This window comes from Brevibacterium sp. Lmc1, assembly GCF_057654315.1.
On record NZ_CM172803.1, the window covers coordinates 3,856,405 to 3,970,906 of the forward strand.

The 114,502-nt window shown below is 65.5% G+C and carries 105 protein-coding genes (2 of these 105 running past the window's edge); 47 read left to right on the forward strand and 58 right to left on the reverse strand.

Translation table 11 applies throughout. The annotated features are described in order from the left end of the window. Positions 1–305 carry the 5' portion of an orotate phosphoribosyltransferase gene (gene pyrE / locus AC239G_RS17280; protein WP_062862586.1) on the reverse strand. It extends 262 nt beyond the left edge of the window, so 305 of the gene's 567 nt are visible here — the first part of the coding sequence; its start codon is at positions 303–305; its stop codon lies beyond the left edge, outside the window. 358 nt (positions 306–663) lie between these two features. Here pyrE and AC239G_RS17285 point away from each other — a divergent pair, with 358 nt between their 5' ends. Further along, positions 664–936, forward strand: a complete 273-nt coding sequence (locus AC239G_RS17285) for a GlsB/YeaQ/YmgE family stress response membrane protein (RefSeq protein ID WP_101547170.1) — start codon at positions 664–666, stop codon at positions 934–936. 175 nt (positions 937–1,111) lie between these two features. Here the strand turns inward: AC239G_RS17285 and AC239G_RS17290 are convergent, their stop codons facing one another. The 3 genes from AC239G_RS17290 to AC239G_RS17300 are packed head-to-tail and all read right to left on the reverse strand — an operon-like array spanning position 1,112 to position 2,623. Further along, positions 1,112–1,513 carry a hypothetical protein gene (locus tag AC239G_RS17290; protein ID WP_139909273.1) on the reverse strand — a complete coding sequence of 134 codons (402 nt, stop codon included), beginning with the start codon at positions 1,511–1,513 and terminating at the stop codon, positions 1,112–1,114. Then, positions 1,506–1,979, reverse strand: a complete 474-nt coding sequence (locus AC239G_RS17295; RefSeq protein WP_258041790.1) for an Asp23/Gls24 family envelope stress response protein — start codon at positions 1,977–1,979, stop codon at positions 1,506–1,508. Before AC239G_RS17295 ends, AC239G_RS17290 begins: the two co-directional genes overlap by 8 nt. Continuing rightward, entirely contained in the window at positions 1,976–2,623 is a 648-nt protein-coding gene (locus tag AC239G_RS17300; protein WP_434592077.1) for an RNA polymerase sigma factor, read from the reverse strand. The genes AC239G_RS17295 and AC239G_RS17300 overlap by 4 nt, the downstream gene beginning before the upstream one ends. A 99-nt stretch (positions 2,624–2,722) precedes the next feature. Here AC239G_RS17300 and AC239G_RS17305 point away from each other — a divergent pair, with 99 nt between their 5' ends. From AC239G_RS17305 to AC239G_RS17325, 5 genes are read left to right on the forward strand one after another with little or no spacing between them, the layout of a single operon-like run. After that, entirely contained in the window at positions 2,723–3,193 is a 471-nt protein-coding gene (locus tag AC239G_RS17305; RefSeq protein ID WP_139469056.1) for an Asp23/Gls24 family envelope stress response protein, read from the forward strand. Between the two features lie 37 nt (positions 3,194–3,230). Next, on the forward strand, positions 3,231–3,413 hold the full coding sequence (locus tag AC239G_RS17310; protein WP_062862592.1) for a hypothetical protein: 183 nt from the start codon (positions 3,231–3,233) through the stop codon (positions 3,411–3,413). Between the two features lie 4 nt (positions 3,414–3,417). Then, positions 3,418–3,807 (forward strand): Asp23/Gls24 family envelope stress response protein, encoded by a 390-nt coding sequence (locus tag AC239G_RS17315; protein ID WP_229664069.1) that lies wholly within the window; start codon positions 3,418–3,420, stop codon positions 3,805–3,807. Further along, positions 3,804–4,379, forward strand: a complete 576-nt coding sequence (locus AC239G_RS17320) for a DUF6286 domain-containing protein (protein WP_139469055.1) — start codon at positions 3,804–3,806, stop codon at positions 4,377–4,379. The genes AC239G_RS17315 and AC239G_RS17320 overlap by 4 nt, the downstream gene beginning before the upstream one ends. Continuing rightward, positions 4,376–4,972, forward strand: a complete 597-nt coding sequence (locus tag AC239G_RS17325; RefSeq protein ID WP_139469054.1) for an alkaline shock response membrane anchor protein AmaP — start codon at positions 4,376–4,378, stop codon at positions 4,970–4,972. The genes AC239G_RS17320 and AC239G_RS17325 overlap by 4 nt, the downstream gene beginning before the upstream one ends. Before the next feature lie 579 nt (positions 4,973–5,551). On the opposite strand, the gene AC239G_RS17330 is transcribed toward AC239G_RS17325, so the two are convergent. Then, positions 5,552–6,328: an SDR family NAD(P)-dependent oxidoreductase gene (locus AC239G_RS17330; protein ID WP_487489389.1), complete on the reverse strand. Its 777-nt coding sequence runs from the start codon at positions 6,326–6,328 to the stop codon at positions 5,552–5,554. After that, entirely contained in the window at positions 6,325–7,149 is an 825-nt protein-coding gene (locus tag AC239G_RS17335) for a thioesterase family protein (protein WP_487489390.1), read from the reverse strand. The genes AC239G_RS17330 and AC239G_RS17335 overlap by 4 nt, the downstream gene beginning before the upstream one ends. 68 nt (positions 7,150–7,217) lie before the next feature. Between AC239G_RS17335 and AC239G_RS17340 the strand changes: the two genes are divergently transcribed. Together AC239G_RS17340 and AC239G_RS17345 are read left to right on the forward strand one after the other, a co-directional pair. Next, positions 7,218–8,012: an exodeoxyribonuclease III gene (locus AC239G_RS17340; RefSeq protein WP_139909275.1), complete on the forward strand. Its 795-nt coding sequence runs from the start codon at positions 7,218–7,220 to the stop codon at positions 8,010–8,012. A gap of 110 nt (positions 8,013–8,122) precedes the next feature. Then, positions 8,123–9,037: a GTP pyrophosphokinase gene (locus AC239G_RS17345; RefSeq protein ID WP_410709023.1), complete on the forward strand. Its 915-nt coding sequence runs from the start codon at positions 8,123–8,125 to the stop codon at positions 9,035–9,037. A 68-nt stretch (positions 9,038–9,105) separates the two neighbouring features. Here the strand turns inward: AC239G_RS17345 and AC239G_RS17350 are convergent, their stop codons facing one another. After that, positions 9,106–9,960, reverse strand: a complete 855-nt coding sequence (locus AC239G_RS17350; RefSeq protein WP_487489391.1) for a DUF1707 SHOCT-like domain-containing protein — start codon at positions 9,958–9,960, stop codon at positions 9,106–9,108. Between the two features lie 10 nt (positions 9,961–9,970). Next, a complete protein-coding gene (locus AC239G_RS17355) occupies positions 9,971–10,879 on the reverse strand; it encodes a DUF1707 SHOCT-like domain-containing protein (RefSeq protein ID WP_487489392.1) in 909 nt (302 codons plus the stop codon). Between the two features lie 110 nt (positions 10,880–10,989). Here AC239G_RS17355 and AC239G_RS17360 point away from each other — a divergent pair, with 110 nt between their 5' ends. The 5 genes from AC239G_RS17360 to AC239G_RS17380 all read left to right on the forward strand — a co-directional run bounded on the left by AC239G_RS17360 (position 10,990) and on the right by AC239G_RS17380 (position 16,594). Next, on the forward strand, positions 10,990–11,868 hold the full coding sequence (locus AC239G_RS17360) for a DUF5926 family protein (protein ID WP_139469047.1): 879 nt from the start codon (positions 10,990–10,992) through the stop codon (positions 11,866–11,868). Positions 11,869–11,949: 81 nt separating this feature from the next. Then, on the forward strand, positions 11,950–12,798 hold the full coding sequence (locus tag AC239G_RS17365; RefSeq protein ID WP_487489393.1) for a glycosyltransferase family 2 protein: 849 nt from the start codon (positions 11,950–11,952) through the stop codon (positions 12,796–12,798). After that, positions 12,795–13,733, forward strand: coding sequence for a prephenate dehydratase (gene pheA, locus AC239G_RS17370; protein ID WP_062862599.1), 939 nt, complete (start codon positions 12,795–12,797; stop codon positions 13,731–13,733). The genes AC239G_RS17365 and pheA overlap by 4 nt, the downstream gene beginning before the upstream one ends. 186 nt (positions 13,734–13,919) lie before the next feature. Beyond that, positions 13,920–15,758, forward strand: a complete 1,839-nt coding sequence (locus AC239G_RS17375) for an FAD-binding dehydrogenase (RefSeq protein WP_487489394.1) — start codon at positions 13,920–13,922, stop codon at positions 15,756–15,758. After that, a complete protein-coding gene (locus AC239G_RS17380; RefSeq protein WP_487489395.1) occupies positions 15,755–16,594 on the forward strand; it encodes an SDR family NAD(P)-dependent oxidoreductase in 840 nt (279 codons plus the stop codon). The genes AC239G_RS17375 and AC239G_RS17380 overlap by 4 nt, the downstream gene beginning before the upstream one ends. Positions 16,595–16,678: 84 nt before the next feature. Here AC239G_RS17380 and AC239G_RS17385 read toward each other — a convergent pair whose 3' ends face one another. Both AC239G_RS17385 and AC239G_RS17390 read right to left on the reverse strand, forming a co-directional pair. Beyond that, complete coding sequence (locus AC239G_RS17385) at positions 16,679–17,611, reverse strand: NAD-dependent epimerase/dehydratase family protein (protein WP_487489396.1); 933 nt, start codon at positions 17,609–17,611, stop codon at positions 16,679–16,681. A 33-nt stretch (positions 17,612–17,644) separates the two neighbouring features. Continuing rightward, positions 17,645–18,424: an enoyl-CoA hydratase gene (locus AC239G_RS17390; RefSeq protein ID WP_487489397.1), complete on the reverse strand. Its 780-nt coding sequence runs from the start codon at positions 18,422–18,424 to the stop codon at positions 17,645–17,647. A gap of 108 nt (positions 18,425–18,532) precedes the next feature. Between AC239G_RS17390 and AC239G_RS17395 the strand changes: the two genes are divergently transcribed. Both AC239G_RS17395 and clpB read left to right on the forward strand, forming a co-directional pair. After that, entirely contained in the window at positions 18,533–20,110 is a 1,578-nt protein-coding gene (locus tag AC239G_RS17395; RefSeq protein WP_139469042.1) for a Na+/H+ antiporter, read from the forward strand. 187 nt (positions 20,111–20,297) lie between these two features. After that, the gene (clpB, locus tag AC239G_RS17400; RefSeq protein ID WP_487489398.1) at positions 20,298–22,904 is read left to right on the forward strand and encodes an ATP-dependent chaperone ClpB; all 2,607 of its coding nucleotides are present in this window, start codon (positions 20,298–20,300) and stop codon (positions 22,902–22,904) included. 226 nt (positions 22,905–23,130) lie between these two features. On the opposite strand, the gene AC239G_RS17405 is transcribed toward clpB, so the two are convergent. The 3 genes from AC239G_RS17405 to AC239G_RS17415 form a co-directional block, all read right to left on the reverse strand. After that, positions 23,131–24,483: an HTTM domain-containing protein gene (locus tag AC239G_RS17405; RefSeq protein WP_367647504.1), complete on the reverse strand. Its 1,353-nt coding sequence runs from the start codon at positions 24,481–24,483 to the stop codon at positions 23,131–23,133. After that, positions 24,473–25,216 carry a DUF5819 family protein gene (locus AC239G_RS17410; protein WP_229664072.1) on the reverse strand — a complete coding sequence of 248 codons (744 nt, stop codon included), beginning with the start codon at positions 25,214–25,216 and terminating at the stop codon, positions 24,473–24,475. Before AC239G_RS17410 ends, AC239G_RS17405 begins: the two co-directional genes overlap by 11 nt. Before the next feature lie 260 nt (positions 25,217–25,476). Then, positions 25,477–26,646, reverse strand: coding sequence for a CaiB/BaiF CoA transferase family protein (locus tag AC239G_RS17415; RefSeq protein WP_172171953.1), 1,170 nt, complete (start codon positions 26,644–26,646; stop codon positions 25,477–25,479). A 200-nt stretch (positions 26,647–26,846) separates the two neighbouring features. Here AC239G_RS17415 and AC239G_RS17420 point away from each other — a divergent pair, with 200 nt between their 5' ends. Both AC239G_RS17420 and AC239G_RS17425 read left to right on the forward strand, forming a co-directional pair. Beyond that, positions 26,847–27,881, forward strand: a complete 1,035-nt coding sequence (locus AC239G_RS17420; protein ID WP_487489399.1) for an agmatine deiminase family protein — start codon at positions 26,847–26,849, stop codon at positions 27,879–27,881. 258 nt (positions 27,882–28,139) lie between these two features. Then, positions 28,140–28,580, forward strand: coding sequence for a hypothetical protein (locus AC239G_RS17425; RefSeq protein ID WP_172171956.1), 441 nt, complete (start codon positions 28,140–28,142; stop codon positions 28,578–28,580). 124 nt (positions 28,581–28,704) lie between these two features. Here AC239G_RS17425 and cls read toward each other — a convergent pair whose 3' ends face one another. Next, positions 28,705–30,201 carry a cardiolipin synthase gene (cls, locus tag AC239G_RS17430; protein WP_487489400.1) on the reverse strand — a complete coding sequence of 499 codons (1,497 nt, stop codon included), beginning with the start codon at positions 30,199–30,201 and terminating at the stop codon, positions 28,705–28,707. A 189-nt stretch (positions 30,202–30,390) separates the two neighbouring features. On the opposite strand from cls, the gene AC239G_RS17435 reads away from it, so the two are divergent. After that, positions 30,391–31,092 carry an NUDIX hydrolase gene (locus AC239G_RS17435; protein WP_487489401.1) on the forward strand — a complete coding sequence of 234 codons (702 nt, stop codon included), beginning with the start codon at positions 30,391–30,393 and terminating at the stop codon, positions 31,090–31,092. A 1-nt stretch (position 31,093) separates the two neighbouring features. On the opposite strand, the gene AC239G_RS17440 is transcribed toward AC239G_RS17435, so the two are convergent. Further along, entirely contained in the window at positions 31,094–31,978 is an 885-nt protein-coding gene (locus AC239G_RS17440; protein WP_487489402.1) for an enoyl-CoA hydratase-related protein, read from the reverse strand. Positions 31,979–32,085: 107 nt separating this feature from the next. Further along, entirely contained in the window at positions 32,086–33,435 is a 1,350-nt protein-coding gene (locus tag AC239G_RS17445) for an MFS transporter (RefSeq protein ID WP_487489403.1), read from the reverse strand. A 169-nt stretch (positions 33,436–33,604) separates the two neighbouring features. Here AC239G_RS17445 and AC239G_RS17450 point away from each other — a divergent pair, with 169 nt between their 5' ends. The 3 genes from AC239G_RS17450 (at position 33,605) to AC239G_RS17460 (ending at position 36,398) form a co-directional block, all read left to right on the forward strand. Further along, complete coding sequence (locus AC239G_RS17450) at positions 33,605–34,084, forward strand: TM2 domain-containing protein (protein WP_487489404.1); 480 nt, start codon at positions 33,605–33,607, stop codon at positions 34,082–34,084. A 146-nt stretch (positions 34,085–34,230) separates the two neighbouring features. Continuing rightward, the gene (locus tag AC239G_RS17455) at positions 34,231–35,814 is read left to right on the forward strand and encodes an FMN-binding glutamate synthase family protein (protein ID WP_487489405.1); all 1,584 of its coding nucleotides are present in this window, start codon (positions 34,231–34,233) and stop codon (positions 35,812–35,814) included. A 14-nt stretch (positions 35,815–35,828) separates the two neighbouring features. Further along, positions 35,829–36,398 carry a dienelactone hydrolase family protein gene (locus AC239G_RS17460; protein ID WP_482400910.1) on the forward strand — a complete coding sequence of 190 codons (570 nt, stop codon included), beginning with the start codon at positions 35,829–35,831 and terminating at the stop codon, positions 36,396–36,398. 102 nt (positions 36,399–36,500) lie between these two features. On the opposite strand, the gene AC239G_RS17465 is transcribed toward AC239G_RS17460, so the two are convergent. Continuing rightward, positions 36,501–37,304 carry a 3-oxoacyl-ACP reductase gene (locus AC239G_RS17465; RefSeq protein WP_180987753.1) on the reverse strand — a complete coding sequence of 268 codons (804 nt, stop codon included), beginning with the start codon at positions 37,302–37,304 and terminating at the stop codon, positions 36,501–36,503. Positions 37,305–37,683: 379 nt separating this feature from the next. Between AC239G_RS17465 and AC239G_RS17470 the strand changes: the two genes are divergently transcribed. From AC239G_RS17470 to AC239G_RS17485, 4 genes are all read left to right on the forward strand, one after another. Beyond that, entirely contained in the window at positions 37,684–38,706 is a 1,023-nt protein-coding gene (locus AC239G_RS17470) for a hypothetical protein (protein WP_482400911.1), read from the forward strand. A 122-nt stretch (positions 38,707–38,828) separates the two neighbouring features. Then, positions 38,829–39,857, forward strand: a complete 1,029-nt coding sequence (locus AC239G_RS17475) for a 3-oxoacyl-ACP synthase III (protein WP_487489406.1) — start codon at positions 38,829–38,831, stop codon at positions 39,855–39,857. A gap of 7 nt (positions 39,858–39,864) precedes the next feature. Further along, positions 39,865–42,639, forward strand: coding sequence for an alpha/beta fold hydrolase (locus tag AC239G_RS17480; protein WP_487489407.1), 2,775 nt, complete (start codon positions 39,865–39,867; stop codon positions 42,637–42,639). Positions 42,640–42,701: 62 nt separating this feature from the next. Then, on the forward strand, positions 42,702–43,670 hold the full coding sequence (locus tag AC239G_RS17485; RefSeq protein ID WP_434592138.1) for an NAD-dependent epimerase/dehydratase family protein: 969 nt from the start codon (positions 42,702–42,704) through the stop codon (positions 43,668–43,670). Here AC239G_RS17485 and AC239G_RS17490 read toward each other — a convergent pair whose 3' ends face one another. The 3 genes from AC239G_RS17490 to AC239G_RS17500 all read right to left on the reverse strand — a co-directional run bounded on the left by AC239G_RS17490 (position 43,671) and on the right by AC239G_RS17500 (position 46,699). After that, positions 43,671–43,886: a ferredoxin gene (locus tag AC239G_RS17490; RefSeq protein ID WP_167854476.1), complete on the reverse strand. Its 216-nt coding sequence runs from the start codon at positions 43,884–43,886 to the stop codon at positions 43,671–43,673. Between the two features lie 56 nt (positions 43,887–43,942). Further along, positions 43,943–44,986 carry a fatty acid desaturase family protein gene (locus tag AC239G_RS17495; protein ID WP_139469024.1) on the reverse strand — a complete coding sequence of 348 codons (1,044 nt, stop codon included), beginning with the start codon at positions 44,984–44,986 and terminating at the stop codon, positions 43,943–43,945. Positions 44,987–45,337: 351 nt separating this feature from the next. Then, positions 45,338–46,699, reverse strand: coding sequence for a hypothetical protein (locus tag AC239G_RS17500; protein WP_434592143.1), 1,362 nt, complete (start codon positions 46,697–46,699; stop codon positions 45,338–45,340). A gap of 122 nt (positions 46,700–46,821) precedes the next feature. Here AC239G_RS17500 and AC239G_RS17505 point away from each other — a divergent pair, with 122 nt between their 5' ends. Continuing rightward, positions 46,822–48,753: an acetate--CoA ligase gene (locus AC239G_RS17505; RefSeq protein WP_434592146.1), complete on the forward strand. Its 1,932-nt coding sequence runs from the start codon at positions 46,822–46,824 to the stop codon at positions 48,751–48,753. A 279-nt stretch (positions 48,754–49,032) separates the two neighbouring features. Here AC239G_RS17505 and AC239G_RS17510 read toward each other — a convergent pair whose 3' ends face one another. Further along, complete coding sequence (locus tag AC239G_RS17510; protein WP_487489408.1) at positions 49,033–49,980, reverse strand: hypothetical protein; 948 nt, start codon at positions 49,978–49,980, stop codon at positions 49,033–49,035. A gap of 85 nt (positions 49,981–50,065) precedes the next feature. On the opposite strand from AC239G_RS17510, the gene AC239G_RS17515 reads away from it, so the two are divergent. Beyond that, complete coding sequence (locus AC239G_RS17515) at positions 50,066–50,653, forward strand: MarR family winged helix-turn-helix transcriptional regulator (RefSeq protein ID WP_248284011.1); 588 nt, start codon at positions 50,066–50,068, stop codon at positions 50,651–50,653. Between the two features lie 21 nt (positions 50,654–50,674). Here the strand turns inward: AC239G_RS17515 and AC239G_RS17520 are convergent, their stop codons facing one another. From AC239G_RS17520 to AC239G_RS17535, 4 genes are all read right to left on the reverse strand, one after another. Continuing rightward, the gene (locus AC239G_RS17520; protein WP_139469020.1) at positions 50,675–51,160 is read right to left on the reverse strand and encodes an SRPBCC family protein; all 486 of its coding nucleotides are present in this window, start codon (positions 51,158–51,160) and stop codon (positions 50,675–50,677) included. A gap of 148 nt (positions 51,161–51,308) precedes the next feature. Continuing rightward, the gene (locus tag AC239G_RS17525) at positions 51,309–52,778 is read right to left on the reverse strand and encodes an LssY C-terminal domain-containing protein (RefSeq protein ID WP_434592155.1); all 1,470 of its coding nucleotides are present in this window, start codon (positions 52,776–52,778) and stop codon (positions 51,309–51,311) included. Positions 52,779–52,901: 123 nt separating this feature from the next. Then, complete coding sequence (locus AC239G_RS17530; protein WP_434592158.1) at positions 52,902–53,999, reverse strand: MerR family transcriptional regulator; 1,098 nt, start codon at positions 53,997–53,999, stop codon at positions 52,902–52,904. 208 nt (positions 54,000–54,207) lie between these two features. Continuing rightward, complete coding sequence (locus AC239G_RS17535) at positions 54,208–54,897, reverse strand: HEAT repeat domain-containing protein (RefSeq protein WP_181271504.1); 690 nt, start codon at positions 54,895–54,897, stop codon at positions 54,208–54,210. Between the two features lie 98 nt (positions 54,898–54,995). Here AC239G_RS17535 and AC239G_RS17540 point away from each other — a divergent pair, with 98 nt between their 5' ends. Next, on the forward strand, positions 54,996–55,625 hold the full coding sequence (locus AC239G_RS17540; RefSeq protein ID WP_487489409.1) for a GyrI-like domain-containing protein: 630 nt from the start codon (positions 54,996–54,998) through the stop codon (positions 55,623–55,625). A gap of 96 nt (positions 55,626–55,721) precedes the next feature. Here AC239G_RS17540 and AC239G_RS17545 read toward each other — a convergent pair whose 3' ends face one another. Further along, positions 55,722–55,988 (reverse strand): hypothetical protein, encoded by a 267-nt coding sequence (locus tag AC239G_RS17545; RefSeq protein WP_139469017.1) that lies wholly within the window; start codon positions 55,986–55,988, stop codon positions 55,722–55,724. 151 nt (positions 55,989–56,139) lie between these two features. On the opposite strand from AC239G_RS17545, the gene AC239G_RS17550 reads away from it, so the two are divergent. Together AC239G_RS17550 and AC239G_RS17555 are read left to right on the forward strand one after the other, a co-directional pair. Next, on the forward strand, positions 56,140–56,727 hold the full coding sequence (locus AC239G_RS17550) for a peptidoglycan-binding protein (protein ID WP_487489410.1): 588 nt from the start codon (positions 56,140–56,142) through the stop codon (positions 56,725–56,727). Positions 56,728–56,827: 100 nt separating this feature from the next. Then, positions 56,828–57,187 (forward strand): ArsR/SmtB family transcription factor, encoded by a 360-nt coding sequence (locus AC239G_RS17555; protein ID WP_101546621.1) that lies wholly within the window; start codon positions 56,828–56,830, stop codon positions 57,185–57,187. 97 nt (positions 57,188–57,284) lie between these two features. On the opposite strand, the gene AC239G_RS17560 is transcribed toward AC239G_RS17555, so the two are convergent. Genes AC239G_RS17560 through AC239G_RS17570 form a run of 3 tightly spaced genes read right to left on the reverse strand, consistent with a single transcriptional unit; the run spans position 57,285 to position 60,055 of the window. Beyond that, on the reverse strand, positions 57,285–58,220 hold the full coding sequence (locus tag AC239G_RS17560; protein WP_487489411.1) for a DMT family transporter: 936 nt from the start codon (positions 58,218–58,220) through the stop codon (positions 57,285–57,287). Positions 58,221–58,239: 19 nt separating this feature from the next. After that, on the reverse strand, positions 58,240–59,478 hold the full coding sequence (locus AC239G_RS17565) for a pyridoxal phosphate-dependent aminotransferase (RefSeq protein ID WP_487489412.1): 1,239 nt from the start codon (positions 59,476–59,478) through the stop codon (positions 58,240–58,242). Positions 59,479–59,482: 4 nt separating this feature from the next. Then, positions 59,483–60,055: a peroxidase-related enzyme gene (locus AC239G_RS17570; RefSeq protein WP_434592177.1), complete on the reverse strand. Its 573-nt coding sequence runs from the start codon at positions 60,053–60,055 to the stop codon at positions 59,483–59,485. A 119-nt stretch (positions 60,056–60,174) separates the two neighbouring features. Between AC239G_RS17570 and AC239G_RS17575 the strand changes: the two genes are divergently transcribed. Next, positions 60,175–60,480, forward strand: coding sequence for a cupin domain-containing protein (locus AC239G_RS17575; protein ID WP_434592180.1), 306 nt, complete (start codon positions 60,175–60,177; stop codon positions 60,478–60,480). Between the two features lie 141 nt (positions 60,481–60,621). On the opposite strand, the gene AC239G_RS17580 is transcribed toward AC239G_RS17575, so the two are convergent. Continuing rightward, a complete protein-coding gene (locus tag AC239G_RS17580; protein WP_487489413.1) occupies positions 60,622–62,103 on the reverse strand; it encodes a glutamate-cysteine ligase family protein in 1,482 nt (493 codons plus the stop codon). Between the two features lie 104 nt (positions 62,104–62,207). Between AC239G_RS17580 and AC239G_RS17585 the strand changes: the two genes are divergently transcribed. Then, positions 62,208–63,380, forward strand: a complete 1,173-nt coding sequence (locus AC239G_RS17585) for a M20 family metallopeptidase (RefSeq protein ID WP_487489414.1) — start codon at positions 62,208–62,210, stop codon at positions 63,378–63,380. Between the two features lie 155 nt (positions 63,381–63,535). Here the strand turns inward: AC239G_RS17585 and AC239G_RS17590 are convergent, their stop codons facing one another. Both AC239G_RS17590 and AC239G_RS17595 read right to left on the reverse strand, forming a co-directional pair. Beyond that, positions 63,536–64,546, reverse strand: a complete 1,011-nt coding sequence (locus AC239G_RS17590; protein WP_487489415.1) for a class I SAM-dependent methyltransferase — start codon at positions 64,544–64,546, stop codon at positions 63,536–63,538. A gap of 123 nt (positions 64,547–64,669) precedes the next feature. Beyond that, entirely contained in the window at positions 64,670–65,188 is a 519-nt protein-coding gene (locus AC239G_RS17595) for a GNAT family N-acetyltransferase (protein ID WP_487489416.1), read from the reverse strand. A 168-nt stretch (positions 65,189–65,356) separates the two neighbouring features. Here AC239G_RS17595 and menC point away from each other — a divergent pair, with 168 nt between their 5' ends. After that, the gene (menC, locus tag AC239G_RS17600) at positions 65,357–66,481 is read left to right on the forward strand and encodes an o-succinylbenzoate synthase (protein WP_487489417.1); all 1,125 of its coding nucleotides are present in this window, start codon (positions 65,357–65,359) and stop codon (positions 66,479–66,481) included. A gap of 1,245 nt (positions 66,482–67,726) precedes the next feature. Here menC and AC239G_RS17605 read toward each other — a convergent pair. The 4 genes from AC239G_RS17605 to AC239G_RS17620 all read right to left on the reverse strand — a co-directional run bounded on the left by AC239G_RS17605 (position 67,727) and on the right by AC239G_RS17620 (position 73,610). After that, positions 67,727–68,635, reverse strand: a complete 909-nt coding sequence (locus AC239G_RS17605) for a cation diffusion facilitator family transporter (RefSeq protein WP_482400930.1) — start codon at positions 68,633–68,635, stop codon at positions 67,727–67,729. Between the two features lie 141 nt (positions 68,636–68,776). Then, positions 68,777–70,564 carry a flotillin family protein gene (locus AC239G_RS17610; RefSeq protein ID WP_487489418.1) on the reverse strand — a complete coding sequence of 596 codons (1,788 nt, stop codon included), beginning with the start codon at positions 70,562–70,564 and terminating at the stop codon, positions 68,777–68,779. 196 nt (positions 70,565–70,760) lie between these two features. Beyond that, positions 70,761–71,222 (reverse strand): DUF3817 domain-containing protein, encoded by a 462-nt coding sequence (locus AC239G_RS17615; RefSeq protein WP_487489419.1) that lies wholly within the window; start codon positions 71,220–71,222, stop codon positions 70,761–70,763. A gap of 237 nt (positions 71,223–71,459) precedes the next feature. Next, positions 71,460–73,610: a M28 family peptidase gene (locus AC239G_RS17620; protein ID WP_487489420.1), complete on the reverse strand. Its 2,151-nt coding sequence runs from the start codon at positions 73,608–73,610 to the stop codon at positions 71,460–71,462. 476 nt (positions 73,611–74,086) lie between these two features. On the opposite strand from AC239G_RS17620, the gene AC239G_RS17625 reads away from it, so the two are divergent. Next, positions 74,087–75,190: a VIT1/CCC1 transporter family protein gene (locus tag AC239G_RS17625; protein ID WP_139469001.1), complete on the forward strand. Its 1,104-nt coding sequence runs from the start codon at positions 74,087–74,089 to the stop codon at positions 75,188–75,190. Then, a complete protein-coding gene (locus AC239G_RS17630) occupies positions 75,187–76,074 on the forward strand; it encodes an aminotransferase class IV (protein WP_487489421.1) in 888 nt (295 codons plus the stop codon). The genes AC239G_RS17625 and AC239G_RS17630 overlap by 4 nt, the downstream gene beginning before the upstream one ends. Positions 76,075–76,180: 106 nt before the next feature. Here AC239G_RS17630 and AC239G_RS17635 read toward each other — a convergent pair whose 3' ends face one another. After that, complete coding sequence (locus AC239G_RS17635) at positions 76,181–76,381, reverse strand: hypothetical protein (protein ID WP_139468999.1); 201 nt, start codon at positions 76,379–76,381, stop codon at positions 76,181–76,183. A 247-nt stretch (positions 76,382–76,628) separates the two neighbouring features. Between AC239G_RS17635 and AC239G_RS17640 the strand changes: the two genes are divergently transcribed. Then, on the forward strand, positions 76,629–76,928 hold the full coding sequence (locus AC239G_RS17640) for a DUF4235 domain-containing protein (RefSeq protein WP_092010107.1): 300 nt from the start codon (positions 76,629–76,631) through the stop codon (positions 76,926–76,928). A gap of 175 nt (positions 76,929–77,103) precedes the next feature. Here AC239G_RS17640 and AC239G_RS17645 read toward each other — a convergent pair whose 3' ends face one another. Continuing rightward, positions 77,104–78,006, reverse strand: coding sequence for a type I 3-dehydroquinate dehydratase (locus AC239G_RS17645; protein WP_487489422.1), 903 nt, complete (start codon positions 78,004–78,006; stop codon positions 77,104–77,106). A 57-nt stretch (positions 78,007–78,063) separates the two neighbouring features. Here AC239G_RS17645 and AC239G_RS17650 point away from each other — a divergent pair, with 57 nt between their 5' ends. The 6 genes from AC239G_RS17650 to AC239G_RS17675 all read left to right on the forward strand — a co-directional run bounded on the left by AC239G_RS17650 (position 78,064) and on the right by AC239G_RS17675 (position 84,393). Then, a complete protein-coding gene (locus AC239G_RS17650; RefSeq protein WP_482401763.1) occupies positions 78,064–78,864 on the forward strand; it encodes an alpha/beta fold hydrolase in 801 nt (266 codons plus the stop codon). Between the two features lie 351 nt (positions 78,865–79,215). Then, positions 79,216–80,526: a quaternary amine ABC transporter ATP-binding protein gene (locus AC239G_RS17655; protein ID WP_181271518.1), complete on the forward strand. Its 1,311-nt coding sequence runs from the start codon at positions 79,216–79,218 to the stop codon at positions 80,524–80,526. Beyond that, positions 80,526–81,425, forward strand: a complete 900-nt coding sequence (locus tag AC239G_RS17660; protein ID WP_181271519.1) for an ABC transporter permease — start codon at positions 80,526–80,528, stop codon at positions 81,423–81,425. Before AC239G_RS17655 ends, AC239G_RS17660 begins: the two co-directional genes overlap by 1 nt. A gap of 53 nt (positions 81,426–81,478) precedes the next feature. Next, complete coding sequence (locus tag AC239G_RS17665; RefSeq protein WP_487489423.1) at positions 81,479–82,384, forward strand: glycine betaine ABC transporter substrate-binding protein; 906 nt, start codon at positions 81,479–81,481, stop codon at positions 82,382–82,384. A 201-nt stretch (positions 82,385–82,585) separates the two neighbouring features. Further along, complete coding sequence (locus tag AC239G_RS17670; protein WP_487489424.1) at positions 82,586–83,152, forward strand: methylated-DNA--[protein]-cysteine S-methyltransferase; 567 nt, start codon at positions 82,586–82,588, stop codon at positions 83,150–83,152. Positions 83,153–83,490: 338 nt separating this feature from the next. Continuing rightward, on the forward strand, positions 83,491–84,393 hold the full coding sequence (locus AC239G_RS17675; RefSeq protein WP_482400936.1) for a glycine betaine ABC transporter substrate-binding protein: 903 nt from the start codon (positions 83,491–83,493) through the stop codon (positions 84,391–84,393). A 68-nt stretch (positions 84,394–84,461) separates the two neighbouring features. On the opposite strand, the gene AC239G_RS17680 is transcribed toward AC239G_RS17675, so the two are convergent. From AC239G_RS17680 to AC239G_RS17695, 4 genes are all read right to left on the reverse strand, one after another. Beyond that, positions 84,462–85,772 (reverse strand): Dyp-type peroxidase, encoded by a 1,311-nt coding sequence (locus AC239G_RS17680; RefSeq protein WP_434592228.1) that lies wholly within the window; start codon positions 85,770–85,772, stop codon positions 84,462–84,464. Next, entirely contained in the window at positions 85,762–86,430 is a 669-nt protein-coding gene (locus tag AC239G_RS17685) for a copper chaperone PCu(A)C (RefSeq protein ID WP_487489425.1), read from the reverse strand. The genes AC239G_RS17680 and AC239G_RS17685 overlap by 11 nt, the downstream gene beginning before the upstream one ends. A gap of 441 nt (positions 86,431–86,871) precedes the next feature. Continuing rightward, positions 86,872–87,567 carry a hypothetical protein gene (locus AC239G_RS17690; RefSeq protein ID WP_434592234.1) on the reverse strand — a complete coding sequence of 232 codons (696 nt, stop codon included), beginning with the start codon at positions 87,565–87,567 and terminating at the stop codon, positions 86,872–86,874. Between the two features lie 67 nt (positions 87,568–87,634). Then, entirely contained in the window at positions 87,635–88,117 is a 483-nt protein-coding gene (locus AC239G_RS17695) for a ferredoxin reductase domain-containing protein (protein WP_139468989.1), read from the reverse strand. A gap of 229 nt (positions 88,118–88,346) precedes the next feature. Between AC239G_RS17695 and AC239G_RS17700 the strand changes: the two genes are divergently transcribed. After that, complete coding sequence (locus AC239G_RS17700) at positions 88,347–90,017, forward strand: HNH endonuclease signature motif containing protein (RefSeq protein WP_434592237.1); 1,671 nt, start codon at positions 88,347–88,349, stop codon at positions 90,015–90,017. Between the two features lie 130 nt (positions 90,018–90,147). On the opposite strand, the gene AC239G_RS17705 is transcribed toward AC239G_RS17700, so the two are convergent. From AC239G_RS17705 to dcd, 13 genes are all read right to left on the reverse strand, one after another. Then, positions 90,148–91,380 carry an N-acetylglucosamine-6-phosphate deacetylase gene (locus tag AC239G_RS17705; protein ID WP_434592240.1) on the reverse strand — a complete coding sequence of 411 codons (1,233 nt, stop codon included), beginning with the start codon at positions 91,378–91,380 and terminating at the stop codon, positions 90,148–90,150. A 276-nt stretch (positions 91,381–91,656) separates the two neighbouring features. Continuing rightward, entirely contained in the window at positions 91,657–93,672 is a 2,016-nt protein-coding gene (locus tag AC239G_RS17710) for a S9 family peptidase (protein WP_434592243.1), read from the reverse strand. Positions 93,673–93,865: 193 nt separating this feature from the next. Next, positions 93,866–94,624, reverse strand: coding sequence for a hypothetical protein (locus AC239G_RS17715; protein ID WP_487489426.1), 759 nt, complete (start codon positions 94,622–94,624; stop codon positions 93,866–93,868). A gap of 47 nt (positions 94,625–94,671) precedes the next feature. Next, on the reverse strand, positions 94,672–96,300 hold the full coding sequence (locus AC239G_RS17720; RefSeq protein ID WP_487489427.1) for a sensor histidine kinase: 1,629 nt from the start codon (positions 96,298–96,300) through the stop codon (positions 94,672–94,674). Next, positions 96,297–97,049: a response regulator transcription factor gene (locus AC239G_RS17725; protein WP_139468984.1), complete on the reverse strand. Its 753-nt coding sequence runs from the start codon at positions 97,047–97,049 to the stop codon at positions 96,297–96,299. Before AC239G_RS17725 ends, AC239G_RS17720 begins: the two co-directional genes overlap by 4 nt. Next, positions 97,039–97,434 (reverse strand): monovalent cation/H(+) antiporter subunit G, encoded by a 396-nt coding sequence (mnhG, locus tag AC239G_RS17730; RefSeq protein ID WP_101546653.1) that lies wholly within the window; start codon positions 97,432–97,434, stop codon positions 97,039–97,041. Before mnhG ends, AC239G_RS17725 begins: the two co-directional genes overlap by 11 nt. Further along, complete coding sequence (locus AC239G_RS17735; RefSeq protein WP_487489428.1) at positions 97,424–97,969, reverse strand: MrpF/PhaF family protein; 546 nt, start codon at positions 97,967–97,969, stop codon at positions 97,424–97,426. Before AC239G_RS17735 ends, mnhG begins: the two co-directional genes overlap by 11 nt. After that, positions 97,966–98,679 carry a Na+/H+ antiporter subunit E gene (locus AC239G_RS17740; RefSeq protein WP_487489429.1) on the reverse strand — a complete coding sequence of 238 codons (714 nt, stop codon included), beginning with the start codon at positions 98,677–98,679 and terminating at the stop codon, positions 97,966–97,968. Before AC239G_RS17740 ends, AC239G_RS17735 begins: the two co-directional genes overlap by 4 nt. Continuing rightward, entirely contained in the window at positions 98,679–100,259 is a 1,581-nt protein-coding gene (locus tag AC239G_RS17745; RefSeq protein WP_139468982.1) for a Na+/H+ antiporter subunit D, read from the reverse strand. The genes AC239G_RS17740 and AC239G_RS17745 overlap by 1 nt, the downstream gene beginning before the upstream one ends. After that, positions 100,256–100,891, reverse strand: coding sequence for a Na(+)/H(+) antiporter subunit C (locus AC239G_RS17750; RefSeq protein WP_482400942.1), 636 nt, complete (start codon positions 100,889–100,891; stop codon positions 100,256–100,258). The genes AC239G_RS17745 and AC239G_RS17750 overlap by 4 nt, the downstream gene beginning before the upstream one ends. Beyond that, positions 100,888–103,935 (reverse strand): Na+/H+ antiporter subunit A, encoded by a 3,048-nt coding sequence (locus tag AC239G_RS17755; protein WP_139469126.1) that lies wholly within the window; start codon positions 103,933–103,935, stop codon positions 100,888–100,890. Before AC239G_RS17755 ends, AC239G_RS17750 begins: the two co-directional genes overlap by 4 nt. A 159-nt stretch (positions 103,936–104,094) precedes the next feature. After that, the gene (locus AC239G_RS17760) at positions 104,095–105,297 is read right to left on the reverse strand and encodes a hypothetical protein (protein WP_487489430.1); all 1,203 of its coding nucleotides are present in this window, start codon (positions 105,295–105,297) and stop codon (positions 104,095–104,097) included. Then, a complete protein-coding gene (gene dcd, locus AC239G_RS17765; protein WP_139468980.1) occupies positions 105,294–105,872 on the reverse strand; it encodes a dCTP deaminase in 579 nt (192 codons plus the stop codon). Before dcd ends, AC239G_RS17760 begins: the two co-directional genes overlap by 4 nt. 312 nt (positions 105,873–106,184) lie before the next feature. Between dcd and AC239G_RS17770 the strand changes: the two genes are divergently transcribed. The 3 genes from AC239G_RS17770 (at position 106,185) to AC239G_RS17780 (ending at position 109,877) form a co-directional block, all read left to right on the forward strand. Continuing rightward, positions 106,185–107,696, forward strand: a complete 1,512-nt coding sequence (locus AC239G_RS17770) for an LPXTG cell wall anchor domain-containing protein (RefSeq protein WP_482400944.1) — start codon at positions 106,185–106,187, stop codon at positions 107,694–107,696. A gap of 6 nt (positions 107,697–107,702) precedes the next feature. After that, positions 107,703–108,854, forward strand: coding sequence for an ABC transporter (locus AC239G_RS17775; RefSeq protein WP_487489431.1), 1,152 nt, complete (start codon positions 107,703–107,705; stop codon positions 108,852–108,854). Positions 108,855–108,917: 63 nt separating this feature from the next. After that, the gene (locus AC239G_RS17780; RefSeq protein WP_139468977.1) at positions 108,918–109,877 is read left to right on the forward strand and encodes a hypothetical protein; all 960 of its coding nucleotides are present in this window, start codon (positions 108,918–108,920) and stop codon (positions 109,875–109,877) included. Between the two features lie 227 nt (positions 109,878–110,104). On the opposite strand, the gene AC239G_RS17785 is transcribed toward AC239G_RS17780, so the two are convergent. The 3 genes from AC239G_RS17785 to mmsB form a co-directional block, all read right to left on the reverse strand. Then, positions 110,105–112,039 carry an NHL domain-containing thioredoxin family protein gene (locus AC239G_RS17785; protein ID WP_482400947.1) on the reverse strand — a complete coding sequence of 645 codons (1,935 nt, stop codon included), beginning with the start codon at positions 112,037–112,039 and terminating at the stop codon, positions 110,105–110,107. A 178-nt stretch (positions 112,040–112,217) separates the two neighbouring features. After that, positions 112,218–112,955, reverse strand: coding sequence for a YggS family pyridoxal phosphate-dependent enzyme (locus tag AC239G_RS17790; RefSeq protein ID WP_139468975.1), 738 nt, complete (start codon positions 112,953–112,955; stop codon positions 112,218–112,220). 206 nt (positions 112,956–113,161) lie between these two features. Continuing rightward, the gene (gene mmsB / locus AC239G_RS17795; protein ID WP_139468974.1) at positions 113,162–114,067 is read right to left on the reverse strand and encodes a 3-hydroxyisobutyrate dehydrogenase; all 906 of its coding nucleotides are present in this window, start codon (positions 114,065–114,067) and stop codon (positions 113,162–113,164) included. 140 nt (positions 114,068–114,207) lie between these two features. On the opposite strand from mmsB, the gene AC239G_RS17800 reads away from it, so the two are divergent. Further along, positions 114,208–114,502, forward strand: the 5' end (the start) of a protein-coding gene (locus tag AC239G_RS17800) for a LysR family transcriptional regulator (protein ID WP_139468973.1). 581 nt of this gene lie beyond the right edge of the window; only the first 295 of its 876 coding nucleotides appear in the window; its start codon is at positions 114,208–114,210; its stop codon lies beyond the right edge, outside the window.

The window sequence follows — 114,502 nt, forward strand, 5'->3', positions numbered from 1 at the left end:
ACGACGAAGGAGTCGAGCGGGGTGCCGCGCACCACCGACCGGTGCATGACGGCGGTGCCGACCGGGTCGGCGCCCATCGTCAGTCCGCCGACGGCATCGACCTTGTCGAGCAGATCATGAGCCTCGAGGAGATCAAGGACGACATCGCCGACGAGCGGTGCCGAACGGTGATCGAGGGTGACCCGACGCAGATCGAGGTAGTAGTCGGCCTCCTTGCCGGAGGAGAGGGTCACCCTGCCGCGCACCACGGCGAGTTCGTCGATGAGGTCGAGCAGTTGTCGGCGAGTGTCAGCGCTGTCGGTCATGAACTCCAGTCTACTGGGCGGTCGGACCACGCCCGTTCAGCCCCGTCTCAGTGACCGGGCGCCCTCCCTTTCAGTGTCCAGAAGGCCTCACGCAGGCCTCCCGCCTCAGAGCCCAGCCGCCCTTCTGCCGCGGCCTGCTGACACCGGGCGTGGGGATCCGACCGGTCCTGCTGACACCGGGCGTGAGGTTCCGGCTGGCCCTGCTGACTCCGGGCGTGAGGTTCCGGCTGGCTCTGCGTCTGTATAGATGTCATAAAGGATCAACAAGGCTTGGCACTTACCCTGCGTTTCGGTTGTACAGTGGCAACAGCACCGTGCAACCCGGCCGGTCAACTGTCTCAGAAGGGACGTGAGCAACATGGGTTTCATCGCATATCTCATCCTCGGACTCATCGCCGGAGCCATCGCTAAGGCGATCTTGCCCGGCAAACAGGGCGGCGGCTTCTTCGCCACGCTCATCCTCGGCGTCATCGGAGCCATGCTGGGCGGCTGGCTCGGCGGCATGATCTTCGGCGCCCAGATGGATAAGTTCTTCTCACTGTCGTCCTGGCTGTGCGCGATCGGCGGCTCGCTGATCGTGCTCATCATCTGGGGCCTCATCACCGGACGCTCGAAGAGCAAGGCCGACTGAGCGACTGCAGCCATCTAGAGAGCCACTGCCCGGCGGCACCCCGTTGCGGCCAAACACAGCCGCAGACGGCAGCGTCGGCAACAGCCCAGAAAAAGGTGGACAGCCCAAGTTTGAAACTGGGCTATCCACCTTTTTCTGTGCCGTTCGCGTCTTGGGTGCCGCCCGCCGCACGACCTCAGCGGCTGCGGCTGACGATGTGCACGTCGATGTCGATCTCCCCGATGGGCCCGTCGACCGCCGCCTGCAGGTCGACGGCGATGACGGCGAAGAGCTCGTCGACGATCTCGGTCACGGGCCGACTGTCATCGAGATGCGCATCGATCCGGACGCCGAGATCCTCGCCAGTGCGCCAGACCTCGACGCGCAGCGGTTCGGATCCGGTTCGGCGCATCACTCGAGCGGCCGCGTTGGCGATCATGTCGCGCAGCCCCGGTGCCAGGCCGGTGACGCCGTCGACTCCGGTGACGGATTCGGTCAGGCGGGCCGAGACCGCCGCCTCGTCGAATCCGCGTGAGGTCCCGCTTTCAAACCTCGGCTTTTCAACTCTCGCCTTCTCAACCCTCGGCTTCTCAGTCATCGGCGGCCTCCTCATCCACGAAGACGTCCTCGACGGTGACGTCGACTCGCATTGCGGGGATCCCCACCTGCGCGATCAGGGCACCGGCGACGCTGCGGCGGACATCCTCGGCGGCGGAGACGAAGGCCGTCCCCGCGCTCATCGTCACGGTCAGCGAAACTTCGACGGCGCTGCCCTCCGGCTCGCCCGCGGGGGTCAGATTCACGCTGCGGGCGCGGATCCCGGGCACGGAGTCGACGGCCTCGCGGATGATCCCGCGCACCTCTGCCGTCGCCATCCGGAAAGGGTTGCCGCGCTCGGTCGTCAGCTTCGTGGCCGGCGCCAGGGCCGCGTCCTCGCGCACGATCTGGAGGATGCGTTCGCGCAGGCCGACGGATTCGGCGGGGTCCGGTTCGAAGGCCCCCATGTACTCATCGATGATGCCGCGCAGGTGAGCGTCCGTGGCGTTGACGGACTCGTCGCTCATACCCATCCTTCCATGCCCTCGGCGATGGCGGTTCGGGCGCGGTGGATGCGTCCGCGCACACTGCCTTCGCTGATTCCCAAGGTCTCGGCGACCTCGGCGTAGCTGAGACCTTCCATCTGGTGGAGCACCCACGTTACACGCTGCTCCGAGGACAGAGTCTGCAGAATCTCGGAGAAATGCTCAAGCGCCGTGCGTGCCTCGACGGACCGTTCGACCGAGGCGGCACCGTCGACGTGATGGCCAAGGTCCTCCGGATCCGATGCGTCGGAGGGCCGGGATGTGCGTCGGCGCAGCACATCGGTGCAGCGGTTCGAGGCCATCCGGTAGATCCACGTGCCGAAGGCCGCGGGTTCGGCCAGGGCGTCGAGCGACCTCCAGGCCTTGACGAGCGTATCCTGAACGACGTCCTCGGCATCCTGTCGATCCCCGAGCGCACGCCAGGCGAAACGCAGCAGCTTCCGCTCGTATTCGTCGACGAGGGCCTCGAACGAGGCGATGTCGCCCTCGCGAGCGCGCACAACCAGGGTGACGATGTCGAAACGATCATCTCCCCTTGTCATATCACCATCGTAGGCCACGGGGGCGCGGAACCGGCCGGCCTCCTCGGCGAAAATTCCGCCTCGGCGAAAAATTTCTGCGAACACCGCGTGAGGATTCTCATCAGGCTGCGTCTGTACCTGTGTAAGCATCCTTCAGACGAAGGACTTGCGAACCGCATGCACCTCCAACGAAAAGGAAGAACGATGCCGGAACCCAAGCAGTCCGATTCGAACCAGAAGGCCCAGACCACCCAGAACGATGACGTGCGCAGCCCGCTCGTCACCGAGATGGGCACCACCACCATCGCCGAGAACGTCGTCGCCAAGCTCACCGGAATCGCCGCCCGCGAGGTCCCCGGCGTCTATGGAATGGGCAATGCCGCACGCCGCGCCTTCGACACCCTCACCGACCGCATCCCCGGCTCGCAGACCAACGTCTCGGGCGGAGTGTCCGTGGAGAAGGGTGAGAAGCAGACCGCCATCGACCTCACCATCGTCGTCGAATACGGCACCTCCATCGTCGACGTCGCCGAGGCGATCCGCCGCAACGTCGTGCGCGCCGTCGAACAGGGCACCGGACTCCAGGTCGTCGAGGTCAACATCGACGTCACCGACGTCCACCTGCCCGAGGACGACGAAGAGGCTCCGGCCAAGGATTCGCCGGAACTCAACTGACCCTCATCCGCTGCACCACCTCGGCAGAAGGAATGCCATGTCGAAAACTCTCATCGGACTCCTCGTCGGCCTGACGCTGGGAATCGTCGCCTACTTCGGCGGTTTCCTCGCGTTCCTCGTCGTCGCCATCTGCGGCGGGCTCGGACTGGTCGTCGGCCTCGTCCTCGACGGACGCCTCGACCTGTCCGCGCTGAGCTCACGCTCGACCACGCGGAGGTAGCGCCGTGGCCCCGATACTCGACGACGCTCCAGCTCGCCGAGGCGGCCTGACGATCGCGGACAAGGTCGTGGAGCGCACCGCCGGGCAGGTGCTGAAAGACCTGCCCGGCGTCGGCGGCACGAGCTCGGGTCTCTTCGGAATCGGAGCGAGTTCCAGCCTCGACACGCGCCCGTCCGTGGATGTCACCCTGTCCGGGCGCAGCTGCACGCTCGCCGTCCAGCTGGGCCTGGCCTACCCCACCCCCATCGTCGAGGCGACCGAACACGTCCGCTCCACCCTGAGTCACGAAGTCGAACGCCTCACCGGTGTCACCGTCCGTCAGGTCGACATCAGCGTGCGGTGGCTCGCCCCGGAGTCCTCCGGTGCGAATCGAGGAAGGAATCGCCTGCAATGAGCACACGCCTGCTGCGCAAGCGGCCCTCCCGCATCGGTCCGGCCGTGGTCGTCGCCCTCATCCTGCTGCTCCTCGCCGTGGGACTCGGCTGGGCCGGCATCGCCGCATTCGTGAGCTTCGGATCCGTCGCAGCCGCACTGATCGAGGCGCCGGATTCCGCCATCGCCGAGGCGGCCGGGAACCTGCATTGGAATTCCGCGGTCGTCATCGCGGTCGGCATCGTCCTGGCTCTGCTCGGACTCATCGCCTTCATCCTCGGCATCTCTCCCGGAGCGCGCCGGATCCTCGGCGTGAGCGCCGCTGGGTCAGAACACATCGGTGATTTCGAGGTCGCCCTGCCCACCTCGGCGCTGTCGCAGATCGCGGCCGCGGCCGCCGATGGGGTCGACGGCGTCAGCGGGGTCAAGGCCTCGTCGAACGCGAGGTCGACGATCGTGACGTTCTCGACGCCGATCCGCGACGTTGAGCCGATCCGCGCCGAAGTCGAAGCCGCCGTCAGGGAACGCTTCGCCTCGATCTCATTCGACCGCACCCCCACGGTGAAGGTCCAGGCCAGAAGGAGTCAGTCATGAGACGCACGGCCGCCGCCGCCAACCGCACGGGACTGATCATCCTCGGCCTCATCGCGCTGATCATCGGATTGGCAGTGCTCGCCATCGGGTTCGGTCTCACCGCCCCGGTCGACCCTGCCCTGGAGGCGGGAGCGGATCTCGGTCCGGTCGCCTCGGTGCTGGCGCTGCCCTATTCGGCGCTCATCGCCGTGGTCGTGGCCCTCATCCTGGCGATCATCGGGCTCCGCTGGCTGAGCGTGCAGGTCCCGCGCAAGGACTTCGCGAAGCCCTTCCGAATGCAGGCCGATGCCCGCACGGGTCTGACCACGGTGAATGCGGAGGTCATCGCCGAGGCGGTCGCCGCCGACCTCGAATCCACCGACGGAGTCTCCGACGCCACGGTGATTCTGCGCGGCACCGCGCGGAGTCCGGAGCTGCTCATCCACGTCGACGCCGATGAACGCGCCGACATCGATGCGATCATCGCCGAAGTCGCCGAGCGCGCCGCCGGCAATGCGGCAATGGCACTCGGTGCTCCGCTGAGCGCGGTGGCCCTGGAGATCGGCATCGCCCGCACTCGCTCGCGCCGCCAGCGCAGCGTCAGCGTCCAGTAGCGCCGACATCCAAGAGCGCCGCAGTCGGCAGAAGCCGGCAGCTGCAGTTTCTGCTTCAGCAGCAGGCAGCGGCGAGGTCACCATCGGATGCGGCCACCGAATCCAGGTCACTATCGGATACTTTTCGCACGCAGAAGTATCCGATAGTGACCTGGATTCGAGTTCGGATGTCCGATAGTGACCTGAAGACAGGCAGGCGGTCGCGAAACACTGCTGTGAATGACAAGAACCCCGGGGCGCGTAATCGCGACATCCCGGGGTCCTCGCAGCACTCCCCTCGAGTACCCGGACGCATCCCCATACGTCCGTTATGTCCACCCGATCCCCACCGGGCGAACACATTAATTTGACCACACTTTCGTGTCGCTTGTAAAGAATCTCACGCTCCGTCTTGAATCCTGTCGGGCTCTATAGCACAGAAGCGATCAGAATAAAACCCCTGGTCACAGGCTCAGCCCCCGGTAGTTCAATCCTCAACTCAGTTGTGCCGCCGCTGCCGAAAATTGCATATAGGTCACATCCCGCGGTGAGCACACGACCACAGTTCGATGACCGCCGGCGCATCTCGCGAATCCCGACTCAGCGATCGCGGGTGCGGGCGAAGGAGAATCCGGCCGACCCCCATCGCATGAGCGGACGCGGCACCACAGGGGCAACGAGCGCGGCAATGCGATATCCCCACCCCGGCACAGAGACGACCTTCCCCGCCCGCGCATCACGCAGCGACTCCCGCACCACCTGATCGACGCTGAGCCAGATCAGGCCGGGTCCCGGACGCTCCACGCCGAGGCGGCTGTGGAATTCCGTCCGGATGAAGCCAGGCAGAACGGTGGTGACCGTCACCGGGCCGCCCCTGAGTTCCCCGGCGAGCGCCTCGGTGAAGACCAGAGTCGAAGCTTTCGACGCGGCATACTGTCCCATCGTCGTCACCGCCGCCAGCGAGGAGACGTTGATGATTCCTCCGCGACCGCGGGACTGCATGCGCCGAGCCGCTGCCAGCGACAGCTCTCTCACCGCCCCGGCGAGCACCCGATCGAGCGCATCGAGCTCAGCAGCATCGGTATCCAGCAGTGTCCCGCGCAGCCCGAAGCCGGCATTGTTGATGAGCACATCGATCGGCTGCGTCGCGATGATCTCGTTGACCGCGTCGATACCGTCACGGGTCGACAGATCGGCCACGGCCGCCTCGGCGTGGGCATTCTGCGTGGTTCGCAGCTGCTCGGCCAGCTGATTCAGCCGGTCCTCGTCCCTGGCGACCAGGACGAGGTCGTAGCCCTCGGCGGCCAGGGTGCGGGCATAGCCGCGCCCCAGCCCGGAGCTCGCCCCGGTGATGAGGGCACGCGGCCGCGGATTCATACCGCGCCTTGACCTCGACGAACGGTCAGGGATTGAACTGCTGTGCCGATGGGTCCGTCGACGTCGCTGAGCACGCTCGTCGTCTGCCCCAGTCCGGTCGGCCCGAAGGCCACCTTGGTGTCGAAGCCGACCCAGCCGACTTCGGGCACGCGAGTGAGGTGGATGGAGAGGTCGACGTTCGGGAAGAACGTCGTCTTCGGATCCTCACGGACGGCCAGACCGTTGGCGGTGTCGACGAACTTGACGAAGGCCGCGGTCGGCGGGTCGATCTCACCGTCGACGAGAGGATAGGGACTGCGCACCCAGGACCGTGCGTAGCCGGGGTGGGCGTCCGCTCCCTGGCGCCCCTCGAGGGACGCGATGTAACCGCCGCCCCAACGGTTGGTGAAAGGAATCTCGGGCACTTCGGACACGGGCGGCATCGCGGACCATTCGTCGCCTGCGACCGCCTCGGTGTCGGAGGCCTGCAGTCTCCACACCCGAGCGGTCACGCTGGTGCGCTCACCGTGGCGCATATGCGCTTCGACGAGTTCGATGGTGCGGCCGGGGCGGACGACATTGACATCGATGGTGAACTCGCCGGAGTGGATGACGCCGAGGACGTCGAAGGTCACCCGGGAGATGAGCTTGTCGCTGGGCAGTCGACGTTCGATCTCGGCAAGCACCATCCCCGAGGCGGGCGCGAGGTGCTGCTCGCCGGGCTGCCAAGCGCCCTGGCTGTGCAGAGTCGAGACGAGGCGGTCCTCGGATAGCCGCACATAGTAGGAGTCCGGGTAGGCGGCACCGTCATGGCCGAGGTGTTCATTGGGAGCTTCAGGCATGGTCCCAATCCTATCGACCCGTCGAGACCCCGCTTTCTCCTCCGGCGCGGACGGCTTAGGGTGGGAGGGTGAGAATCGCTACGTGGAATGTGAACTCGATCCGTGCCCGCCATGACCGCATCGGGGCCTGGCTGGATCGTTCGGATGTCGATGTCCTGGCCATCCAGGAACTCAAGTGCAAGGACTCGCAGTTCCCCGAGGAGCTGTTCACCGAGCGCGGCTACGAGGTCAGCTATCACGGCCTCAACCAGTGGAACGGTGTCGCCATCGCCTCGCGCGTCGGACTGGCCGACGCCGAGATCGGGTTCAAGGACATCCCTGCCTTCGGTTCGGAAGAACCCGTCGTCGAAGCCCGGTCGCTGTCGGTGACCTGCAATGATGTGCGCGTGTATTCGCTCTATGTGCCCAACGGCCGCGAACTCGACCACCCGCACTACGGCTACAAGTTGGAGTGGTACAAGGCGCTGACGGCCGATATCGCCGCCCAGCTGAGCGCCGAACCGGAGAAGAAGCTCGTCCTCTGCGGTGACTTCAACGTCGCTCCGCTCGACGAGGACGTCTGGGACATGGCCGAGTTCGACGGCGCCACCCACGTCTCCGATGCCGAGCGTGCCGCTTTCGATGATCTCCTCGGCGCGGGCCTGAGCGAAGTCACCCGCCAGTTCACGCCCGGACCCGGCGTCTACACCTTCTGGGACTACCAGAAGCTGCGCTTCCCGAAGAAGCAGGGCATGCGCATCGACTTCCAGCTCGCCTCGCAGGCGCTGGCGAAGACAGCGACCGCAGGCGAGATCGACCGTGAGGAGCGCAAGGGCAAAGGCGCGTCCGATCACGCTCCCGTCGTCGTCGACTACGACCTCTGAGGCACCTTCGTCTCACCTTTCGGCACCCCGGCGCAACTTCAGCGTCGAAGCCATAGACATCTCCCCTCTCTTCTGGTGAAGTTGAATCAGGAGCTAGGAAGGTGACGAGGATGTCAGCAACTGTCCGCGAATTGGTCGACGAAGCCTACGACCGGCGTGAGTCCACCTGGAGGGCCGCCCTCGAGACGGTCAATGACTGGGTCGAGTCCGTCCGCGCTCCATCCGCACTGCTCTCCGGAGATCGAGTGCGCGTCGTCGACGGTCGGATCAAGGATCGACTGCGCACCGGCGAGAAGCTGCGCCGCAAGCTCGCCGATGCCAACGACGAGATCCACGAATCCGTCGAGGTCGAGAACCAGGTCATCGATGTCGTCGGCGCCCGCGTCATCTGCCGCACCGAACGCGAACAGTCGGCCCTGTGGGACCTGCTCACCGAGGTGAGCGACGATACGAACCTCTCCATCGCCGAGGTGCGCGACTACTCCGCGACCCCGAAGCCCTCTGGATACCGCGGCCGCCACCTCATCGTCGAGGTTCCCTTCGATTCCGAGCCTTCCGTCCTCGTCGAACTCCAGCTGCGCACGATCATGCAGGACGCGTGGTGCGTGCTCGCCGAGGAGCACCTCTTCAAACCCGGGCAGGCCCTGAAATCCGATGCCCAGCAGGAACGGCTGTCGGTGATCCTCGCAGGTCTGATGGCGCAGGCCGACTCCGTGGCCGGCTACATCGCCGATGACGTCGGCGCGTATCTGGGCATGGGCAATTCCGCCCCGCCCCGCGCCTTCGCCGAGGCGGACGAACCGACCGATCCGGCCATCGAGGTCACGATCCGCGAACTCAACCACTCCTATGTCCTCGCCGCCGACGAGGTGGGCCGCCACGGCATCATCCGCTTGGAGACGCTCGGGCTGACCCCCGACAACCCGGAGCGCTCCGCCTTCCCCCATCCGGGCGACAAGCTGCAGGTGCGCATGGACGAGTCGAACAACACGCGCTACTTCATTCCCGTCGGCCACGACGGCTGAGTCGAGCACGTCAGCTGAGTCAGCCACGTCAGCTGAGCTGACTGCGACAGGCAGTGGCTGCTGTTCGGTCAGTCGCGTTTGACGCGCTTGAGCCCGTCAAGGGACCAGGCGAAGGAATCCGGCCCGTCCCAGATCAACACCAGCCATTCGTCAGCGGTCAGGTCATAGCCGATGTCGAGCTGATGCGACTGCGTGTTCTTGCTGAGTTCGGACTTCACTTCATCGTGCAGAGCGGCCACGTCGACAGCTGGGATCTCGGCAGGTCTGAGCCATTTGTCTGACGGACTCTGGCTCGTGTCGGTGTCGACCGTCGGACGATAGCCCTTCCGGAAGCTGACCGTGATCCACTCGTCGTTCTCGTTCGACCCCTTGACCGTGACGTCGTCTCCCCCGCCCTGAATCCGCCCGACCATGGTCAGCCCGAGTGCCGTCGCATGTTCGATTGCTGAGGGCACAGTGTCCTTGCGCCAGTTCAGCACCTGCACGAGATCAGTGGGAACGGTCTCCCCGTCGTCGTCCTCAGACTCAGAAGAATCAGACTCAGAGGATGCCGAGTTCGACCCCGCTTCGCTTCCACCGCCTCGGCCAGTCGCCTCGGCGCCGTCTCCGCTCTTCACCCACGCTCGGGTGCCGACCCACGAGGCGGCAGTGATGCCGACCAATGCCCCGATGCCGAGGACGAACCGCCGGCGGTCGGTCGTCTGCGTTCGTTCGAACTTCTCGTCATGCCATTCGAAGGGCAGATCGGCGACGAGGCCGTCGAGGGTTGTGAAACTGGTGGCCGCCTCGGCGGAAGCGACCCGCTCCTCATGCTCGTCGACGGTGAGCCGTTCGTCGGCGAGCGCCTCATTGAGCGCTGAGATATAGGGCGCGCGTTCGTCACGGGAGGGACGCCAGTCATCTCTCTTCCTCGTCTCAGCCATGTCAGCCCCTTCAGTCATCGCCCGTGCGACGGATGGATATGAGTTCCGCCCCGTCACCGGTCCACCGGAGTTCGCCCCCGCCTTCTCCGTAGTCGCCGCCCGCCACCATCACAGAGATCACCGGTTCCGCTTTGCTGTTGGACGCGTCGCTCTCGGTCCGCAGCTCCACTCGCAGGCCCTGCCCGCTGCCGAGTTTCTTCGCTGCCGCCTGGGCCATCGCCGGGATGAGGCCGAGAGCGAAGTCGTCGAGTGTGAAGAGCCTGTCGCCTTCGCCCAAGCGACTGCTGGGGGTGATGTCCGGCTCTGCACGCCCGTAGACGATGACGCTGTCGATGCCGCGAGACGATTTCAGACTGCGGGCACCGGCCTGGAACACATCCGGATCGATAGAGATCTCACGGAAATGCGTGTACCCCTTGTCCTTCACCCTTGTCAGCACATCTTCGAGGGCAGCAGGATCAGTGATGAAGTCGACCTCAGGCGAGTCCGAGCCCGAAGTTTCGACTGCCTTTGAGTCCGCGCCGAAGAGCCGAGAGGCTCCGCCGGCGACGACGAAGCCCAAGGCAGCGGCACCACCGGCGAGCAGGAGGCGGCGGCTGACCGCCGGGGCGCCGGAAGTCCGCAGCGAACGGCGCCGCTTGAGCGCCTCGGCGCGGGTAAGTGTGGTCGGGAACTCGACCTCGGGTCGGGGCAGATCGGCCAGGGCTCGCTGCAGGTCCGCGGCATGGTTCCCGGTTTCGATGAGAGTGGAGCGGCGCTCGAACTCTTCATCGTCGATGCGCCCGTCGGCATAGGCCGACGACAGAGCGGTGCGAAAGGCGTCGCGTTCGACGAATGAAGGGCGCAATTCTTTCCGGGCGGCTCCGGCTGTATCGGACCGGTCGTCTGGGTTCCCGGTCGACGTCTGCAGAATAGCCACGGATAAATGATGCCACCGTTGCCAAGCGTGGGCCACTTCAACTCACCGTGCTGCGCGGGCCGTCGCACTGGATGATGCACCGATGACTCCACCGACTAGACTTGCGTCCCATGGGAAAGAAGTCGAAGCGCTCCAAGGAAGAACTCATCGCCAAACGCCTCGCCAGGGCGCAGGCCACGGCATTCGTCGCGCGTCCGTTCGCGGACCTGCCGTTCGAAGCCGACCTCATCTGCCTGCGCGAACTCGTGCCCGCGGCCACCGCGACCGCGAAGCTCACAGAGGAATACGGCGGCCACGAGGTGACCATCACGTCCCTGCTGCCCGCCGCATGGCAGGCCTGGCGCCGCGACGACGGTGAGATCCTGGCCGGAATGCAGGTGCCCGTGTCCTCGACCGACGCCTCCCGCGACGTCGCCCGCGGCCTGCTGGCCGCCGTCGACGCCGAACCCGGCACCTCCATCGAGGCGACCACCGAACCCGGTGAGGGCCCGCGTCTGCAGGACATCCTCGACACCTCGCACCCGTTCGACGTCCGCGTGCTCGAGAACTTCGACTACTGGGCCCTGCCCGAAGCCGAGTCCGATGCCGACGTCGCCGCCGCCCTCCAGCAGGCCAACGACTCCGTGGCCCCGACCGAGAAGCTCGCCTCCGTCGCCTCCGCCTACTGGACCGAGATGTCCGGCCGCACCTACGTCCGCTGGGCCCGCCCCGAAGGTGAGGACCGCGTCGTCGATGCGATGGCCCGCCTGCAGGCCGAGAACGCCAACGACCTCGGCGGAATCGGCACCTTCCTCGGCTACTTCCGCGCCCACGGCATCATCGTCCCCGTCTGGGAACTCGAGTTCGGCACCCAGGTCGACGACGTCGAAGAGCCCATCGCCGCGTTCGGCAAGCGCCTCGACGAAGCGCTGAACACTACCGAGCCGATGAGCACCGAGGCCCGCCGCGTCCGCTCGGGCATCGTGTCCCGCCAGCTGACCATCCACTGATATCCGTCACCACCCCATCACCGAGGCGGAACCCGAAAAGGGTGCCCCGCCTCGGTGCCGGTGACGGACAGGAGAACCGACATGAGCGCACAGCCGCACCCCGCCCCCGAGGCGGTCGCCGCCATCATCCCTGCGATGAACGAATCCCAGCGGATCGGTGCCACCGTCGCTGCGGCCAAGCAGATCCCCGGGGTCGACATGGTCCTCGTCGTCGACGACGGATCGGCTGACGACACGGGGACTCGGGCCCGCCGGGCCGGCGCCGAGGTCATCACCCACCCGAAGAACAAGGGCAAGGCTGCGGCCATGATGACCGGAGCCTTCGCTCTGCGCAATCGGGAGATCTCCGACGCCGATCCGGGCGTCGACCCGCACCACCGGGCGCTGCTGTTCATCGACGGCGACCTCGAGGACTCAGCGATGAACACCGCTCCCCTGGCCGAGCCTGTACTCGCTGGTCGGGCCGACATGACGATCGCGATCCTGCCCGCGCAGAAGCGCAAGGGCGGGGGCTTCGGCTTCGTCGTCGGTCTGGCGAAGAAAGGCATCGCCGAGCTCTCCGGATTCGAAGCCACCCAGCCCCTGTCGGGCATGCGCTGCCTGTCGAGAGAGGCCTTCGACGCGGCCCTGCCGTTCGCCGCAGGCTGGGGCGTCGAGGCGGCCATGACCATCGACGTCGTCAATGCCGGCCTGCGCGTGGAAGAGGTCGAATGCGACCTCCACCACCGCGTCACCGGTCGTGATCTGAAAGCGCAGCTGCACCGCGCTGCACAGTATCGCGACGTCGCCCGCGCCATCCTCGTCCGCCGCCTCCGCGCGAAGCGGAATGGCGGGACGCCAGGCGGCGGCTTCTCCTCCACCCCCGCCGATTCCGGGTCTTCCGAAACCACGCAGAATTCCTCCGATCCACACAAGGAGACCGGCAAGTGAGCCTCAACCGTTTCGCGTACCTCGGCCCTGAGGCCACTTTCACCGAGGCGGCCCTGCTCAGCTTCCTCGACTCCCGGAACCTGCGCGCCGAGGCCACGACGCACCCGATGCGCAATGCCCCCTCGGCACTCGACGCGGTGCTCGAGGGCGACTGCGATGCCGCGGTCGTGCCGATCGAGAACTCACTGGAAGGCGGAGTGCCCGCCACGATCGATGCGCTCACCGAGAACGGGCGTCTGCAGATCATCGCCGAGGTGGTCGTGCCCGTCCGCTTCGTCCTCGCCGTCAAGCCCGGCACCACCAGGGAGGAGATCTCCTCCTTCGGTTCGCACCCGCACGGCGAGGCGCAGGTGCGGGCGTTCATGAACGAGAACTTCCCCGAAGCCGTCTACCTGCCGACGTCCTCGACTGCCGCGGCCGCCAGGGACCTGGCCAATGACGCCGGCGACCATATGGCCGCCGTCTGCCCGGCCCTGGCCGCGCAGCGCTATGGACTCGAGATCGTCGCCGAGGACATCGGCGACCGCAAAGACGCCGTCACCCGATTCGTCGTGGTCACCCGCCCGGGCCCTCTGCCCGCCCCGACCGGCGCGGACAAGACGACCGTGGTGGCAGCCCTGCGCTCGGACCGGGCGGGTTCGCTGCTCGAACTGCTCGAACAGTTCTCCAGCCGCGGGGTCAATATGTCCCGCATCGAATCCCGGCCGACCGGTGACGGGTTGGGCCTCTACCAGTTCTCCATCGACCTGCTCGGACACATCCACGAGGCCCGCATGGCCGAGGCCCTGCAGGGTGTCCACCGGGCGGCCCTCAAGCTGCACTTCCTCGGCAGCTACCCGAGCTCCGACGGAGCAGTGGTGCCGGTCGACCCGACGACGACGGACGAGTCCTTCGCCGCCGCCGCCGATTGGCTGGAACACACCCTCGAAGGCTGATGGACACCGACCGAAATTGCGCCTGGCTTCGGACCGCTTGCGCCTCTTCACACCGGGAAAATCTGCAATACTGAAACCTACTGGTAGGTAAGTGTGCGCAGATTGCCAGGAACCCGCCGGTTTTGGGCAATCTGCGCACACTTGACGTCGGTTCACTAGCCGACAGAGACGACAGAGGAGTCGACGATGAGTTCTTTCGACAGCACGGGCTCGTCCCACGCACCTGGTGACGGCGGAGACATCTCCGAACCCGGTGATCGTTCCACCCCGGATCGCCGCTCTCCCGATGCGATCGTCGTCGGGGCCGGGCTCGCCGGTCTCGTCGCCGCCCACGAACTCACCCAGGCCGGCAAACGCGTGCTCATCCTCGACCAGGAGAACCGCGCGAACCTCGGCGGACAGGCGTTCTGGTCCCTCGGCGGACTCTTCCTCATCGACTCCCCCGAACAGCGGCGACTGCGCATCCACGATTCGCTCGAGCTCGCCAAAGACGACTGGGCCACCTCGGCGGGCTTCGACCGAGATGAGGATCATTGGCCGCGGAAGTGGGCGGAGGCGTACCTCGAGTTCGCGGCCGGGGAGAAGCGCCGGTACCTGCGTGACCTCGGCTTACGCCTGACCCCGATCGTCGGTTGGGCCGAACGCGGTGGGTCCGGTGCGGCTGATCACGGCAATTCCGTGCCCCGTTTCCACCTCACCTGGGGCACTGGCCCCGAGGTGGTCCGGGTCTTCCGTGAACCCGTCGAGACCGCGGAGGCCGCCGGACTCGTCGAGTTCGCCTTCCGTCACCGCGTCGACGAACTCATCACCGAGGATGGGACCGTCGTCGGCGTCCGCGGGCGGACGCTCGCCCCCAGTCACACGGCCCGCGGAGTCGAATCGAACCGCGACGAACTCGCCGACTTCGAACTCCGGGCACCCGCCGTCATCGTCACCACCGGCGGCATCGGACACAATTTCGAACTGATGAAGAAGTACTGGCCGGTCGACCGCCTCGGCGAGTTCCCGGACACGATGCTCGCCGGAGTGCCCGCTCATGTGGACGGGCGGATGCTGCAGATCGCCGAGGATGCCGGAGCCAGCCTCATCAACCGGGACCGGATCTGGGCGTACACGGAGGGCATCGAGAACTGGAATCCGATCTGGCCGGGGCACGGGATCCGCATCATTCCGGGACCGTCGTCGATGTGGTTCGATGCCGAGGGCAATCGTTTCCCGGCGCCGAACTATCCGGGCTTCGATACGAATCGGACGATGCGCACGATCCTTGAGACCGGGCACGACTATTCATGGTTCGTACTCAACGAGTCGATCATCCGCAAGGAATTCGCGCTCTCCGGTTCGGAGCAGAACCCGGACCTCACGGAGAAGGACATTCGGATCACGCTCGATCGGGTGCGCTCCTCCGATGCGCCGGGACCGATCGAGGCCTTCAAGAAGTACGGCTCCGACTTCGTCGTGGCCGAGACCACCGAGGAACTGGTGGCGGGAATGAACGAACGCTCCCGCGGACCGGTCATCGACCACGACCACCTCGTTGAGCAGATCCGGCAGCGGGACCGGCAGACCGAACACGCTTTTTCGAAGGACGCGCAGGTCCAGGCCATCCACAATGCGCGGTCCTACCTCGGCGACAAGATCGTGCGCGCGGTCAAACCGCACAAGATCCTCGACCCGGCACACGGTCCGCTCATCGCGGTGCGTCTGAGCCTGCTCTCGCGAAAGACCCTCGGAGGGCTGGAGACGAACCTCGACGGGCAGGTGCTGGCGGGATCCGGCGCTGGTAAAGAGGGAGGTCGCGAGGCTGAGCACACACCGATCCCGGGCCTCTACGCCGCCGGCGAGGTCACCGGTTTCGGGGGCGGCGGAATGCACGGGTACAACGCGCTCGAGGGAACGTTCCTCGGCGGGTGCATCTTCTCCGGCCTCCGCGCCGGACGCGCTGCCGCAGGGCAGGCGGGTCGTGCGGTGACCTCTGTGCGACCGGAAAGCGGGTCTGCACAAGGCGAAACAGCGCACTCGTGACCGGCAGCGCGCGTTCAGCCCTCACAGTCTTAGTCACCGGCGGCACCTCGGGAATCGGTCGAGCCGTCGCCGAGGCGCTGGCGGCGAAAGGCTGCACGGTGCTGGCAACCAGCCGGAACCCGGACCGCATCTCCACTGCCGACCGGATCCCCGGTGTCAGCTATCTGCCGCTGGACCTCGCCGACCCGGATGGTCCGGACCGACTGGCCACAGAGCTCGAGGAACTCGGCCTGCTCGACGGCATCGACGTGCTCATCAACAATGCCGGTGAGAGCCAGTCGGGTCCGTTCGAAGAGCTGCCGGCCGAGGCCATCGAACGGCTCTTCCGCACGAACGTGTTCGGACCCGTTCGACTGAGCCAACTCGTCCTGCCCGGGATGCGTGCGCGGCGGGCGGGACGCATCATCATGGTCGGGTCGATGCTCGCCAGCTTCCCTTTGGCCCACCGCAGTTCGTATTCTGCGGCGAAGGCGGCTCTGCGCGCTTTCGCCACGGCGGCTCGGCAGGAGCTCTCACCCTTCGGCGTATGGGTGAGCACCGTCGAACCCGGATCGATCGCCACGGGTATCGGGCTGCGGCGGACGAAGTACCTCGAAGAGGGGTCGCCCTATACGCGGGACGTGACGACGATGCTCGAGCACCTCGACGCCAACGAGCGCGGCGGCATTCCGGCCGCCAAGGTTGCGGCCACGATCGTCGATGCGATCGTCGCGCCGAGGCCGCGGGAGTTCTACGCCGTCGGCAGCAGAGCACCGCTGACGTTCCTGCTGGGGCGTGCGCTTCCCCGCGAACTCGTGTCGAAGATCGTCGCCGCCCAGCACGGGCTCAAGCGGTAGGCGTCTCAGTCGCCGGGTCCGGCGGATTGCTGTACCGCTGATGTCCGGCTGAAGCGCTGAACCTGGTCGCTGGGGCCCAGCGCCCTACTGCAGGCGGGACGGGATGAGGTGTTGGGTGGTCGAGATGCCGAGCACCCGCTGCTGCCGGGACAGATTGTACGTCCGATCCGACTGCAGGTATCTGACGAGGAAGAGCTTCGCTCGGTCCCCGCGCTTGAACACGCCCTTGATCTTGAGTCCGAGCTTCGCCGACACCAGCGCCTTGTCCTTCGCGACACCCTCGATGACGACCTGGTCATAGCCCATCCGAGCGAAGTGAGTGACCACAGCCTCTTTGAGCCGGTACGGAATCGGGTCACCGATATTGAAGGGACCCGCCGCCGACGGCACGTCGAGGCAGGCGAGCGCGGCCCGCACCACATTGTCGACGTGGGTCAGGGTGATCTTCTGCCTGCCGCCGCCGGGCAGCCGCAGCACACCCTTCTTCGACATCCGCGACAGGAACGGCATGAGCATCGTCTCCCCCGGACCGTAGACAGCCGCGGGACGCAGGATCGCAGCATCGGGACGGAGCCTCATGACGAGCTGCTCGGCGAGAGCATGGGTGCGAGAGTACGCGTCGGCGAAGTCGTTGGGGTCCTTCGGACCGGCTTCCTCCCACAGCTCGGCGTGGGGTTCGGACTCGGAGTACACCGTCGTCGAGGACACGTGCACGATGCGGGACTTCGGAAACGCATCGAGGACATGACGTGTGCCCGTCACCTTCACGTTGTAGAGAGCGTCGTCATCGGCGCTGACGGAGGCGATTCCGGCACAGTGGAAGACCGCGGTCACATTCTTGGCCAGGGAGGTCACCGAAGCGGACGCAGGTTCGGTGATGTCCCAGTGTTGGAAGTTCACCCCGGGGATCTCGGGATCTCGCCGGGACAGCGCGTAGACCGTTTCGTCCCTTTCGGCGAGCGCCCGTGCAATGGCACCACCGATGAAGCCGCTGGCTCCGGTCACTATCACCGCCACGACGTTCCCTCTCTCATCTTCACGCCCACCGCCTCAGCGGCGGTGCTGCCACTGCGGCACCCTCTTCGTCAGGAAGGCGTCGATCCCTTCCTGCGCATCGGCCGCGACGGCATTGTCCGCCATCACCTGCGACATCCGCGCATAGGCGTCGGCCACAGGCAGCTCCCGCTGTTCGTAGAACGCGGCCTTTCCTAGGGCAACTGTAGCCGACGAGGCGGACGCGACTTTGAGAGCCAATTCCAAGGTGGCGGACTCGAGGTCGGCGTCGGCGACGACATCGGAGACGAGACCGAACTTCAGCGCATCCTCGGCGGTCACGAAATCACCGGTCAGCAGCATCCGCATCGCCTGTTTCGCCGGCACCGCACGGGAGAGAGCCACCATCGGAGTCGAACAGAACAGACCGATCTTCACTCCCGGAGTTGCGAATCTGGCGGACTCGGCGGCAACGGCCAGATCGCAGGTCGCCACCAGCTGGCAGCCGGCCGCCGTGGCCACACCCTGCACCTGCGCGATGACCGGCTGTGGGATGGATCGGATGAGCTGCATCAGTCGGGCACAGGCGTCGAACGTGGTCTGCTGCGTCTCCAGATCCGCCCCGCGGATCTCGGTGAGGTCATGACCGGAGCTGAACACATGACCGGCGGTGATGAGGATGACCGCGCGCACATCGGTGCGGTCGGCCACCTCGGTGAGGGTGTCGATGAGGTCTTCCATGACCTCACGCGACAGTGCGTTGCGCGTGGACGGCCGGTTGATCGTCACGGAGGCGACTCCGTCGTCGAGCTGCGCGAATACAATTGATTCCGACATAGCCTCATTCTGCCAAAGGTCGCCGGGCCCGGCGCGGAATCTGCGCAGACGATTTCCGCCCGCCTCCGGACACATCTGCCCCGGTGGGAGCGATTCGGAGGGACTGGCATGACCACACTGCTGATGATCATCGGATTCGGTGCCGCCACCTCGGTGGTGGTCGGATTGGGGCAGAAGCTCAAGCTCCCGTGGCCGGCGCTCATGGTCCTCATCGGCATCGCCGGTGCGTTCATCCCCACCTTCGCCGAGGTGGCCATCGATCCGGAGCTCGTCCTCCCTCTCTTCCTGCCGCCCCTGCTCTTCGCCGCCGCACAGAAGACATCGTGGGCGCTGTTCGCGATCCGGTGGCGCACGATCCTCGGCATGTCCGTGGCTCTCGTCGGTGTGACCGTGGCCGCCGTCGCCGGGTCCGCGGTCTTCCTCGTCCCCGGAATCACCATCGCCGCGGCCATCGCGCTCGGCGCCATGCTCGCCCCACCCGACCCGGTCGCTGTCGAAGCCGTGGCCAGCACCGTGTCGATCCCCCGCCGCATCATGTCGACCCTGCAGAGCGAAGGTCTGTTCAACGATGCCGCCTCCCTGGTCATCTTCCAGACCGCGATGGCCGCAGTATTGGCCGGCACCGAGGTGGACTACGCAGATCTGGCCGTGTCGTTCGTCGTCTCCGCCGTCGTGGCGATCATCGTCGGCCTGGTGCTGTCCTTCGCCGCCTGGTGGGTGATGGAGAAGATCGATCACACGATCGCTCGGTCCTCCCTCATGCTCGTCCTGCCCTTCGGCGTCTACCTCGTGGCCGAGCACTTCCACGCCAGCGGGGTCATCGCCGTCGTCGTGGCCGCCCTCGAAGTGCGGCGCCGCGATGTCGAGGGGAACTCGGCGGAGCGGGTGACGCAGAACTCGACGTGGCAGGTCCTCGAGATGCTCATCACCGGAATCGCCTTCGGACTCATCGGCCTCGATCTGCGTCTCATCGTCGAATCCGAACACGCCGACCTCGGGCGAGCGCTGCTCGTCGGCGCGCTCATCGCTCTCATCGTCGTCGCCGTCCGCTTCGTCTGGCTGCTGCTCGGCACTGTCATCGAACGCAAGAGACGCGAGGAGGATCCGGATGCCGCACCTTTGAGCGTCCGCGATGCCACGCTGATGACCTGGGGCGGGATGCGCGGCCTCGCCACGGTCGCCTTGGCGCTGTCGATCCCGGCCACGACGAGTTCCGGTGCCCCGTTCCCCGGGCGGTCCTATGTCGTCGTCGCGGCCGCGGTGGTCCTGCTGCTCACTCTGGTGCTGGCGGGCCTGAGCTTTCCGACCGTCGTCGCTCTCCTCGGCATCGACGACGAGGCGGAGAAGGAACATCAGGCGACCAGGGACATCGCTCTGCGTGCCTACAAGGCTGCGATGCGCGAGATCAAGAACGATGACAGTCTGCCCGACGACGTCATCGAACCCCTGCGGGCGAGGTTCAAAGTCCTGCACGATCAGCTCAGCGGAACCACCGATGACCAGGCGAGCTCGGAGCAGGCGATGGCATTCAAGGAACACCGGGAGCAGATGCTGGCCGTGCAGAAGAAGGCCATGCAGTCCGCCCGTGCCGAGGTGCTCAAGGCCCGGCGCGAACGCGGCACCGATCCGGAGATCGCCGACCGCGTGCTCCACCGCTTCGACCTCCAGTCGGTCATCACGAGGTAGGGCCGGGCTAGTCCCGGCCGGGCAGGTTTCCGGGCCGGCCCCGGCTGGGCAGGGACACGCATCCGGGCGGGCCGCCTCGGCGAAGTTCTTCTCGATTTTCAAAGTTGAGCGGAATAGACTCAACTTTGCCGGTGTTGTTCTTTTCGAGAGCTGAAATCAGCACAGAATTTGAGAAGGAGATGCGTACATGGACGCACAGATGACAACCAAATCCCGGGAGGCGCTGCAGACTGCGGTCAACGACGTCGTCGCCCGGAAGAACAATCAGATCGAACCGGCCCACCTCGTCGCGGCCCTGCTCGGCCAGCCCGATTCGCTCGCCGCGACCCTGCTGACGAAGGTCGGTGCCGACCCGCAGACCGTGCTGCGGTCCATCGAGTCCGTGATCAGCGGATTCCCCACCGTCAGCGGATCCTCCGTCAGCCAGCCGGGACTCTCCCGCGCCGGCCTGGAGATGATGAACCTCGCACAGGAGGAGATGACGGCCCTCGGCGACCAGTTCGTCTCGACCGAACACCTGCTGCTCGCCGCTGCGGCCGGCAAGGACGGCGCCGGCGAGGCGCTGCGCGCGAATGGGGCCAACAGGGACGCGTTGCTCGCGGCCCTGCCCGAACTGCGTGCCGGAAAGAAGGTCACTTCGGAGAACCCCGAGGAGACGATGCAGTCGCTGGAGAAGTTCGGCATCGATCTCACCGCCGTCGCCCGGGAAGGCAAGCTCGACCCGGTGATCGGCCGCGACAAAGAGGTTCGCCGCGTCGTCCAGGTGCTCTCGCGGAGGACGAAGAACAACCCCGTCCTCATCGGTGAACCCGGCGTCGGCAAGACCTCCGTCGTCGAAGGCCTGGCCCAGCGGATCGTGGCCGGAGACGTGCCCGAATCGCTGCGCGACAAGACGCTCATCAGCCTCGACCTGTCCGCCATGGTCGCCGGCGCGAAGTACCGCGGTGAGTTCGAGGAGCGGTTCAAGGCCGTGCTCGAGGAGATCAAGAACGCCGACGGTCGGATCATCACCTTCATCGACGAGCTCCACACGATCGTCGGTGCCGGTGCCGGCGGAGACTCCTCGATGGACGCAGGCAATATGCTCAAGCCGATGCTCGCCCGCGGTGAGCTGCGGATGATCGGTGCCACCACGTTGGACGAATACCGCGAGAACATCGAGAAGGATCCCGCTCTGGAGCGCCGGTTCCAGCAGGTCTTCGTCGGTGAGCCCAGCGTCGAGGACACGATCGCGATTCTGCGCGGGCTCAAGGAACGCTACGAAGCTCACCACAAGGTCTCGATCAACGACGGCGCCCTGGTCGCGGCCGCAACGATGTCGAACCGGTACATCACAGGCAGGCAGCTGCCGGACAAGGCCATCGACCTCGTCGACGAGGCGGCTTCCCGCCTGCGGATGGAGATCGATTCGGCTCCGGTCGAGATCGATGAGCTCCGCCGCGCCGTGGACCGCCTGAAGATGGAGGACATGGCCCTGGCTAAGGAGACAGACTCCGCGTCGATCGATCGGTTGAGCGCCCTGCGTGCCGATCTCGCCGACAAGGAGGAGGAGCTGCGCGGACTCGAGGCCACCTGGGAGTCCCAGCGTGCCGGCCTCAACCGGGTCGGTGAGCTGAAGACGAAGCTCGACGAGCTGCGTTCGGCCGCCGAGAAGGCTCAGCGCGACACGGACCTTGAGACCGCCTCCCGTCTGCTCTACGGCGAGATCCCTGCCGTGCAGAAGGAGATCGCCGAGGCCGAAGCCGCCGAGGCCCAGGCCGAGGCGGGAGCGAATTCCGATCAGATGGTCTCGGACAAGGTCTCGAGCAACGACATCGCCGAGGTGGTCTCCTCGTGGACGGGCATCCCCGCCGGACGCCTCGTCCAGGGTGAGGTCGAGAAGCTGCTGGGAGCCGAGGGCATCCTCGGTGAGCGTCTCATCGGGCAGAAGAACGCCGTCGCCGCGGTCTCCGACGCCATCCGCCGTTCGCGGGCCGGGGTCGCCGACCCGGATCGCCCGACCGGTTCGTTCCTGTTCCTCGGACCCACCGGCGTCGGCAAGACGGAGCTCGCGAAGTCGCTCGCGGACTTCCTCTTCGACGACGAGAAAGCCCTGATCAGGATCGATATGAGCGAATACGGTGAGAAGCACACCGTGTCCCGCCTCGTCGGTGCACCTCCGGGCTACGTCGGATACGACGAGGGCGGCCAACTCACCGAGGCGGTCCGCCGTCGCCCGTACTCCGTCGTGCTGCTCGACGAGGTCGAGAAGGCGCACCCGTCCGTGTTCGACATCCTGCTGCAGGTCCTCGATGACGGTCGGCTCACCGACGGTCAGGGACGCACGGTCGACTTCAGGAACACCATCCTGATCCTGACCTCGAACCTCGGTTCGCAGTTCCTCGTCGACAAGAGCCTGTCGACCGAAGAGCAGCGGTCCAAGGTGCTCGATGTCGTGCATACGACGTTCAAGCCCGAGTTCCTCAACCGTCTCGATGACATCGTGCTCTTCGAGGCGCTCAGCCAGACCGAGCTCGCGTCGATCGTCGATCTGCAGATCTCGCACATGTCGCGCCGGCTCTCCGACCGTCGTGTCTCGCTCGAGGTCACTCAGGGAGCCGAGGACTGGTTGGCGCTCGAAGGCTACGATCCGGCGTTCGGTGCCCGGCCGCTGCGCAGGCTGGTCCAGCGCGAGATCGGCGACAAGCTGGCCCGCGCTCTGCTCGCCGGCGACATCGTCGACGGGGACACCGTGGTCGTCGACCTGCCCGAAGACCCCGAGGCCACCGGCCTGGAGCTGCGCCCCAAGCGGTAAGGCTCCCGGCTGGGGCGTGCTGCGCGGATTCGGCCCAGTTTGAATTGAATAGCACCTATTTGAACATGGGCTATTCAACTCAAACTGGGCTGTTTCGCTGACCGCAGCGCGGCACAGCACAGAAATGGGACACCCTGCTCTGGATCGCTCACTTTCTTCGGTGAGCATTTCAGAGCAGGGTGTCCCATTTCAGCATCTGCCGGTTGCTGAGCGCTATGCGCGACGGTTACTTGCCGCGTGAGCCTGCGGACGACCGCGTACGAGTCTTCGCAGACCCGCCCTTGGCAGCACCCGAACCACCGCGAGCACCCGAACCGCCGCGGCCACCGGCGGAACCGCCACCAGCCCCACCAGCACCCCGCGGGGCCGAGGAGGTCCACCAGTGCCGCAGGTAGGCGCTGACCTTCGCGAATGAACGATCGCGGATGAAGATCGCGTCGACGGCGATCATCGTCAGCGAGAACCACGGCAGGCCCATGAGCAGCGCGATGCCCAAGTGGAAGGACAGGATGCCCAGTAGAGCGATGATGCGGGTGTAGCGGTTGAACAGCATGAATGGGAAGGCGCACTGGAAGAGGATCGATCCCCACGAGATCGCTACGACCATCGGCCCCCACGCCGTCATCAGGTCCGACAGCACCGGCCACGTGCCGAACTGCTGAGTGTGCAGCGGGTTGTACACGGCGAATCCGTGCTGCCAGGCCTCGCCTCCGGCCTTGTACAGACCGCCGGACATGTAGATTGCGCACACCTGGAACGCGAGCACGACGATGGCGAGATTGTTGGCCATGATGAGCGCCCAGCGCCACTGCCCGCCGTCGTTGTCCGGGAACTCCGGGTTCCGCGCGCGCCGCCTGGCGTCGAGGGACCATCTGCGGGTCGTATCGGCGAAGAGCATGGCGATCATGAACATCCGGTAGGCGTTGTCGCCCTGATCCCCTGCCCCGTCGTTGAGCTCGATGAAGCTCACCCACAGCACGAGGTAGATCGGCAGGACGATCCTTGTGCGCCACCCGAGGATGATGACGATCGCCAGCAGCGCGAGCCCGATCATCATCGCCGTGAACAGCGGCGGCGTCGTCACCGCTCGGTGAAAGAGGGAGAAGAGCCAGATGGTCGGGAAATCGCTCTTGGGTTCGGCGATCTCCCCGTTCCAGGCCGATCCCACACCGAAGGTGTAATGCCGAGCGCTGAAGTTCGTGAGGATGAGGCCGAGACCGGCGAATCCGATGAGGATCCGTGTCACCGCCAGCCCGTATGTCGCGTGGTACCGGCCGGTGAGCATCTCCTCGAGCCAGTTCCACCCCTGCGCGAGCTTCGTCCGCACGAGGGTCGTCACCGGGACCAACCCGAATTCAGGAGCCGAATCACTCGCCGAGGCGGTCCCATCGTTTCCGCGGCCGGCGGAGTCCGAACCGTGGTCCTTCTCCGGTTTCCGCGCCGAGGCGGTGCCGGCGTTCGCGTGGCCCGCGGAGTCCTTCACCCGGCCCTGCGCCGAGGCGGCCGTGCCGGTGCGCTGGTCAGTGACCTCTGCATCGTGGTCGTCCCCGCCTGTGCGGGTCGTGTCATCACTGTTCACCGACGCACCTCACTTCGTCCGAGGCACAGAAGTACTTCGTGAATTCCTCTTGGGACTGATGGTCTTCGACGACGAGTGCGCGCCATCCCACGGGGACGGGTTGGATGTTCGGACGCTTCGCGTCTTTGTCGTTGCGTTCGGCGAAAGGCACGACGTTCTGACGGGCGGCCTGGTATTGGACGCGCTGGACGTCGTCGCCCCAGATGGCCTTCGCCACCTGCGTCGCATACGCGGTGGCCAGATGTTCGCTCTCCAGGTACGCGGGAATCGCGTTCTCCGGGTCGTCGTATTCCCCCAGCTTCGTCTCCAGCCGGTCGACGGAATCGTCGCCCTTGAAGTAGTCGAGTTTGACGATCGCCTTCTGATCGTCGGGCAGATCTTCCCACGAACCTTTGATGTCCGAGGCCACTCCGATGCCCAGCCCCGCCGACCGCGGCGGGAACAGCTTGTATGTCGAGTGGTCGAGTTCGACATCGGTGGCCCGCACCCATTGAGTGATCTCTTCGCCGCTGTCGGTCTTGATCACCGCGCGCACATCGAAGTAGTAGTCGCCGTTGATCGGCTCGGGGGCGAACACGCTCCACGACTGTCCCCACAGCGGGATCATGTATTTGGAGAGCAGGTCACCGGGAATCACCTCCCTCGCCGTCGAGGCAGGGGCGATCCACAGGAAGCTGGCGAAGATATGGAACCCTGTGATCGCCATCGCGATGACCATCAGGGTCCGTTTCACCGCCGAACGTCTCCGAGGTGTGACCTCGGTCGACTCATTGTCCATCTCGGTTCCGGAATTCTCTTGGGAATACGACTGCCGTCACCGCAGGTCCCGCGCCTCATCGGTCGCTTGGCAGATCTCTCGGTGACAACGCACAGTCAATAGGGTACTTCAGCTGTGGCACTGCCCGCCCGGGCAGCGGCAGAATCATTCGCGGTCATCAGGCGCAAGATGACTTCCTCACGATGACTTGCCGATTCGCGGCGCACGCCCGAGGTCTATTCGGCCGCCCTCAGCCACGCCTTGACCGCTTCCGTGGAATCGCCGAGCGTCGGCGGAGCCAGTTCGTAGCTCGGCGGGGTCTCGGACAACCGGATCGGGTTGCGGACGGTGGGGATGACGCGATCGCCCTGACCCGCCTCGGCGACGGGCTCGAGTCCCAGCGACGATGCCAGGTCCACACCTTGGGCGATCGAGTTGATCGGCGCGCAGGGCAGCCCCGCCTCGGTGAGGATGTCGAACCATTCCTGGTTCGTCTTCTCGCTCAACGCGGCGATGAGCTCGGGCTCGAGGTCATCGCGGTTGACGTTGCGGTCGGCGAAGTTCGCGAACCGTTCATCGGTCGCCCATTCGGGGTGGCCGAGCACCTCGGCGAGCCGGGCGAACTGCTTGTCGTTGCCGCACGCGATGATGATCTGGCCCTCCGCCGTGGGCATCGGCTGGTACGGGTAGAGGCTCGGGTGCTTATTGCCCATCGCCTGCGGAGTCACGCCGCCGGCCACATATGCCGAGGTCTGGTTCGCCAGCCCGGACAGCGCCGAGGACAGCAGATTCGTCTCGACCAGCTGACCGGTCCCGGTGTCCTTGCGGTGGTTGAGCGCGCCGAGGATGCCGACCGCCGTATGCAGTCCCGTGATCACGTCGACGACAGCGACACCCGCCTTGACCGGGCCCGACTCTTCGGAGCCGGTGACCGACATGAATCCGGACAGACCCTGGATGAGCAGATCGTAGCCCGGCTGAGGATTGTCGCGACCGAAACCCGTCACCGAGGCGTAGACGATGCCCGGATTGACCGCGCTGACCGACTCATAGTCGAGGCCGTACTTCGCCAGTCCCCCGGCCTTGAAGTTCTCCACGAGCACATCCGCGCGAGCAGCGAGCTGCTGGGCGAAGGAGAGGTCGTCGGAGTCCTTGAAATCGAGGACGACGGAGTGCTTGTTCCGGTTCGCCGTGAGGAAATACGTCGCATCATCCCCTCGCCGAGGCGGCGCCCAGTGACGTGTATCGTCCCCGGTTCGTCCCTCCACCTTGATGACCGTGGCACCCAGATCCGCAAGCATCATCGTCGCGTAGGGGCCGGCGAGGACTCGGGAGAAATCGGCCACGATGGTTCCGGCCAGAGGCCCCGTCCCCTGCCGTCCGAATGCTGCGTCTGCTGCTGACACTTGATGCCTCCTTTGGCACGTTCTACTTGCCTGTTCTTCGCCTGACTATACGGAATCGACATGGCCGCCCTGGCCTGTGGGGTGAGCGTCCGCGGAAACGAGCCGAGAGCCGGGCGGGCGGCAACGAAATCCGTCGACCGCCTCGGCGAGATTCTGGCTACACTCGGCTCAGCGACAGTCCACCAGCGAAGGGACGAACGATGACGTTGCACATGCCGGCGGAGACCGCCGCCCAGGACCGAGTCTGGATGGCGTTCCCGTCCTCCGGCTACGCGCTCGGCGACACGGAAGCCGAGGCCGAGGCGGCACGCGCCACGTGGGCCGCCGTTGCCCGCGCCACCAGCGAATTCACCCCTGTCACGGTCGTGGTGACCAGTGCACAGACCGATCATGCCAAGCGCCACCTCGGCGAGGGGATCAACCACGAGATCACGATCGTCAACGCCGAACTCGATGATGCGTGGATGCGCGATATCGGACCGAGCTTCGTCGTCGACGAGGCGGGTGCGCTGCACGCGGTGGACTGGGTGTTCAACGGTTGGGGCGCGCAGGAATGGGCGAGCTGGGATCACGATGAGCACATCGGAGAATTCGTCGCGGGCCTCGCCGGGACTCCCGTGGTGTCCTCGGATCTGCGCAACGAAGGCGGCGGATTCCACGTCGACGGTCAGGGAACGGTGCTTGCGACGCGCAGCGTCCAGCTCGATCCCGGCCGCAATCCGGGACTCACCGAAGCCGATGTGGAAGCCGAATTCGCGCGCACGATCGGGGCCAAGAAGGTCATCTGGCTCGACCGCGGACTCCACCGGGACAATCAGACCTTCGGCACCCGTGGACACGTCGACATCGTCGCCGCGATGCCCAGCCCCGGCGTCGTCCTCGTCCACGATCAGCGCAATCCCGAACATCCGGACTTCGAATTCAGTCGCGCACTCAAGGAGCAGTTCGCGGCCGAGACCACCGCCGACGGCACGCCCTTCGAGGTGGTGCCGATCCCGGCGCCCGAGGTGCTGCGCGACGAAGAAGGGTGGGTCGACTATTCGTATGTCAATCACCTCGTCACCAACGGCGGGGTCATCGCCTGCACCTTCGACAATCCGATGGACGCCGAGGCGGCAGCCGTGCTCGAGCGCGTCTACCCGGGGCGGAAGGTCGTCGGGGTCGATGCACGCGAACTCTTCGCCCGCGGCGGCGGAATCCACTGCATCACCCAGCAGCAGCCGAGCCTCGGCTGAGTCGAGCCGGAACCTGCTGCAGGTCCCGGCTTCCAACCCCCGGGCCACGCGTGCCGAGCCGGGATCCCGCGTGCCGAACCCGGGATCGTCGAGAATCTGCGATGACGGCGCGGGTGAATCCATACCCGTACGAGCACGACTCGGTATAAGCTGGATCTTGAGGGCACAGTGCCCGTGCGCTGCCACATCGTTGCCCGGACCTGTGTCGCACAGCAGAGCCGAATACGGTGACGTCGAGTTGCGAAGAGGAGCAAGACCATGAAGAAGAGATTGATTCTCCTGGCCGGTCTCGGAGTCGGATTCATTCTGGGATCACGCACCGGTCGCCAGAGCTACGAACGGCTGAAGGCCCAGGCTCAGGATCTGTGGACCGACCCGCGCGTCCAGGACACCGTCGAGAAGGCCAACCAGTCTATCCGCGAGAAGTCGCCGGCAGTCGCCGATGCCGTTCAGACCGCGGCCGACAAGGTCAACGCCGCCGCTGCCACGAACACTCCCGTCTCCGAATTCGACGGCGACGAGGACTCGACTGGTGCGAAGGCAGACACGACCGCGAAGAGCACCACCGCCGCGCAGGAAGCAGCGAAGTCGAACACCACGGCTAAGCACAAACCGTCGCCGAAGGCCCAGGATTCGATCACCGATCCGGAGCGTCACCTCGACGACGAAGGACCGGCCGGAGTCGCCGACGACGACTGAGCAACGGCAGACTGGCTGAGTCAGTCGGCAACAGCCCAGGAAAAGGTGAACAGCCCATGTTTGAAACAGGGCTGTTCACCTTTTTCTGGGCTGTTCGCAGAATCCGCCGCTGGTGGGCCGGCGCCTACAGCAGCGAGCTCGTCAGGCGGGCCACGTTCTCCAGATACTTCTTCAGCAGCGGCCGCGCCTGCCATTCCTCGGCATTGAGCTCGACCGAATTCGGTGCATAGCGTTCGGCCTCGAGGTCGTACATGCGCTGCGTGAATTCCTTGTTGACGATGAAGAGCGTGACCTCGAGGTTCATCGCGAAGGACCTCTCGTCCATATTCGACGAGCCGATGATCGAGACCTCGTCGTCGATCATGAGGAACTTCGAGTGCAGCACCGTCGGAGCGTGGTACATGAAGATCCGCACCCCGGCGCGCACCAACTCGTCATAGTACGACTGCTGCGCCTTGTGGGTCAGCCAGTGGTCGCTCGTCTCACCGACGTACAGACGCACATCGACTCCCGATCTGGCCTCGGTCGTCAGCGCGTGCAGCAGGGACTCGTCGGGCACGAAATACGGTGAGCAGACGACGACGCGACGATTCGCGTTGTAGATGAGGTGGTTGAACAGGCGCAGATTGTTCTCGTCCTCGAAGCCGGGACCCGACGGCACGATCTGCGCCTGGACGCCGCCGAATTCGGGGGCCTCGAGCTCGAAGCTGTCGGGTTCGTCGAGGATCTCGTCGGTCTCCGAATACCAGTCGGTGATGAACACGGCATCGAGCTCTTCGACGACCGGCCCACGACATTCCACCGACAGGTCCTTCCACTGGAAGCCCTTCCTGCGGTTGCGGGCCTTGTTGTATGTGCGGTCGATGATGTTCTGCGAACCGGTGAACGCGACCTCCCCGTCGACGACGAGGATCTTGCGGTGATTGCGCAGGTCGGGCCGCTGGTATTCGCCCCTCCAGGGGCGGATCGGCAGGGCACGGCGCCAGCTGATGCCCGAACCGTCGAGCTTCTTCACCAGTTCCGAGTAGCCCGGGTAGCCCAGCGATCCCACATGGTCGATGAGGACCCGCACACTCACACCGCGCCGGTGCGCGGCCAGCAGCGAATCGAGCAGCCGCCTCGTCGTGTCATCGATGGCGACGATGTAGAACTCGAAGTGGACGAACCGCTGTGCTCGGTCGACGGCATCGGCCATCGCCTCCATGCAGGCGTGGTTGTCGACGTGGAGGTCGAAGGAGTTGCCGTGGGTCATCGGCAGGGCACCGAGATCGAAGTTGAGCTGCGCTGCAGTGCTCAGCGGTTCGGGCATATGGTCCTGGCGTCCGACGATCGCCTGGTGGCGGATCTGATCGCGGAAGAGGTCATTCATCTTCGACTGTTTGTCCCGCCGCCGCTTCGGCAGCTTCGACGATCCCAGCAGCAGGAACGCCGCAATGCCCACATAAGGGATGAGGAAGATCGCAAGCAGCCAGCCCAGCGCGACCGACGGCCTGCGATTGTGCGGAATCCACCCGAGCGCGATGATGCGGATGATCATGTCGACCAACAGCAGGATGACGATCAGCCAGTTCGGCCAAGCCTGATTGATGTTGAAGAACGGATAGATCCCGAAACTGCTCATATAGTGCCCGTTCAGCCCCGCCCTGTTCGTCACCGGTTGGGTTATCGGCCTCAGATGGAGGATGTCAGATTGCCATCCATCGTATCCTGCCCGCCCCGCGCGCACTCGCCCCACCCCGCCGTCGGCCCTCTGCCCGAGCCCGGGCATACTGGAAGCAGACATCAATTGCTGAGAGCGAAGGTGCTGAACGTGATTCGAGACATCAACCCCGAAGGCTCCGACCGTTCGGATACCGCCGACAGCGCGAGCCGCGGTCCCGATATCGCCGACGCCGAGGCGGTCCCGATCAGGCCCGCCGTCAGCGTGCTCATGCTCCGCGACGGAGAAGAGGGTGTCGAGGTGTTCGTCCAGCACCGGGTGTCGACGATGGATTTCGCCGCCGGCGTCGTGGTCTTCCCCGGCGGTCGCGTCGACCCTGTCGATGCGACGATCGCACCGACCATCGCCATCCCCGATCCGCAGGTGCACACCTCCGCATGGTCCGATTCGACCATCGCCGAGGATGCCGAGGGTTGGCGCGTCCTGCTCGCCACCGCTGTGCGCGAAGTCGAGGAGGAGACGGGCGCGGTCCTCGACCCGGCTGGGCTCAAGCCGTGGGCGAACTGGGTGACTCCCTTGGGTCGGCCCAAACGCTTCGATACGTACTTCTATACGATCGCGGCTCCCGAGCTCGCCGCCGCCCAGCATCAGACGACGGAGGCGCACACGAGCGAGTGGCGCTCGGTGACCGGGATCCTCGCAGACGAGGGAGCCGGACGGCTGAAGCTCATGCGTCCGACGTTCGTGCTGCTGCGTGAGCTCGCGGAGTTCTCCACCGTCGCCGAGGCGATCACCGCCGAGAGGATCATCGATCCAGTCCGCCCGGAGTTCCCCTCCAACCGCGGGTCCTGACTCAGCCCTTGGCGCGTGCCTTCATCGCGGCCAGGCGAGTGGCGACGACCTGTTTCTGCTCGTCGGTGCCCAACAGCGCGGCGAGTGCTTCCTGTTCGGCGTCGAGCCCGGTGGTGAGGTCGGAGTCATAGGACAGGTCAACGAGCCGCTTCGCCCACACCAGCGCCGACCGTGACTGGCCCGCGATCTGCCGTGCCAGTTCGAGAGCACGAGCCAGAGGGTCCTCGGCGATCTCTTCGACGAGGCCGATGCGCAGGGCTTCTTCGGCACCGATCGTGTCGGCGGTGACGATGAGCTTCTTCGCCTGAGCCGGTCCCACGAGTCGCGGCAGCAGCTGGGTGCCGCACATATCGGGGATGATCCCCCAATTGAGTTCCATGAGTGAGAGCTTCGCATCTGGTCCGGCCACACGCATGTCCGCGCCGAGGGCGATCTGCAGTCCGCCGCCGAGCGCCGCCCCGCGTACCGCCGCGATGACCGGAACCTCGACGAGCGACCATACGTGCACGGCTTTCTGCGCCAGGGCCCGGGCCGAACCGAGTCGCTCGCCGATATTGACGGCGGTGGCCACGGAGCCCGCCGCACCCGATTCACCGGCACCGGCGGCCTGCTCGGCCGCTTCCTCGGCGGATGAGCGGGTCGCGGCTCCCGCCTCGGCGATCCGGGCCATCTCGGTGAAGTCGAGACCGGCGCTGAAGGCACGACCGCGACCGGACAGGACCACGGCCTTGACTTCGCTCGAACCTTTAAGTGCCAGCCCCGCCTCGACGAGGTCTTCGAAGACCTCGCGAGTGAGCGAATTGAGCTTCTCGGCACGGTCGATCTCGACGTGGGCGACGCCGTCGGTGATCGCGTAGACGACGGTCGAGTTGGTGGTCTCGGACATGAATGGGCCTTTCGACGACGATGCCGGTGCGCAAACCACCGGCACAAGCGGAACATGACGCAGCCGCAGGCGATAGGCCACCGACGCCGGCGACACTGAACGAGCGATCAGCTGCGTTTCCTGAAGCCTAGCGGAGCACCGGTCAGGGTCAAGACGAAGACCACTATGAGGGAGCTCGCGCACATGGCGACGACTCCCGGCCAAGCGAAGTCGGCGAAGAGGACCGCCGAGAGCCAGGCGCCGAGGCTCGTGCCCAGGTAGTAGACGGTGAGGTAGATGGCCGCAGAACGGGTCGAGTCGACTCCCGGCCGGGCGGCGCTGGCCGCCGCGGAGGCACCCGTATGCCCAAGGAAGAATCCGGCGGTGAGCAGCGACATGCCGATGATGATCACCACGAGCGAATCGACCAGAGTCAGCCCCGCACCGGCGAGCGCGATGACCATTCCCGCCAGGGTGATCCGAGTGCGTGAGTACTTCGTGGCCAAGCGGCCGTAATACGTGGTGACGACGGTGCCGACGAGGTAGATGAGGAAGAACAGCGCGACTGCGCCCTCGCTCAGGTGCCACGGATCCTGCTGGAGGCGGGTGCCGAGCATCGTGAATGATCCGCCGAAGATGATCATGCACAGGAACCCGGTGAGGTAGATCCTCCACAGACCTCCGCGCAGCGGAATCGCTCGCCGAGGCGGCTGCGCGTTCCCAGCCCCACCGTCGTCGGCGGCGTCGCCGGAAGAGTCGGCATCGCCGTCGACGGACCCATCGGTGGCGCCGTCACCTGCGGTGACAGCGTCAGGGTCGGCCGCCTCGGTGAGGGTGGGATTCGTGTCGGACGGAATGGAGTCGTCCGTGTCGAGGACAGCCCGGCTGCGGGCGGTGGAGAAGAGATCGTGGCGCAGCAGCCAGACGACGATGAGCCCGAAGATCAGCGACACGACCGCGGTGAACGCAAGCCCACCGTGCCAGCCGAGGAATTCCGACGCCAGCCCGGTGAGCAACCTCGAGCAGAGCCCGCCGATCGTGTTGCCGGCGATGTAGACCCCGATCGCCCCGGGCAGCGCGGCCGGCGGCAGACGAAGCGACAGATAGGCCATGGCCGTGGCCGGCACCGAGGCGATCGCCAGTCCCTGGAGGAACCGGACGACGATGAGCAGCTCCGGGGTCGGAGTGAAGGGAAGGACGAGCGCGAGGATCGCCGCGACGATCACCCCAGCACCGATCTGGCGGGCGTGGCCGATCCGCGGGGCGAGCATGGAGAAGGGAATGAGGAAACAGGCCATGGCCACGTTCGTCGCGGACACGGTCAGGCTCGCCGTCGGACCGTCGATTCCGTAGGCGTCGCGGATCGCCGGCAGCAGGCCCTGGGTCTCGTAGAGGACGAGGAAGACGGAGACTCCCGCGAGGAAGACCGCGGCTACGGTACGCCGAGTGCTCGTCGGACTCGGCTCACCTGTGCTCATGAGCCCTACGCTATGCCTCCGGCATTCGCGGCTCAAACGATTCCGGGTCCCGGACCGTGTGAGTCCGGACACCGCGGGGATGCGGAGGATAACCCCATCGCGGAGGCGGCCCTGCGACTTCTAGGCTGAAGACCAGAAGTTCGACGAGCAGTGAATGGACGTGCCAGCGATGACGGCGACCAGCGAGATTCCCGCACTCAGCGCAGACCCCGCGAACCGCTCTGCCGCACCCTCTGACTCACCCTTTGCTCCACAGAACCCAGCCGCGCCCTCCCCCGGCGTCCCCACCTCGTCCCTGGAATCGCTTGCGCCTTCCGAAAGCCAGCCCGCGGACGTGCCCGGCAACCGCTCCTTCGTCATCACCTGGCTGCTGTCGATGCTCTTCGGGGTCCTCGGTCTTGATCGGTTCTACACCGGCCGATACCTCACGGGCGCACTCAAACTGCTCAGCCTCGGCGGATTGGGGATCTGGTGGCTCATCGATCTCGGCATCGTCCTCGCCGGCGGTCTGCGCTATCGGCGGGAGCCGCTGCGCGGTTACGCGCAGGACAGGGAGATCGCGTGGATCGCCACCGGGTTCACTCTCATCGTCGCCTATTCGATGCAGGTCGACGAGCTCGTGACGACGCTGCTCGGCAGCCTCTTCTGAGACGTTTCCGCCGCCTGTTCTGATGCGCCTCGGCAGCCTGTTCTGAGACGGTTCGCCGACAGTTCACGACTGCCTCAGGTCTGCCTTTCCTGAAAACTGCACGTTCTCGGTCTAGGCTCGAGATCAGGACAGTCCAAGGAGGCACAATGAAACGGCAATTCCCCATTGTCCGGATGGTCACCGGCGAATCGGCAGGCAAGCAGATCGCCGGAGCGGCGGCGGCCGCCTCGGCGCTCGGACTCGGCGCGCTGGCAGCATGGGATCTCACGCAGAAGAAGCATTCGATCCTGCGCAACTATCCGATCGCCGGGCACGCCCGATTCCTGCTGGAGTCGATCCGGCCGGAGATCCAGCAGTACTTCATCGAACGAAACTGGGACGGACGCCCGTTCAATCGCGACACCCGCACCACCATCTACGAACGAGCCAAAGGCACCCACTCGGAACACGCGTTCGGCACCGAGCACGATGTCGACCGCGCCGGCTACGAGGCGCTCATGCACTCGAACATGCCGATCCCCAATCCGCCCAGGCCACCACGCGTGCGCATCGGCGGTGACGAGTGCACTCAGCCCTACGACATCTCGTTGCTCAACGTCTCGGCGATGAGCTTCGGCTCGCTGAGCAACAACGCCATCCGGGCCCTGAACAAGGGTGCGGCGCTGGGCGGATTCGCCCACGACACCGGTGAGGGATCGATCTCGCCGTATCACCGTGAGCACGGCGGCGACCTCATCTGGGAGCTCGGCACCGGATACTTCGGCGCCCGCACCCCCGAAGGAGAATTCTCCCCCGAGATCTTCGCCGAGAAAGCGCAGGACCCGCAGGTGAAGATGGTCTCGCTCAAGCTCTCCCAGGGTGCGAAGCCGGGCATCGGCGGCGTGCTGCCCGGGCCGAAGGTCACCGAGGAGATCTCCGAGATCCGCGGCATCCCCGTCGGCCAGACCTGCATCAGCCCTCCCGGACACACGGTGTTCTCGACTCCGATCGAGCTGCTCGAGTTCATCCGGCAGATGCGTGAGCTCTCCGGCGGCAAACCCGCCGGATTCAAACTGTGCATCGGCTCGCGCACGGAGTTCCTCTCGATCGTCAAGGCCATGGTGGAGACCCAGATCCTGCCGGACTTCATCATCGTCGACGGCTCCGAAGGCGGCACCGGTGCTGCACCGTTGGAGTTCGAGGACAATGTCGGTCTGCCTCTGACTCAGGGGCTGATGATCGTCCACAACGCGCTCGTCGGCGCGGGCCTGCGGAAGAAGATCAAGGTCGGCGCCTCGGGCAAGATCGCCACTGGCACCGATATCGTCAAACGCCTCATCCAGGGTGCGGACTTCACGAACTCCGCCCGCGCGATGATGATGGCCGTCGGCTGCATCCAGGCCCAGGCCTGCCACACGGGCAAATGCCCCGTAGGCGTCGCCACACAGGATCCGCGGCGAGCGCGCGCCATCGACGTTCCCACCAAGGCCGAACGTGTGCGCAACTACCACGACGGAGTCGTCGCCGAGGCGGTCCGCCTCATGGCATCGATGGGTGCGGCCGCACCGGACGAGCTGGAGCCGACGATGCTGCGACGCAATGTCTCGGCCTCCGAATCCTGGTCCTATGCTCGCCTCTACGACTGGCTGAAGCCCGGCGAACTCCTTGATGACACCCCCTCGGAGTGGGCAGACGACTGGGCCACGGCCCGCGCGGACACCTTCACCATCCCCCGCGGACACAGCCGCTGAGTGAGAGGATTCCTATGACCACTCTTGTCCTTCTCCATTCGGCTCTGGGGCGGACGTCCGGGATGGATGCCATCGCCGAACGCTTCGCCCTGGCCGGATGTGCCGTGCACACTCCCGACGTCTATGCGGGCAGGACCTTCGACGACGCAGAATCGGGAGTCGCCCACTCCCAGGAGCTCGGGTTCTCGACCCTCGTCGATCGGGTGAAGGACGCCTGCGAGGACCTCGGCGACGATCTCGTCTTCGGCGGATTCTCGCTGGGGGCCGCCCTCGCTCAGCAGATGGGCAAGAACGATCCGCGCGCCCGCGGCGTCCTGCTCTTCCACGGCGGCGGCTTCCCGAAGCCGACGCGCTGGCAGGCCGGAGTTCCGGTGCAGGCTCATTTCGCCGTCGATGACTCCTGGCGTAGCCCGGGAACGATTGAGACGCTCATGGAGTCTGCGACGAAGGCGGGTGCGCAGGCGGAGTACTTCCTCTACCCGGGCAGCACCCACCTGTTCAGCGACCCGACCACCCCGGACTACCGCGAAGACAGCGCAGAACTGCTCTACGAACGGGCTTTGGCTTTCCTCGACCGTTTCTGAAGTCCACTTCCCGGCTCCGGGACGCCCTTGCACGCAGACCATCGGTTGTCCAGCCTCGTCCACGCTGGCGGGCGCGGCCCGCCCATGTCACAGTCGGCCGCCTCACCCCATGACGAGGCCGTTGTCGACGATGAGGTTCTGGCCGGTCACCGCACGCGAGGCGGGAGAGGCGAAGAACACCACCGCCGAGGCGAAGTCCTCCGGAGTCGTCACCCGTCGCAGCGCACTGGCGGCGGCGATCTGGTCGAAGACCTCTTCGGGTGTCGCCGAGGACGCATCGGTGGTGCGCAGCAGTCCGCCGGAGACCATGTTCACCCGCACCCCGGCCGGGCCGAGATCCTTCGCGAACGTCCTGGTCAGCGACAGCAGCGCCGCCTTGCCTGCCGTATAGTCGTGGTACGGCACGACCGGGTCCTGGAACAGGTTGGTGCCGATGTTGATGACGCGGCCGGAACCGAGCTCGCGGAAACCGTGCATCGCGGCCTGGATCGTGTTGACCGCACCTTCGACCGAACCGCGGAACTGATCGGCGAAATCCGAATAATCGATCTCGTCGGCCGGTTGGCGTTCATCGCCGTTGAACGAGAAATCTGCGAGAGCATTGTTGACCACAGTGGATACGGGAGAACCGAACTCGGCGGCCGCGGTTTCGAACATGGCGTCGACGGCGCGGGAATCGGTGACATCGGCTTCGATGGCCACCGCACGTCCACCGCGAGCGCGGACCGCCTCGGCGAGTTCTTCTGCGGTCTCGGCCGAGTACCGGTAGTTGATGACCAGGGCCGCACCCTCGGGCGCGAAGGCCTTCGCGATCGCAGCGCCCAGGCCGCGACCGGACCCGGTGACGAGCACGACCTGCTCATCGAGTGGCAGGGCCTCGGAGGTGAATGCCTGTGGGTTGCTCATCGCGTGTCTCCTTCGGACGTCGGTGGGCGGATCCTGACCCCACCATACCCAGGAACCGCCAGCACCGAAGCCGAGCGCCGCGAGACGGTCTGCAGCGCGACAGATGTTGGGTCGATCCACGGTGATATCGCGGCCCAGAACACCGTGGATCGACCCAACAATCGCGCGGTGGCCGTGTCCGCACCCAACTCGGGCAGGAGCGGACCGCCGGAACGATTTCCTGGTCGATCCAGATCGTTTTCGACGTCCAGAACACCGTGGATCGACCAGCAAATCGCTGCGAACCGCGCGCACATGGGCCACGGAACGTGCTCTCAGCGGCATGAGTCCATAGACTGAAAAGAAGACCACCATTGTCCATCCCCAGGAAGTCACCCTTATGAACGAGCTCGGCGCCGGCATCTCCATCGGAGTCCTCGCGGCTCTCGTCGTCTTCGTCATCTACTTCATCGGAGCGAAGCTCGGACGATGGCAGCCCAGGAACCCCGCCAGTGGAGGCGGTGCTCAGGGCGGCTACCCACAGACTCAGTACGGTCAGAACCCCTACGGCCAGCCCGGCTACGACCAGTCCGGTCGCCCGTGGAGCAGCGAGGACGAGACTCGCGTTCTTCCCAGCAACGCGCAGGGCTACAACGCACAGGGCTACGACGACGCCGATCTGCCGCGAGCGACGAAGAACGAACTCGCCGCCAACGTCCAGCACTCCGGCCAGATGATCGAGGCCAACCGACGGGCTGCCACCGCGGCCAACGGCGACACCGTCGCAGTGTTCACCTACATCCTCGGTGCCGCACTCATCGCCGTCGTCGCCTTCGTGTTCTTCAACAACCTGCTGCTGCCGGCCACCATCGGCGCGCTGACGGGCGCGATCATCTGCGTGGCGCTGTCGGCGACCTACACGATCAAGCACCTGGACTTCTGGCCGGACAATGCGACGATCTCGATCATCAACCTGCTCGTCGCCCTGGCCGCGTCGATCTTCATGTACATCGGGTCCGTGCAGACGGTGCGCGACAACATCAGCCTGTCCACGATCACCGACTCGTTCGACGCCCTGCCCTTCGGCGACGGCTTCTCCGCCTTCGCCGTGGCCATCGGCGACCGGGTGGTGACGTTCTTCAAGGACTTCGGCTTCTTCGGCTTCGTGTTCCTGCTGTTCATGGGCATCGGCTGCATCATCGTCTTCACCCTCGCCGCTAAGTCGCTCGTCGACGTCATGGATTGGCGGATCTTCGCCCAGTTCGGCCACAACGTCACCGATCGTCCTATGTCGTATTCGCGTGCCGTGCGCTTCCAGACGTCGAAGGTCTCGCACACTGTGACCTCGCTCGTTCTCGCCGTCATCGCTGTGCTCGCCGCCACAGGATTGCTCTATGACGGCTTCACCTGGTTCACACGCTGATGAACATCTCAGAAACCGGGCGGTAAGATAGGTCCGGAATTCCCCCGTCGTGACGCGTCACGCGCGCCTCTGCGGCCGATATCGACACCGACGAACGACCCGAAAAGGGATGAGTACTTCAATTGGCGAATGGCAATGCAACATTTCGGCACTCGAACGTGGCCCTGCTCGGCCTGACCGAGACCCTGGCCCCGAACGAAGTGACCTCGCAGGAATTCGACGACCGCCTCGCCGATACGCTGTCATCCCTCAACCTGCCGCAGGGTCTGCTCCAACGAGTCGCCGGTGTGTACGCCCGCCGCAACTGGGATGAGCCCCACCAGTTCGCCGATGGTGCGATCACGGCCGGAAAGAAGGCCCTCGCCGAGGCGGGGGTCCCTCCCGACGCCATCGGACTGATGGTCAACACCTCCGTGACCCGCGAACACCTGGAACCGTCCGTGGCCGTCGGCGTCCACGCCGGCATCGGACTCGGCCCCCAGGCGATGAACTTCGACATCGCCAACGCCTGCCTCGGATTCGTCAACGGAATGACCCTGGCCGCGAACATGATCGACGCCGGGCAGATCGAATACGCCCTCATCGTCGCCGGCGAAGACGCCTCCCGTGTTCAGGAGGCGACGCTGCGTCGCCTCAACCGTCCGGACATCACCCGCGAGGAATACCTCAACGAATTCGCGTCCCTGACCCTGGGTTCCGGCGCTGCCGCCGCCGTCCTCGGCCCTGCCGACAAACATCCGGAGGGCCACCGCATCCTCGGCGGCATCACCCGTGCGGCCACCCAGCATCACGAGCTGTGCGTCGGTGACCACAACGGAATGTTCACCGACACGAAGGGGTTGCTCTCCGGCGGCATGGAACTCGTCGTCGCCGCGTGGGAGGAAGCCCACGAGACCGGTTGGAACTGGCGGGAGATGGACCGCTACGTCATGCACCAGGTCTCCGATGTGCACACGAATTCGATCACGAAGGCCGCGAACCTCGACCCCGACCGGATTCCCGTGAGCTATCCGGAGCTGGGCAACGTCGGCCCCGCCTCCCTGCCCATCACCCTGTCCCGTGAGGCCGAGAACCTCAAACCCGGCGACCGCATCCTGTGCATGGGCGTCGGCTCCGGACTCAACACCGCCATGACCGAGATCGAGTGGTAGAGACTTCATGAGATTTCCTGCACGGCCGGCCACGACTCCCCCGCAGCTGCCCGAGTGGGACCCCGCCTGGTCCCGAATCGTCGAGGCGGAAACCTCCGACGGGACGCACGCGTTCCATGTGCTCGACACGCTGCCGGCCCTGACCGCTGCCGGGGTGGAGCCGACGGGCACGATCGTCGCCCTCCACGGCAACCCGACCTGGTCGTATCTGTGGCGCAGGCTGGCGCAGGCCACCATCGATGACGCACAGCCCGGCGGCCGCGCCTGGCGGCTCATCGCCCCCGACCAGCTCGAGATGGGCTTCTCCGAACGGCTCGCCCACTCCTCGATGCCGGCCCCGAAATCCGCAGAAGTCCGTCGCATCGCCGATCGCATCGCTGATTTCGACGCGGTCGTCTCAAACCTGTTCGCCGAGGTGGCCGCCACCGGATCCGCCACCCACCCGATCGTGACGATCGGTCACGACTGGGGCGGAGTCCTCTCCCTCGGCTGGGCCGCCAGGAACACCGAACTGGTGTCCGCGGCGATCAGCCTCAACACGGCCGTCCACCAGCCCGAGGACGCCCCGGTGCCCGCACCGCTGCGCGCGACCCTGGCCGGGCCCATGCTGCCTGCGGCCACCGTTCTCACCGACGGTTTCCTGCGCGTCACCCTCGCTTTGGGTGACCTCGATGCCGAGATCAAGAACGCCTTCCACGCCCCGTACCGGAGGGCAGAGGACCGGTGGGCGATCGGCAACTTCGTCGCCGATATCCCCGTCGATGGCACTCATGCCTCCGATCCCGAACTCCAGCGCATCGGCCAGGACATCGCTGCCTTCGACAAGCCGGCCCTGCTCGTCTGGGGCCCGAAGGATCCGGTGTTCCTCGAACGCTATCTGCGCGACCTGCGCGAGCGCCTGCCGCAGGCCGATGTGCACCGATTCGAAACGGCCTCCCACCTCGTCAGCGAAGACCACGACGTGCCCGGTCTCGTCCTCGACTGGTTGAGCGCCCAGTTCGATGCGCCCACCACCGCGAACACCCCCACCGAGGCGGCCCCCGCGAAGGGATCGTCCGAGCGGAAGGGCACGGCCGCCTCGGCGACGGGATCGATCCCTGCCGCCGCCGGCTCAGCGTCCGAGGCTGATTTCCGCGCGGTGACGGCGATCCTCGATGCCCGCCGTGACGACGAGGCGATCGCCTCGGTCGACTTCGCGCAGAATCCGGCGCAGCAGATCACCTGGCGCCACCTGTGGCACGTCACCACGTCGATCGCGAACGGACTGCTCGACCTCGGCGTGAAGCCCGGGGACCGGGTGTCCATGCTTGTGCCTCCGGGCAACAATCTCACCGCCGCCCTCTATGCGTGCCTGAAGATCGGTGCGGTCGCCGTCGTCGCCGATGCCGGACTCGGCCCGAAGGGAATGACCAGGGCGATCACCTCGGCCGATCCGCAGTGGATCATCGGCGAACTGCCCGGACTCGCTCTGGCCCGCGCCTTCGGCTGGCCGGGACGACGCATCTCCGTGCGTCCGCTCGGACCTGTGCGCTCGCGGATGTTCAAGGCGGAGACGAGCCTGACCGAGCTCTCCCGCACCCCGCACCGGGCCGAGCTGCCGACCCCGGAACCGGATGCCGATGCGGCGATCCTCTTCACCTCCGGGTCGACGGGACCGGCGAAGGGCGTGCGCTATACGCATGCGGACATCTCCGCGCTGGCGGCCGTGCTGACCAGGACCTTCAACGTCACCGAAGGCACCGGGCTGGTGGCTGGATTCCCACCGTTCGCCCTGTTGGGACCGGCCATCGGGGCCACCTCGGTGACTCCGGACATGTCGGTGACGAAACCGAAGACGCTCACGGCCACAGCGATCGCCGATGCGATCATCGCCGGACGGGCCACCATGGTCTTCGCCTCCCCGGCCGCATACACGAATGTCGCCGCGACCGCCGGCGAGCTCGACAAGCAGCAGCGGGAAGCGTGCGCCGGGGTCGAACTCGTGCTCTCGGCGGGTGCGCCCGTGCCGCTGGAGCTCATGGATGCCATCGCCGAGGTGTTCCCGAACGCGTCCATCCACTCCCCCTATGGCATGACCGAGGGGCTCCTGCTTACCGACATCGACCGTGACGGCGTGGCCGCCGCCGATGCCACCGGTAGCCTCGGGGTCTGCGTGGGGCAGCCGATCGACGGCGTCGAACTCGCTCTGGCCCCCATCGATGAGTCGGGACGTTCGGCCGATGAGCTGCTCCAAGGTGCGGCCGCGCAGGGCCGCCTCGGCGAATTCGTCGTCAGTGCCGCCCATATCAAGTCCGGCTACGACAATCTGTGGCGCACCACTGCGGATTCGGCGCGTGATGATCTGCACGGTCTGGCCTGGCACCGCACGAACGACATCGGCCACATCGATGAGAACGGTCGTGTGTGGCTCGAGGGACGTCTGCAGCATGTCGTCACGACTCCGCGCGGGCCGGTCGGGCCCGGAGGCCTTGAAGCGCTCATCGACGCCGATGCGCAAGTCAGCCGCAGCTCGGTCGTCGGCATCGGTCCCGTCGGCACCCAGGCCCTTGTGGCCGTGCTCGATGCTGAGGGCACCTCGCTGTCTCCCGGTCTGGCGCCCTTGGACCTGACGGCGCGCCTGCGGGAGAAGGTCGCCGAGGCGGTCGGTCATGATCTGACCGCGGTGCTCGTGGCACCCGAGTTCCCCACCGACATCCGCCACAATTCGAAGATCGACCGCTCCCGCCTCGCCGCCTGGGCCGACAGCGTCCTGGCTGGTGGGCCGGTGCGGGGAAGCTTCTAGAGGCATCGCCGATATCTGCGCCACCCCCGAATCTGCGTCGTCCCCGTTCACGAGGAGCTGAAGTGAGAATCACCGTCACCGGAGCCTCCGGGCTGCTCGGTTCGTCCGTCGCGCGTGCGCTCGTCAACGCCGGTCACGAGGTCACCACTCTGCAGCGTCGCCCCTCAGGGGTCGACGGTGCCGTCGATGTCATCGGTTCGGTGACCGATGCGGCCGCCGTCGATCAGGCCGTCACCGGCGCCGAGGCGGTCGTTCATTTGGCCGCGAAGGTGTCCATGATGGGTGATCCCAAGGATTTCGAGGCCGTGAACATCGGCGGGACCTGCACACTCGTCGATGCGGCGCGGGCCGCCGGCGTGCAGCGTCTGGTCCATATCTCATCTCCTTCAGTGGCGCATACCGGTGAGTCGATCATCGGCGACGGTGCCGAACCGGCGTCTCCGGAGTCTGCGCGCGGCGAGTATGCGCGGACGAAGGGCGCCGGTGAGCGGATTGCTCTGGGCGCGGACTCGTCCGACTTCCGGGTGCTCGTCCTGCGTCCGCACCTCATGTGGGGTCCGGGTGATACCCAGCTCACTGAACGGGTCATCGACCGTGCCCGATCGGGACGGATGCCGGTGCTCGGTTCGGGAGCGGCGCTGGTCGACACCCTGTTCGTCGACAATGCGGTGGAGGCGATCGCCGCTGCGGTGACCGCGGTCGATTCCACCCATGGTGAGGCACTGGTGGTGACGAACGGTCAGCCTCGGCCGATCGGTGAGCTGATGTCACGCATCGCGATCGCCGGCGGTGCGGCGGAGCCGAAGCTGCGCATTCCGGTGGCACCGGCGCTGGCAGCAGGGTCTGTGGTCGAAAAGGTGTGGGAGTTCGGAGAGCATGACGACGAACCGCCGTTGACGAGGTTCCTCGCCGAACAGCTGTCGACCGCGCATTGGTTCGATCAGCGGCGGACGCAGGAAGTCCTCGGTTGGGCTCCCCGAGTCAGCATCGAAGAGGGGCTGGAGAAGTTGGCACAGCACTACCGGCCCTGATCAGCGCGGAGGGATCTGATGCTCGTCGAGCTGGATCGCCTTCGACGGGCACAGGTACTCTGCTGCCCGGACGGCCTCCCGCTGCGATTCGGGAGGTGACGTGTCGTTGAGCTTCGCAAATCCCTCATTCTCATCTGGGTTCGAAAAGACTTCGGGCGCGACGAATCCGCAATTGCCGGACGCAACGCACATGCTCGAATGCAGTGTGATCTTCATCGGTTCGCTCCTGAGTGGTGGATGCGGCACATCGGTTTGAGGATCAGGCATGGACGTCACCCTCGGTATCGTCGCACGAGCGGACAGGTGTAGGGATCCTGTCCTCTCACGCCGACCTGGCTGAGATAGGCGACAACCGTGGCCGCTGCCTCGGTCAGTGTCCTCTCCGTGTACGGGATGTCGTAGCGGGCGCAGCGCTCGCGGACGATCGTCTGCATCTTCGGGAGGCTGGTGCGCGGCGCGGCCGGGAACAGGTGATGTTCGATCTGGAACTGCAGACCGCCGAGGAAGAATCGTGCCACCGGCCCGTCCTTGATATTCCTGGACATGACCACCTGCCTGCGCAGGAAGTCGATGTGGATTCCCTTCTCGACGGTGGGCATCCCGATGTGGTTGAGGGCGAAGGCCCCACCGAGAAGGATCCCGAAGAAGCCGACCTGCACACCGAAGAACGCGCACGCCATGCCGAATGGCAGCACAACGAAGAGAAGCGAGAGATAGCCTCCATGCCGGACCGCGATCAGCACGATCTCGGTGATGCGGTGAGGCACATTCGGAGCCGAGAACAGGGTCTTCAGCGATGCGTAATGAAGGTTCGCTCCCTCCAAGAACAGCAGGGGGACGAAGAACGCGCCCTGGTGACTGGAGAGAAAGGCTCCTATCCCTCTGCGACGGCCCGCGGCGTTGGGGGTCATTGCAATGAGACTGGAGTCGATGTCGGGGTCGACACCCTCCTGATTCGGATAGGCGTGATGCGTGTTGTGTTTGGCCATCCACCAGCTGAAGCTCAGCCCCATGAACAATCCCGCGATGATGCGCGATGTCCACTCGTTCCATGCCCTGGAGGCGAAGATCTCACGATGCGCCGCTTCGTGGGAGAGGAAACCGAGCTGTGCCATAACCATCCCGATCAGACCGGCGGTGATCAGTTGGAACCAGCTGGTCCCGAAGACGATGACGGCGGCGAGCAGACCGGCCAAAACCACCAGCCAGGCAGCGATCCGACTGATATAGAAGGTTCGGTTTCGAGTCATCAGACCGGCATCATGGATGGTTTCGCTGAGTTGCCGATACGACTCGACGTATTTGGCGACCGCCATTGATTTCACCCCGCCCGAGAATGGTCGACGGGTTCACAGGCTGGAGCCATTGTCCAGTGCCGTTCTAAACCCTTTTCAACATCGTAGGTTCGCTGGTCGTAAACAGCAATGGACGAGTCTCATAGACAGACCACGCACAGCCAGGGGTCGTGCCTCACATAGATTTCCCCGCGGAACTCTTCGCTCTCAAACGTCGACACAACGACGGGATCTCGGCTTTCTCCGTCCCGTCATCAGAAGCGGTGCCCGGCGAGTCAGCTTCAGCAAGCTCATCCGCTGACTTACTGGGTTCCCCTGCCCGCAGGGCGACTTCGATGTCGTCGAGACTCACCCCGCGTCGGCGCGAGGGCTTCAGAGCCGGTACTGGTTGTTCTCCTCGGCTGAGGGACCTCTGCGTTCCGGTGCCGCAGCTTCCTCAGCTTGTTCATCGGCAGGCTCTTCTTCAGCCGAGTCTGCCGAATCCTCGGCCTCGTCCGGCATCTTGCCGGAGAGCGCGTCGGCCGACATTCCGGGTTCACCGGTCGGCGGCGCCTCGAGCGAGGAGCCACTGGCGGATTCGTCGAATTCCTCGGGGTCGAGCGTCGCCGGGTCTTCGGCGGGTCCTTCGAGTTCGGGGTCGGACGCCGAGGCGGACCCGCTGTCACTGACATCGTCCTTATTCAGCGACGGAGCCGCGGACATGTCGTCGTTCTTCGCATCGGTTGCACCGGCCTGCGGGGCGCTGGTGGGTAGAGAGGGGAACGACGGCGGCATCGGCGGAGGCGGGGGCAGTTCGGACGAATCCCCTGACTGCGCGGCAGGCTTTTCAGCGGGCCGAGCCGGTTCATCCTCGACAGCGGCTGTGCCGGCGGTTTCGGTGTCACCGACGCGGGTGCTTCCCGCTTCGGTGTCTGCGGCGCTGGCGTTGGCGGCTTCGGAGCCGCCGGACGGCGCGGAGGCTGATGGCTGCGCGGAAGTGACGGGTGCTGCCGACTGTGCGGGCTTCACCACCACTGTGGGCTTCGCAGAATCCGTGGGTCGTCCCTCTTCTTGCGGGGCCTCGCCGCTTTCGGTTCCGTCAGATTCCAGCGACGATTCCGTCTCGCTGTTCTGCTCATCTGCGTGCTCGGCCGCGTCGGCCTCAGACGCTTTCGACCCGGCGGTCGTCGCCTCGTTCGGCGCAACGGTCGCCGCACCGTCGGCAGCGGCGCTGGTCTCAGCAGACTCCTCGCCCTCGGTCGTCGCCGCGGCCCCAGCCGCGTCCGAGCCTTCAGCTGTCGCACTGCCAGCGGACTCGCTCGCAGTCGGAATCGCCTCGGTGGGTGTCGACTGAGCCGATGCACCCTCGGCGGAAGCCCCCTCGGTGGAAGCCTCCTCGGCTGACCCATCGGACGAGGCCGCCTCCGACGATTGGGCGGTCGACCCCGGCAGGGCACCGTCGATGCCTTCGAGGCTCACTCCCGCCTCGGCGGCGAGTCGGGCACGTCGTTCGGCACGGGCCTTCGCCCGCTCGTCTTCGCTCTTCTGCGCCTTCGCCTTTGCCTTCGCCGATTCGCCCTTCGGCTGGGTCGGGCGCACGGCCTCCCAGATGAGCAGGACGACGAGCATTGTCAGCCCGACGATGACGCCCATGAGGATCGAACCCCACGGTCGCGCCATCGCGAAGAAGTCGAAGATGGCGTTCAGACCGAACATGACGGCGAGGCCGAGGATCAGTGCAACCAGGAATCTCATATCCCCATTGTGCCCTCTCCTGGTCCGAGTGCAGGGAAATGGGTCCACTTTCGTGCCGGTGGCGATCCCCGAGGATGCGCCCCACCTCAGCGAATGACTGTGCCATGCGTCACAATGGGAGCATGAATACCACCATCGAGAACTCCGCTGAAAGCTACGACGACGTCGTGGCCCGCATCGCCGAGGACGCGCACGGCTTCTGGCTCGAGCAGGCCAAGAACCACATCGACTGGGTCACCGAACCGACGAAAGCCGTCGACGATTCGAATGCGCCGATCTATCGCTGGTTCCCCGACGGCGAGCTCAACGTCTGCTACAACGCGCTCGACCGACATGTCGCGAACGGCCGCGGCGACCAGGCCGCCATCATCTACGATTCGCCGGTCACAGACACCGTCCGTTCAATCACCTACGCCGAGCTTCTCGACGAGGTCTCCCGCTTCGCTCGGGCCCTGGCGGACAGAGGGGTGACCAAGGGCGATCGCGTCGTCATCTACATGCCGATGATCCCCGAGGCAGCCGTGGCCATGCTCGCGTGCGCCCGCCTCGGCGCGATCCACTCGGTCGTCTTCGGCGGCTTCGCGCCGAACGAGCTCGCCGTGCGCATCGACGACACCGCCCCGAAAGCCGTCATCTCCACTTCCTGCGGAGTCGAGAAGAGCCGAGTCCTCGAATACAAACCGATGCTCGATGAGGCCATCGAGATCGCTGAGAACAAACCGGACTTCACCGTCATCGTCCAGCGCGACGAACATCGCTGCGAACTCGACGAGAACGACCTCGACTACGCCGAACTGCTCGCCCAGACGCCCGAGGGCATCGACCCGGTGACCGTGAAGGCCACCGACGAGCTCTACGTCCTCTACACCTCGGGCACCACCGGCAAACCGAAGGGAATCGTCCGCGACTCCGGCGGATATGCGGTGGCCGGAGCCTTCTCGATGCCGACCGTCTTCGGCCTCCACCCGGGCGACACGATGTTCACCGCCTCCGACGTCGGGTGGGTCGTCGGGCACACGTACATCATCTACGCACCCCTGCTGGCCGGCGTCACCTCGGTGCTCTATGAGGGCAAACCCGTGGGCACACCCGATGCCGGAGCCTTCTTCCGCGCCATCGAGCAGCACAAGGTCAACGTCCACTTCACCGCCCCGACCGCCATGCGCGTGGTGCGCAAGGAGGACCCGAACGGCGAGCTGATGAAGAAGTACGATCTGTCGAGTCTGCGTGCGGAATTCCTCGCTGGCGAGCGCCTCGATCCCGACACATATGAGTGGACGACGAAGATCCTCGCCGAGGCGACCGGACGCGACGTCCCCGTCGTCGACAATTGGTGGCAGACGGAGACCGGCTGGCCGATCACGGCGAATCCGCTGGGACTGACCCGGTTCCCGCTCAAGGCGGGATCCTCGACGAAGCCGACTCCCGGCTTCCACGTCGAGGTCGTCGACCCCGGCGGTCAGCCAGTTCCGGCCGGGGAGGAAGGACTCATCGTCATCCGACTGCCGTTGCCTCCGGGCACCATGGCCACGGTGTGGGGTGACGACGAGCGGTTCATCTCCTCCTACCTCGCCGCCTTCGACGGCTATTACCTCACCGGCGATTCCGGCTATCTCGATGAGGATGGGTACGTCTTCGTCATGGGTCGCACCGACGATGTCATCAACGTCGCCGGCCACCGCCTGTCCACCGGCATCATCGAGGCGGTCGTCGCCTCCCACCCGGCCGTGGCCGAGGCCGCTGTCATCGGCGTCCACGATGACATGAAGGGACAGATCCCACGTGCGCTGGTCGTGCTCGGGGATTCCGCCGAGGCGGCCGACCCGGACACCGTCATCGACGAACTCGTGGCGCTCGTCCGCAAAGAGATCGGACCGGTCGCCGCATTCAAACGCGTCGACATCGTCGCGGGTCTGCCGAAGACCCGGTCGGGCAAGATCCTGCGCAAGACGATGCGGCAGATCGCCGATGGCGCCGACGACCCGGCAGTGCCGTCGACGATCGAGGATCGCAGCGTGCTCGATGACCTCGGGGCGGTGCTCTCCCGCAGCTGAGCGGTGAGCGGGCCGTGCTGCCGCATGATCGTTGCGCCGGCAGAAGTGCCGTGGATACGCCTGTGCACCGCGCGGGGAGTCTCGGCACACAGACGCAGACGCGATCCGGTGCGAACCGTGGAGGTTCGCACCGGATCGCGTCAATGTTTCACGGTGCCGTTCTGTTGATGGACAGCGCGGATGTGCGGGCCGGCATCGCGTTCTCGGGTGGTCGGGAGAGTGTCTTCGCACGACCCAACGGTCGGCCGCCGGCGGAGAGCACTCCACCGGCGGCGTCGCTTACGAGTTGCGTCCCTGTTCGAAGCCCGCGGCGAATCCGCGCTCGAAGGCCTCTTGGACCTCCTGTTCGCGGCTGCGGCGCTCATCGGCCCAGCCGAAGGGGTCGAATCCTCGTCGGCCCGGACCGAAGCCGGGACCGAAGTTCGGGCCGAATCCGCGCCGTCCGCGGCCTCCCCCGCGGCGGCGGTCGTGGTCGCCGTTCCCACCACGGGGTCCATGAGCCTCGTGACGGTCAGGGCCGCCTCGGTGATCGTCATGGTCGTGGGGGTGTTCGCGGTCGTACGGTCCGTTATGGCGGGCCGAGTCGTCGCCGCAGCGATCGGGGCCGAAGTTGTCGACGATCTTCGCCAGCGAGGCCTTGAGGTTCTCGAATTCTTCGGAGGTGAGCACCTCTTCGATGCGATCGCCGACTCCGTCGCGCATATCGCGGAAGCGCTGGCGCAGCTCTTCGGGATCGATGTTCTTCGATGGCCCCCATCCACCTCGGCCGCGCGGCGGACCGTAGGTCACAGGCTCTTCCGGGTAGGCGGCACCGTCGGCGACGACCTCATCGGAGTCCCAGCGGCGACGTCCTCGCCGCATACGCCCGAAGTCGCGAGGGTCGAATCCGGAGTCGACCGCAGCCGAGCGGAATTCGCGACGCAGCACGTGGCTGAACTCGCGCAGCAGCTGCGGCAGATCGGTGTCGGTGTCATCGCCCTTGCCGTCGCCGGAATCGGCACCGTTCACGGACTCAGTGCGCGCGGCCGAATCATTCTCCGCCGCATCGGTCTTGCCCGCTTCGCCCGGCTGTTCGCGATCGGAGCCGAGGCTCGAGGCGCTGCCGGCGACGGTGTTCTCGCCGGTGTTCGGCGAGTTCTTCCGGTCATCGGCACCTGCTGCGCCGGCTGCCCCGGTCGGGGTGGTGAAGTCGTCGTTGTCATCGTTGAAGTCGTTGTTTTCAGTCATGTCATCTCCTTAGTTGTCATCTGACATGTACATGCAGAATGACATGCAATTCGATTGCATGTCAAGTGGCATGTAAAATCGAATCATGAGCACGAACGATGACATTCAGGCGATCGCCGAGGCGCTCACCCGCCTGCAGTGGCGGCGCGGGCCCGGCGGACCGCGCGGATTCGGCCCCTTCGGCGGGTTCGGTGAGCACGGCGGCCCTGGCCAGGGCGGGGGCTTTGGTGAACGCGGTGGATTCGGAGACCGTGGTGGATTCGGTGGCGGTCGGAACTCAGACGATTTCCCCTTCGGCGGCAGGCGTCATCCCGGTGGGCCGTTCGCCGCACACGGCCGTGGGCGTGCGCTCATCCGTCTGCTCGTCTCACTCGTCCAGGCGGGCACGGCGCTGGGAGTCAGCGCACTCGGCGATGCGATCGGCGTCGATCAGCCTCGCGCGTCCAGGCTCGTGTCCCAAGGCGTCGAGCTCGGACTACTGCGTCGCGAGGCAGACCCGGATGATGCCCGGCGAACCCTCATCGCGCTGACGGACAAGGGCCGCGCGATCACCAACAGATTCCGCGGCGCCCAGCGTGACAACGTCGATCAGGCATTGAGCACATTCACCGAGGACGAACGGGCACAGCTGGCATCGCTGCTCACGCGTCTCGCCGACGCCTGGCCGAAATGAGCGATGGCCCGGCGGTTGTCCTCACCCTTCGGCGAGCTGTTTGAGTCTTTTGAGCGAGGCGAGCAGATTCGCCGCGGTCGTCGACTGCGCCCGCGACAGACGCTTCGGATCGCGCAGCTCGGTCCAGTCATAGGTGTGACGAACCAGGACCGAGTCGTCTCCGGTCGGTTCGATCTCCCACACCCACTTCTGACCGAACGGCTCTCCACCCACTTCGGAGGGCTTCCAGGCGATGAGCCTGCCCTCGGCGAAGTCGACGATGTGGTTCTCCCGGTCCACGCCCTTGGTCAGAGTCGTGACGAACGAGCTCCCGGCCCCCTGCACTCGCTGGCCCTCGACGGCCGAGCCGAGGTTGTCATTGCCGTCCCATTCCGGCTGACGCTGCGGGTCGGCGATGAGTTCGAAGACCGCCTCGGCGGGAGCTGAGATCTCGATCTCGGCGGTGACGACCTTGAGGACCGGATCGATCGAATCGAAGACGGAAGCATCGGGGGTCTGGTCGGTCATGGAGTCCTGCCTTCGTGTGTGGTCCAGCCTCGGCGTCGAGCTGAAGTGCGGAGTGGATCGGACACGGTCAGAATACACGGACCCGCCATCCAGGGCCCTGCGGGCGGGAACCCGCCGCCCCGTTCCTCGCGGGTGGGAGCCCGCCGCGTCAGTCCTCGAGGGCGCGGTCCTGTCGTTCGGCACGCAGGGCTGCGGTGCTGAAGCGGGTGAACATCCGGGAGGAGTCGCTCGACAGCGCCAGCAGCACCGCCACCTGCATGGCGATGGTCGTCAGCGCATACATGTTCGTCGCCAGGTCGCGGTCTCCGGTGAAGTAGTTCGTCATCGACACGATCACGGAGATCGTCGAGAGCGTGAGGATCCACAGCCTGGCCCGGTTGCTGCCGCGGAACACCGACGTCGAGGCGATGACCTGCAGACAACCGATGAGGATGCTGACGCCGACGAGGACTCCCGCGACGATGCGCGTGGCCGTGTCATCGCTGATGGCCGCGATGTCCGAGCTGTAGCCGACGACTTCGGAGCGCAGTCCGTTCCAATCGAGGAGCATACTGGTCACGTCCCACGCTTGGAAGAGCAGCAGGACGAGCACGAGGGCGGCCCCGACGACGGTCTGCAGCGGGCGCTGTCGCCACAGGGTCTTCGTCACTTCGGACACGCTGCGTGAATCGGAGTAGATGCGGGTGGCGTCGAGCGCCAGCTCCAGGCGTTCGGGATGGTCGGCTTCGTCGGCGACCACCTCGGTGACGTCCACGATCGGCAGGTGCCCGTCGGTGATGATCGCATCGCCGCCGCCGTTGCGGGAGTGGTATCCGGTGGAGAAGTCCTTGATCCGATCGACCGCGATCACTTCATTGGCACGGGTGACTGTATCGACGATGTGGTCTCGTTCGACGTCGGTGTTCTCTTCGATCTTGTGGGTGAACTGGAGGGTGAACAGGGAGATGCCGACGGCTTTGTCATAGGTTCCGGCGGCCAGCCAATCGGCCTGATGTCCGCCGGGCAGCAGCCATCCGCGCGGGCATTTCCAGAACCGCACATGGTGGCGCTGGCCCGGATCTCCATCGACTTCCTGCTGGTAGGCGAAGTCCTGACGGCGGCCGAACAGCAGCAGCGGGGACACCGGCGCCTGCGGGTAGCTGCGCTTCGTCACCGTCGACCGGATGATCTCCCACGTCGATGCGGGAGTGATGCTGTCGGCGAGGATCCATCCGGCTTCGCGCATCGCATGGTGGATCTGCGCTTCCTCACCACGCCAGGCGAGATTGACCGGATCGCCGAGCAGACCGTCAGAGGTGCGTGTGCGGCCGATGAAGTAGTTCGGCACATAGATCTGGGACAGGATGCGGTGCAGCCTGGGCAGAGCCAGATAGGACACGACTCCCCAGAACACGAGCAGCGTGAGCACCTGCCACCAGCCGAGGCTGAATCCCTTGAGCAGGATGAGCAGCGCCAGCCAAGTCGAGGCCGCACCGGCGAACAGGAAGAACAGGTAGTCGAGCACTCCGGTGGGCGTGAAGTGGTGTCGCCGATAGACGAACGGCTGCCGCAGCCGCCGCTTCTGCCCGACCGCCGCACCGGCCGCATCCGTTCCGTCCGTCGTCCCGCCCGTTGTCATGAGGGCCAGTTTAGTGATCCGGCAACAGCCACCGGAATGAGGAAGACCCGACATCCCTTCGCCGAGGCGGTCGGAACGCGGATTCCCACCGCCCCCTCACAGAGGCCGCCCGACCGAAATCGGTCAGGTTCGCTCTTTGTCCGATGTCTGCTCCCGTCGGCGTCGGTCGAGTGCGGCGAGTGCGGTGGCTGCGAGCTCCGGGCTGTCGTCGTCGCTGAGCTCGGCAATGAGGTCACTGCTGCGGTCGCCGGAGATCTCGAGGAGGACTTGGAGCACCCGGAACCGTATCTGGGGATCGTGCGAGTCCGCTTGTCGATGCAGTTCGGTGAGTACCCGTTCGCCGATGTCGGCAGTCGGTCCGGTCGCGTCGACGATGGTGCCGAGGGTCTCGGCCGCCTCGATGTCCTTCGGTCCGTTCATCGCCATGTCGAGCAGCACGGGCACAGCTTTCTCGTCACCTGAGCGGCCGAGGGTGAGCGCGGCGATGCTGCGGATATCAGAGTCGACATCGTCGAGTCCCTTGTCCAGTGCCTGACGGATCATCGATATCGAGCGTGAGTCGAGTTTCTCGTCCGGTGTGGTTCTGCGGATCTCGTCGAGGGCGAGCAGGGCATTGCGACGCACTTGGGCCGATGCGTCGTCCATTCCGACCACCACATGGGGCACGGCCTCGGCACCGGCTTGGGCGAGCGCCCACCGCATGGCCCCGGCCGCGTTGAGCACGGTCTCCTGCAGGACCGCCTGCGCCAAGGCCTCGATCGGCATTCCTCCGTCGACTCCGCTGCCGAGTGCGGCTTTGTGCCGTTGGATGACATCGCCGGATTCGAGAGAGCGCATGAGATCGATGGTGTACAGGAGAGACTCGCCGTCGGCTCGACCGAGCCGAGCGACGGACTGGAGGTGGTCGAGCAGACGCTGCTCGGCCGCGATCCGCTCACGTGCCTGGTCGATGAGGTCCCCGAGCACTGTGCCGGGGTCGAAGTCCGGCTCGGACAGCACCCGACCGACTTCGGTCAGAGACATCCCGAGTTTGCGCAGACCTTCGATGTGGAAGATGCGCCCGATGTCGGCGTCGGAGTACTCCCGGTAGCCGCCGGGCGTCCGCTGGCTGGGCGAGACGAGGCCCAATGATTCGTAGTGGCGCAGCATGCGTGCGCTCACACCGGAGCGCCGGGCCACTTCGCCGATGAGCATTGCCACCTCTTCTCTGCTGTCAGCCACTCTATGCCGCAATAGTGGCGCTCCGGGTGCATTGTTCCGAAGTTCTTCGATGCCTGGGACCTTTCGGACGTCGTTCAACGGTCGCAGGCGAATTTCGCACAGGTGCTGGAACCGCAAACTGAAGGAAGGGATCCGAGACCTCGGCCGTGCGCCGGCGGGCTTGCCCCACCCGTCGGCACACGCACGATCAGACCTTCCCTGTGCCGATCTAGACCGTGGCCTCGGACCCCAGTGCGACCACCCGCTTGGCTGCGTCCAAGGCGTGGGCGAAGCCGGCATCCGGGTCATCGAACATGTCCCGAGTCGCCATGGCGTGAGCCCGCACTGTGTCGTCCTCTGCATGAAGCCTCTCATCGACCACTGACACGAGATCCTCGCCGAGGGACACAATCGCTCGACTGAGGCTCTTCTGCATCTCGAGATCCCCTCGACCCAACTGTGTCACCAGGGCGGATGCCAGTTCTTCACGATCTTCACCGGGCACAAGGGCAACGGCGGCTCTCCACGCACTGCGGGCCACCTCGGTGTCGGTATGGGCGATGAGCGCGGTGCCGATCCGGGCCGGGTCCATGGGCGGCCAGGCACGCACGTCACCGATCTTCGACAGGGTGTGCAGGGATTGGCTGATCGCCTGCGACAGCGGCGAGTCGAGTTCGGCGACGAGGCGGGGAACGGTGTCGCCGGCGGGCAGCCGAGTGAGCGCCCAGGTGAGCATGTCGCGGACGAAGAAGTCCGGTTCGATGCGGCACCGGGCGATGAGCACGTCGAGGTCACGGGGCTCGGCTCGTGTGCCGATGGCCATCGCCGCCTGCAGGCGCTGCTGCGGGGTCGACGCACTCAGCGCTTCGATCATGGGGTCGCCGGTGTCGGTCCGGTGGTGTTTGAGTGGATGTGTCATGGTCTCCACCTCCTTGCCACCCAGTGAAGACCCTGACATCGTGTCAAGGTCAAGCGGATCAGACTCATCTCATTCCCAACCCTGGAGCGGAGCCTCGTATGGACAAGATCGATTTCAAGAGATCGCTGCCGAGTTTCCGCGCGAAGCAGGGGCGATTCGACCTCATCGAGGTGCCGGAATCGCAGTACCTCATGATCGATGGCCACGGAGACCCGAACACCTCGCCGGATTTCGCATCGGCGCTGACGAGCCTCTATCCGCTCGCCTATGGGCTGAAGTTCTTCAGCAAGCTCGAACTCGGCCGCGACTATGTCGTGCCTCCGCTCGAAGGGCTGTGGTGGGCTGATGATATGGCGGCGTTCACGAGTGCTCGGGACAAGTCAGCGTGGGACTTCACGCTCATGCTGCTCGTCCCGGACTGGTTGGACGCAGGCCACGTCGACGGCGTCATCGACACGGTCCGGGCGAAGGGATCGGCGCCCCGCCTCGGCGAGATCCGATTCGACACACTGCGGGAGGGAACGTGCGTCCAGACCCTGCATATCGGTCCCTTCGACGACGAAGGGCCCGTCCTCGAGCACATGCACGCCGATGTCATTCCCGAGGCAGGGATGACGATGGCGGGCAAGCATCACGAGATCTACCTCAGCGATGTTCGCCGGACCGCACCGGAGAAGCTGCGCACGATCCTCCGCCAGCCGGTGGCCCCGCAGGATCACCGAGGCTGATCCGGATCGGTGATCTGGACGGGCACCGTCGATGCTGCTCGCCCGTCCTACCAGGGACTCCGCCGGGACCCAACCTGCCCGACCGCTGCCGAAGAATCAGCCTCCGCTCGTCCAACCTCCGGACACCGGGGCAGTGGTGCTCGGACCGGGGCCGCCGTCCGAATCGGAATCGGAGGATGAGGATCCGATCGACGAGGAGTCCGAGGTCGGCGATGAACCTGTCGACGATGACTCCGCGGAGAGGAAGATGATGGCGACGAGGATGCCGGCAACGGTCAGGATGCCGACGGCGACGAAGGAGAAGACCACAATGAGACAGGTCATCAGAGGTGGGCGGTTGTTGCGCCGAACGATTCTCACCATGGTTCAAGCCTAAGCTGTGCGGGGCCTTCCGAAACCGGTCCGCGATCGGCTCCACTCGCACGCTCACCGCCGCCCGGCCGTGACCTTCCTGTGATAAAAACCTCGGCGTTGCCCCATGCACTCTTAAGTTTGTTGCATTATCGTTATATTCATGCCTCGTCTGACCTCATCTCGCAAGGGCCGCCGGTCCGTGCTCACTGGTGCCCTCATCGGGCTCGGGGCAGCAGTGATGGCACTGGTCGTGGGCGCCGTCATCATCCTCAATTCCCCCATTTCATTCGGTTCCACGAAGATCAGGCAGATGCAGATGGCTTCGGTCAACCAGCTCAGCGAACAGCAGATCGACAATGCTCGGCTCATCATCGGCGTCGGCCGCGGCGGCAACTTCGACGACCATGCGATCAGGATCGCCCTGATGACAGCGCTGCAGGAGTCCTCGCTGCGCAATCTGGATTCCGGCGACCGCGATTCGGTCGGCCTGTTCCAGCAGCGCCCGTCACAAGGCTGGGGCGAACCCCATCAGCTCACCGATCCCATCTACGCGGCCAAGGCGTTCTATGGGATCAACCCCGAGGTCGAGAACCCCGGCCTCAACCAGATCGACGGCTGGGATTCGATGTCACCGACCGAAGCGGCACAGTCCGTGCAGCGGTCGGCACTGCCGGACGCCTACGGTCAGTGGGAGTCCTTGGCCGATGACCTCCTCGGCTCGCAGGCCGACGTCGAAGCCCTCGACTGAGACGCGGGCAGCTCCGACCGCCCGAACCCCGCGACAGCCACGACCACTCCACAGTGCCGGATATCGCATGACCATCCCGGTTGTCCGGTAATCTGCACTCATGGCTTCCGTTCCCGATTCCGTTCCCGTCAATGACGACGTCGAGCAGCTCCTGCTCAATCCCGAGGACCATCTCGAAGCCATCACCGAGACTGCCGACCTCTTCAAGGCACTTGCCACACCCTCCCGGCTGAAGATGCTGCTCGTCCTCACCCACGGCGAGGCCACTGTCACCCACATCGTCGAGGCGACCGGACTGTCCCAGCCGCTGGTGTCCCAGCACCTGAAGTTCCTCCGCGGACTCCACCTCGTCGGAGTCAATCGGATCGGCCGCGAAGCCTACTATTCGCTCAAGGACGACCACGTCGCCCACATCATCGTCGACGCCATCGCCCACACGATCGAGGCCCACGAACACTGAGTTCCACCCGGGGCGCTGCTTCCGCAGCGATTCCTTCGCCGAGGCGGCCCACCGTTCCCAGCCCACAGCGGCGATCCTTCGCCGAGGCAGCCCACCCCTACCGACGTCGCCGACGTGTCAGGGCCTCGGGTCCTCCACCGACGACCCAGACGATGAGGGCCACGAGGACGGCACCGATCCACTGGCCCGCCTGCAGCCGCTCCCCGGCGACGAGGGATCCGAGCACCACTGCGGACAGCGGTTGGAGCAGCATGAGCGCCGCGGTCATCGGCACCGGCACCAGCGGACTGGAGATGCTCAGCAGCACCCACGACAGCGCCTGACCGCAGACGGCCAGGGCGATCATCCAGCCCCAACCGGCCCAGCCGAGGTCGAAATCGAGGCCGCCGAGGGTCAGCCCGGCGACGGCGGTCATCACGCCGGCCGCGATCGTGCCCACCTGGACCGGGGCGACGACGAAGTCTCCGGCGACCTTCCGGCTGTGGTGGATGCCGAAAATGTACACGCCGTAGAGCACACCGGACAGGACCCCGAAGATCGCTCCCCGCGTCGGATTCGCTGCCGTCTCGTCGGCGCCGAACACTCCCCCGGTCAGCAGCATGCCGATGATCATGATCGGCACGCAGCCGATGAATAGCCAACCCGGCCTTGAACCGCCGAACGCCCACACCAGCGCCGGAAACACGATCACTTGAACGCTGATGAGGACCGTGGACACGCCCAGACCGGCGTCGAGCACGCTCTGCGCCCACAGCACATAGTCGATTCCGAGCGCCGCTCCGGAGACCGCGGCGATGAGGATCGCCTTCGGCGGGAAACGGCCGTACCGTCGCAGCTCGAGCCACGCCAACGGGGCGAGCACAATGACCGCGATCCAACACCGCAGGAAGGCGGCGGTGGGGGCGATCGCCTCGGCGAGGATGACGAACAGTCCGGCCGATCCGAGCAGGACGGCAGCCAGGATGATGCCGAGCACCGGCAGGGCCTTCGGCGTGGGCGATGGCCCTCCCGCCCGCACATCCTCGGCGCTCATCGGGTCACCTCGTCGGGGCTCATCCCATGAAGTCGAGGATGCGGTCGATGGCTTCGGCCGTGCGGTCGGCGCCGACCGCCAGCGACAGGCGCACCGAACGGGAGCCGTCGACGGAGTCGAAGTCGTCACCGGGGGCGAGCGCGACGCCGGTGGCCTCGAGCACCTGCGCGCACCACTGGCCGGCGGTGGCAATTCCCGCGCGGTCAAGGATGTCGTCGACTCCGGCGTACATGTAGAAGGCGCCGTCGGGTGGAGCCATCTCGCCGAAGCCGAGGTCCGCGCGGGCACCCAGGACATGTTCGCGGGCACCGGCGAACGAGGCCACAGCGGCCTCGCATTCGGCATAGGACTCATCCGCAAAGGCTGCGACCGCCGCGTACTGTGCCGGCACCGGGGCGCACAGTGAGAGGTTGCCGGTGACGTTTTGGGCCGGGGCGACGAGTGCTTCGGGCAGGATCGCCCAGCCGAGTCGCCACCCGGTCATGCCCCAGTATTTGGAGAACGAGGAGATGACGATGGCAGAGTCGTCGTGGGCGAGTGCGCATTCTCCGCGGGTGCCGATATAGCTGATGCCGTGGTAGATCTCATCGGAGATCACCTGCACCCCGTTGGCCCGGCACCAGTCGACGATCCGGCCGAGCGCCTCGGGGCCGATCATCGTGCCCGTCGGGTTCGCAGGCGACGCGAGCATGAGCCCCTTGAGCGGGGCCTCCGCATGGGCGGCGGCCAAGAGGTCGACGGTGGGCTGGAACCCTTCGTCGGCACCGCAGTCGAGTTCGACGACCTCACAGCCGAGTGCGGCGAGGATGTTCTTGTACGCCCCGTACCCAGGTCGGGCCAGAGCCACCCGGTCGCCGACGTCGAAGCAGGTGAGGAACGTCGTCTGGAAGGCGCCGGAGGATCCGGTCGTCACGGCGATGCGGTCGGGTGCGATGTCGAGCCCGTACCAGTCGCGGTAGTGGGAGGCGATGGCTTCGCGCAGTTCGGGGATGCCGAAGATCGGCGAGTATCCGAGTCCAGTGCCGTCGGTCATGACCTCGGCGGCACGGGCGAGCACGGGACCGGGCGCGCCCTGGGTCGGTTCGCCCAAGCACATGGCGATGGTGTCACGACCGGCGCGCTGCATCTGCCCGACGGTGGCGACGATGCCCATCGCGGCGAACGGTTTGACGAGCCCGGATCGGGCGGAGGCGGCCGGACCGGAAACGGCGGAGGCACGGGTGGTGGGGTCCGCCTCGGCGGGGGTGGATGAGGTCATCGGTTCACTTCTTCTCACGCGGGAGGCGGCCGAGGGTGTAGAACTCCGGGTTCGGGAGCATTCCGGAGATGTGGGCCATGCGGTTGGACAGGCCGAAGAAGCCGGTGATCGCGGCGATGTCCCAGGCGTCTTCGGCGTCGAATCCGTGGTCGTTAAGCCTCTGGTGGTCGGCGTCTCCTACGGCCCACGGCTCTTCGCAGACCTTCACGGCGAAGTCGAGCATAGCCATCTGACGGGGGCTGATATCAGCCTGGCGGTAGTTCGTGGCGACGACATCGGCGATGAGCGCGTCTTTCTGGAAGATCCGCAGCATCGCTCCGTGCGCGACGACGCAGTAGAGGCAGTGATTGATCGCCGAGGTGGCCACGACGATCATCTCCCGATCGGCCTTGGTCAGGTTCCCCGTCTCCTTCTCCATGAGCGCGTCGTAGTAGGCGAAGAAAGCGCGGAATTCCTCCGGTCGGCGGGCCAGTGCGAGGAAGACGTTGGGCACGAAGCCCGACTTCTCGGCGACCTCGAGGATCTGGGCGCGGATGTCATCGTCGACGTTGTCGATGTCAGCAAGTGGGTATCGCATATCCCTCATGCTAGCCCGGGTGGATCGGTTCAAGTCGAGCCTGCTCAGGGCGATACAGTGAGTGCGTCAGGTCCGTCCCGGCTCTACCGCAAACCGCTCGCGTATCGAAGGAGATCACCATGACCGCAGACAAAGCAGCAGACACCGGTTCGACCGGCGAGGTCCAGCTCGACAACGGAGTGTTCCGGGTGACGAAGTGGACGATCCGCCCCGACGGCGTCATCCCGATGCACAAGCACGAGTATGAATACGTCGTCGTGCCGATGGTCACGGACGCGATGCTCGTGCGCAATTCGGACGGCACAGAGATCCGCGCCGAACTCGAGGCAGGAGTCTCCTACACGCGTCCGGCAGGGTCCGAGCACGAGGTCTCGAACCCCGGAGGCGGCGCCGACGTCGTCTTCGTCGAGGTCGAACGCCTCTGAACCAAGTAGTTCATAAAGCACGTTCCCTGTGGGTGGATCCACCTCGATTTCTGCCGCGATATCGGTGTGGATCCACCCACAAGAGACATTTCAGCTCGCGTCACATCACTCGAGCGCCTCAGAGGCGACGAGAAATCAGCCTCAGCGAGTGGGGATCTCCCAGGTGTGGACGGGCTTCCCTGTCGCCTGGTTCGCGAGGTAGGCATCCATCATCGCCGTGATGCCCTCGGCGCGTTCGGGCGATTCCTGGCGGCTGCCAGGCGCGAGGCTCTCGAGGGCCTTCAGCTGCCAGGTCGCACCGTTGACGCGGCTTTCGGCACGGCCTTCGATGATCGACATGTATTCGTCGATGACGTCCTTGTCGATGTTCAGTCGCGAGAGTCCGCGCCTGGCCTGCGGCGCGAGCACATCGGTGACGAGGTCGGCCACGCCGATGCGTCCGATCTTCGGCCAGGTCACCCGGGCCTCGATCCCATCCTTGGCGCAGGCGTTGAAGTTCTCCTCCGCCTCGGCGAATGACATCCGCGACCACACGGGGCGGTTCTCCCCGACGAGGAACTCGGCCAGGCCGTAGTAGAAGGCGGCGTCGGCAACCATGTCGACCGGGGTCGGACCGGCCGGAAGCAGGCGGTTCTCGACACGGATGTGCGCGCCGCCGTCGCCGGAGTTGTAGATGGGGCGGTTCCAACGCCACACCGTGCCGTTGTGGAGGTTGAGTTCGAAGAGCTTCGGGGCGTCGGCGGCACGGAATTCGACGAAGTCCTTGATCTCGGGCAGCAGCGGCGGGAAGTAGCGGACGTTCTCCTCGAAGAGGTCGAAGACGCTGGTGATCCACCGTTCGCCGAACCATACACGGGGACGCACGCCCTGGTTGACGAGTTCGGGCGTGCGGGTGTCGATGGACTGCGCGAAGATCGGGATCCGGGATTCGTGCCACAGCTTGCGGCCGACGAACAGCGGTGAGTTCGCTGCCATCGCCACCTGCGCCCCGGCGATCGCCTGCGAGGCGTTCCACGCGTCGGCGAAACGGTTCGGCGCCACCTGCAGGTGCAGCTGCATCGACGTGCAGGAGGATTCCGGAGCGATATCGGCGAACTCCGCCTTGTACCGCTCTTCACGACCGAGTTCGATGCGGACGTATTCGCCCCGGGCGTCGATGACCGAATTGCTCAGCGCCTCGTAGCGGTTCTCCTCCGTCATCCACTTCTCATCGGTGAGGAATTCGGTGGTCAGGGTCGGCAGGGTGCCGATCGACACCACCTTGAGTCCGTCCTCCTCGGCGGCCTTCTGCGCTTTCTCCAAGCGATGGGCGACACCGGCCTCCAAGGTCTTCAGCCCCCGCCCGGCCACTTGGAGCACCGGATGGTTGAGTTCGAGGTTGAAGCCGCCGATCTCGGACTGGTACTCGCCATCGAGTCGATCGAGCACCTCCTTGTTGCGCAGGCTCGGCTGATTGCCCTCGCCGACGAGGTTGAGCTCGAGTTCGAGCCCGATCGTGCCCGCCGATTTGAAATCCGCATGACGAAGGTAGGTATCGAAGAGCTCGAGATTCTCCGCGAGCTTCTCCCGATACAGTGTGCGTTCCTCCGGCGTGTACCGCTTCGAGCTGACTGCCTCACCCATAGGACTAGCAAACCACAGACGGCCGGGTTTGTGCGCGGGCGCGGTCCACAGGCATCATTCGGACACCTGCGATGTCGGCAACCGGCCTTCCGTAGACTCGCCCTATGACTTCGACCACATCATCTGCGCCCCAGCCCGCTGACTTCGTCGAACAGGCGAAGCGACGTCTGCCCGACATGCTCGCCGACATCGAACGGGTCATCTCCATCGAGACCCCCTCACACGACAAGGCGGCCGTGGCCGCAGGAGCACGGGACTTCGCCGCGCTCCTGGGGGACCGCCTCGGCGCCGAGGCGGAACTGCTCGAGGTCGACGGCACCGCCCACCTGCGTCTGCGCTTCGGCACCGGGCCGGCCCGCGTCGTCCTGCTCAACCACCAGGACACGGTGTGGCCGCACGGCACCCTCGACCGCATCCCGTTCTCCACCGAGGACGGCATCCTCCGCGGTCCCGGCAGCTTCGACATGCTCACCGGGGCGATCATGAGCGTGCACGCGACCGCGATGGTGGCCGACCACCTCGGCGAGGGCGGACTGGACGGTCTGTCGATCCTCGTCACCGGCGATGAGGAGATCGGATCCGTGTCCTCGTCGAACCTCATCCGCGCCGAGGCAGCCGAGGCGAAGGCCGTGTTCGTCATGGAGGCGAGCGCGGGCGGGGCGCTCAAACTCGAGCGGAAGGGCACGAGCAACTACGTGCTGAAGTTCACCGGCAAGGCCTCGCACGCGGGGCTCGAACCGGAGAAGGGCATCAACGCGGGAATGGCCCTGGCTCTGACTCTGCCGTTGGTGGCTGACCTGGCCGACGCCGAGGCGGAGACGACGGTGGTGCCGACCGTGATCAGCGCGGGGACCACGTCGAACACCGTGCCGGCCGAGGCCCGGGTGGACATCGATGTGCGAGCCCGGACTGCGGCTGAGCTCGAACGCGTGGATGCGCAGATCCGTGAGTTGGCTGCGAAGCCGCAGGTGGAGGGCTCGATGACGGAGGTGCTCGGCGGGATCAACCGGCCTCCGTTCGAACCTGAGCAGTCGGCTGTGCTCTTCGAGCGGGCGACGGCCCTCGCCGGCGAACTCGGGCTGCCCGCGCCGCAGGGAGTGTCCGTGGGCGGCGCCTCGGACGGGAACTTCACCGCCGGTGACGGCATCGCCACCCTCGACGGTCTGGGCGCCGTCGGCGATGGGGCCCACGCCGAACACGAACACGCCGTCGTCGACGAGATCGCTCCGCGCACCGCGCTGCTGGCCGCTCTCATCGCCGATCAGCTGCAGGGCTGAAGCGGAGCGGCGAGCTGCTGCCTTTCGCTGCTGCCGTAGTTCCCAGACACCGACAGTGCGCCGGGGCCTTCCCTCCGTAGTTAAGTGTGCGCAGATTGCCAGTTTCGAGCCGAAAATGTGCAATCTGCGCACAGTTGACTGTCGGCAGCAGGACTTCAGTCGACCGGGTAACCCGCCGCGCGCATCTGATCCGGTGATTTCAGCGTGAACAGCCAGTCACGCAGGCGCGGATCCGGCCGAATCGCCGTCCGCGCGTACAGCCGATCTTCACCGACGAGGTAGTAGTGGTAGCCGTGCTCGCCGAGGTGGCCCATGAGTTCGCGTGGTTTCGCGCGGTCATCGAGGACTTCGCAGAGGATGTCCGGGTACAGCGCAGCGAGGAAGTCCTGGCCGTGAGCGAAGACGTCGTTCTCACCGCCTTCGACGTCGATCTTCACCGTCACGCGCGGTGCCTCTCCCCGCCTTGAAACGTCAGGAACACCTTCCCCGGCGTGCAGCTGCGGATCTCGCTCCGACGCCTCGGCCAGCACCTCGGGCAGGAGTGCGTCGAGGGAGGTGAAGCGCACCTCGGCGTCGGAGTCGAAGCGCATATCGGAGGAGTAGAACGACGGCAGCGCCGATCCTCCGTCCCCGATGGGCACCTTCATCCAGGTGTCGGGGCTGCCTACCCCGGTCGGGTGGACGGTCACGCGGCTGTTGAAGCCGTTGCGTTCGACGTTCTTCTCCACACCCGCGACGACGGCGGGGATGATCTCGAAGACGTGGGCGCGCACATTCTCGTTCGCGGCGAGGACTGCCATGGTGAAGACCCCGGTGTAGGCGCCGATGTCGAGGAAGACATCGGCATCGGCGCTGAGCGCGACCATGAGGTCGAGGGCGAACGCGTCTTCGGGTTCGGTGCGTCTGCCCCTTCCCCAGTAGAACTCCTTGGCGATCTCGCAGCGGAACGGCTCGACGAGGATGAAGTCCGCTCCGCCCGCTCTCCCGCGGATTTCGGTGAGTTCGATGGGGGCGGGGAGACGACCGATCTTCAGCCCTCTGATCCGGGGCGCGATCGTTCGCAGCAGAGGGTGGAGCGCAGGTTGTGCGAGGGCGGTCTTGACCGGCAGCTTGAGGCCAAACCAGGACTGTCTGCGCGCGGTGAAAGTGCGCAGGTGGTCATTCACGACGGTTGCCCCCTTGCTGACAGGAAGACTTTTGTTCACACTATCAATCGCCGGCCCGCCGCTCCAAGGTTCTGCATTAGGTTTAGGCCGAGACTCACCCACTAATCCGGCACCGTGGCATGATCAGATTCGCCGATGAGGATCCCGGCTGTAGACCTGGTAGACCATTGGCTTACCGTCCAGGTGCTGGTCGGTCGTGGATCGATACGTGCCCATGAACTCGAAGCCCAATCTGCTCACGACGCCAATCGAAGCTGTGTTTCCTTCCTCGATCCGTGCGATCGCGCGCGACCCAATTTCCTCGGCTGCGATGATTTCGCAGATGATTTCTACCGCGGCAGTCGCAATTCCTCGGCGGCGAGCCCAAGGATGGATTGAGTAAGACACGTTGACATCGCCTTTCGCAGGCAAGTCAGCGAGGTCCGGATCGCACTCAATATAGCCAGCCAAACGTTCATCCGCCCAAATCCCGAACCCTCTGGCACCGAGTCCGCTGGACGCGTTGTTCGCCAATCGCTCGAAGTGTTGGCGGGTGGACTCCTCGGTGCCATACTCGCCAGTCAACCAGCGAACTGTCTCGGCATCCTCGCCGAGGTTATGAGCCACGATGTCGGCTGGCGTCAGTGCTTTCAACTCGATCATGGGATGGGTTTCCTCATATTCGGATGCCCTGATCGTCTCCGAGCTCGGACCAAGAGTCAAGGCTGTCGTCTGCGGCCACGGAGCAGTACAGATCAACTCGGCGCGGACCGCTGGCATAAGGTGGAAGCGAAGACCCATCCGCCCCGTTGCAAAGCAGGAGCCCGGCATATGAAGCTCAAGTCAGTCACCCTCCACCAAGTCTCGATTCCTCTCGTCACCCCGTTCGAGACCTCGTTCATGCGGGAGACGGAGAAGGACTGCTACCTCGTCGAGGCTGTCTTCGACACCCCGCAAGGTGAGATCACCGGGTGGGGAGAGTCCGTGGCGATGATCTCTCCGCTCTACTCCTCCGAATATGTGGCCGCCGGCATCGATGTCACTCGCCGCTGGCTGGCACCGCTGCTCTTCGACGTCGAAAATCTCACTGCGGAGACCGTCGGCTGGCACCTGCGTCATGTCATCGGCCACCCGATGGCGAAGTCGGCTCTGGAGATGGCCGTCATCGAGGCCCAGCTCAAGCTCAACAACCAGTCGTTCAAGGACTACCTCGGCGGAGTGGTCAACTCCGTGCCTTCAGGAGTTTCGGTGGGCATTCAGGATTCCGTCGAGGAGACCGTCAAGGTCATCGGCGGCTACCTCGAAGAGGGCTACGCCCGGATCAAGCTGAAGATCAAACCCGGCAAGGACATCGCCCCGGTGGCCGCCGTGCGCAAGGCCTTCGGCGACGATTTCGGCTTCCAGGTCGACGCGAACGCCGCCTACACCCTCGTCGATGCCGCACACCTGCGTCGCCTCGACGACTACGGTCTCCTGCTCATCGAACAGCCCCTCGGCGAAGCCGACATCCGCCAGCACGCCGAGCTCGCCAAGCTCATGGACACTCCGATGTGCCTCGACGAGTCGATCGTCTCCGCCGAGGCTGCCGCGGACGCGATCATGCTCGGCGCCACCTCGGTGATCAACATCAAGCCAGGACGGGTCGGCGGGTTCGTCGAGGCGAAGAAGATCCACGATCTCGCCGCCGCCCACGGCGTCGCCGTCTGGCACGGCGGAATGGTCGAGACCGGCCTGGGGCGGGCGGCGAATGCGGCGCTGGCATCACTGCCGGGCTTCACCCTGCCCGGCGACATCTCCGGCTCGAATCGGTTCTTCCACGAGGACATCACAGAGGAGATCGTCATGTACGACGGCAAGGTCGACGTGCCCACCGGCATAGGCTTCGGCGTCTCCATCGACCCGGCCAAGCTCGAACGCTTCCGCACCGAATCAGTGGAAATCCTGCCCGGACAGTAGGACGACGCATTTCAGCAAGTAAACTAGTTTTGAAGAGAACAAAATGTAATTGAGGTTGAGCAACAGACAACTAGGGACGATGCAGAAGTCTCAATGTTCAAACTTGTGCAGTTTCGGGAAGGATAGCGATGTATTGCCCAAACCCTGGTTGCCGAACTGAACTTTCGAGCGACGATCTCTTCTGCCGACGATGTGGCACACCTGTCGATTCCTCGAGGCCGGACTCAGCCGTCCAGAACAGCCAGGGCATCAATACTGGCGACATTCATTCTGGCAATTTCATTCAAGCTGGACGCGATGTCCATTTTACGAATCATGCGGAAGAAGAAACGGCCACATACGAACCGAAATGGTCGTGGAAAAGTCCGCTTACGCTCGCAGTTCTCACTTGGATTTCTGTTGTTCTTGGGATATTCAGTCTAATATCGGGCTGGCAAGGAATTAGCTCACTCGTCACTTCATTCAAGAGTGGACTAACCGGGCAACCGCCTTCATACGGCTGGCTGATTACATTTGCCGTGACAGTCGTCGCGTTAATTCTGTTCATAGAACTGCGACGCATAACCAAACACAGAACTCAACATTTCTCCGCGTGGTCTTTTTTACCATCCGTTACTGGCTGGGGCGGGAAAATTGGCCTCGCCAAGCTTCAAGGCAAGTGCCCAAAATGCGATGGAGACCTGCGCTTCTACAACAAGCCAACCGAATGGGTTACTGATTACCAATCAGGACGCACAAAAGTAACCAAACGCACCGCCGCCGCGGAATGCAATAGAAACCCGGACCACTGGTGGACCGTGGATCGCGCCGACGGAGAGTGACGAGTGGAAATTTCCATGGCACTTGTGTCCGCAATCGCTGGGCCGATAGCTACCCTTTTACTCGGAGCCTGGGTTGGCCACATGCTCACAGCCCAACGAGAACGAAACTCCGCAAGACGCGAACGCGCCGTAGAATGCCTGACTTCAGCCTACAGAGATCTGACGAACCCACGTGCGATCAAAATAGACGAACTGCGACGAATCCTGAACGAACTGATCCTATTCGGAAACTCCGATGTAGTACGAGCCTCAATCGACATGCGCAAGGCGCTTGATGAAGGCGGAAGAGATTTCGTCCTCAGCCGTCTCTCTGCGCGCCTACGGCTCAATGTTCGCGATGAACTAGGACTGCCGAATGAGTCGAATTTGTGGGCACCCGCCTTAAGAGTGAATTTCAAGAACGATTCTTAACACCCTCTTCCCTTCAGTCGTGGGTGTGAGTCTCCTCGGCGGCGTCCTTCGCCCGGTCGAACTGGAACGTCGAGTGTTCGATCGCGATCTTGTGGTGCTCTGTCAGGCATTCCTGCAGAGCCTTGAGGATGCGCGGAGCATGCCCGTCATAGAAGCATTCATCCGCGAGAACGACATGAGCGGTGAGCACCGGCAGATTCGAGTCGATGCGCGTGATGTGGAGGTCGTGGACTTCCTGCACATGTTCGACTGCCTCGAGATGCTCGCGGACCTTGTCGAGGTCGAGCTCCTTCGGCGCCTCTTCGAGCAGGATCGATCCGGTCTCGCGCAGGATGGCGAACGCCCTGGGGACGATGAGCGCCGCGATGACCAGAGCAGCCACGGCGTCGGCCCGGTCCCAGCCGAAGAGCCAGATCGCCAGGGCTGCGAAGATCACGGCCACCGAGCCGAGCGCATCGGCGATGACCTCGAGGAATGCGGCCTTGAGATTGAGGGAGTCTTCCTTCGAGGAGCTGAGGATGACGATGGAGACGAGGTTGCCCACGAGGCCGATGGCACCGAAGAGCAGCAGGCCCGGTCCGGGCACCTCCGGCGGGACGAAGAACCGCTGGATGCCTTCGATGAGGCTGTAGACACCGAGCCCCAACAGCAGAGTCGCCTGGGCACCGGCCGCAAGCACTTCCGCCCGACGGAACCCCCAGGTCTTCTGTCCGCCCGTCGGTTTGCTGACCAAGCTCGCCGCGAAGAGTGCGATGCCGATGCCGATGAGATCGACGGCGTTGTGGCCGGTGTCGATGAGCAGCGCGAGACTGCCCGTGACCACCGAGCCGATGAGCTGAAACACGAAGATCGTCGCGACGATGCCGAAGACGATCCGCAGCTGCCGCCGCGAACCTGAACCATGTGCATGATCGTGAGCCATAGATACCTCCTCGACTCAAAACATTAACATATGCACATTTGTTTATGCATCTGATCGACCTCCACGAAAGAAGCGGCCGACGAGGATGTCCTCGGCGGCCGCTGCCTGCACGATGTGGGCGCCCCTCACCCGGGGCGGCGGTCAGTCCTGGGCGCCCTTGCCGTCGTCGTCCTGTTCGCCGCCGGGCTCATCGCCGTCGGGCGAGGCGTTGCCTTCGCCCGAGTTCGAAGCCGAGCTCGGACCCGCCTCCGAGCCGGCCCCGGACGCGCCTGTACCGCTCTCGTCGAGGCGACGCTTCGCCTCATCGATATAGGCCTGCACATCGAAGCCTGTGGCCTTCTTCACCTCGTCGCCGATCCGGTCGAGGTCGACGCCGCTGTCATCGAGGAAGGCCTTCGGATCGAATCCCGTGCCTGTCGATCGCGGTCCCGCCGACGCACCATCTGCGACGACTCCGTCGACGATCTCGTCGGAGGCGCGGTCCGCCCCAGACGTGCCATCGGGAGCAGTCCCGCCAGAACCACCGGCCCCGCCGTCTCCACCGGGCTCACCCGAACCATCACCACTCGAGCCAGCTCCGCCGGAGCCCTTCGCCTTGGCGACGAGGTCGGTGAGGTCGACACCGGTCGTTCCGCGCACGACCTCGAGGACCTGCGAGAGGTTGTTCGACACGGAATTCGCAAGTTTCGACTCGCCATCGGTGGACACGATCGAGAGGTCCTTGATGTTCGCGTACGGAGCGACGAGTTCGCCTGCCACGCTCGGCAGCACCTCGAGCACCTTCGACAGCACGGCCGCATCGTTGAACTGCTTGTAGGCCTCGGCCTGTGCACGCAGCGCCTCGGCTTCGGCTTCACCGCGGGCACGAATCGCATCGGCCTCAGCTTCACCTTCGAGGCGGATGGCCTCGGCGTCCTTCGAGCGACGGTGGAGCTCGGCGGCGGCCTCGGCCCGGCCCTGCGCCTCGATCTCATATGCACGGGCATCGGCCGCGGCCTGCTGCCGGTAGCGTTCGGCGTCGGCCGGTCGGCGCACCTCGGCGTCGAGCTGTTCGGCACGCAGCTCCGCGGCTTCCTTCGCCACGATCCGATCCTTTTCGAGCAGCTTCTGCTTCTCGGCCGCCGCGGCCAACGGACCGGCGTTGTCTGCCGTGGCCTGCCGCTGATCGGCCTCTTCCTTCAGCGCGGCCCGGCGCAGGGCCAGCTGCTGCTGCTGTTCGGCGATCGCCTGATCGGTGAGCGCCTGCTGCTTCTGGGTCTCCTCGTTCTGCTGCGCCTGTTCGACGGCCGAAGCACGGCCGGCGTTCGCCTCGGCGATGGCTGCGTTCTTCGCCACTTCGGCGGCCTGCGGACGACCCCAGTCGCGCAGGTAGCTGCCTTCGTCCTCGACGGCAGAGATCTGGAAGGTGTCGATGATGAGGCCCTGATTGTTCATCGAGTGCGCGGACTCTTCCTGCACCTGCGCGGCGAAAGAAGCGCGGTCCTGGATGATCTGCTCGACGGTGAGCGTGCCGACCACTGCGCGCAGGGTACCCGAGAGGATCTCCTTCGAGTAGTGGTCGATCTGGTCCTGCTGATCGAGGAAGCGCTGTGCGGCCTTGCGCACATCGTCTTCGGTGCCGCCGACCTTGACCTGGGCGACGCCGCGCAGACGCAGGGCGATGCCGTTGATGGAGATGCCGTCGATCTCGACGGAGATCTGCCGCGAGGACAGTGAAAGGATGAACGCCTTCTGCACGATCGGGTAGACGACCGAGCGGCCCCCGATGACGATGCGACCGGTTCCCGAAGCGCCCGAGGCGTTCCGGCCGGTGATGATGAGCGCCTCGGACGGTGAAGCGATCTTGTAGGAGCGCAGGATCACGAACAGCGCGATCAGGATGATGATCACGAGGACGCCGATTCCTCCGGCGCCTAAGAGCAGGTCCATCAGTGGGCCTTTCATCGCGGTGGGGTGTGCCGACCGGCCGATCGCCGGCCGGCCCCTTTCATCCTAGGCCAGCCCACTGGCACGCAACAGGGTGGAAACCCTCGCGCTGAAAGGCAGAATCTCGCCGAGGCGGCCCACCTGACCGCTGATCGCGCGGTGGAAGCCTTCCCTCACACCACCGATGCAGTGATCAAGTTCACTTGCCCCATTCCCACGGCGGTCCGGCGATGAGCAGACCCGAGAAGACGAGGACGACGAAGATGACGCCGATGCCGATGGCCGCCCATGGGAAGCGGATGCACCACGAGGTGAGCTTCTCGAACCAAGTCTGCGGGGTGCGGCCGTTGCGACCCAGACCCCAATCGCCCTCGAGGGACCCGGTCTTCTCCACTGAACGCTCGAAGGGAATCGTGGCATACGGAATGATCGCCGATCCGAGGCCCGTGGCGATGCGGCGCTTGCTCCACTGCTGCGAAGTGCCGACGCCGATGACGGCGATGACGAAGCAGATGAAGATGAAGCCGTGGATGCCTCCGCCGATCCGCACACCCACATCGGTGGTGTGGGTGACGTACTTGAGGAACATGCCGATGAGCAGCAGAGTCCAGGTGACGGTCTCGGCGATGGCGAAGAAGGTGAAGAAGCGTTTGGGAGTCACAGAAGACCATTGTGCCCGGACAAGGTGAACGCCCCCTGAGGAGCGCCGCCAGGTGAGTCGCTCGATCTCAGATCTGGTTCAGGGCAGACTCAGCTGCGTCATCGGCGCCGGATTCGAACCGCGGCCATCGTCATCTTCGCAGACGAGAACGGCCCGATACGGGCCGGCGACCGCCTCCAGTCACCGGCCCACGTCGGGCCGTCCGTGCCGTTCAGGGCACGTTGTCTCGGATGCCGCTCAGCTGCGGCGGCGGCGTGAACCCAGCGTCATCGCCAGACCGAGCACGATGAGCGCTCCGGCCGAGAGGATCAGCGGCAGGGCTTCGTTACCGGTGCGCGGCAGATCTCCTCCGCCGCCACCGTTGCCGCCGTCACCGGCACCCGGCCCGTCACCCTCGGCGACGACCTCGAAGGATCCGGTCAGCGGATTCCCGCCTTCACAGTCGACCGTGACGTCGTAGGTGCCGATGTAGCTGTCGACCATCGACGCATCGAGTCCGCGGACTCCGAATCGAGCGGTGCCGTCGGCTCCGACCTCGGCAGTCTGTTCAAACGTCTCGATCTTCCCGTTGTTCGGGGTCACCGTCATCGTCGCGGTGGAGTCGGCGGTGCAGCCGGTGGCCGCGACCTGGACTCCCTTCTCGCTGACGAAGTCCGGCGCCTCGATCGTCTTCGGATCGATGCTCAGAGCCCGCTCATCAGGAGCCTCGGTCGGCGTCTCCGTGGGCGGATCAGTGGGATCCGTGGGCGGAGTCGTCGGATCGGTGGGAGGATCCGTCGGCGCGTCGGTGAGGTCATAGGCCAACGTGTGGACGGCGAAACCGATGGCGGGAGCGAAGATGTCGATGGATTCCTTGCTCACGTTCTCGATCGTGTCCGTGGACTGGTGGTAGTTCGTGTCGTGCTTCTCACCGACGGTGCCGCCGAACATCTCGGCTTCCTCGGCGGTCTTCGTGCCGTCAGCACCGGAGAACAGGCCGCTGGCAGGGATCCCGTTGTCGATGAACGCCTGGTAGTCCGAGCGCCCGGAGAAGTCGGTGCCGACGTTGGGCTGGTCGATATCGGCGAAGTAGTCGGTGAAGACCTTCTCGAGTTCGGCCGAGCCTTCGGGAACGTTGACGCCGTCGGGAATCGGCACATCTGAGCCATCCGAGTCGAGTGTGCCGACGATGTAGTTGTCGGACCCGATCATGTCGAAGTTCATGTACGACTTGATCTTGCCCAGCTCGGCATCGTCGAGGCTCTCCACGTAGTGTGTCGAACCGACGAGTCCCTCCTCCTCGGCTCCCCACCAACCGAAGCGGATGGCGTTGTCGACATCGGTCGGCTGTTTCGCGAGCGCCTCGGCGGAAGCGAGCAGCGCCGCAGATCCCGAACCGTTGTCGTTGACGCCGGGACCTTCGGCCACGCCGTCGAGGTGGGCGCCGAACATCTGGACGTTGTCGTGGTCGCCGGCCTTGGTCTCGGCGATGACGTTCCATGTCGTCGAGGTCACATACTCGGTCTCGAGCGTGAAGTCGGCCGTGAGCACGGCGGCCGCTGCGGCATCGCTGCCGGCCTCAGCTTCGTCGCCCGTCGTTTCGTCGGCGTCGTCGGCTTCACTCGCCTCGCCTCCGCCGGCGAGGCCGTTGCCGGCCTCGGTGCCGGCGTTCTCAGTCGCACCCTCGGCCTCCGCTGCGTCCTCGACCTTGGAAAGGAGATCCTGGCCGACCTTGTAGGTCACCGTCACGGTCGGGGTGCCATTCTCAATCCGCTTGCCGAGGGTTGCGTTGAGCTCCTCGTCGGGATTGTCGGCGTCATTGTTGTAGATGATGAGTGCGGCGGCACCGGCATCGGTGGCGGCCTGCGCCTTCTCGCCGAATGAGCACTCTCCGCGGGAGGCGAGGACGAGCGCGCCTTCAGCAGACTCATCGTAATCATCGGCAGAGCAGCCGAGCTGCCCGCCCGCAAGGTCGCTGTTGTCATCATCGACCGGCAGGACCACGGGTATGCCAGTCAGCGGTTCTTCGGTCGCCTCGGTGTAGCTTGCGGTGTTGACATCGACCTTCTCGCCGTCGACGACAACCTCGACCGTGCCGTCCTTCTGCTGTTCGTGCTCGAAGGCCTGACGCTTCACATCGAAGGCACCGGTCGCCTCGAGGGTGGATTCGACGTATTCCACGGCTTCTTCGTAGCCGGGCGTGCCCAGCGCGCGGAATCCTTCATCCGCATGCGAGGTGGAGATGTCGGAGATCTTCTGCAGATGCTCCATCACGGCGTCGCCGTTGACGCCCATATCGGTGTGTTCAGTCGGCCCCGCGGTGCCCGCCGCCAGTGCCGGGCTCACCCCGCCGAGGACCAGTCCGGCCGTGGCGGTGACCGCCAGCCAGCTCTTCGTGCGCAACTTCATGGAGTTCCTTTCGCTCCTTTGTCTGTGTCCAGAGGAATCGCACATGACGGCGCACCGGAAGCGACCGGCGCGGCATGACTCCTCGGCCATACCGGTGCCGGCCCATCTACGGCTGCACTTGCGGGGGAAGCTCGATTCTGACGCTTCGCCATGATTCGTCGTTGGTAACGAATCACATGCTTCTATAACGAAACGGTGACACAACTCACATTGGTCATTAATCTAACGCACCCCAGCGGGCTTTAATGTTACGAATTGATAACAACCGGTCACTGATTGATTTCGCACGCGCGGACTGTCTGCGGTTCACATGCGGATTCTCTGCGGCGACTGTGGCCGCACCACCGGTCACTCCCGCGACGCCCCGGCCTCACCTGCTGCCTGCCCGCGCATCGCACCGCGCAACCCGGCCCGTCTTCTCAGCCCCCTCACGGCCGCCCGTGCCGGAATCAGACCGCACGACTAGACTTGGACCAGTGACGACCAATGACTCCGCAGGAGGGACTCCGCCCGCCTCCCCCGACCGGCGGACCATTCGCCGCTGGCAGCGCTACCTCGCCAACGAGCGGCTCGAGGAACGGGTGTATCGCAACCTCGCCGAACGCCGCAAGGGCGAAGACCGCGAGATCCTGCTCAGCCTCGCCGCAGCGGAATCCCGGCATCAGGAGCATTGGATCTCCCTCCTCGGTGAACACGCCCAGAAGCGCCGCTCCGCCGATCTCGTCACCCGCTGCCTGGCGTTCCTCGGCCGCATGTTCGGCTCCGTGTTCGTCCTCGCCCTGGCTCAGCAGTCCGAGACGAGCTCGCCGTATGACGAAGACGAAGCCGCCTCGGCCGAGATGGCCGCCGATGAACGCATCCACGCCGAGGTGGTCCGCGCCCTGGCCGCCCGTTCCCGTGCCCGCCTGTCGGGGAACTTCCGTGCCGCCGTCTTCGGCGCCAACGACGGCTTGGTCTCGAACCTCGCCCTCGTCCTCGGTGTCGGCGCGGCTGGAGTCTCGAACACCGTCATCCTGCTCACCGGCGTGTCCGGACTGCTCGCCGGAGCCCTGTCGATGGGAGCCGGCGAGTACATCTCGGTGCGCTCCCAGCGCGAACTCCTCGACGCCTCCACTCCGGATCCCGAGTCCCGGCACGCTCTGGCCGACCTCAACATCGACGCCAACGAGCTCGCTCTCGTCTTCCGCGCCCGCGGAATGGAAGCCCGCGAAGCCGAGGCCCGCGCCAACCGCACGATCGCGGCGGCGAAGAACAAACAGGCACCGAGGCTGCCGAACCTCGACTCCGAAGTCGACCGCGACGAATTGGGCACCGGCCTCGGCGCCGCCCTTTCAAGCTTCTGCTTCTTCTCCTCCGGCGCGCTCATCCCGATCCTGCCCTACATCTTCGGCATGTCCGGACTGCCCGCCGTGTTCCTGTCCGCCGGCCTCGTCGGCATCGCACTGCTGTTCACCGGCGGCATCGTCGGCCTGCTCTCCGGCAAATCGCCCGGCCCCCGCGCCCTGCGCCAACTCGGCATCGGCTTCGGCGCCGCTGCCGTGACCTACGCCCTCGGCCTGCTCTTCGGAGGTACCGCATGACCGATCCGCTCATCCTCGTCAACCCTGCCACCGGCACGTTCGAACTCACCGACCTGCGTTCCGCCCAACTGCCCGTCACAGACCTCTCCGCTCATCGTGGGGACGGGATCTTCGAAACCGTACTGGTGAGCGTGGGTGCGCACGGTGCCACCGTGGTGTCGCGGGAACGGCACTTCACCCGGTTCCGCGCGTCCGCCTCGGCGCTGGATCTGCCCGATCCTGACCAAGGACTGTGGGATCGGGTCATCGATTCCCTCATCGCCGAGGTAGCCGCCGCCGATCCCGAGAATGTCGAGTTCGGGATCCGCTACGCTCTCTCCCGCGGGGAGCAGGACGCGAACGGCGCATTCCGGGGCCGCGGGTGGGCCTTTCCCGTGCCCGTCGACGACCACATCCGTACAGCTCGGGAGCAAGGTGTCACCGCCGTCAGCCTCGACCGCGGATTCGACGCCTATATCGGCAGCAAGGCACCGTGGCTGCTCATCGGCGCGAAGACTCTGTCCTATGCGGTCAATCAGGCCGCCGGCCGCTATGCCGCGGCCAACGACGCCGATGAGGCGCTTTTCGTCTCCCATGACGGAATCGTGCTCGAAGGACCGACCGCGAATCTCATCATCCGCCGAGGCGACCACCTGCTCACTCCGAATCCGGATGCGGGCCTGCTGTCGGGAACGACGCAGCGCCTCATCTTCGATCATGCGGAGGAACTGGGCCTGAGCGCCGAGTATGCCGACCTGAGCCTCGACGACGTCAAGGCGGCGGATGGGGCTTGGTACGTCTCGTCGATGCGCACGGCGGTCGCGCTGCGCGAACTCGACGGGAACGCGATCTCAGTCGATCAGACTCTGACTGACAGGTTCCAGGAGATCATCCGCGGACGGTGAGGCCGTGGGAGCCGCCGGCTCAGAGCGGCGGCAGGCGCCTTCGGGGATGCTCTGCCCCGGGGTGGCCGGACTCTGGGCGCCTTCGGGGATGCTCTGCCCCGAGCCCTCAGGCTCGGGGCAGAGCGTCGGCGGGTTTCGCCGAGGGGAGAGTGAAGGCGAGAACGAGCCCGAGGATGCAGGCGGCGCAGCTGATCAGCCACACCGGCCAGAAGACGCCGGACATTCCCGGCAGCAGCGCAAGCAGGAATCCGAGGGCGCCACAGACGAACAGTCCGGTGACGACGCGCGTCTTCCACTTCCTCAGCATCGTGTGCCTTTCTCTTCACGTTTCGACCCAGACCTTCCCTTGCCCGATCGAAGCGTGCTCTCACGCTATCTCCCCCGGCCTGCCCGGCACATCCCCCAAAAGTATGAAATGAGCGAACTTTCTCGACCTCGTTCAATCTCGGGTGGCCTCGCGCGCATCGTCCTGCGTTAGTGTTGACTCCGACGGAATACGTTCCCGCGTCTCGTAAGAGTCGTGGGACTCAATGTTCAAAGGAAAGGACACGAGCATGGGAAAGCTCGCTTGGCAGATCATCGGCGTGGGAGCGCCTATCGCAGCTGCATTCGTCGCTCGCAAGACCCTGACCTTCGCGTGGGAGAAGTCGACGAAGCGCCCGGCGCCGTCGAACCCCGTCGATGACGAGATCTCGATGTCCGAGGCCCTGGCCTGGACGATCGTCTCCGGTGTCGGTGTGGCCGTGGCTCAGCTCGTGGTTCAGCGCATCGCCGCGAACACCGTGCGCAACAACTTCGGCGATGAGGCCCTGCCGAAGAAGTTCCGCAAGCAGATCGAAGAGGTCACTGACTGATCTTCCGCTGACCTTCTGCTGCTTCTGCAGCAGCGAAGCGGCCCGCGAAGCTCATGCTTCGCGGGCCGTCTGCTTCCCTGGCGAAATCTGCCGGTTGAGCCCGGCCCGCCAGCAAACGCGAGTCAGAAATTCATACGCCCTGATCAAGATCACTACGTATGAACTTTGAGGCCGCTCATCCACACCTAGGTCCGACGCGGTCGAGGATCTCGGCGAGGACCGATGCCTCGATCTGCCCCGGCGCCGAAGCCTGACCGATCTGCGCGAATGTGGCGCAGCTGCCGAAGTCGGCGCCCATGATCCTGCTCGTCCGGCCCAACGATCCCATCGAGATTCCGAGCACGGGAACCGGCAGCGAGGCATCCGCCGCGGCAGTCGCCTCCAGGAGACGCAGAACATCGGCCGGCGCCTGCGGCATCATCGCCACCTTGGCCACATGCGCTCCGGCCTCGCTCATCGCAGCGAACGTCTTCAGCAGGCGCTCGGCAGAGTCCGTGGACTCGAAATTGTGGTGCGAAGCGACGACGGGCACGCCCGCTTCCTGCGCCGAGGCGATGAGGGAGCCCGACGCGGCCCGATCGATCTCAACGTCGATGGCCACGGGAACGCCCGATGATGCGCTGCCGGGAACGCCCGATGATGCGCTGCCGGTGGGACCGGTGCCGGCAGCAGTTCCGGCGTCCGCCTCGACGTCGGCGACCCCGGCGATGAGTTCCCGCACCACCTCGGCGTAGTCGTCCTCGGTGATCTCCACCTGCCCGCCCTCGAATCCGGTGCGGACGGTCAGCAGGATCGGCAACCCCGCTGTGAGTGCACTCGGAAGCAGACGAAGGGCCGCCTCGGCGAGGCTGTGCACACTCGTGCGCACCCCACCCTGCGCAGGACCGGAGGCGACGACGAGCAGCGGATCGATGCGCCATTCGACGGCGTCGACGATTCCGGTCGCGGCGGCCGCGGCGCATTCGGCAGTGAGCTCATCTGCATCGATTGCCTGTGTCGGCACGATGACGGCAGGTCGCCCAGGATTGCGCACCGCGGGCGATCCTGCGGCAGGATTGAGGAACGGCAAGGATTTCATTTCTCAAGCGTAGGCGGTGACCAGGCGCGCGCGGGCAGGAGGACACGGGTGGAGACGATGCAGGTGGACAGGATCAGCGCACGCGATGGCTTCCCCCTCGAGGTCCAGGTCAGCGGGCCGGAGGACGCTCCTGCACTGCTCCTCCTGCAGGGCCAATCGAATTCGCACGAGTGGTGGGACGATCTGCGCGGGGACTTCGAACCGGACTTCCGCACAATCACGTTCGACTATCGCGGAACGGGCGGCAGCCGGGGTGAGCTCGGGGAACTGTCGACAGCGAGCTTCGCCGAAGATGCCGTGGACGTGCTCGACCACCTCGGCGCGGATCGGGCCGCGATCTACGGCACGTCCATGGGCGGGCGGATCTCTCAGATGCTGGCACTCAACCATCCGGAGCGGGTGAGCGCTCTGGTCCTCGGGTGCACCTCGCCCGGCGGGCCGCATGCCGTCAAGCGTCCGCGTGAGGTCGGCCAAGCTCTGGCGAGGCTGCGTGGTGACGAGCACACGCAGTACCTCTTCGACCTCTTCTACACCCCCGAATGGACGGTATCGGCGGAGTACAGCAAGATGCTCGGCGACGACACGATGACGGCGGCCGAGTCATCCGCCCATCTGCGCGTGAGCGCCAATCACAATGCCTGGGACCGGCTGCCCGAGATCTCCGCCCCGACGCTGATCATGCACGGCGATGCCGATCGGATGAACCCTGTCGGGAACGCCCGCATCCTCCACGAGCGCATCCCCGGATCTCAGCTGCTGATTCTGCCGGAAGGCCGACACGGATTCTTCGAAGAATTCGCCGAGGTGGTCACTCCGGCCGTGGTCCGATTCCTCACGGAATCGCTGCATAATTCCTGAAGGCAGGAATTCCGGAGGCAAGGCCGCCTACTGCATCAAAATCCCATATCCGGTATCAAATCCATTAACGGCATACCTACATGCTCCAATCGATGATTATAACAATCAAGTAACGCACGAACATCTGTTTGCCCAGGTCAGAGCGCTAGTCAAGGGCGACGCGCCGCATAATCCCAACAAGATCTCTACCGAAAACCCTGAACAAAACTACAATGGTGGATCAGATATCCGTGTGCGGTGAGGCGCGTGCGCAATTGAGCTATTCGGATCTGATCTGCGAGCACCGAACCGTGCAAACGGGGGTGAAGCCTCTCGTTCTTGCGGACTGCCAAGAATGCAAGGAGGAAGCACGTGAGCGTTGTCAAAGCGTCACACGTCTACAAAGTTTTCGGAAAGCGCGAAAACGAAGTCGTCAAACGACTCGAAGAGGGCGCCGACCGAGATGATCTGACAAAACTCGGAACCGCCGCCGTCATCGATGCGAGCTTCGAGGTCGAGGCCGGCGAGATCTTCGTCGTCATGGGCCTGTCAGGCTCGGGCAAGTCGACCCTGATCCGCACTCTCAACGGACTCTGGGCACCCACCGCCGGATCCGTCGAGGTGCTGGGCACCGACATCGCGAAGATCGATCCGGCCGCACTGCGCAAGGTCCGCAGCGAACACATCTCGATGGTGTTCCAGCACTTCGCACTGCTCCCGCACCGCACCGTCCGCGACAACGCCGCCTATGCGCTCGAGATCCGCGGAGTCACGAAGGCGGAGCGGGACAAGGCCGCCGACCGCTGGCTCAAGGCCGTCGGCCTCGAAGGCTGGGGCGACAAGTTCCCCGAACAGCTCTCCGGCGGTATGCAGCAGCGCGTCGGCCTGGCCCGCGCGCTGGCGGCAGAGACCGACATCCTCCTCATGGACGAAGCCTTCTCCGCCCTCGACCCGCTGATCCGGCGCGAGATGCAGGAACAGCTCGTCGAACTGCAGCGGGAGCTGAAGAAGACCATCATCTTCATCACCCACGACCTCAATGAGGCGATGTTCCTCGGTGACCGGATCGCGGTGATGCGCAACGGACGCATCGTCCAGGTCGGCACCCCGGAGGACATCCTCACCGACCCGGCCAACGACTACGTGGCACAGTTCGTCCACGACGTCGACCGGGCCCGCGTGCTGACTGCCAACAACGTCATGGAGAAGGCTCGGCAGACCGTGAGCAATCAGAACGGTCCCCGAGTTGCACTGCGCACCATGCGCGACAACGGCGCCTCAGGCGTGTACGTCACGGACAGGGACAGGAAGTTCCTCGGCCTCGTCAGCGACCGCGACTGCATCGAACACATCCGGACAGGTGCCACGACTCTCGACGAGATCATCAAACCGGTCGCCCACCCCGCATCTCCGGACGACCTGCTCATCGATCTCTTCCTCCCGACCGCGGAGATGCCTCTGCCGGTGCCCGTCACCGACGCGGACGGCGAACTCGTCGGCGTCGTCCCCCGAGCCACGCTGCTCGCCGCGCTCGGCACGCAGAACGGCAACGACGAGGCCTCGACGGAAGCCGCTGTCGAAGACTGGCCCGAGCCGGTCGACACCGGAATCATCGACCAGGTACTCGCCGAAGGCGATGATGCAGTCGCACCGCAGGCCACCGGCGGAAGGAGTGAGAGCTGATGGAGAACATCCGAATTCCGATCGGAGCCTGGGTCGACACCGTCTTCGACTGGCTCAAAGACAACGTCGCATGGTTCTTCGACGCCGTCACCTGGCTGTTCAACTTCCTCATCGAAGTCCTCACCGACGTACTCGTCGACCTCCACCCGCTCGTCATCATCATTCTGCTGGCGCTCATCGGCTGGATCTTCCGCTCGTGGCAGATGGCCGTGGGCACGCTCATCACCCTGTTCTTCATCATGACGATGGACCAATGGGTGGCCGCGATGCAGACCCTGGCGCTGATCATCATCGCCGCTGTCATCGCCATCATCATCGCCGTCCCGGTCGGCATTCTGGCCGCGCGCAGCAACAGAGCCTCGGCGGTCATCAAACCGATCCTCGACTTCATGCAGACGATGCCGGCATTCGTCTACCTCATCCCGGCAGTCACCTTCTTCGGCATCGGCGTCGTTCCCGGCCTCGTGGCCACGGTGATCTTCGCTCTGCCCCCGGGTGTGCGGTTCACCGAGCTCGGCATCCGCGGGGTCGATTCGGAGACGGTCGAAGCCGGACAGTCCTTCGGTGCGACTCCCGGCCAGATCCTCCGCGGAGTCCAGCTGCCCTTGGCCACCCCGACGATCATGGCCGGCATCAACCAGGTCATCATGCTCGCACTGGCGATGGCCGTCATCGCCGGCATGGTCGGCGCCGACGGACTCGGAAAGAACGTCGTCGAAGCGATCGCCACCCAGAACCTGCCGCTCGGTGTCGAAGCCGGACTCGGTGTCGTGATCATCGCGGTCTACCTCGATCGCGTCACCGCAGCCCTGGGCAATGCGAAGGACTACCCGCACTCGCTGGTTGCGGGGATGCGTCGTCGCAGCGCGAAGAACAAGGCGGCTGCGGCAGCGGCCTGAGTCGATGGACCACACAAACTGAATAGTCGATCACTAGAGAAAAGGAACACACAATGAAGAGAAGATTCCTCACCCCGATCGTCGCTGCAGTCGCAGCCCTCGGCCTTGCTCTGACCGGTTGCTCACAGGAAGCGGCGAAGGACGACGGCGGAGGCGGCGACAAGGGCGACATCAAGCTCGGCTACGTCACCGGCTGGACCGACGGCCAGAGCATCTCGCTCCTGCTCGAAGATCAGCTGGGCAAGATGGGCTACAACGTCGAGACCGAGACCTTCAACGACGCCGCCGTCCTGTACGCCGGTGTCGCCAACGGCGATATCGACATGTATCCGTCGTCGTGGCCCGAGGTCACGCATAAGCAGTACATCGATGAGTACGGTGACGACCTCGAAGACCTCGGCGCCTACTACGACAACGCCGTCCTCACGATCGCCGTCCCGAAGTACATGAAGGACATCAACTCGATCGAGGACCTCAAGGGCAAGGGCAAGGACTTCGGCGGCGAGATCATCGGAATCGAGCCCGGAGCCGGTCTGACCAAGGCCACCAAGGCGATGATTCCCGAATACGGTCTCGACGACGAATACGAGCTCGTCACCTCGTCGACCGCTGCCATGCTCACCGAGCTCGGCAATGCGACCGACGCAGAGAAGGACATCGTCGTCACCCTGTGGCGTCCGTTCTGGGCCAACAACGAGTACCCGGTCAAGGACCTCGAGGACCCGAAAGGTGCGATGGGAGACCCCGAGAAACTCCACTTCACCGCGACCAAGGGCTTCGGCGAAGAGTTCTCCGACGCTGCTGACTACGTCGGGAAGATCAAGATGGATGACAAGCAGTACGGAGACCTCGAGGACCTGGTCGTCAACAAGTACAAGGATGATGGCAAGAAGGCCATCGCCGAGTGGCTGAAGGCCAACCCCGACGCCTACGAAGGTGAGCTGCCGGACGAGAAGTGATCCTGACGCCGCGGCAGCAGCCGCACTGAGGACGACATCGTCGGCTCGGCTGCGGGCTTCCCCATTGCCCGGCGTGTGGTCATGAAATGCTGTGCCCTTCCGACTCGGACGAGTCGGGAGGGCACAGCTGTATGAGTAGACTCGGCTGAGAATCGCCGTTGACACCGTTTTCGGTGTGCCGGCCCGGACGGAGGACATCCCATGACGACTGCTTCGGCATCCGTCGACACTTTCGTCGGCCCCCTCACTGTGACAAGCGACGGCCGGTCCGTCGTCCGACTCGAATGGCACATTTCCGCCGAGGCGACCGACGCCGCCGATCCGATCCCCACCGAGGCGGCCGCCGCCTCGGGACCCTCTGTTTCGATCCCCGCCGAGGCGGCCGTCGCCTCGGATCCGATCCTCGTCGAGGCGGTCGCCCAGTTGCGAGCGTACTTCGACGGCCGCCTCGGCGATTTCGACCTGCCCGTGGACTTCGGTCAGATCTCGGACGTCGCGAGGACCGTTTTGACGACCTTGGCCGAAGAGGTCCCGGCAGGGACCACGGTCACCTACGGACAGCTCGCCGAAGCCAGCGGAACCGGGATTCCGGCGCGTGCCGTCGGCGGGATCATGGGACTCAATCCGGTCCCGATCATCGTCCCCTGCCATCGTGTTGTCGCCGGTGACGGGCTCGGCGGGTATTCGGGCGGGCTGCCCGGGCACGAGCTCGAGACCAAGCGACGCCTCCTCGAGTTCGAAGACGCCCTGCCGCAGCCCCTGTTCTGACGCTGACGCTGCCGAAACGTTCTTGGCCCGCGTCTGGCTCGCTTCGGTACCGCGTCTGGCTCGCTTCGGTCCCGCACCGGGCTCGTTTTGGTCCCGTTCCGTGCCGGTAGTCTGCCGCATTCAGCTGTCCGCCGGGCGGAGCTCTCCGGACACCGGTCGGGGGCCACGGCAGATCTGGAGGACGCCACTGGAAGTTACGCGAATAATGTGATTACATTGCCGTACCAACTTTTGTGATCACAAATGATCCTGCATTCACATGTTCCTGCTCGGACGATCGGAATTGCCAGAGTCGGCGGTTTCACCGCGCTCGAGCAGCCACCGCGAAGAGGAAACTGATGAAGTCACGCACAATCACCACCGTCGTCGCCGCCTGCGCGGCCCTGGGTCTCGCCCTGACCGGGTGCTCCCAGGAAGCCAGCAAGGACTCCGGCTCCGACGGCGACAAGGGCACAATCAAGATCGGCTACATCTCTTCGTGGTCCGACAGCCGCAGCACCGCGTTCCTGCTCGAGGACCAGCTCGAGAAGCTGGGATACGAGCCCGAGCTGGAGACGATCTCCGAGGCCGCGATCCTCTATGCGGGAGTGGCGAACGGCGACATCGACATCTACCCCTCCGCCTGGCCGGAGAAGACCCACAAGCAGTACATGGATGAGTACGGCGACAAGATCGAGGACATCAGCACCTATTACGACAAGGCGCAGAACACGATCGTCGTGCCCGACTATGTCGACATCGATTCGATGGATGAGCTCAAAGACAATGCCGACGAGTTCGACGGCAAGATCGTCGGCATCGAGCCCGGAGCCGGTCTCACCAAGGTGACGAAGGATTCGATGATGCCTGCCTACGACCTCGAGAAGGACTTCGAACTCGTCACCTCCTCGACCCCGGCCATGCTCACCGAGCTGGGCAATGCCATCGATGCGCAGGACGACATCGTCGTCACCCTGTGGCGTCCGTTCTGGGCGAACAATGCCTACGACGTCAAGGAGCTCAAGGATCCGAAGAACGCCATGGGCGATCCGGAGAAGATGCACTTCCTCGGTACCGAGGGCTTCAGCGACGAGTTCCCTGAGGCGTCGGAGCTCATCAAGGGGATCAAGCTCGACGACAAGACGTACGGTGAGCTCGAGGACCTCATCGTCAACGAATACAAAGAGGGCCAGGAAGGCGACGCCGTCGACCAGTGGGTCAAGGACAATCCGAAGGCCTTCGACTCCGAGATCACCGACTGAGCCGCTGCGCGAACATACGGTGCGGCCGCCGCCCCCGCTTCTGCGAGTCCGGCGGCCGCGCCGCTTTCTCAGCCGTCGAACAATTCCTGCCCGACGTACCCGTCCTCGGTCGCTCCGGGCGGGATCGCCCACACGGTCGACCCGATCGGGGTCGTCCATTCGTTGAGCAGGTCCACCTCGGCGAGTCGGCGCTGGATCGGCAGGAACTGCCGTTCGATATCGGCCTGGAACGACGCGAACAGCAGCCCCGAATCCCCACCCGCACCGGTCTCGTAGTTGAACGTGCGCCGGTGGATCTGCACCTCCGGACCCAGTCCGTCGCGGGCCCGGGCGATATGCGCGACCTGTGAGATCTTCGTCAGTCCGCGCTGATCGACGGCGGTGAAGTCCGGGACGTCGAACTCGTCCTCACCCGACAGCGGTGCCCCGGTGCCCATGGTCCGCCCGACCGCGAACTCCCGTGCCGGTCGGTCGGCCTGATCCCAGGTGTCGAGGTTCATCGCGATATCGCGCAGAACCAGCGTCGTTCCCCCGCGCATCCACACCGGCAGATGCGCACCGAGGTCGGCCGGCGGCTCCCCGCGGGCGGAGAACACCGGATTCGCGGTCTCGGTGCCCTGCCCCCAGATGGTCCGCGCGAAGTCCTCGGATCCGGGTCCAGGATTCGCAGTGCCGTCGAGCTGGCCGAAGAGGTTCCGCTGGGTCTTCCCCTCCCCTGCGCTGCCGTAGGCACGTCGAAATCCGTCCCGCTGCCAGGCCACCTCGGCGAACGATCGCGAATCCTTGAACAGCATGCGCCTGGCATGTGCCAAGGTCAGCGGGTCGTCGCCGCAGATCTGCAGGAGCAGGTCGCCCTGGCAGCGGTCCTGATCGAGGCGATCGATCGAGAACGCTTCCAAGGGCTTCAGCCAATCCGGGACGTGCTCCCTTCCGGCCAGCGCCACCAGCTCGGATCCGAACCCGAAGGTCACCGTCAGTCGGGCAGGGTCGACGGCGAGCTCGGATTCGGAGTCGGCCAACGGGGCCTGCCCCTGCGTCAGCGCGGCTGCATCCGCGGTGAGCAGCCGCAGCCAGCGCACCGCTTCGGCGGCCTTGATCCCGGGCCCCAGCGTGAACGCGATGAAGTGCGCGAAGGCCTGCGGCGGGGTCTCGACCCCGGATTGATGAGTGCCGTAGAACGGCTCGGTCTGCGGCCCGTTCGCCCCGTCCAGATCTCGCCGAGGCGGCCCACCGTCGCCGCCGCTCCCGCCCGGAGACCCGGCGCCGCGGCCGAGTGCGAACCCGGCCGTGGCACCGACGACACCTGCGCCGCCGGCCGCGGCCGCCGAGGTCAGGAGACCTCGGCGGCTGAAGCCGGTGCAACCAGGCTCAGTGGTCACTGTGGTCTCCCTGGTCGGAGTTCTCGTGCTCTTCGCTGTCGGCGCCGGTGTGTTTGCCGTCGTCGCCGTGCTCACCATGGTCGCCGTGGTCGTCGCTGGAGCCTTCGGCCTCACCGGGCGCGTAGTCTTCCTGGGCTCCGGAGTACTCCTTGGCCACGGCCGTGACCTCGACGGTCTCGTCATCGGCGGTGACGAGATCGAGCTTGATCTGCTCGCCCGGCTTGATCGCCTTCTTCAGTCCCATGATCATGATGTGATCGCCTCCGGGCTCGAAGCGGAGGCTCTCCCCGGCCGGGATGGTGAAGCCGCCCTTCTTCTCCTGCATGGACATTCCGCCCGAGCCGTCGCCTACGGTTTCGTGGAGTTCGACCATCTCCGCGTCCGCGTATTTCGCCTCGACGAAGTTGATGTCGGCGTCGGTGTTGTTCTTCAGCTCCCCGAAGACCGCAGTCATTCCGTCGTCGGCGGCCTTGACCCATGCGCCGTCGAAGCTGAGCGCTTCGGCGTCGACCGCGCTTTCCGAGGATTCCGCCGAGGTGGAGCTGCCGCCGTCGGTCTGTGTCGAGCCGGCGGCCTTGCTGTCGTCTTGGCCGCAGCCTGCCAGGCCGATGGCGACGGCGATGGGCAGGGCAAGGGCCAGGGTGATGTTCTTTCGCATGATATCTGCACTTTCGTCATTCAGGTGCTGTCGAGCACATGTCGGCGCGCGCCGCGGTCACCTGTTGGCACAGGCAGTCCCGCGTGCCCCCCGCCGTCAGACGACGAGGATCTTCGGTCGCAGAGTCTCTGCTGCCCGAAGCTGCGGGCGCTGAGCCGCATCGCGTTCGTCCGCCTGTGTGCAGGGAACGCGGCTGACCGGCAGCGCTTTCGTGAGCCTTTGCGCAGGTCACAGTTGCCTGCGCGCAGCTCGTGCGAGTGCAAGTGCGCAGGGCATGTGCTGGCCAGGGTGCGGGTACGTGTCCTCTGCGCGCAGCGGTGTGCGCGGACGTGTTCGACTGTCACCGAGGGGCGGCGCGCCGCCGTCTGGGCGGTCGCCCGAAGATGGATGGTCACCCGGGAAACCAGGTGCGGGTCGGCGCTGCAAACGCCGATTGGGATGTCAGCCGAACGCGGGCGGGCCGCGGCGGTAGTTCGGGCCGACCACCGCCGATGTGACCGGCTGCGGCACCCGGAACGAAGCGCAGAGCTTGCGGAACGGTTCGTCGGCCAGGACTCCGGCCGCCTCGTCGAGGGCTCGCAGTGCGCCGATCACCGGGCCCAGTGCCAGCTGCAGAATGCTGAGGACGATGTCCTCACCGCGTTTGAGGATCACGGCGGTGACGAGGACGGCGACGACGTGGGCGATGATCATCCCCACCGAGGTTGCCCCGTGGCTCGCATGTCCGAGCGCGGACGCGGCAGGACCGAGATCAAGAGTGCCAGGGGCTGGCACGATGTGCCCAGCGTGGGCGTGGAGGGCCGCCTCGGCGGAAGTGGATCCGGCACCTGCAGCTCCGGCCTGCCCGCTTCCGGATTGAGCGGTTCCCGCGTGGGCCCCCGCATGAGCGAAGGTGTGTGCAGACCAGCTCATCGTCAGGTGCATGAGCACCTGCCCGAGGCCGAGCAGGCCCGCCAGAGTCAGGTAGCCCAGGCGCCTGCCGGCGACGATCATCGCCGCCCAGAGGACGAGAACGAAGACGACCACAGTGCCCGGAATCGAGACGCCGCCACCGGCACCGAGGTGCATGAGCAGGGCGAGGAGAGTCGTGAAGAGGGCAGCGAAGAGCGCACGTACGGATTTCGTCCATCCGGTCATGGGCCCTCCTCTCAGCTCGCTCCCACATTCTACTCAATGTAGAACAATTTCGGGAAGGCGACTGAGCCTACATCCGCAGCCAGGTATCGGCGGTCTTCTTGACCATGGCACCGGCATCAGCGGCAGCATCCCCCCAGGCGACGAGGTTGCCATCGGGGTCAGTGGTGGAGTCGGAAAGGACGACGACGTCGAAGTTGCACACAAGACCCGCCATCGCCGAGGCGTAGACGGCTCCGGGGGTGCCCGCCGAGGACGCGTCGGCGCCGGCGATAATGATCCGGTCGACGGAGAGGTCATGCAGACCTGCGGCCAGATCGTCGACGCCCTCGAACACATCCGGGCTCTCGGATCGGAGCACGAGATCCTCCTCATCGGGGACGAAGATGCTCAGCTCCTCATCGGGAGTGTCGGCGAGGTCGGCCTTCGTCGACGCGAAGATGAGCACACCGCCCACAGCGCGGGTGCGGGTGACGATATCGCCGAGGGTCTCCATGGCGTCATCGCTGGGGTAGCTGGCGTCGTCGGTGTCAATGAGGAGCAGGGCATCCATACTCCAATCGTGCCACGACCGACTGACACATTCGAAGCCGGTTCATCTCGGCTGCGGCCGACACCACTCCTGACCTGCATGGACTCAAAGAGGCTTGTCAACATTCTCGAACTGTGACGAACATCAGATTTGTGTTCGAAACTTTTATCGATCACCTATGGCTTTCCACGTATTATGAGCGTACACTGGATTCCAACAACAACGATGTTGGTGAACGGAATTCATCCCCATGACCCTCACTCCCGAACGCAGCTCCGATCATTCCGATCGGAACGCCGACAACTCCTCGCAGACCAGCGGACACCCGCTGCTGGCCGACGAGGAGTGGGCAGATCTCAGCCGCTTTGCGCCCGAGGTCACCTCTTCGATCACTCAGCTGATGAGCCTCAAAGATGAGCTGCGCTCGTTCGATCGCCCCATGGGACCGGATCAGGCCATCATGCTCGCCGATGGGGTCGAGGCGATCACACGCATCAACGATGCATTGTCGACGCTCGCGCTCTCCGTCTGCGAACGTGTCGGAACACCCAGCGACTTCGGCGCCAAGTCGACGAAGTCGCTCATCGAGAACCGATTCAACCTCACCGGCGCGGAGGCGAATCGCCGCACCGATATGGCCAAGAACCTCGGCGGACGCGTCGACATGGCCGGACAGGCTCTGCCGCCTCTCTACCCTGTCGTCGCAGATGCGCTCCATGCCGGCACGATCTCCGCCGCCCAGGCGTCTGTCATCGAAGACTGCATGCGCAAACTGCCCACGTGGGTCAGTCAGACGGTCCGCACCGACGTCGAGACACGCTTGGTCGACAACGCACCCAAGGTCCGTCTCAAGGACCTGCGCGAGATCTTCGGCAAGCTCATGGGCTATATCGACCCGGACGGCGCAGAGCCGAATGACTCGGCCGACCGCTCTGCGTACAACATGTCCATGCGCGCCAAGGCCAACGGCGACTGGGAGCTGCGTGGACTGCTCGACCCCGTCACCGGCGGCACTCTCAACGGACTGCTGACCTCACGGATCCAGTCTGCGGGAGAAGCCGACAAGACTGGCGTCGACTCGGCGACCGGCGCCTCTGAGATCGCGGCCGCGGGCAATCCCGCCACCGTCACCGCTGCTTCTGAGGAGACGAGCTCGCCGCTGCCAGACAAAGAGCTGCTTGAGATCGTCGACGCGGTGCTCTCCGGTGACCGATATGACGCGAAGCGAGTTCCGACACCCGATCTCAACGCAGCTCGCACGAGCGGGAATCCGGCTGCCGTCCCCGGCGTCGGCGTTCGTGAGGACGGCGGATTCGTCGACGTCAGCGCCGAACAGCCCTCGGCGCGCGAATGGATCTACGAACGATTCGCCGGCCTCGTCACGACGATCGACAAGCAGCGGACGGCTGCAGGAGCGCCTTATGCTCTCGTCATCAACGCCACCGCCGAAGATCTGGCCAAAGGAACAGGACACGGAACCACGGGCGCCGACAATCCCATTCCCATCAAGGAACTGATGAGAAACGGCCTCAACGGCTCGCTGTTCTTCCACCTAATGAGCGACAGGGCCAAGACGATGCAGGTGGCCACAGAACAGCGCTTCGCCAATCGCAAACAGTTGGCAGTGATCACCGCCCGTGACCGAGGTTGCACCTTCCCCGGCTGTGACGCCCCTCCCGGTTGGTGCGATGCCAACCATGTGTTTCCATGGTCGCTCGGCGGAAAGACGGAGATCAACAATCTCGCGCTGCTCTGCAGCTATCACCACCACCTGCTCGACCGCACCGCCTGGGACACGGTGATGCTCTTCGACGGGCGACCGGCCTACATTCCGCCTGCCGCAAAGGACCCGGCTCGTAAGCCGATCCTCCACGCCCGCTTCATCGCGGACGACATCGTCGACTCCCTGTTCGACAAATAGCCGCCCCAACTTTCAGGGGACAGCTGTGCCCACTTTCCAGCTTCGGCCGGGTTCAGCCCACTTTCCAGGTTCAACTCGGTTCAGCCCGGTTCAACTCGATGCAACTCGGTTCAGCCCGGTTCAGGCGGGTTCAGTCCCCCAATGAAGAGGCTCGGATGCTCATGTCCTCATCGAGGAGCAGGAGGTCAGCCGGCATTCCGGGAGCCAACAGGCTTCCGGCACCGGCGGCACTGCCCGCCGCCTGCAGAGAATCACCCGGCTCCGGCACTCCGCCCACCGCACGCAATGGAACGAATCCTGCGGACTGCACAGCGTCGAACGGGCTGAGTCCCACCTCGGCGACGGCCCGCTTCACAGCCTCGTCCATCGTCAACGTGGACCCCGCGATGGCGCCCTGAGTGCCATCCGCGGTAACCAGACGAGCCACCGAATCCTTGACCTCGACCGGTAGCGAACCAAGGTGATAGCTCCCATCGTGCAGGCCGGTCGCCGCCATGGCGTCAGTGATGAGAGCGATGCGCCCGGGCACGAGTTCGTGGAGCATACGCGCGACCGGGGCAACCACGTGGACGCCGTCATTGATGAGTTCGACGGTGACATGCTCGGCCTCGGCCGCGGCAAGGACCGGCCCCGGAGCACGGTGATGGATTCCGGGCATCGCATTGAACGCGTGGGTGAGGATGCTCGCCCCCGCCTCGAAGGCCTGCGCGGCCAGCGCATAATCGGCAGCCGTGTGACCGACGGCCACACGCACCCCTGCCGCAGAGAACCGACCGATCGCATCGAGAGCACCGGGAAGTTCGGGCGCGATGGTGATCTGGCTCAGAGTTCCATCGGCCGCCTCGAGGATTGCTTCGACCGCCTCCGGAGTCGGCGATGTGAGCACTTCGGGCGCATGCGCACCTTTGAAATCCGGGGACAGGAACGGGCCTTCGGCGTGCAGGCCCATGACCATGGCCCGCTCACGGACGAGTCCGGCGCCCGCGCGCAAGGACTCACACAGCCCCTCGATCGTGTCGGAGACGTAGGACAGAGCGAGCCTGCCGGTGCCGTGGGCCCAATGCACGTCGAAGATCGCATCGATCCCCTCGCTCCTGTCCTCGGCGCTCGCACCGCCCGCACCGTGACAGTGGATATCGACGAACGCGGGAGCCACGTATCCGCCGGCGGCGTCGATGACCTCACCTCTCGCCGAGGCGGCCCTGTCCTTCCAGCCGTCCCCGCGGCCCCGTGCCGTGACCGTTCCCTCGGCGACCGCGATCCACGTGTCCGCGGTCGCCTCGGTGAACGTCGCCCGATCGCCGTCGAGGATGCACGCATTGTGGATGACCGCCTCGGCGGGGATCTGTTCGGTCTGTGTCATCAGGGTCCTTCCATCGCTCTGCGAACGCCTCATTCAGGGTACGGAATCAGTTGGTGAATTTGCCCCGCAGCAGGGTCTTGGCGAGTTGGGTCTCGTCGGGCAAGGTGCCGACGGGTGTTGTGCCGACAGATCGGCTGTCGGCTCGCCCCAGGGTGCGAACGAACCGCTTGCCGCCTCGCCCCAGGGGCGCCGACAAACCGGTAGCCGCCCCGGCGCGGGGCGCGGACGAACCGGTTGCCGCGCCCACCTCAGGAAACCGACGAACCGACTGCCGGCTCACCCCAGTGTGCGAACTCGGTTCGCGTCGATGCCGAGCACATGCGTATCGAGGAACGCGAGCACGGTGCGGTACCAGACCTCGGCGTTCCCGCGGCCGAGGATCCAATGCCCCTCGTCGGGGAAGTAGAGGAACCGATGCTGAGTGTCGCCATCGGCGTCGAGGGGAGTCTTCGCCCGAGTGAGAAGATCCAGCCACAGCTCCTGACCCTGACCGATCGGTACCCGGTAGTCCTTGTCGCCATGGATGACGAGCATCGGCACCTCGATGTCATCGGCGAACAGGTGCGGCGAATACTGAGTCGACTGCTCCCGCATCGCCTGATCCCACGACGAATTGTCCGTCGTCCGCCCCATCGACGTGGTGTTCCACAGAGAGGCGTGGGTGACGACGCACTTGAACGCGCTGCCGGTATGCCCGGCCACCCAATTGGCCATGTATCCGCCGTAGGACCCGCCGGCCAGGGCGACACGTTCGAAATCGATGTCCGCCCTCTCACCTGCGGCCTCGGTCAGCGCCATGATGTCGGTGAAAGGAGTGCCGCCGAGCTGCTGCTGACCGCGATCGATCATCGCCTGCCCGTAGCCGGTGGAGATCGCCGGGTCCGGCAGCAGCACCGCATAGCCGGCAGCCGCGAAGGGACCCGGATTCCACCGGTAGGTCCACGCATTCCACGACCCCCACGGTCCGCCGTGGGCGAAGACGACGAGCGGATGCGGCCCCTCCCCTTCCGGAAGCACCAGCCACGCACGGATCGGCGTGCCGTCCTCGGCACGGACCTCGACCTCGGTGAGGGTGCCTTCCTCGTCGAGCACCGTCGCGGGGTTCGCGAGCTCGCTGATGACCCCGGTGCGGAGGTCGACGGAGATCGGCAGCGGCGCGACATCAATCGCCGAGGCGGTCGCCACGACCGTGTCCTCGCGCAGGGCCAGCCCCGAGAACGAATACTTCTGATCGGCGCCCCCGACGAGCCGCCGAGGCTGAGCATCATTGATGTCACCGATGAAGATGCTGCCGCGACCGTGATCATCCGCGGTGGCCACGATGGTCGAATCGTCTGCCCAGATCGGGGAGAACCAGAAATCACCATCCGGCCACACAGGATTCAGTTCCGCGGTCTCGAGATCGAGGACCATGAGTTCGGCCGCGAGGTTGGTCTGCGGAGTCCAGTTCTGTACGCGAGTGACCAGTGCTTTCGTCCCGTCCGGGCTGATCGCCTCGATGTCGAAGCTGTGATCGGCAGCCGGTTTCGTCAGACGATGCAGTTCGGGTTCCCCGTCGAGGTCCACGCGCCAGACCTCACTGGCCTCGAGCTGTCCGGGGATCGGCTTCTCGAGCTGGACGAGGGCGAAGCGCGCCCCATCGTCGACGGCCCAATCGACAAGTCGCCCAGACGGCAGGGACAGGTACCGGAAGTCCAAGCCCGCCGGGGCACTCAGCTCGTCACTGACTTCGGGGAAGTCGGCGGCCGCCTCGTCGAGGGTGGCCACAGCCAGGATCTGCCGTCCCGGCCCCAGATCATGATCCCAGCGACGGACGGGGAAACCGGTGTGGAGGATCCCGCTGACCTTCGCGTCGCTGCGTTCGGAGCTGAATTCCTGATGGTCGTTCTCGTCGGCGGCCCATGTATGGACGGGGAACTCGACGATGATGGTCTCGCCCTTGACCTCGATTCGGGAGAAACCGCCCTCATGATCGGTAAGCTTGCGGGCCTCACCGTTGTCCGGCAGGGCCCACAGGCTCGGGGACTCGGCATCCTTGCCGTCCTCGCCCTTGCGTTTGGAGGCGAAGACGATCGTGCCGTCCTCGCTCAGTGCGGCCGGTCCCACGGACTGATCGCCGCGAGTGATGCGTCGGGGCGTCTCCCCGCTGATATCGGCGAGGTGGCTGAGGGAGGAATTCCCTTCGGAATTGAGGAACGAGTACTGGGCGATGACGCGGCCGCTCTGATTCGTCAAGAGGCCTTGCAGGCGGCGGGCGTCGAGGAGTCGGGTCACTGCGTCGTGGGTCGTCATCTTCCCATCCTAGATCCCCGCGCAGATTCCGGGGCGAAATCCAGAGAAACCCCAGATCGCCGAGGCGGCCGGCCCCTGTGATGACCGACCGGAGTCACCGAGGCGGTCGACCGGATCGCGGGCGCATTAACTTCGCGGGCGCACTATCTTCGCGGGCACCTGATCGCCACGTCGTTCGGTGCTCACTGGCACGTCAGTGGAAGCTCGGTGACGGGACTTTCTCACCATCGATCGTCACCGTCGGAAGCATCTTCTTGAAGTCCTCCGCCACTTCGGTGTTCGTCTTCGGTGTGCGCATCTCGATGGACAGATTCACCAGGCGCCCGTTGATCTTATACCCCGTCTGCACCCCGAAGGCATAAGTCGGTTCGTTGTTGATAGCGAGGATCTCGGTCGGACCGAGTTCACCCTGATAGCTCCAGAACTCGCCCGCGGCCAGAGACCCTGTCTGCTCGGCCAACACCTGTGAGTCCTGTTCGGAGAAGTTGTACCGCCTCTTCTGATCAACGACTTCCTGAGCACTGTCACCGTATTCGTCGGTGCAGTTGACGAGGATGGTATCGCCGCGAGTGGTGTCTTCGCCATGGTTGAATACATGGAACTGCTCGGTACTCCCGGTGCTGTCTCTCCAGTCATCACCGATTGCGAAGGTGAGTTCGACCGGGCAGCTGCTGCCGAACGTCACTGAAGTCTTCGTCATCCCCTCGGGGATGCCGGCTTCGGTGGGCTTGCCCGTAGGCTCGGGACCGGCGGTCTCCTCCACGCCGATCCGCACCGGCCCTGCGGACTTGTCTTCCGTGCGGATCTGGAGGACCGAGCATCCGCTGAGGAGGACGGTCAGTGCGAGTGTGCCGGCGGCCGCGGCTCGTCGCGCCGAGGCGGGTCTGCCCGCGTCGGGACTCCCCGCGGCACGACTCCCCGAAACGGGTCTCTTCGCTGCGAAGATCCCCACGGATGAGGTATCCGATGCCGTGCGCCCAGTCACTGGTGTCGCTGGTGTCACTGCTGGTCACCTCGGCGGCGACGGTCTGGGTACCCCGCTTCCGGGCCGTTCTGATTCGGCTGAGCCGGCCCGTACCCGTGCTGAGGCATTTGCGGACCTGATCCGGACTGGCTTCCGACAGGTGGTTGTCCGGTGGACTGGGGGCCGCCGGCGGGCTGACTGCCTGCAGGCGGCTGACCGTTGTACGGAGCACCGGGCTGGCTGCCGACGGGCTGCTGGCCGAAGTTCTGGGGTCCCGAATTGGGCTGACTTCCCGCGTAGGGCTGGCCGAAGCTCTGCGGACCGGAATTGGGCTGACTGCCCACAGGTGGCTGCCCGAAGCTCTGCTGACCCGAGTGCGGCTGACTTCCGACCGAAGGCTGTCCGGGCTGTTGCGGGCCGGATCTCTGAGGACCCGAGTTCGGCTGGCTGCCGGCAGGCGGCTGCCCATAGCCCGGGTTCTGTCCGCCGGCGTTCGAGGCCTGACGCGGCGGTTTGAACTGCGAATGCTGACCGGAATCCGGCGGGAACCCACCGGAGACGGATTCGCCCGTCCGACGATTGACCAGGTTCCCGTCGACCCTCTCGAGACGACGCTTCGACGTCCGCCGCGGAGTGCCGAGGATCCGTCCCTGCAATTCGGCCTCATTGGGCTGACGCGGAGGCAGGAATCCGGGCGCCTGCCGCGAATCCGCCTGCTGCACCGGCTGCACCGCATGCGAACCGGCAGCGACCCGATCCATATGATCCGACATCTGCGGAACGGTCACGGGCGCGGCATCGGCAAGGACGGGGAGGACCATGCGCACCGAGGTGCCCACACCCTCCTGGCTGAAGAGCTGCACGGATCCGCCGTGCCGAGTGACGATGGCGCGCACGAGCGAGAGTCCCATGCCCGAACCGGCGACTGCGCGTACACGTGAACCGCGAGAGAGCTCGTCCCAGACGTTCTCCTGTTCGGCCAGCGGGATGCCGCTGCCCGTATCCGCAACCTCGACGACGACCCAGCGGTGCCCGTCGATGATCTGCTCATTGGCACGCAGCTCGACGACTTCGGCCTGCGACGAGTATTTGAGAGCATTGCCCAGCAGGTTGAGGATCGCGGTGAGCAGCAGATCCTCTTCACCGGCGACATCGGGCAGCCGCCACGGAGCACGGGCGACAGTCGCCACGATCATCCGGTCCTCGGCTCCCGGCGCCGTCGATGCATCTTCGACGGCCTGATGGATGAGCGCATCGAGATCGACGCGGGCGTATTCGATGATGCGGGTCTCGACGTCGGCGAGCTTGCGCAGATCGGCCAGCAGTCGGGCGACCCGGCGCGAGGACACGTCGACCTGCTTGGCGGCCGGCTCAACCTCGCTCAGCGTGCCGCCGTCGCGGACGACCTCCCGGATGCTCGCCGCCGAGGTGCGCAGCGCCGTCAGCGGATTCTTCAGCTCATGATCGAGTCGGATGAGCATCCGATTGCGCTTCGTCATCGAATCCTCGGCCGCGGCCGTCTCGATGGATTCCCGCAGCGCGGCCTCACGCCTCTGCAGATACCGCCAGCCGAACCAGGCACCGACGGCGAGACCGCCGAGCACGATGACGAGCAGCAGCAGGAACAGCCAGACCTGGATCTCGAAGACAAGGAAGTTCGTCATAGACGGCTCTGTCCGTCCTCGCCGCGGACCTCACCGACGAAACGATAGCCGCGCCCCTGCACGGTGGCGATCCACCGCGGTTCTGCGGCGTCCTCGCCGAGCACACGACGCAGCTCGGCGACCCGGGAGTCCACGGCACGGGTGCCCACGGCCTCTTCGAATCCCCACAGCACTTCGAGCAGGCGGGAGCGTTCGATGAGCTCGTCCTTGTGCACCATGAGGTACTCGAGCAGGGTGAAGCCCTTCGGGGTGATGACGAGTTCACGCTGCCCCAACCACGCCCGGCGTCCGACACGGTCGACGCGCAGGCCGAAGCTGGACACGAGCACCGGTGCCGTGGCCAAGGGCGGACCGTCATTGCGGGTCCGGCGCAGCACGGCACGGATGCGCGCGACGAGCTCGTGCGGATCGAAGGGTTTGTTGAGGTAGTCGTCCGCGCCCTCTTCGAGCGCCATCGCCCGCTCGACGCCCTCGCCGACCTGGGTCAGCAGCAGCACCGGAACCCAGTTCTCCTCTTGGCGCAGGCGGCGCAGCACCTGCCGACCGTCGGCTCCGGGCATGAGCACGTCGAGGACGCACACATCGGGTTTGTGACGATGGATCTCGTCGAGAGCGAGCAGTCCGTCGCTGGCAGGCAACACCCGGAAACCGGAGCGCTCGAGGAACGGTACGACCGCCCCGAGGACGTCGGGCTCATCATCGGCGACTAAGACGAGTGGTTGGGGCTCGGTGTGATTGTCAGCCGTCATGGTGGTCTGTTCCGGTTCCTCTCTGGCGTTCCCAGGCGATCTCTCGGGCCTCGGCACGGTCGACCGCCTCGGCGAGTTCATCTCGGTACAGCATAGATCGACGCAGGTGCTTGGTGCGATAGCCGGCGCGGCCGACCATATGGGTGGCGACGGGAATCGTCACGAGCTGGAAGGAGATGATGATCGCCAGAGTCGTCACCGTCGCCCAAGTCGGGAACTGGATCGCGATCGCCACGGCGACGAGCACCAGGCCCAGCACCTGGGGTTTCGCGCTCGCGTGCATTCGCGAGAGAAGGTCGCCGAAGCGGACGAGACCGACCGCGGCGGCCAGGGACAGGACCGCGCCGAGGAAGATGAGCACGGCCGAGATGATGTCAAGAACCACGATTGCTCTCCTGCCCGTCGCCATCCGACACGTGCTCGGCGTCATCGGGTCCCGGGTCGGGTCCGGTGCCCTCGCCCTCTCCGCCGCTGTCGGCGTGGGCGTCGTAGGTAACATCCGCGATCTCGGTGACGTCATCGCCGGGTCGAGCCTGGGGCTCAGAGGTCGATCCGGGCCCGGCGCCCTGCTCGTCCGCATCACGGGGCATGTGCCAGTCAGAGGCACTGAACTCGGACAGGGCCCCCGCCTCGGCGCCGGGAGTCATCGAATCGGACTTCGACACATACCGCGACACGCTCACCGAACCGACGAAGCCGAGCATCGCGAGCACGATGAGCACGGGCAGCAGATCCGTCCGGTCGGACAGAGCCATATACCCGCCGAGGCCGCACATGATCGCCGCCAGCACGACGTCGGTGCCGATCATGCGGTCGAGGATCGACGGACCGCGGACGATCCGGAAGAGCGCAATGACCACCGAGGCGGCCAACAGCACCGAACTGGCGACGACGAGGGAGTGGAGGACGATCTCACTCATGAGCGGCCCCCTTCGGCTTCGGCCAACGGATCCGGTCTGGCCCGCAGGGCGGCGAGATCACGGTGCGAACCGAGAGTGCGGATGAGCAGCTCTTCGATGTAGTAGACCTGCGCTTTCGCCTTGCGCACCTTCTCCTCGGAATCGCAGTCGAGGAAGTGCAGGTAGAGCATGCCCATGGCGCGATCGCTGTCGATGATGATCGACCCGGGGATGAGGCTGGCGGTATCGGCGATGAGGGTGAGCACGAGGTCCGAGCTCGTGCGCAGATCGCAGGCGACGACGGACCCGGCGCCGACCGCTTTGCGACGGAACGCATACCAGGCGACTTCGATGGAGGCGTGGAGAACCGAATAGAGGAACCACAGACCGAACACCAACGCATGCCAGACGTTGAACCGTCCGGAGAGCACAACGGGCGGGAGGTAGAAGACGCGCGTGATGACGAAGGCCAGCACGATTCCGGTGACCACGGTGACCACAGTGATCGAATCCCACAGCATCAGCCACAGCAGAACCAGCGAGACCAGCAGCACGAGCTGCTGGATGAATCCGCGGCCCCGGCTCATCCGCGCCCGGTTCGCCGGCACCCGGTCCTGACCCATCGCCCGGTCCTGTGCCGCTGCCCGGTCCCGGCCGTGGACTCGGTCCCGGCCGCGGACTCGGTCCTGGCCGTCAGCTCGGGTCTGTCCCTGGTCTCGGTCGGGGCTCATCACTCATCACCTCCGAGCACGTTCGTGACGTAGTCGATCGGCGTCGAGAGGTTCTCGGCCGCCCGGTTCGACATGTCCCACAGAGGTTCGGCTGCGACGGTGAGAACGATGGAGGCGATCACCACCACCGAGGTGGCCGCCACCATGGCGGGGGGAACGCCGATCTGAGATTTCCACTTCTTCCCCGCCAGCAGCGTCTTCTTCCGCTCCGTGAACTCCTCGACGAGGTCCTCGTTCGGCTCCTCCGCATCGGCCGGATCACGCCAGAATGCGAGGTTGAAGGTACGTCCGATGACGTAGAGAGTGAGCAGACTCGTCACGGTGCCGGCGACGATGAGGACGGTCGGCAGCCACGCGTGGTCGTCGAAGCCGGCGAGGAAGAGTGCGACCTTGCCGATGAACCCGGAGAACGGCGGAATGCCGGAGAGGTTGAGAGCCGGGATGAAGAAGATGATCGTGATCACCGGCGAGAGCACCATGAGACCGCCGAGCGACCTCGTCGAGGTGGACCCGCCGCGCATTTCGACGAGGCCGATGGCCAGGAACAGCGCGGTCTGGACGATGATGTGGTGAACCGTGTAGTAGATCGCCGCAGACAGGCCGACACTCGTGCCCAGGGCCACGCCGAAGAGCATATAGCCGATATGGGAGACCAGTGTGAAGGATACGATCCTCTTGATCTCCGACTGCGCGATGGCGCCGAAGATGCCCACGAGCATCGTCAGCCCGGCCGCGATGAGCAGCGGCACCCGCAGGGAGGATTCGGCGAACAGCAGGGTCTCCGTGCGGATGATCGCATAGATGCCGACCTTGGTCAGCAGTCCTGCGAAGACCGCTGTCACCGGGGCCGGTGCCGTCGGATAGGAGTCGGGCAGCCAGAACGACAGCGGGAAGATCGCGGCCTTGATGCCGAAGCCCAGCAGCAGGAGGACGTGGAGGATCATCTGCACATCGGCCGGCAGGTCCGAGATCCTCTCGGACAGCTGCGCCATGTTCACGGTGCCGCACGCGGCGTAGATGACACCGATGGCGGCGAGGAAGATCACCGAGGACACAAGCGAGATGATCACATAGGTGACTCCCGCCCGGATCCGCTCCGCCGTGGCACCGAGGGTGAGCAGCACATAGGAGGCGACGAGGAACATCTCGAAGCCGACGTAGAGATTGAACAGGTCTCCGGCGAGGAACGAGTTCGCAATGCCCGCGCACAGCACCAGATAGCTGGGGTTGAACACGGAGATCGGAGTCTCGTTCGAATCGTCGTTGGCGTCCTGACTCAGGGCGTAGACGAGCACGCACAGTGTGACCAGTGCAGACACGATGAGCATGAGAGCTGACAGCCGGTCGGCGACGAGCACGATGCCCGCAGGAGGCTGCCACCCGCCGATCGCCACGACCTGCGGCCCATGCGCATCGACTCCGAAGAGGATCATCGTGGCGATGACCATGACCGCGACCAGGATCGCGATCGACACGATGTTCTGCGCCCGCGTGTGCTTCGACAGGATGAGCGCGATTCCGGCGCCGATGAGCGGCAGCAGAACCGGCAGGGGAACGAGCACGGGCAGAAGATCGATCATGCGTCGTCTCCCTGCTGTTTCGCCTCTTTGGCCTCTTCGGTGACCTCGGCCTCCTCGGCGCTGTGCGCTTCCGTCTGCGAGTCCACGGCCTCCTCGGCGATGGCATCGGCCTCCGCCGGGGTCGACGCGTCCTCGATGTCGTCGGCGAGGTCCTCCCGCTCTGCGGGCGTGCCGTCGTCGTCGAGGTCGATGGCACCGGTGATCGGGGACTCCGCTTCGTCACCGAACTCGGTGTCGTCGTAGTCGGTGCTCGCCTCAGCCTCGGAGTCGATGAGCTTCGTGATCGCCACCTGGAGGTCGGTGTCGTCGTCCTGCAGCGAATCGGCGCGCATGAGCCTCCAAGAGCGGTAGATCATCGCCAGCAGGAACGCCGTCACGGAGAAGGTGATGACGATGGCTGTGAGGACGAGGGCATGCGGCAGCGGATCGGACATGCCTTCGGTCGACAGGTTCTCTCCGTCGGTCAGGGGTGGGGAACCGCGGCCGGCGGTGAGGATGATGAGCAGGTTCGCTCCGTTGCCGAGCAGGATGAAGCCGAGCAGGACTCGGGTCAGGGAGCGTTCGAGCATGAGGTAGATGCCGGCGGCGAAGAGGACGCCCATGGCCAGGACCATGATGAAGGGGACGCTCATAGGCGGCCTCCTTCCGCACCGTTGTCGACGTCGAGTTCGTTGACGCGGTCGATGATTTCGGACACGGCCCGGTGTTCGGCCGTGGCGCCCATGTCCTCGGAGAAGTTCACATTGTCGTGGATGCGGTTGGTCAGCATCGCCTCGTCGCGCTCCTGGTGCAGATCGACCTCGGCTCCCAGCGAGCGGAGGATGTCGAGCATGAGGCCGACGACGATGAGGTAGACGCCGATGTCGAAGAACGTCGACGTACCGAAGGACAGGTGGCCCAGCACCGGCAGATCACCCTCGATGTAGACGGATTCGAAGACCGTCCCACCCCAGATCCACCCGCCGATGACGGTGAGGATCGCGGTGACCAGACCGGTGCCCAGCATTCCCGAGGGGGTGAAGGGGGCCGCCTCGGCGAGCTCGTACTTGCCTCCGGCAAGGTAGCGCACGACGAGCGCGAGCCCGGCGACGAGGCCGCCGGCGAATCCGCCGCCCGGATCGTTGTGGCCGGCGAAGAGAAGGTAGACGGAGAAGACGATGACGGCGTGGAAGATCAGACGGGCAGTGACCTCGAGGATGATCGACCGATTGCGCGGAGCCAGGGTCCGTCCGGCGATGAGCCAGGACGCACGCTTCTGCGACAGCCCCTCCCCGCGGCCGGCGTGGTGGAGGTCGACGACGTCCTCGGCCACGGGTTGGAAGCGGATGCGGCCGGCCGCCTCGGTGCCGTCCTTCTTCCGTTCGAACCGGTGCAGGTGGCCTTCGCGACCACGGACGAAGATGAGGCCTGCGATACCGGTTCCGGCGGCCACGAGCACCGAGATCTCGCCCATCGTGTCCCACGCGCGGATATCGACGAGGGTGACATTGACGATGTTCTTGCCGTGACCGAGCTCGTAGGCGAGCTGACCGAAGTCGATGGAGATCGGATCGGCCATGCGCACACCGGAGGCGATGAGGACCACGAGCATCATGGTGATGCCCACGGCACCGCCGATGATCGCCCGCCAGGCGGGGGTGAGTCGACCGGTCGACTCGCCGATGCGCGCCGGCAGCCGGCGGAGGACGAGGACGAAGACGACGATCGTGATGGTCTCGACGAGCACCTGGGTCAGGGCCAGGTCGGGAGCGCCGACGAAGGCGAAGTAGGCGACCATGGCGTAGCCGGAGATGCCGGTGACGACGACGGCGGTGAACCGCTTCTTGGCTCGGGTGGCACCGATTGCGACGATGACGAGCACGGCCGCGACGATGAGGTCCAGCGGGGTGTCCCAGAGCCGGAATGTGATGTTCCACGTGTCGTTGGAGATGATCGCCAGTCCCAGTCCGGCGACGAGGACGAGGTAGACCACGCCTTGGTAGAACGGCAGCGAACCGCGCTGGGTGCGGGCGGTGACCCACAGCGCCAGGGCCTCCATCCAGCCGATGAGCATTCGGTAGAGCTCGTGGAAGTCCAGTCCCGACGGCAGCGTCGCCTGCACCTTCGCGAAGGGACGGCGGTAGATGAACAGAGCGAGGCCAGCGGCGACGGTGACGGCGGTGAAGGCGAGCGCCGGTTCGAATCCGTGCCACAGCGCGAGGTGGTAGTGCCCATCGCCTTCGGCCACAGCCGGCAGCCCGGAGGTCCACGCGGAGAAGTAGCCGTCGAGCAGGCCGACTCCCGGGCCGAGCGCCAGAGTCAGGGCGGTGAGGATGAGCGGGGAGACGACGAGGGTGAGCTTCTCGTCGCGGCGGGCGATGTCGTCGACTCCGGGCTTCGAGGAGAACGCGCCCCAGACGAAACGGGCCGAGTAGGCGACGGTGAGGATCGAGCCGATCATGATGCCGATGAAGGCGATGACCGAGGCCTTGTCCGGCGAGGACAGAAGGGTCGAGTACGCGGCTTCCTTCGCCGCGAAGCCGAGCAGAGGGGGCAGTCCGGCCATCGAGGCGGCAGCGATCGTCGCGCACACGGCGACGACGGGGAAGGCCTTCCAGCCGCCGGAGAGCTTCGTCAGGTCACGGGTGCCGGCACGGTGGTCGATGATTCCGACGCACAGGAACAGACACGACTTGAACAGGGCGTGGGCGATGAGCAGACCCAAGGCTGCCTTCGTGATGTCCGGAGTGCCGAACGAGGCCATGGTGGTGAGGAATCCGAGCTGCGAGACCGTACCGAAGGCCAGCAGCAGTTTGAGGTCGGTCTGCTTCAGCGCCTGCCAACCGCCGATGAACATCGTCAGCAGACCCAGGGTGAGCAGCACCTCGGACCAGCCGGGGATGTTGTTGTAGCCAGGCGCCAGGCGCAGGACGAGGTAGATTCCCGCCTTGACCATGGCCGCGGCGTGCAGATAGGCGCTCACCGGAGTGGGTGCGGCCATGGCGCCGGGCAGCCAGAAGTGGAACGGCATGAGCGCGGACTTCGAGATCGCGCCGACGAGGATGAGGATGACGGCGGAGATGATGATTCCGCCGGTGTCCATGCCCGACTGGGCTCGGTCGACCAGCGTCGAGATCTGCCCGGTGCCGGTGGCGGTGATGAGCAGGATCATGCCCACGAGCATGGCCAGCCCGCCTGCGGTGGTGACGATGAGGGCCTGCAGTGCCGCCTGCCTGGAACGGCGGCGGGACTGGCTGTGCCCGATGAGCAGGTAGGAGAAGACGGTGGTGCCTTCCCAGAACAGGTAGAGCATGAGCAGTTCGTCGGCGATGACGAGCCCGTACATCATTCCGGCGAAGGCCATGAAGATTCCCGCGAACCGGGCCAGTCCCGGCTCGTCGGGCGGGAAGTAGCGTGCACAGTAGACGAAGACGAGGGCTCCGACCCCGGTCACCAGCAGCGTCATGATCCAGGAGAGCACGTCGAGGCGGAAGATTCCGGCGAGACCGAGCTCGGGCAGCCAGTCGAGATTCTCCACGACCGGCTGGGCGGCGGGGCCGAAGATCTCTGGGATCGTCGACAGGCTCCACAGCAGTCCCGCGAAGGGGACGAGAGCGAGGAAGAAGAAAGCGTTGCGACCGAGCAGGCGAACCAGAGGGTAGGCGATGACAGATGCCCCGAAGAAGGCCCCTGTCATGACTATCACCGGCGGCCACCTCCGTCATATGCCTGTTTGTGAGAAAGGTTCGTCATGTCATTTTCGCACGAACAGGTGTCGTTTCCCCAATTGCTGGGTGTGAGCTGAGACAGGCTCTGCCCCGACACGACACCGCTCACGCGCGCATCCGACAGCTGGTCACGCGCGCAGCTGTCTGCTGGTCACGAGGAAGCCGTTCTCGTCGAGACCGATGCCGTCCGAGCCGACGAGCAGCTCGGCTCCGATCGCATCTGTGAGTTCGGCCACCCGACCGCGCATCCGTCGGAAGCGGCGACCCTGGTTCGGCTGATAGCGCTTCGACTCGGTGTCCATCCAGTGCACGTGGTATTCGATCTGCGGGGCGTCGGTGTGGGCGGCGACGATCGGCGGAACCCACTCGGCTTCCATCACTCGGATCTCGAGGCTGCCGGCGGATTCATCTATCTCGCCGAGCGGGACGAGCAGGGCATAGCCGTCGAGGATGACCGGGGCGGAAGGGTCGAAGAGCGGATCGTCGATGCTCGCTTGGGCCAGCACATCCTCGTCTGGGGTGGGCAGGGACTGCTGGAAGGCGTGCGGGGCATGGCGGCGGACGAAGTCGAGCGCGACCGACGGCTCCATCCAGTACGAGGAGTAGATGTAGAGGTCGACCTTCGCCTCCGGGTCGGGGATGATCACCCGCGTCGGCAGTCCGGGCTCGTCGGCCAGGCGCACGCCCGTGTGGAGGCGGGAGGCGACGGAGAGCATGAGGCTGAGCATCCGCTCCTCCTCCCGATCCGGCATTCCGTTGGGGAAGGCCTCGTGGAGTCCGTCGGCGTCGGCGAACCAGTCCGGCGGCGGGGTCGGCTGCCGATCCCGGGGGCAGTCGATGACGATGGCATGCCGAGCCCAGTCGGGGACTTCGAGCGCGGCGGCATCGGCCGGGTCGAGGGCAGCCCCGGAGCTCAGTCGGGAGTGCCGGCTCAGGCGCAGCTGCCCGTGCTCGTCGAGCACGGGGCGCAGATCGGGCAGCTTGTTGTGGATGAGCGCGAGGACGTCGGAGACCTCGACCGCGTCATCGAGGAGGATGAGGTGGAAACCGCGCAGATCCGCCGAGGTGGCCGTGTCCTCGGGCGCGGACGTGTCACCGCCGTATCCGGGCCGTCCCGTCGACGGCATCCCGGTCCGCCGCCTGCTCGCGGCCTGAGCGTCGGAGGCAGGGGGCACGGGGGCGGAGGCATCTGTCGGGGCAGAAGCATCCGTCGGGGCAGAGGCATCCGTCGCTTCGGCGTCGGGGGCCTGGTAGCGCGCAGCGTCGGCCTGTTCCCGGGCGGCGCGTTCAGCGGCTTCGCGTTGCAGCCGCAGTTCGCGGCGGGTGATCACATGTCCCTCCGATAGAAATTGAGGTGCGAACGGGAAGCGGTCGGGCCGCGCTGGCCCTGGTAGCGGTTGCCCGTGGCCTGGGAACCGTAGGGGTTCTCCGCCGCCGAGCTGAGTCGGAAGAAGCAGAGCTGGCCGATCTTCATCCCCGGCCAAAGGGTGATCGGCAGGGTCGCGACGTTCGACAGCTCCAGGGTGACGTGGCCGCTGAAACCGGGGTCGATGAAACCGGCCGTCGAATGGGTCAGGAGACCGAGACGTCCGAGCGAGGACTTGCCCTCGAGCCGAGCCGCGACATCGACGGGCAGAGTCACGAGCTCATGAGTGGATGCGAGGACGAACTCCCCCGGGTGGAGGACGAAGGGCTCCCCCGGAGCGGCTTCGACGAAACGGGTGAGTTCGGGCTGCTCGAGGCTCGGGTCGATGACCGCGTACTTGTGGTTGTCGAAGAGCCGGAAGTAGCGGTCGAGACACACGTCGACGCTGGCCGGCTGGATCAGCGACGGGTCGTAGGGGTCGAGGGCGATGCGTCCGGAGTCGAGCTCGGCGCGGATGTCGCGGTCGGAAAGGAGAGTCACGCTTCCGATGGTAGTCGCTGCAAGCCCCGCACGCTTGAGCTTTCTCTCCTCTCCCTTCTGCCGAACCATGGGTCGAATACGCATAACCGGCCGGCAAAATCTACCGACACGCCGAAACTATGTCACAAAACGGTAACGATTCTCGGGAATTCTCCTGATTTTTACCCGTGTGTCTCCCCATAGCGGCGGATGAATGCTTTAGGGTAATGAGCTGTACGGACCCGCGCACGATGGTGCCTTCCCCTTCTTAAGCCAAGGAATGCCGGGAGTCCATCGTCTTTCGTGGGTAGACAACAATCGAAAGGCATTACTGTGAAGACCTCGCGTCTTGTGCTTGCCCCCGCAGTAGCCGTTGCATTGACAGGTCTTGCTGGCGCCCCGGCGTTCGCAGCGACAGAGTCCACCGCTTCGGTCCCTCAGCAACCGCTGTGCGCCCAGGGTGATCAGCAGTCATCGAGCAGCTCCGAATCGGATTCTTCGGTTCCGGACGAGTCGGATCCGCAGGCGACCCTTGCGCAGGCGCAGGTGACCCGCGCCGACATAGCTGACGACAAAAAGGGAATCGGCTTCTCCGGCACCGGATTCAGCCCGGACCAGAAGGCCACGGTGACCGTCGTCGGCACCGATGGCACCGAATACTCGCCGGACAAGAAGCTCACGGTCGACGAAGACGGAAAGGTCTCCGGCACCTACTTCTTCACCGTCACCGACGGTGCCCAGGTGCCTGTCGGCGAGTACTCGCTCTACCTCACCGATCTCAAGTCCGAGAAGAAGTCTTCGAAGGTGACCTTCGAGGTCGTCTCCAAGGCCTCCGAGGTCGACGAACCGGGCAAGGGCGACGACGATAAGTGCGATTCGGCCACCGGTCCCATCAAGACTCCGGACGAGACTCCCAGCGAAACGAAGTCCCCGGAGCCCTCTGAGACGAAGACCGAGGAGCCCACCACCGAGGCACCGAAGCCCAGCCCATCGGAGACGAAGACCGAGGATCCGACCACGAAGGCTCCCGAGCCGACGGAGACCAAGACCGAGGAGCCCACCACCGAGGCACCGAAGCCGAGTCCGTCGGAGACGAAGACCGAAGAGCCCACCACCGAAGCGCCCAAGCCGAGCCCGTCGGAGACCGACAAGGGCGAGGACAAGGACGACAAGGCTCCTGCCGACGGTGTGAAGCCGGGACCCGCCGAGGGTCCGAAGGACGAAGCGCCGAAGTCCGACGAGCCCAAGGTCGATGAGACCGACGGTGCCGAAGACGACAAGAAGGCCGAGGACGAGGCTCCCGAGTCCACCGGTCCGGCCAGCCCCGGCACCGAGGACAAGAAGCCTGCTGCAGCCGCACAGGCGTCCATGTTCATCAACCCCACCGAGGTCAGCTCCGAGGACTTCCTGAACGACGGCATCAAGATCGGCGTCAGCGGGGCTCAGCCCGGCGAGAAGGTCTCGATCACGGTCGAGCATGCCCAGGGCAAGGTCGACCGCTACACGATGACCAAGGAAGCCGATTCCGATGGCAAGGTCACGTTCGGTGTCCAGGCCAAGGTCAAGGCCGTGCTCGGCACCTACAACGTGCGTGCCCAGGCCGAGAGCTTCGATGAGCCCCAGGGCGGAAGCTTCACCGTGCTCACCAACGGCACCGCCGTCGACGAGGGCGGAAACGGGGCCGGGAACGGCAGTGGCTCGAACGATTCGGGCAGCGACCTGCCGCGCACCGGTGCCGAGATGACCGGACTGGCTCTCGGTGTCGGTCTGCTCGCAGTCGGTGCAGCAGCTGTCATCATCACCCGTCGGCGGATGAACGCCTCCGACGATCCCGCGGAGTTCTAAGCCGCGTTGAACGATGAATTGTCCCTCGCGGGGCTGCAGCTCGACGGACGCGAGATCGACCTCGGACGTCTGCGAGCAGGGACAATGCTCGGACTCATGGGCAGCCCGGACAGCACCACCTCGGTGGTGCTGTCCGCGGCGGCCCTGCCCCACGTCGCACCACCACCACGCTTCCCGACCGGTCGCCGGTCGGGTCGCTTGCGTGTGCGCAGCTGGATGAAGAGCTATCTTCGCGAAGCCGATGCCGGATCTGGGGAGGCGGCATCGGCAGCGGATCCATCGGCTGCATTGACATCATTCGGACTGCGTCCCGATGTTCTGCGCAGTCGTCTCGACGACCTCGACGCGACCGATCGTGCCCGCCTCGCCCTGGCCGCGGCCTGGGCGAGCGGCGCGAAGTGGCTGGCTCTCATCGACCCGTTCGGTTCGGTCCCCGGCCATCTGCGCACCGGGCTGCGAGGTCGCTTCGCCGAACTCGTCGACCAGGAGGGCCGCGGTGTCGTCTTCAGCTCGAATTCGCTGACCGACCACACCATCGCCGAGGCGGGGGTGGCCGATATCGAAAAGGACCAACTCGTCGCGCTCGGCTCCTTGGAGCAGATCGTCACCGAACCGCGCGGTTCGCTGCCGGCCGAGCTCAGCGGCGTCAATGTCTATTCCGGGCTGGCCCGGAAGGGATGGCTGTCCATCGGCCATTCGGCCGTGCGCGCCCGCACCGAACTCGACGGGAAGGTGTTCGTCACCCTCGGGTGGCGTGCCGCCCTCCTGTCACTGGACGAACACGACCCGGCGTTCACCTCGGCGACGGTGTTCGAAGCCATCGTCACGGGACTGCGCGATCGCGGTTCCTGTCTGCAGGCGAAGCTCTCACCGGTCGATACGGAGATGGGCCTCGCGCTCGACGTCGACCTCGCCGACCTCGCCGGAGTGCCGAGGACGCAGCCGGATTCGACGAAGTCCGACGCATCCGCCGAATCGGCTGAGGATTCTGCGGCGACCGCCGAGTCAGACGCGAGCGAAAAGCCGACCATCGGATTCGGTGTACTGCACCCGGGACTCGGCGCGACGATCTCCGAACTGCGAGCCAAAGTCAAGGTCGGCACACATGTCTTCGTCGAGGTCGACACCTCTGCCCTGCATGCCTACCCGGTCGAGTGATCCGCGGCAGATAGACTGAGAACTGCCCAGTCCCCTCAAGTCCCCAACCGAATCAGGAGCGCCATGCGAACGTCGCGCAGACTTCTGATCTCAGCGCTGACGGTCGTCGTCCTCACAGTGGCAGCGGTCCCCCTCCTCAACTTCACCGTCTACACGCCCGCGCGAGCCGCCGAATCCTATATCTCGGCGATCGAACGCGGCGATGCGCAGAGTGCCTTCTCCTACCTGTCCACGCCGACTCCGACATCGACCTTGGCACTCAGTGACGAGGTGCTCTCCGCGGCTCCCGATCTGCCGCGCGAGCCCGAGGCCGAGACCGTTTCCGTCGACGGCGATCACGCGAAGGTCCGCCTCAGCTACAACCTGTCCTCGCGGGAGCAGACCGTCGATCTCAACATGGTCCGCCTGCCTGCCAGTGCGGGACTCTTCAACCGCTGGGCCATCGAACAGGAAGCATGGCCGACCTTGACCCTGGACGTCTCCGGTTCGTCGACGGCGACGGTCAACGGATACGGGGTCAGCACGGGGAGTGTGCCCGTGCTGTTCCCGGCGAGCTACCTCGTCGGTTTCGATGCGACGTATCTGAAGTCGCGATCCCAACGCACCGAGGTGACCGCCCCCGGCGACTCCCCCACCGTGAAGCTCTCGCCCGAACCCACGGCCAAGCTCGAGCAGACCGTGGAGGAGCAGGTCACCGACCATCTGCAGGACTGCATGAAGTCGAAGACGCTCATGCCGGCCGGCTGCGTCTTCGGCTACGACACGGACAACGAGATCATCGGCGATGTCTCCTGGTCGCTCGAGCGCAGTCCGCAGATCGGGCTGACCTCGTCCGGCAGCGATCTCGAACTCACTCCCTCGACGGTCGAGGTACGGGTCAAGGGACGTTACCGCGACATCGTCACCGCTGCCGAACACGACTTCGACGAGAAGCTCTCCTTCGTCCTCGGCGGCTCGGTGGTCGTCAAGTCCTCACAGGTGAGCTTCGAACCGCGCCGCCTCGGCGACGTCACCATCGCCTGAGGGGCGCTCCTCCTGCTGAGGTCCCAGTCCCGCTCCACAGGCCCGTGTCCGGACCTCCGACGGATGCGCCTCTCGCGGTTCTCCTTGCCACAGTGATTGTCGGGTCGATCCACGGCGTTCAGAACGCCGCAACCACCGTGGATCGACCCAGCAATCTCCGTGCATGGGCGATTCTGCAACTACCGTCCGCCTGATCGACAGCGGCCCTCGCTCCGGTGGCGGAGCGCTCAGGCGCCGCGGAGGTCGAGGGTGAGTGCGTTCGGAGCCGAATCCACGAGCTCGACGGGGATGCCCCAGTCCTGCTGGTAGAGGTGGCAGGCCGCGTGCAGCGGGATCTCTCCCCCGGGCTCACCGTCGCAGGCTGCAGCACGCGCTGTCACGTGCAGCACTCCCTCTGTGAACTCGGGATTGATGACGATATCTCTGCTGAGCCCCTCGGCTCCGCCTTCTCCTGAGGAGATGAGTTCCGGCGGCGTCGCAGACACCTGCAGGAACGTGGGATCACCCCACCGGTCGTCGAGCTTCTGACCAGCTGGGACAGTGAAACTCACGGTCAGCGACACCGGACCGGAGGCGATCTCCGTCGAAGGGCGCTTCGTCGTCAATGCGCCTTCGTCGACCTTCTGGGCGTCCTTGGGCAGCTTCACCCGGGTGAGTGCGTGTGCGGCGGACTCGACGACGATGAGTTCGGCGTCATCGGGGGTGCCTTCGTTGCCGATGAGGACGATGTCCGAGGGTTCGCGCAGGCCGCGCGCCAGGGTCGTGACTTCCTCGGTCCTCGGGTCGAAGCGGCGGATCGCACCGTTGTAGGTGTCGGCGATCGCGACCGACCCGTCAGGCAGGCTGCGCACTCCCAGCGGGTGCTGCAGGCGGGCTTCGGCGGCCGGTCCGTCGCGGAAGCCGAAGTCGAAGAGTCCGACGCCCACCAACGAGGACACCTCACCGGTGGCGGGGTCGAGGCGGCGGATCGCCGAGGTCTCGGAGTCGGCGACGAACACCTCGCCCGCTGGCCCGAGGTCGAGACCGGAGGATTGGGCGAACCAGGCTGACTCGCCGTTCCCGTCGACCAGGCCCTCGTTCATCGTGCCCGAGAGGATGCGGATCGTGCCGTCCTTCGGATCGAAAGACCAGATGGTGTGGTTGCCGGCCATCGCCACGACCACCTCGGCGGTGGAGGGGACGAAGAGGACATCCCACGGCGACGACAGCTTCACGTCTACCGCGGGTCCGTCGTATCGTCCCAGCTCACCGGGCTTGCCGCGGACGTTGTCGATGGCACCGACCATGTGCTGCTCACCGGTGCCGGCGATGGTCGTGACCGTCTCGTTCGTCAGGTCGATCCCGCGCAGGGTGTGGTTGACGGTATCGGCGACGACGAGGTGGTAACCGACCTCGGCCGCCAGATCGGCAGGCAGCACGGTGATGCCGCCGGGTTCGCTGAAGCTCGCCGAGGCGAAGTCGCCGTCGTCCGCGCCGCGCTCACCGGTGCCGATCCGGCGGATGATCGTGGCCGCATCGTCGTCGTATTCGACGAGGCTGTGGTGTCCGGAATCGGCGACCATGAGGTGGCCCGAGGGCAGCCGGGTGGCCTTTCCGGGGTAGAACAGGTCCGTCTCCGGGGCCGGCGGCGGAACGTAGGGCCCGTCGCCGGAGTGAAGGGTGCCCTTGGCCGAGTGCTCCTCGATGAGGCCCTCGATGATCTCGGTGAGGCCGGCCGCGTGGCCTTCACCGGACATCGTCGCTACGAGGTAGCCCTCGGGGTCGATGACGGCCAAGGTCGGCCAGGCGCGGGCGGTGTAGGCCTGCCAGGTGACGAGGTCGGGATCGTCGAGGACGAGGTGCTCGACCTGGTACCGTTCCACGGCCTGGTCGACGGCTTCGACGGTGCGTTCGAACTCGAATTTCGGCGAGTGCACGCCGATGATGACGAGCTCTTGTGCGTACTTCTCCTCCAACGGGCGCAGTTCGTCGAGGACGTGGAGGCAATTGATGCAGCAGAAGGTCCAGAAGTCGAGGAGAACGACCTTTCCGCGCAGGTCGGCCAGGGTCAGATCCTTGCCGCCGGAGTTCATCCATCGGCGGCCGACGAGTTCGGGCGCACGGACCTTGACGTCCCGTGCCGACGAAGTGGCTGACGCGGAGAATTCTGGACTGCTGTTCATGGTTCTATGATCGCAGATCCCCCACCGAGGCGGCCTCCCCGGTGTCATTGTGTGACAGTTCCGCTCGCGCCCGGTCCGGCGTTGGCTCTGTCCGCAGGCAGCCCGGTGCCGGTTCCGACTGTGATCGGTCCGGCGTTGGTTTCGGCCGCCGCCGATCAGCGGCGGGAGGGACTGTCGTTCAGGTGTAGTCGCGGGCGCCGAAGATGCTCGAGCCGACTCGGACGATCGTGGCGCCCTCGGCGATCGCGAGTTCGAAGTCGTTGCTCATGCCCATCGACAGCTCGGTCGCCTCGGCGGGCATGACCCCGGCCCCGCGCAGCTTCTCGCTGAGTTCGCGCAGGTCGGAGTAGCTTGGGCGGATCTCTTCGGGACTGCTGCCGGGAAGGCCGATCGTCATGAGTCCGCGCAGCCGCATCCGGCCGAGCTCCCGGGTCGCGGTGACGAGCTCCTCGGCGTCTTCGGGCGCGACACCGAACTTCGAGTCTTCGCGGGAGGTGTTGACCTGGATGAAGTAGTCGATGGTCTCATCGAGGACGTCGAGACGGTTGTTGATCTTCTCGGCCAGCGGGAGGTTATCGACGGACTGGACGCAGTGAGCGTGCCGCAGGGTGTGATTGACCTTGTTCCTCTGCAGGGGTCCGATGAGGTGGGTCTCGGGGTTGAGGTCGGCGAGAGCCTCGGCCTTGCCGGTGATCTCCTGCACCTTGTTCTCGCCGATGAGGGTGAACCCGTGCTCGAGGGCGACGCGGATCTTCTCTGCCGGCTGCGTCTTCGTGGCCAGCAGCACGCGCACATCGTCACCGCTGCGACCGCTCGACTCGGCGGCGGCGCGGGCACGGTCAGCCACCTCGTCGAGGTTGCCGATGATGGCTGCGATGTCGTCGGCGGACAGTGAGGGGGAATCAGGCGTACTCATGTCTCCAGTCTTGCATGAGCCGCGCGAAGTTTCAGGTCGCCGAGGATGCCCGGCCGAGAAACGAAATGCGGACGATCCGGGTCGAAATCATCGTGATTCCTCGACCTGGATCGTCCGCAGCTCGGTGCCGCCGTTGTGAGCGGGCTGTGCTTGTTCCAACCGCCTCAGCGTCGGTTGTTCCAACCGCATCGGCGTCGGTTGAGTGCTTACTTCGGCAGGCCCTCGGCGTTCGGGTCGATGTTCTTGATAAGCGCGGAGGTGTCGAGTCCGCCGAGGTCTTCGTCAATGAGCTTCTGCAGCTGTGCATGGACGAGGGTGGCCGCCGGGAGGTCGACTCCCTGGGTCTCGGCGCCGGCGAGGGCCAGGCCGACGTCCTTGTGCATGAGTGCGGTGGCGAAACCGGGCTTGAACTCGTTGTTCGCCGCGGCCGTGGTGGTCACGCCGGGCACCGGATACCAGGTCCGCAGCGGCCAGGAGTCGCCGGAGGACACCTTGGCAATATCGTGGAAGACCTTCGGATCGAGGCCGAAGCGATCGGCCAGCACAGCGCCTTCGACGACACCCTGAAGGCTGATCGAGAGCATCATGTTGTTGACGATCTTCGCGGCCTGACCTGCGGCGTCACCGCCGGCGTGGAAGATGTTCCCGGCCATTGCCTCGATGACGGGTCGGGCCTCTTCGATGTCGGCGTCGTCGCCGCCGAGCATGAACGTCAAGGTGCCGGCCTCGGCACCGGTGACGCCGCCGGAGACGGGACCGTCGATGAGGCGGAAGCCTGCCTTCTTCGCCTCGGAGTGGAGGAGGCGGGCCGAATCGAAGTCGATCGTCGAGGAATCGATGAGGAGGGTCTTCCGGTCTGCGTTGGCCAGGACTCCGTCGGGCTCGAGGTATGCGGTGCGCGCGTGCTCGCCCTTGGGCAGCATCGTGAAGACGATATCGGCACCGGCGACCGCCTCGGCGATGGAACTCACGGGGTTCACCCCGCTCTTCGCGGCTGCGTCCACGGCCTCGGGGACGAGATCGAAACCATTGACGGTGTGACCGGCCTTGACCAGGTTCGCAGTCATCGGGCGGCCCATATTTCCCAGGCCAACCCATCCAATCGTCGACATAATATGCCTCCTCGCATCATGTTCAGCAACTCTTACGTGTTCCCTCTCACAGTACGCCAGTGAACGCGCGGAAGCCCGGCGGGGAGCCTCACCTCTTCCGCACCGGTTATGTGCGCGTACGCAGATAGAATGGGGCCACTATGGCTTCCTATGCACCTGGCAGTTCCGGTCCGCAGATCGCCCCCGAGGATCTGCTGACTCTGCTCGCCGTCGCCCGGCTGGGGAAGTTCACGGCCGCGGCACACAGCCTCGGCCTCAACCACACGACCGTGTCCAGACGCATCGCCGCGCTTGAGAAGGCGTACGGCGATCGCGTGCTCGTGGCCTCGCCCGACGGGTGGGAGCTCAGCGCCGCCGGGCGTCAGCTGCTGCCGATCGCCGAGGACATCGAGGCCGCTCTGGGGCGCATCGATGCGCATTCGAATTCCGCTCTGT

Excerpts from the sequence above, each read along its gene's own strand:
- AC239G_RS17285 (WP_101547170.1), top strand. The coding sequence starts at position 664 with ATGGGTTTCATCGCATATCTCATCCTCGGACTCATCGCCGGAGCCATC.
- AC239G_RS17290 (WP_139909273.1), bottom strand. The coding sequence starts at position 1,513 with ATGACTGAGAAGCCGAGGGTTGAGAAGGCGAGAGTTGAAAAGCCGAGG.
- AC239G_RS17295 (WP_258041790.1), bottom strand. The coding sequence starts at position 1,979 with ATGAGCGACGAGTCCGTCAACGCCACGGACGCTCACCTGCGCGGCATC.
- AC239G_RS17305 (WP_139469056.1), top strand. The coding sequence starts at position 2,723 with ATGCCGGAACCCAAGCAGTCCGATTCGAACCAGAAGGCCCAGACCACC.
- AC239G_RS17310 (WP_062862592.1), top strand. The coding sequence starts at position 3,231 with ATGTCGAAAACTCTCATCGGACTCCTCGTCGGCCTGACGCTGGGAATC.
- AC239G_RS17320 (WP_139469055.1), top strand. The coding sequence starts at position 3,804 with ATGAGCACACGCCTGCTGCGCAAGCGGCCCTCCCGCATCGGTCCGGCC.
- AC239G_RS17325 (WP_139469054.1), top strand. The coding sequence starts at position 4,376 with ATGAGACGCACGGCCGCCGCCGCCAACCGCACGGGACTGATCATCCTC.
- AC239G_RS17330 (WP_487489389.1), bottom strand. The coding sequence starts at position 6,328 with ATGAATCCGCGGCCGCGTGCCCTCATCACCGGGGCGAGCTCCGGGCTG.
- AC239G_RS17335 (WP_487489390.1), bottom strand. The coding sequence starts at position 7,149 with ATGCCTGAAGCTCCCAATGAACACCTCGGCCATGACGGTGCCGCCTAC.
- AC239G_RS17345 (WP_410709023.1), top strand. The coding sequence starts at position 8,123 with ATGTCAGCAACTGTCCGCGAATTGGTCGACGAAGCCTACGACCGGCGT.
- AC239G_RS17350 (WP_487489391.1), bottom strand. The coding sequence starts at position 9,960 with ATGGCTGAGACGAGGAAGAGAGATGACTGGCGTCCCTCCCGTGACGAA.
- AC239G_RS17360 (WP_139469047.1), top strand. The coding sequence starts at position 10,990 with ATGGGAAAGAAGTCGAAGCGCTCCAAGGAAGAACTCATCGCCAAACGC.
- AC239G_RS17365 (WP_487489393.1), top strand. The coding sequence starts at position 11,950 with ATGAGCGCACAGCCGCACCCCGCCCCCGAGGCGGTCGCCGCCATCATC.
- AC239G_RS17375 (WP_487489394.1), top strand. The coding sequence starts at position 13,920 with ATGAGTTCTTTCGACAGCACGGGCTCGTCCCACGCACCTGGTGACGGC.
- AC239G_RS17390 (WP_487489397.1), bottom strand. The coding sequence starts at position 18,424 with ATGTCGGAATCAATTGTATTCGCGCAGCTCGACGACGGAGTCGCCTCC.
- AC239G_RS17395 (WP_139469042.1), top strand. The coding sequence starts at position 18,533 with ATGACCACACTGCTGATGATCATCGGATTCGGTGCCGCCACCTCGGTG.
- clpB (WP_487489398.1), top strand. The coding sequence starts at position 20,298 with ATGGACGCACAGATGACAACCAAATCCCGGGAGGCGCTGCAGACTGCG.
- AC239G_RS17420 (WP_487489399.1), top strand. The coding sequence starts at position 26,847 with ATGACGTTGCACATGCCGGCGGAGACCGCCGCCCAGGACCGAGTCTGG.
- AC239G_RS17425 (WP_172171956.1), top strand. The coding sequence starts at position 28,140 with ATGAAGAAGAGATTGATTCTCCTGGCCGGTCTCGGAGTCGGATTCATT.
- cls (WP_487489400.1), bottom strand. The coding sequence starts at position 30,201 with ATGAGCAGTTTCGGGATCTATCCGTTCTTCAACATCAATCAGGCTTGG.
- AC239G_RS17440 (WP_487489402.1), bottom strand. The coding sequence starts at position 31,978 with ATGTCCGAGACCACCAACTCGACCGTCGTCTACGCGATCACCGACGGC.
- AC239G_RS17445 (WP_487489403.1), bottom strand. The coding sequence starts at position 33,435 with ATGAGCACAGGTGAGCCGAGTCCGACGAGCACTCGGCGTACCGTAGCC.
- AC239G_RS17450 (WP_487489404.1), top strand. The coding sequence starts at position 33,605 with ATGACGGCGACCAGCGAGATTCCCGCACTCAGCGCAGACCCCGCGAAC.
- AC239G_RS17455 (WP_487489405.1), top strand. The coding sequence starts at position 34,231 with ATGAAACGGCAATTCCCCATTGTCCGGATGGTCACCGGCGAATCGGCA.
- AC239G_RS17460 (WP_482400910.1), top strand. The coding sequence starts at position 35,829 with ATGACCACTCTTGTCCTTCTCCATTCGGCTCTGGGGCGGACGTCCGGG.
- AC239G_RS17465 (WP_180987753.1), bottom strand. The coding sequence starts at position 37,304 with ATGAGCAACCCACAGGCATTCACCTCCGAGGCCCTGCCACTCGATGAG.
- AC239G_RS17470 (WP_482400911.1), top strand. The coding sequence starts at position 37,684 with ATGAACGAGCTCGGCGCCGGCATCTCCATCGGAGTCCTCGCGGCTCTC.
- AC239G_RS17480 (WP_487489407.1), top strand. The coding sequence starts at position 39,865 with ATGAGATTTCCTGCACGGCCGGCCACGACTCCCCCGCAGCTGCCCGAG.
- AC239G_RS17490 (WP_167854476.1), bottom strand. The coding sequence starts at position 43,886 with ATGAAGATCACACTGCATTCGAGCATGTGCGTTGCGTCCGGCAATTGC.
- AC239G_RS17495 (WP_139469024.1), bottom strand. The coding sequence starts at position 44,986 with ATGGCGGTCGCCAAATACGTCGAGTCGTATCGGCAACTCAGCGAAACC.
- AC239G_RS17500 (WP_434592143.1), bottom strand. The coding sequence starts at position 46,699 with ATGAGATTCCTGGTTGCACTGATCCTCGGCCTCGCCGTCATGTTCGGT.
- AC239G_RS17505 (WP_434592146.1), top strand. The coding sequence starts at position 46,822 with ATGAATACCACCATCGAGAACTCCGCTGAAAGCTACGACGACGTCGTG.
- AC239G_RS17510 (WP_487489408.1), bottom strand. The coding sequence starts at position 49,980 with ATGACTGAAAACAACGACTTCAACGATGACAACGACGACTTCACCACC.
- AC239G_RS17515 (WP_248284011.1), top strand. The coding sequence starts at position 50,066 with ATGAGCACGAACGATGACATTCAGGCGATCGCCGAGGCGCTCACCCGC.
- AC239G_RS17520 (WP_139469020.1), bottom strand. The coding sequence starts at position 51,160 with ATGACCGACCAGACCCCCGATGCTTCCGTCTTCGATTCGATCGATCCG.
- AC239G_RS17525 (WP_434592155.1), bottom strand. The coding sequence starts at position 52,778 with ATGACAACGGGCGGGACGACGGACGGAACGGATGCGGCCGGTGCGGCG.
- AC239G_RS17535 (WP_181271504.1), bottom strand. The coding sequence starts at position 54,897 with ATGACACATCCACTCAAACACCACCGGACCGACACCGGCGACCCCATG.
- AC239G_RS17540 (WP_487489409.1), top strand. The coding sequence starts at position 54,996 with ATGGACAAGATCGATTTCAAGAGATCGCTGCCGAGTTTCCGCGCGAAG.
- AC239G_RS17545 (WP_139469017.1), bottom strand. The coding sequence starts at position 55,988 with ATGGTGAGAATCGTTCGGCGCAACAACCGCCCACCTCTGATGACCTGT.
- AC239G_RS17550 (WP_487489410.1), top strand. The coding sequence starts at position 56,140 with ATGCCTCGTCTGACCTCATCTCGCAAGGGCCGCCGGTCCGTGCTCACT.
- AC239G_RS17555 (WP_101546621.1), top strand. The coding sequence starts at position 56,828 with ATGGCTTCCGTTCCCGATTCCGTTCCCGTCAATGACGACGTCGAGCAG.
- AC239G_RS17560 (WP_487489411.1), bottom strand. The coding sequence starts at position 58,220 with ATGAGCGCCGAGGATGTGCGGGCGGGAGGGCCATCGCCCACGCCGAAG.
- AC239G_RS17565 (WP_487489412.1), bottom strand. The coding sequence starts at position 59,478 with ATGACCTCATCCACCCCCGCCGAGGCGGACCCCACCACCCGTGCCTCC.
- AC239G_RS17570 (WP_434592177.1), bottom strand. The coding sequence starts at position 60,055 with ATGCGATACCCACTTGCTGACATCGACAACGTCGACGATGACATCCGC.
- AC239G_RS17575 (WP_434592180.1), top strand. The coding sequence starts at position 60,175 with ATGACCGCAGACAAAGCAGCAGACACCGGTTCGACCGGCGAGGTCCAG.
- AC239G_RS17580 (WP_487489413.1), bottom strand. The coding sequence starts at position 62,103 with ATGGGTGAGGCAGTCAGCTCGAAGCGGTACACGCCGGAGGAACGCACA.
- AC239G_RS17585 (WP_487489414.1), top strand. The coding sequence starts at position 62,208 with ATGACTTCGACCACATCATCTGCGCCCCAGCCCGCTGACTTCGTCGAA.
- AC239G_RS17595 (WP_487489416.1), bottom strand. The coding sequence starts at position 65,188 with ATGATCGAGTTGAAAGCACTGACGCCAGCCGACATCGTGGCTCATAAC.
- menC (WP_487489417.1), top strand. The coding sequence starts at position 65,357 with ATGAAGCTCAAGTCAGTCACCCTCCACCAAGTCTCGATTCCTCTCGTC.
- AC239G_RS17605 (WP_482400930.1), bottom strand. The coding sequence starts at position 68,635 with ATGGCTCACGATCATGCACATGGTTCAGGTTCGCGGCGGCAGCTGCGG.
- AC239G_RS17610 (WP_487489418.1), bottom strand. The coding sequence starts at position 70,564 with ATGGACCTGCTCTTAGGCGCCGGAGGAATCGGCGTCCTCGTGATCATC.
- AC239G_RS17620 (WP_487489420.1), bottom strand. The coding sequence starts at position 73,610 with ATGAAGTTGCGCACGAAGAGCTGGCTGGCGGTCACCGCCACGGCCGGA.
- AC239G_RS17630 (WP_487489421.1), top strand. The coding sequence starts at position 75,187 with ATGACCGATCCGCTCATCCTCGTCAACCCTGCCACCGGCACGTTCGAA.
- AC239G_RS17635 (WP_139468999.1), bottom strand. The coding sequence starts at position 76,381 with ATGCTGAGGAAGTGGAAGACGCGCGTCGTCACCGGACTGTTCGTCTGT.
- AC239G_RS17640 (WP_092010107.1), top strand. The coding sequence starts at position 76,629 with ATGGGAAAGCTCGCTTGGCAGATCATCGGCGTGGGAGCGCCTATCGCA.
- AC239G_RS17645 (WP_487489422.1), bottom strand. The coding sequence starts at position 78,006 with ATGAAATCCTTGCCGTTCCTCAATCCTGCCGCAGGATCGCCCGCGGTG.
- AC239G_RS17650 (WP_482401763.1), top strand. The coding sequence starts at position 78,064 with ATGCAGGTGGACAGGATCAGCGCACGCGATGGCTTCCCCCTCGAGGTC.
- AC239G_RS17660 (WP_181271519.1), top strand. The coding sequence starts at position 80,526 with ATGGAGAACATCCGAATTCCGATCGGAGCCTGGGTCGACACCGTCTTC.
- AC239G_RS17665 (WP_487489423.1), top strand. The coding sequence starts at position 81,479 with ATGAAGAGAAGATTCCTCACCCCGATCGTCGCTGCAGTCGCAGCCCTC.
- AC239G_RS17670 (WP_487489424.1), top strand. The coding sequence starts at position 82,586 with ATGACGACTGCTTCGGCATCCGTCGACACTTTCGTCGGCCCCCTCACT.
- AC239G_RS17675 (WP_482400936.1), top strand. The coding sequence starts at position 83,491 with ATGAAGTCACGCACAATCACCACCGTCGTCGCCGCCTGCGCGGCCCTG.
- AC239G_RS17685 (WP_487489425.1), bottom strand. The coding sequence starts at position 86,430 with ATGCGAAAGAACATCACCCTGGCCCTTGCCCTGCCCATCGCCGTCGCC.
- AC239G_RS17690 (WP_434592234.1), bottom strand. The coding sequence starts at position 87,567 with ATGACCGGATGGACGAAATCCGTACGTGCGCTCTTCGCTGCCCTCTTC.
- AC239G_RS17695 (WP_139468989.1), bottom strand. The coding sequence starts at position 88,117 with ATGGATGCCCTGCTCCTCATTGACACCGACGACGCCAGCTACCCCAGC.
- AC239G_RS17700 (WP_434592237.1), top strand. The coding sequence starts at position 88,347 with ATGACCCTCACTCCCGAACGCAGCTCCGATCATTCCGATCGGAACGCC.
- AC239G_RS17705 (WP_434592240.1), bottom strand. The coding sequence starts at position 91,380 with ATGACACAGACCGAACAGATCCCCGCCGAGGCGGTCATCCACAATGCG.
- AC239G_RS17710 (WP_434592243.1), bottom strand. The coding sequence starts at position 93,672 with ATGACGACCCACGACGCAGTGACCCGACTCCTCGACGCCCGCCGCCTG.
- AC239G_RS17720 (WP_487489427.1), bottom strand. The coding sequence starts at position 96,300 with ATGACGAACTTCCTTGTCTTCGAGATCCAGGTCTGGCTGTTCCTGCTG.
- AC239G_RS17725 (WP_139468984.1), bottom strand. The coding sequence starts at position 97,049 with ATGACGGCTGACAATCACACCGAGCCCCAACCACTCGTCTTAGTCGCC.
- AC239G_RS17735 (WP_487489428.1), bottom strand. The coding sequence starts at position 97,969 with ATGAGTGAGATCGTCCTCCACTCCCTCGTCGTCGCCAGTTCGGTGCTG.
- AC239G_RS17740 (WP_487489429.1), bottom strand. The coding sequence starts at position 98,679 with ATGAGCCCCGACCGAGACCAGGGACAGACCCGAGCTGACGGCCAGGAC.
- AC239G_RS17745 (WP_139468982.1), bottom strand. The coding sequence starts at position 100,259 with ATGATCGATCTTCTGCCCGTGCTCGTTCCCCTGCCGGTTCTGCTGCCG.
- AC239G_RS17750 (WP_482400942.1), bottom strand. The coding sequence starts at position 100,891 with ATGAGCGTCCCCTTCATCATGGTCCTGGCCATGGGCGTCCTCTTCGCC.
- AC239G_RS17755 (WP_139469126.1), bottom strand. The coding sequence starts at position 103,935 with ATGACAGGGGCCTTCTTCGGGGCATCTGTCATCGCCTACCCTCTGGTT.
- AC239G_RS17780 (WP_139468977.1), top strand. The coding sequence starts at position 108,918 with ATGCGAACGTCGCGCAGACTTCTGATCTCAGCGCTGACGGTCGTCGTC.
- AC239G_RS17785 (WP_482400947.1), bottom strand. The coding sequence starts at position 112,039 with ATGAACAGCAGTCCAGAATTCTCCGCGTCAGCCACTTCGTCGGCACGG.
- AC239G_RS17790 (WP_139468975.1), bottom strand. The coding sequence starts at position 112,955 with ATGAGTACGCCTGATTCCCCCTCACTGTCCGCCGACGACATCGCAGCC.
- mmsB (WP_139468974.1), bottom strand. The coding sequence starts at position 114,067 with ATGTCGACGATTGGATGGGTTGGCCTGGGAAATATGGGCCGCCCGATG.